Consider the following 115,343-nt stretch of genomic DNA (forward strand, 5'->3'; position numbering starts at 1 on the left):
CGGGTGTTGACATGTCGCATTCACGTCTCTAGCGTCCAAAGACTGTTAGGAAAGTTGCCTAACCAACGCCCGGCCTCTCAGGGAGACCTCCGTGTTCCTCCGCCCGGCACCACCCCGGCGGCGGGCGACAGCCCGCGTGCGCCCCGTCCTGACCACCGCGTTCGCCGCCGGCGGTCTGCTCCTGGCGCTCTCCCTCCCGGCCGGGGCCGCCCCGCCGCCCCGTACGCCGACGGCCGTCGGCCAGGCCCCGCCGCCGGTCACCCGCGTGGGGGATGCCGCCGGCACGGCCACCGCCCTGGCCGGGTTCGCCGTGCAGTCCTCGGCGAAGGTCAGCGACAGCCCCGCCGCCGTCTCGACGCCCGGCTACCCCGCCACCGGCTGGTACGCCATGGCGCCCCGGTCGACGGTGCTCGCGGGCCTGCTGGCCAAGGGCGCGTACCCGGATCCGTTCTACTCGACCAACCTCAAGAAAATCCCGGCCGCCGACTTCGCCGTCCCCTGGTGGTACCGCTCCGACTTCACCGTCACCGACCCCGGCTCCCGCACCTACCTGGACTTCAGCGGGGTCGTCTCCGCCGCCGACGTGTACGTCAACGGCGAGCGGATCGCCACCAGGGACCAGGTCGCCGGCGCGTACACCCGCCATGAACTGGACATCACCGACCTGGTCACGGCCGGCACCAACACGGTGGCCTTCAAGGTGGAGCCCAACGACCCGCGCAAGAACCTCACCATGGGCTGGATCGACTGGTTGCAGCCCCCGCCCGACGAGAACATGGGGCTGGTCCGCGATGTCCTGGTGCGCCGCGGCGGCCCGGTGGCCCTGCGCGGGGCGCATGTGACCACCGGGCTGGCCGTCCCCTCGCTGTCCTCCGCCGAACTGACCGTCAGGGCCGAGGCCCGCAACGACTCCGGCGCGCCCGTCACCGCCACCGTCTCCGGGACCGTCGGCCCGGTGTCCTTCAGCCAGACCGTGGCGCTGGCCGCACACGAGAAGAAGACCGTCGCCTTCACCCCTTCCGCCTATCCGCAACTGCGCCTGGACCGGCCCCGGGTGTGGTGGCCGGCCGGGATGGGCGGCCAGCCGCTGTACGACCTCGACCTGACCGCCACCGTCTCGGGCACCGCCTCCGACACCGCCCACCAGACCTTCGGCATCCGGGACGTCAAGGCCCCGCTGAACGCCGACGGCGCCCGCCGCTACTCCGTCAACGGCCGCCCGCTGCTGATCAAGGCGGGCGGCTGGTCCCCGGACGTGTTCCTGCGCTGGGACGCCCGCTATGTCGAGGACCGGCTGAAGTACGCCCTCGACCTCGGCCTGAACACCATCCGCCTCGAAGGCCACATCGAACCGGACGAGTTCTTCGACCTCACCGACCGGTACGGCATCCTCACCCTCCCCGGCTGGGAGTGCTGCGACAAGTGGGAGGGCCAGGTCAACGGGGATGAGACGGGCGACAAGTGGACCGCGGCCGACTATGCGGTGGCCAAGGACTCCATGGCCGCCGAGGCCGCGCGGCTGCGTGACCACCCCAGCGTCATCTCCTTCCTCATCGGCAGCGACTTCGCCCCCGACGCGACCATCGAGAAGAACTACCTCGACGCCCTGAAGGCCGCGGACTGGCCCAACCCGGTGATCCCCGCCGCCTCCGCGAAGTCCTCCCCGGTCCTCGGCAAGTCCGGGATGAAGATGACCGGCCCCTACGACTGGGTGCCCCCGAACTACTGGTACGCCAAGCGCGAGGGCGGTGCGACCGGCTTCAACTCCGAGACCAGCGCCGGGCCCGACATCCCGACCCTCGACACGCTCCGGCGGATGATGTCCCCGAGCGAGCTGGAAACGCTGTGGAAGGACCCGAAGGCCAAGCAGTACCACCGCTCGCCGTCGAGCACCTTCGGCGACCTGAAGCTCTTCGGCAACGCACTCAACGGCCGCTACGGCCCGCCGACCGGCCTCGAGGACTATGTGCGCAAGGCGCAGCTCGCGCAGTACGAGGCGGTGCGCGCCCAGTACGAGGCGTACGGCCGGAACTTCTCCGACACCTCCAAGCCGGCCACGGGCGTCGTCTACTGGATGCTGAACAGCGGCTGGACCTCCCTGCACTGGCAGCTCTTCGACCGCTACCTCGACCAGGGCGGGGCCTACTTCGGGGCCAAGAAGGCGAACGAACCGCTGCACATCGAGTACTCGTACGACTCGCGGGAGGTGGTCGTGGTCAACAACCGGCACGAGGCGGCCACCGGACTCACCGCGCGGCTGAGCCTCTACGACACCAAGGGCGCGCCCAAGTACGACAAGACCGCCACCGGTGTCACCGCCCCGCCCGACGGGGGCAAGGCCACCGCGCTGACCGTGCCCGCCGACGTCAGCGGAGTGTCGGGCACCTACCTGGCCAAGCTCGTCCTCACCGACGGCGCGGGCAACGAGGTCAGCCGCAACGTCTACTGGCTGTCCACCGAGCCGGACGTGCTCGACTGGGACAACACCGACTGGTACTACACCCCGACCACCTCCTACGCCGACCTCACCGGGCTCAGTCGGATGGACCAGGCCCCGGTGTCCGCCACCGCGGCCACCACCACCGGGCCCGACGGGACCGCAACCACCACCGTGACCCTGCGCAACACCTCCAGCGGCCGGACCCCGGCCCTGATGGTGGACGCCCACCTGGTGACCGGCGCGGGCGCGCTCGTCCTGCCTGTGCGCTGGTCGGACAATCAGGTGAGCCTGTGGCCGGGGGAGTCCACGACGCTCACCGCCACCTACCGCGCGGCCGACCTGGGCGGCTCCTCGCCGTCCGTCCGGGTCTCGGGCTGGAACACCGCGACCCGGACGGTGGCGGCGAAGCGTATGAGTTGAGCGAATTTCCGGCGGGTCCTGCGGATTTCACAAGATCACAATCTTGTATGCTATGGACAGCGCAAAGGAGCCCGCGTCAGCGGCCCGGCGACGCCCGGCGCCGACGGGCTCCCAGCGTGGACCCGCTGGTGTCCGTACGCTCACGAAAGGGGCTCCACATGCTGTCTACGCAGGATCGTCCCCCGACGCCCAGTCGCTCCACCGGACGGTGGCGCCACTACGGCCGGCTCGCGGCGGCGAATTTCGTGCGCGGTGCCTCGTATGCGTGCGGTACGGCGGTCATCGGCCTGATGACCTGGTGGGTGCAGTCCCACTAGCGGTACGCCGATGGGATCCTGACGCCCGGTCGGGGCCGGGCGCCGGGATCCCCGGTCTCAGCGCGCGCCCCCCACCGGGCCCGCTTCGGCCATGGCCTGCTCGCACAGGCGGGAGCAGGTGCGGCTGAGCAGCCGGGAGACATGCATCTGGGAGATGCCCAGCTGCTCTGCGATGTGCCGTTGCGTCATGTCGCAGAAGAAGCGCAGGTAGAGGATCCGCCGCTCCCGCTCGGGGAGCCGGACCAGCCCGGGCCGCACGGCCTCCCGGTCCACCACCCGGTCATAGGCGGGCTCCCGCTCGCCGAGGGTGTCCAGCAGGGCGTAGCCGTCGTCGGCACCGGTCAGCGGCGCGTCCAGCGAGAGCGGGGTGAAGCTGTCCAGGGCCTCCACTCCGGTGCGTACGTCCTGTTCGCAGAGGCCGGTGCGCTCGGCGATCTCCCGGACGTCGGGCGCGTGGTCGTCCAGCGAGTGGCACAGCTCGCGATGGGCGGCCCGCACCTGGTTGCGCAACTCCTGGACCCGGCGCGGGACGTGCAGCCCCCACAGGTGGTCGCGGAAGTGGCGCTTGATCTCGCCGACGACGGTCGGCACCGCGAAGCTCTCGAAGGCCGAGCCGCGCCCCGGGTCGAAGCGGTTGACGGCCTTCACCAGGCCCAGGGCGGCCACCTGGCGCAGGTCCTCCAGCGCCTCGCCGCGGTTGCGGTACTGGCCGGCCAGCCGCTCGGCCATCGGCATCCAGGCCTCCACCACCCGCTGACGCAGGGCCTCCCGCTCCGGCCCGTCCGGGAGTTCGGCGATTCTCGCGAATTCGGCAGAGGTGTCGGGGGCATCGTCGTGGGGGTGGGCCGACGGGCGGGCCTTGTGCTGCACAGCGGTCGTCATGGGACACACCTCCTGCGGTTCGGCTGACGGTTCCAGGGGCGGAGGACGCCGTGTCGCGGGAGGAGGCCCGGGACCGGGCCGTACCCTGAGCGGACACACTGCTCCCGCGGGGCGTGCCTCCGGTCCGAAGCACGGGTTTCGCCTTCCCGGGCCGCCGGGCGGTAAACCGCCTCCGCCCGGCTCTCCTGCCGCCGGGCGCCGGAGACGACTGCCAAGAGTTCACGAGCCTGCTCGCGCCTTGCGTCGGTAACCGCTGAACGGCGCTCCCTGATCCTTCTCGGTGGCAACGGCGGAGGCGGAGACGAGCGTCGCCGCGGCCAGACCGCCCCAGAGGGCAGCCGGGCCGCGGGCCGCGAGAGTGGTGATGACCGCCGGGGAGACGGCGAGGCCGAACCCCGTGGAGAGCTGGAAGCGGGCGAGGGCCCGTCCCAGGACATGGGCCGGGGCGAGACGGGTCACGAGTGCCGTGGCGCTGCCCGCGTAGACGATCTCCCCGAGGGTGCAGACCACGGACACCGCGGCGACGGCCGGGGCGCCCCAGCCGTGCCCCAGCGAGGTGGCCGCGAGGAAGCCGAGGTAGGACGCGCTGAGCACCACGCCGGCCAGGGCGAGCACGGTCCGCTGGGAGATCCGGGCCATCATGACGGTGACCGGAACCTGGAGGATGACCACCAGCACCGTGTTGGCCACGAAGATGACGGCCGACCACACCGGGGACGCGTGCAACTGTGTCACCAGGACCAGCGGAAGCGCGATTTCGGGGACGTTGAGGCAGAAGACGTAGACCACGTTGGCGATCAGCAGCGTGCGGGTCCGGGGCGCGGGCTCGTCGCCCCTGCCCCTGTCCTCGGTGGAGCCGGCGGCCGTATGCGCGTGCACATGGACCGACCACACCAGGGCCGCCGCGACCAGGTAGGTGAGCCCGGTGACGGCTGCCAGCGCCCGCAACGCGGTGGTGCCGCCCGCCAGGCAGGCGGTGGCGACGAGTGCGCCGACGCCCATGCCGGCGTTGCGCAGGGCACGGCCGGCCGCGAGGGCCGCGTCGCGTTCCCGGCCGTGGGCGACCGTGGCCACGAGGGCGGCGTGGGCGGCCGGCCATGCCTGGTTGCCGATGCCGAGGAAGAGCGCGGCCGCCACGAACAGCGAGACATGCCCCGCCGGGGCTGCCAGCAACAGGGCCACGCCCACCACCCGCACCAGCATCGACGCCGCCACGGCCGCGCTCCGCGCGCCCCGGTCCAGCCATCGGCCCAGCGCGGGCACGCACACCAGACCCGCGACGATGCCCACCGTCATGGCAGCGCCGGTGACGGGCGCGGACAGACTCAGCACCGTCACTCCGTACAGCAGCAGAAAGGGCCGCAGCAGACCGGTGCCGAGCGCGTCCACGGCCAGGGCGACGGCATAGCGGGGGCCTCCCGAGGCCCGGACGAGGGCACGGGGCCTGATCTTGGTGGTGGTTGCCATGGCGCCCAAGCTGCGTCCGGCCACCGCGCGGGGCACGCCGATTGACGGATACTGCCAACCGGCGCCGTCGTCGACCATCTGGCCAGGGATGATGAGTGGATGACGCTTCGCATCGACATCAGCGGTCCGCCGTCCGAGCGGCTGCGGTTCGCCGCCTCGCCGCTGGCCGAGCTGACCGCGATGCTGCATGTGCTGGCCGAACCCGGGCATCATCCGCAGCTCGCCGGCTGGGCCGGGGACGTCTGGGCCGGGCTGCGGCCGGAGTTGGCCGAGCGGCTGCGGGAAGCGGAGTTCCTCTGGCGTTCCTCACAAGCCGACTTTCTGATCCCCGGCCGGCCTCGGTTGACCCTCGTCGAGGAGTTGGACGACGTGGACCGGCTCGACGACGAGACGTATGTGACCGCCGCGCTCGTCACCACGTGCGGCAGCAACCGGGTCCACTTCGCCAGGCGGTCGCCGCTCGCGGACGTGACCGCGCGCGAGCGGGCGCTGGATCTGGCCCAGGCCCGCGGTGCGCGGCAAGAGGCCTTCGCGGAACGGCTGCTCGCGGACCCGGCCGTGGTGCGGGCGCGATTGCGCCACACCCTCGAACAGTGCGCCGAGGCCTTCTTCGATGCCGCCTGGACGGGCGTCGCCGTGCGGCTCGCCACCGACCTGCGGCTGAAGAACGACCTGCTCAAGCGTCAGGGCATCGGGGCGGCGCTCGCATCGGTCTCCGGCGCGGTCACCCTGGCGCCGGACGGCGACTGCATCATCGTGGACAAGCTCCAGGACAAGGCGACCGCCGCCCATGGCACCGGGGTCACCTTCATCCCCAGTGTCTTCGGCAGCCCGCACCTGGTGGCTGTCCACACGCCCGGGTGGCAGCCGGTGGTGCAGTACCCCGTGGCCGACCCGAGCCCTTCAGAGCCGGTATCGCTGGAAACGGTCACACTCCGGCTGCAGGCACTCGCACATCCGGTACGGCTGCGGCTGCTGCGCACCCTGGCCCGAGGCCCGCACACCACCCGCGAGCTGGCCCACGCCTGGGAGCTCTCACCCCCGGAGGTGTCCCGCCACCTCGCTGCCCTGCGCCGCGCGGGCCTGCTCACCGCCCGGCGGCAGGGTCGTTACGTCCGCTACTCCCTCAATCTGCCCGATCTGACGGCGCTGGGCGCCGACCTGCTGGCGGCCGTACTGCGCTGAGCGGCCGTCCCGGGGCGGCGGCTACCGTGTACCTGTGACGAGGAGGCCGACGAGCGCATGATGGGCATCGAACGCGGCGGGTACCCGCGATGAGCCAACCGGTGTTCCTCGGTGTCGACATCGGCACCGGATCCTCCAAAGGCGTGGCCGTGAGCGCCGACGGCCGGGTGCTCGCCCGCGCCACGCGCCCGCACCGCACCGCCACCCCCCGCCCCGGCTGGTTCGAACACGACGCCGAGACCGTGTGGTGGGCCGACTTCACCTCCCTCGTCCGGGAGCTCCTCGGCGCCGACGGCGTGGCCGCGAGGGCGGTGGCCGCGGTCGGGGTCTCCGGCATCGGCCCGTGTCTGCTGCCCGCCGACGCGGCCGGCCGGCCGCTGCGCCCCGCGATCCTGTACGGGGTCGACACCCGCGCCACCGACGAGATCGCCGAACTGACGGCCGAACTGGGCTCGGAGGAGATCCTGGCGCGCGGCGGCTCCCCGCTCACCAGCCAGGCGGTCGGCCCGAAGCTGCGCTGGCTCGCCCGCCATGAGCCGGACGTGTGGCGGGCGACCCGCCGGTTCTTCATGGCCTCCAGCCATCTGGTGCACCGGCTGACGGGGGAGTATGTGCTGGACCACCACTCGGCCAGCCAGTGCGATCCGCTGTACGACCTCGACGCCCGGCGCTGGAGCGACACCTGGGCCCAGCGGGTCGCCCCCGGCCTCGAACTCCCCGCGCTGGCCTGGCCCGGCGAGGTGGTGGGTGCCGTGCACGCGGCCGCCGCCGCGGAGACCGGGCTGCCCGAGGGGGTGCCGGTGACCGCGGGCACCATCGACGCCTGGGCGGAGGCCGCGAGCGTCGACGCGCTGGCTCCAGGCGACACCATGGTGATGTACGGCTCGACCATGTTCCTCACCGTCATGGGCGAGCGGCCGATGCGCCACCCCGCGCTGTGGGGCACCACCGGAGTGCGCCCGGCCAGCTACTGCCTCGCGGCGGGCATGGCCACCTCCGGCAGCCTCACCGACTGGCTGCGGGAGCTCACCGGCTCGGACTTCGCCACGCTGCTGGCCGAGGCCGAGCGGGTGCCGCCCGGCTCACGGGGGCTGCTGATGCTGCCGTACTTCGCCGGGGAGCGCACCCCGCTGTTCGACCCGCGGGCGCGCGGCACCGTCATCGGGCTGACGCTGGGCCACGGGCGCGCGGAGCTGTACCGGGCGGCGCTCGAGGCCACCGCGTTCGGAGTGCGCCACAACCTCGAGGCGTTCGCCGACGCCGGGGCCCGTATCGACCGCCTGGTCGCGGTGGGCGGCGGCGCCCGGAGCCTGTGGACGGCCATCGTCTCTGCCGCGATCGGCCTGCCGCAGCAGATCCCGGCCGAGACGATCGGCGCCTGCCTCGGCGACGCGGCTCTCGCGGCCCGGGCCCTCGGCGCCGACACCGGCGGCTGGAACCCGATCATCGCGACCGTCGAACCGGACGAGGCCTGGCGCGCGGTCTACGACGGCCGGTACCCCCTGTACCGGGAGCTCTACGACGCGACCCGCCGCATCAGCCACGCCCTGGCCGCCTCGACGCCGTAGCGCCCGAGCGGCCGTGGGGCCGAGCGGCCGCGGTTCAGCTCTGCCGCTCGTCCATGCCGGCCATCAGCGCCTGGTGGCTCAGCCGTACGTGCTCGCGCATCACGCGCTCCGCGCCGTCGCCGTCCTTGGCCAGGATCAGGCTGAGCACACGGTGGTGCTCGCTGTCCGACTCGGTGAGCCGCCCCGGCCGCGACAGCGAGGTGCGCACCAGGCGGGCGTAGGCCAGCTGGTTCATCAGGGTGCGGTAGCGCGCCTCCTCTGCCCGACTCGTCGCAGGTGGTGAAGCGCACCGCCTGGTACACCGGGCTCGGCAACTTCGTCACCATCTGCTGGCTCGGCATCCTGGGCGTGCTGGTGGGCGGCAGCGCAACCAGCACGGACTCCATCACCGCGCTGCACGAGCTGGCCGGGCCGTTCGCCGTCCCCGCGCTCATCGCGATCACTCTGTCCGCGCTCGCGCAGAACTTCCTCAACGTCTACGGCGGCGCGATCTCCGTCCAGACGCTGAAGGTGCCGGTCAGCCGGACCCAGGCGGTCGTGGTGATCCGAGGCCAGCACGGCCGCCCGCCCAGGCCACGAAGCCCCAGCAGCCGCCCGGTCGCGGTGGCGGGCCCGGCGGGGTGCCTCAGCCCTCCGCCCGGGACCTGTCGTCGCGCAGTGCGGAGCGCAGCTGGTCGCGGGCGTCGCCCAGATGCGCGCGCAGGGCGGCGAGGGCCGCCTCTCGGTCGCCGCGGCGGGCGGCGTCCAGCAGCGCGGCGTGGTTCTCGGCCGGGGAGTGCAGATCGACGTCCTGGGCGTTGGTGATGTCGAGGACCACCGCGAACGTCGGCCGGTACTGCTCCCATACCGCGATCAGCCGCCGGTGCCCGGACAGCTCGTAGAACCGCGAGTGGAAGTCCAGGTCGGCCTCGGCGAACAGCCGGGCGTCGGCCCGGCCGGCGGCCTGCCGCATACGTTCCACACAGGCCTGGGAGCGGGCCCAGTCGGCGTCCCGGGCCTTGTTCATGGCCAGGGTCAGGGCCAGGCTCTCCAGGGACTCGCGCAGGGTGTACAGCTCCTCGACGTCCTCGGCGTCCAGGCCGGTGACATAGACCCCGCGCCGCTGGGAGGCGACCAGCCCCTCCGCCTCGAGCCGGCGCAGCGCGTCCCGCACCGGGCCGCGGCTGACGTCGAAGCGCTCGGCCAGCTGGCCCTCCACCAGGTGGGTACCGGGCCGCAGCCGGCCGCTGATGACCTGGACCCGCAGCTCATGGGCGACGCGCTCGCCCAGAGAGTCCTCCCGCTTGATCGCAAGGTTGTCCACGTAGGGCACCTCTCGTTCGCTCCCTGCCTGTCCGGTCAACGGTTGACGGACGGTCATTATCGCGGACCGGCGGCACCGCTCTCGCCATAGGCGCCGGCGGACGCGCGCAGGCGCGGGAAGGAGCGACACGCGACCCTGGAGAGGGGGCCGGCAGCCGTCGGAAAGGCAGGGCAGGCCATGGATCCCGTGGAGGCGCTGGACCGGATCGCGTTCCTCCTCGAGCGCGACCAGGCCCCGACCTATCGCGTACGCGCCTTCCGTACGGCCGCCGAGCTGCTGGGCCGGCTGCCCGCCGAGGACGTGGCGCGGCGGGCGGCCGCGGGCACGCTGGAGTCACTGAAGGGGATCGGCCCCACGACCTCCCAGGTGATCCGGGAGGCGCTGGCCGGAGGGGTGCCCGGCTATCTGGCGAAGCTGGAGGCGGTCGACGAAGCGGGGGCAGCGGGAGCAGCGGGGGCCGGCCGGCCGGACGAGCGGCCCGGGGCCGCGCTGCGCGCCGCCCTGCGCGGCGACTGCCATCTGCATTCCGACTGGTCGGACGGGGGCTCGCCGATCGAGCTGATGGCCCGCACCGCGGCCCGCCTCGGCCACGAGTGGGCCGTGCTCACCGACCACTCGCCCCGGCTGACCGTGGCCCGCGGCCTGTCCGCGGACCGGCTGCGCGAACAGCTGGAGGTGATCGCGGAGCTGAACGGGCGGCTCGCACCCTTCCGGCTGCTCACCGGCATCGAGGTCGACATCCTCCTCGACGGCTCCCTGGACCAGGAGCCGGAGCTGCTGGACCGGCTGGACGTCGTGGTGGCCTCGGTCCACTCCAAGCTGCGGATGGACCCCCGCCCCATGACCCGCCGGATGGTCGCGGCCGTCGGCAATCCCCTGGTCGATGTGTTGGGGCACTGCACCGGGCGGCTGCTCGACGGGCGCCGCCCGGAGTCGCGCTTCGACGCCGACGAGGTGTTCGGCGCCTGCGCCGCCTCGGGCACGGCCGTGGAGATCAACTGCCGTCCGGAGCGCCTTGACCCGCCGCGCCGGCTGCTGCGCCGGGCCGTCGAGGCGGGCGTCCTCTTCTCGATCGACACCGACGCGCACGCCCCGGGCCAGCTCGACTGGCAGATCCATGGCTGCGCCCGGGCCGAGGAGTGCGGCGTCTCCCCGGAGCGGGTCGTCAACACCTGGACCGCCCGTCGGCTGCTGACCTGGACCCGCACCCGCCGGGCCCCCCGCCGCTGAAACCCGCGGCGGCCCCTATCCCTTCACCGCGCCCGAGGTCAGCCCCTGCACGATGTGGCGGCTGGCGAAGGCGAACAGCACCATGGTCGGCACGATGGTGAGCACGGCCGCCGCGGACATCGAACCCCAGTCGATGTTGAAGCTGGAGATGAAGCCGTTCAGCGCGGTGGGGACGGTCTTGTTCGCGTCGCTGTTCATCAGGGTGACCGACAGGAACAGCTCGTTCCAGCAGTTCACGAAGTTGAAGATGAACGCGGCCACGATGCCCGGCTTCATCACGGGCAGCAGCACCCGGAACAGCGCCCCGAACCGCGAACACCCGTCGATCATGGCCGCTTCCTCCAGCGCGTCCGGGATGTTCTCGAAGAACCCGCGGAGCATCACGGTGCTGAACGGAATGCACACCGCGATGTAGACGAGGATGAGTCCGAGCCGGTTGTCGACCAGTTTCAGCTGGGTCATCATCATGTACAGCGGCCCGAGCGCGATGAACGACGGAATCATCTGGGTGACCAGGGCGGCCATCAGCAGCGCCGTCTTGCTCCGGAACTCGAACCGCGCCAGCACATAGGCCGAGAGCACGGAAATGCCCGTCGCCACCGTGCCCGCCACCGTCGCGACGAGCAGGCTGTTGGTGAGGTAGTCGCCGAACCGGGCCTTTCCGAACAGCCCGCTGTAGTTCTCCAGGGAGAAGTGCTCGGGCCAGTAGGCGATCGGAAAGGTGAAGATGTCGCCGGGTGCTTTGAAGGAGGTGACGGCGATCCAGTAAAGCGGGAAGACCGTGATGATCAGCCATACCGAGAGAAAGGCGATCCGGGTCACGCGTCCCGCGACGGTCTCCTTGTTCATCAAGACCTCGCTCCCTTCTTCTCGCGGGTGGCCATGAGGTAGAAGACGGAGAACACCAGGAGTATCCCGACCACGACGAGACCGAGCGCCGAGGCCTTTCCGTAGTCGCCCTGCTGGGTGATCGTGATCATCCAGGTGGTCACGATGTGTGTCTCATTGGACGGTCCGCCGCCGGTCATCCCGAAGATGATGTCGGGGAAGTTGAAGATCCAGATGACCCGGAGCAGCACGGTCAGCGCCAGCGTGGCGCGGATGTACGGAATGGTGACCTGGAACAGCGTGCGGGCCTTGCCCGCCCCGTCGAGTTCGGCCGCCTCGTACAGCTCGTCGGGGATCGACTGGAGGGCAGCCAGGATCATGATGGCGAAGAAGGTGACGCCGTACCAGACATTGGCGATGATGACGGCGACCATCGCCGTCTTCGGATCCGCGAGCCAGGGGATCGGCTCGTCGATCAGGCCGGCCTTCGACAGCAGATCGTTGATGACGCCGAATTCGCTGTTGAACATCCAGCGGAACAGAATGCCGATGAGAAATCCGGAGATGGCCCACGGGAAGAAGATCAACGCCTGGTAGAGCCCCCGGAAACGGAAGCGCCGGCGCAGCCACAGGGCGATCGCGAAGCCGATCACCAGCTGCGGTACGAGCGAGGCGACCACCCAGATCAGGGTGTTGTCGAGCACGGTGTAGAACACCGGGTCCCGGAAGATCTCCTGGAAGTTCTTGATCCCCACCCACGAAGTGTCGGTGAGGTCGTTGAGGTTCCAGTTGCGGAACGCCATCTGACTGCCCGAGACCATCGGGTAGTAGATGAAGACCGAGACGAAGAGCACGGCCGGAGCCATGAACCCGGCGATGGCCAGGCTCCGGCGGACGGTGAACACCGGTCTGCGCGAGCGCGGGCCCGCCGTCTTGACCGGCGCGGGCCGGGCGCCCCCCTGGGAGGGGCGCCCCGCCTGCTTCGAGGTGGACAGGCTCACGTCTGGCTCTTCCACTTCTTCGTCCAGTACGCGTCCCAGCCGGCCAGCAGCTCCTTGGGCGTCATCTTGCCCAGCAGCATCTTCTGCACCTCGGCGTCGGACTTCTGGATCCACTCGGTCCACCAGGACGCGTCACGCGGCTGGGTGACGGTGAGGTACTTGTCCGGGTTCTCGGTCATCGTCACATAGCTCGCCCAGGGCCCGGTCTTGTAGAAGGATTCCTCGGCCGCGCCCTTGAGGATCGGCACCAGGCTGTTCTCCTTGGTGAAGGTGGTCGAGGCGTCGCCCTGCGAGAGGAACTCGACCAGCTTGATCGCCTCCGCCTTGTGCTTGCTGCCGGCGGCTATGCCCCAGCCCGCGCTCGCCACCGGCTGGATCGCCTTGCCGCTGGGGCCGGCCAGCAGGGGAGCCGTGGTCCACTGGCTCTCCTTGATGGACTTCGACTGCCGCACCGTGGCGATGACCTCGGGGTCCTGAAGCAGGAAGGCCGTGGAGCCGTTGGAGAAGCCCTCCACCATCTCCGGGTAGCCCCAGGCGACCGACGAGGGCGGCGACGCCTCCTTGAACAGCTTGAGGTAGGTGTTCATGGCGTCCAGCGCCTCGGGCGCCGAGAAGATCGTCTTGCCGTCGGTGAGCTTGAACCCGTTGTCGCGGTCGATCTTGTCCGCGACATACGCCTCGATGACGGCGACCGCGTTGCTGTTGGCGTTGGCCCCGCCCCGGAACGCGTAGCCGTACTGGCGCTTGGACGGGTTCTGGATCTTGCTCGCCTGGTTCAGCAGCTCGTCCCAGCTGGCCGGCGGCTGCTTGAAGCCCGCCTCCTGGACAAGGTCGGAGCGGTAGAACAGGCTCAGCCCGTAGAAGCCGTAGGGGATGTAGTACGTGCGGCCCTTGGCGTCCTTGGAGTACTTGACGGCGTTGTCGGTGAGGTCCTTCCAGCCGCCCCACCCCTTCAGATCCTTGCCCATGTCGTAGAGCCAGCCGTTGGTGGACCACGGCCCGGCGGTGATGTCCCGCACCTCGAGCGCGTCCACGCCGCTGCCGGACTGGAGCATCTGCTGGATCTTCTGGTCCGCCTGATCGGTCGGCGGCGAGATCAGATCGACCTTGATCTTCGGGTTCTGCTTCTCGAAGTCCGCGATGAGCTTCTTCAGAACCTCGGTGCGGCTGGGATTGGTCAGGCTCTCGACCATCTTGAGGTGGACCGAGCCGTCGCTCACCCCGGAGGTACAGCCCGTCATGGCCGTCATGACCGTGGTGGCGGCCAGGCCGAGGGCGATGACTGCCTTCCTTCTTCTCATCCCTGTCCTCATTCCATGGGAGTTCCGTGGGTATCGATATGCGCCACGGCCGTGGCGGGTCACGAAGGTGTGCCGGGCGTCGCTACGGGGCGACGCCCGGGGTGCGGGCCCATTCGGCGAGCACCGGGACACAGCGCTCGGCGAAGTACTCGTAGTCGGCCGCCGTGTTGTACACATGCGTCGACAGGCGGAAGTAGCCGATGCCGCCGAAGCTGGTGAAGGCCGCTTCCACGCCCAGCTCATGGGCCATCCGGTCGCGCAGCGCGTCGGCCTCGAGGCGGGTGGCGCCGAGCCCCGCGGGAAGCCGGACCAGGCGCATCGGGCCCACCGGCATGCCGACGTCCACGGCCGTGCTCTCGCCCATGACCTCGGCGAAGGCCTCGCCGATGACGCGCTCGGCGTAGTCGGCCAGGTCGCTCATGTAGGTACGGGCGCGCTCCCAGCCCCAGGTGGCGTCGATGAAGTCCACGGCGGCCGGAGCCGCCAGATAGCCGGTGACGTCCACCGTCCCCTGGGTGTCGAACCGCTCGGGGAAGGGGTCGCCGGCGCCCCAGGAGTCGATCAGGGGATAGAGCTCGTCGCGCAGCGGACCCCGGGCGACCAGGGCCGCGGTGCCGCGCGGTGCGCAGCCGAACTTGTGCAGATTGCCGACCCAGAAGTCGCAGTCGAGGCCCGCGAGCGGGTCGGCGATCAGACCGGGCACATGCGCCCCGTCCACCAGGAGCGGAATGCCACGCTCTCGTGCCGTCGCGGCGATCCGCTCCACCGGCATCCGGCGGGCGGTCGCCGAGGTGATGTGGTCCAGCACGATCAGCCCGGTGGCCTCGTTCAGCCCGGCCACCACGGCCGCGTGGGCCCGCTCCTCATCGGCGTCGAGCGGCACATGCACGGTGCGGACCGTGGCGCCCTGGCGCCGGGCCAGGCGCTCGGCCCCCATGGTCACCGCCCCGTACCCGTGGTCGGTGACCAGGATCTCGGCGCCGGACCGCAGCGGCACATTCGCGTACACCACACTCGCGCCGCCGCTCGCGTTCGGCACCAGGGCGAGGTCCTGGGGCGCGACGCGCAGAAACCCGGCGACGGCCGTCCGGGCGGCCGCGACCCGGCCCGGCAGCGTCGCGAACCACACCACGGGCGACCGGTCCATCTCCTCGCGCAGCTGCTGCTGCTCGCGCTGCGCCACCACCGGAACCGCCCCGAAGGACCCGTGGTTGAGATGGCGCTGCCCGGGGTGCAGGGACCACGCCTCCGCGGCCGGGCGGCCGTCGGGAAGGAGCAGGGGGCGTGGTGCTGTGCTCACGTCGGTCTCACTCACGTGACTGGACATCTCCCAGGAATCGGGCCGACACATCAGACACTCACTGAAGATAGGTCTGATGACTTGGCCGGTGACTTGGCCCGGGATCCTGGCACAGCAGCCAGGACTAAGGCAATAGGTGTACGCCGCCGGTAAGTCATCTGATGACTTGCTGCCACCTTGAGGGAGAGATCTGATGACTCGGTAGGGTGGGAACCTGAGGCCCGGCGCCGTCGCCGAGCCACGGGGAAGGGAAGCGATGTCCGCAGTCGACAAGGCCTTTCACGGCCTACGGCACATGATTTCCACCGGCCGGCTGGTCGCCGGGCAGCGCATTCCGCCCGAGAGCGAGCTGTGCGACGAACTGGGCGTCTCCCGGGGCTCCCTCCGGGAGGCGGTGCGCATGCTGGCGGCCCTGCGTGTCATCGAGCCACGCCACGGCTCGGGCACCTACGTTTCCCAGCTGCGTCCGGAGGACATCGTCGGTAGCCTCTCGCTGACCGTCGACCTGCTGCCGCTCGAAGGGCTGCTGGAGATGTTCGAGATCCGGCGCGTCCTGGAGTCCCACGCCGCGGCGCAGGCGGCGGCGCGGATGACGCCCGAGACGCTGGCCAGGCTTTTTGAGTACATCGAGGCCATGGAGGCCACCGAGAACCCGGCCGAGGTCTCCGAGCTGGACCACCGCTTCCACGCCGAGATCGCCAGGATGGGCGGGAACCCCACCCTCGGTTCGCTGCTCGGGGTGTTCCGCGCGCGCTCCCGCAACTATCAGGTGTTCACGCTGCCCGAGGGGCCGAGCATCAAGCGTGCCAGCGACGAGGATCACCGGGCCATCGCGGGCGCGCTCGCCCAGCGCGACCCGGCGGCCGCCGCGGGCGCGGCCGCGGCGCATGTCGCCCACACCGAGAAGTGGCTGCACGCGTTTCTGCCCGACCGGCCGGAGCCGTCCTCCAGCCATGGGCCCTGACCAGGCATCGAGGGAGGAATCACCCCGCCGCGTAACAACTCCGTCTCGGAAATTCCCTTCGGCCGAGTGATCACGCTTTACTGGTGCGCCATAGCGAGGACATGTCATAACGGGAGACTTGAGCCAGATGGGCCGACACAGCCGCCCCACCCCTGCCCAGCAGGCGCGTGCCACAACGATCAAGGCGGCCGCCGCTCTGGGGGTGGCGGGCGGCATCGCTTTCGCTCTCCACTCGTCGACCGGCAGTGACAGGACCGTGCAGGCGCGCTCCGACGTCAGCTCCCAGCCGGCGGGTACGCCGGAGACCGAGGAGCCCACCGGCTCCGACCGGCCGACGGGCTCCGACCGATCCAGCGACACCGACCGGCCCTCCGGCGGCGGCCTGGCCCCCACCGCCTCCGCCAAGCCCAAGCTCGTACAGGACGGTGGCGACGGCGCCTCCCGGGGCGAGACCTCGCGGACCCGCACGCCTTCGGGCGCTCCGAAGACGAACGCCCCGTCGGCCGAGCCCACCGACACCCCCGGTTCCACGGCGCCCTCGGCCTCGGAGCCGGACACCGCGCAGCCCACCTCGCCCGCCCCGGCCCCCTCCGAGGACGAGTCCGGCGGCCAGCAGGACGACGGTCAGCAGGACGTCGGTCAGCAGGACGACGGGGACGGCAAGGGCAGGGACAAGGGGCTGGTGGGCGGCGTGGTCGAGGGCGTCGGCGACACGGTCGGCGGTGTGCTCGACGGCCTGACCGGCGGCCTCCTCGGCGGCTGAGCGGTCCCCTCCCCGGCCGGTTCCCGCGGCTCGGGCATGGTGCATATCGGACCCGATGTGGAAATATGAGGTAACCGGGTATGCAAGGGGTGTCCTCGTGCACGACAGGTTCAATCGGACGGGTCACGGGAGCATACGGCTCGACCGCACGGGTCAGGCCCGTACGGGACGGTGGAGTTCGCGCGGCGCCATGCCCTGCGCGGCGCCATCCGGGTGTCCGGAAACCTCCGGGGGGACCCGCGCACGGTCGTCCGGGGAGCGCCATGGGTCACCGCATCCCCTGTGAAGGCCCGGACCGGCCCACCGCCGGGGCAGAGCGGCCGACCGCTCCCCCCGGCCGGGGAGCGCGCGCCGCTCCCACGGGCCACGGGCGGCCGGCCGCCGACGGTCCCGCGGCACCCGCCCGGGACGAAGCGGCGTACGGAGCCGGAGCGCACACCGAACGGCTGCGCTATCTCGACGAGGCGACCCGCCGCATCGCCCGTGGCATGGACCCGGACGAGACGCTGTGGGAGCTGTGCCGGGCCGCCGCCCCCGCCTTCGCCGACGCGGCGTTCATCCATCTGTGCGACCACCCCCTGCCGTCCGGGGACGCGATCCCCGCGGCGCCGGTGGTGCTGCGGCCGCACACCACCGGCGCGAGGCCCCGGGCACCGGCCGGAACCGGCACCCGGGGCGACCGGCCGGGCGCGCCTCCCGCGCCCCGGAGCCCGGACGGCCCGCGTGACCTCGGGTCGAACGCCGCGCCGAACGCCGTGCCGGAAGCCGCCCCCGGGGCCGGGCCCGATCTCGCGCCGGTGACCGTCACCGGCCGGTTCGTCGAGCTGCTGCTGGCCGGGCGGCCGGTGTTCGGTGACACGCAGGGGATCGCGCCGTCGGTGCGCCGGCTGCTGCATGGCGGGGCGAAGGGCGACGGGCCGGTGCCGTCGGCCCGGCGGCTGATCGTCGCCCCGCTGCACGGCCGCCACCACGTCATCGGCACCCTCCTGCTGCTGCGCGAGCCCGATCGCCCCGCCTTCACCCCCGATGACCTGCTGGTCGCCTCCCAACTCGCCACGCACACCGCCCTCGGCATCGACAAGGCGGTGCGATACGGGCGCGAGGCGTCGGTCGCGGATGTGCTTCAGCGCGCCATGCTCCCCTCCTCGCTGCCCGAGGCCACCGGTGTCCGCCTGGCCAGCCGCTATCTGCCGGCCTCGGAGACCGCCCGGGTCGGCGGCGACTGGTACGACGCCATCCCGCTGCCCGGCAACCGCGTCGCGCTGGTCATCGGAGACGTCATGGGCCACTCCATGACCTCCGCCGCGGTCATGGGCCAGCTGCGGACCACCGTGCAGACCCTGGCCGGACTCGACCTGCCGCCCGAGGATGTCCTGCACCACCTCGACGACCAGGCCCAGCGCCTCGGCAGCCAGCACATCGCCACCTGCCTCTACGCCATCTACGACCCCATCGCGCACCGGCTGCAACTCGCCAATGCCGGCCACCCGCCGCCACTCCTGCTGCACCCCGACGGCCGCGGCGAGGCACTGCTGATCCCGCCCGGGGCGCCGATCGGCGTCGGCGGGGTGGTCTTCGAGTGCGTCGAGACCCACGCGCCCGCCGGGGCGACCCTGCTGCTGTACACCGACGGGCTTGTCGAGTCCCGCGAGACCGATGTGTGGACCGGGGTGGAGTCGCTGTGTGTCCGGCTGCGCCGCGCCGCCGCCCACGCCCGGACCCCCATGCCGCCCGAGGAACTCTGCGACCTGGTGCTCGGGCCCCTCGACCCGAGGCAGCGGGACGACGACGTGGCGCTGCTCGCCGCCCGCTTCGACGGCATCCCCTGGTACCACGTCTCCCATTGGTTCCTGGACCCCCAGCCGCGGACCGCGGGCCGGGCGCGCCGGCTGGCCCGCAGAACACTCCACCGCTGGAAGCTCGACTCCCTGTGCGAGTCCACCGAGCTCATGGTCGGAGAGGTGGTGACCAACGCGGTGCGCTATGCAACCCGTCCGCTGTCGCTGCGGCTGGTCCGTACGGATGTGCTCCGCTGCGAGGTGGGCGACGACTCGCCGCAGCTGCCCCGGATGCGCCACGCCCGGCTGAGCGACGAGGGCGGCCGCGGTCTGTTCCTGGTCAACCAGTTCGCGGAGCGCTGGGGCGCGACGAGGCTGAGCACGGGGAAGGTGGTCTGGTTCGAGCAGCGGATCCCGGAGGACGCCACCGGCAAGCACGCCGTCGGCGAAGATGCCACTTTTGTAGCATTGGGCATAGATCGGATCACTCTGTGAAGGGCTCCCATCTCGCAGGAGAGGAGTGCTGCGATGACCCGCGCAGTCGGTATCGACCTGGGGACGACGAACTCCGTGGTGTGTGTCCTGGAGGGCGGCGAGCCAACGGTCATCACCAACACCGAGGGCACCCGGACGACCCCCTCGGTGGTGGCCTTCGCCAAGAACGGCGAGGTACTGGTGGGCGAGGTGGCCAAGCGTCAGGCCGTGACCAACGTGGAACGCACCGCGCGGTCCGTCAAACGCCACATGGGGGAGGAGCGATGGCGGTTCCCGGCCACCGGCGAGGTGGACGGCAAGCGCTACACCGCGCAGGAGATCTCCGCCCGCGTGCTCCAGAAGCTCAAGCGCGACGCGGAGGGCTACCTCGGCGAGGATGTGACGGACGCGGTGGTCACCGTCCCGGCGTACTTCAACGACAGCCAGCGGACCGCCACCAAGGAGGCGGGCGAGATCGCCGGTCTGAAGGTGCTGCGGATCATCAACGAGCCCACCGCCGCCGCCCTGGCCTACGGCCTGGACAAGGAGAACGACCAGACCATCCTGGTGTTCGACCTCGGCGGCGGCACCTTCGACGTCTCGCTGCTGGAGATCGGCGAGGGGGTCGTCGAGGTCAAGGCCACCAACGGCGACACCCACCTCGGCGGCGACGACTGGGACCAGCGGATCGTCGACCACCTCGTCACCCGGTTCAAGAACGGCTACGGGGTGGATCTGGCACAGGACAAGATGGCGCTCCAGCGGCTGCGCGAGACCGCGGAGAAGGCGAAGATCGAGCTGTCCGCAGCGTCCGAGACCACCATCAACCTGCCCTACATCACGGCCTCCGACGAGGGGCCGCTGCACCTGGACGAGAAGCTCACCCGGGCGCAGTTCGAGCAGCTGACCGAGGACCTCCTGGAGCGCTGCAAGGGGCCGTTCCACCAGGCGGTCGAGGACGCCGGGATCAAGGTGTCCGACATCGACCATGTGATCCTGGTCGGCGGCTCGACCCGGATGCCCGCCGTGACCGGGCTGGTCAAGGAGTTGACCGGCAAGGATCCGCACCGGGGCGTCAACCCGGACGAGGTGGTCGCGGTCGGCGCCGCGCTCCAGGCCGGTGTCCTCAGGGGCGAGGTCAAGGACGTCCTGCTGCTGGACGTCACCCCGCTGTCCCTCGGTATCGAGACCAAGGGCGGCATCATGACCAGGCTGATCGAGCGCAACACGACCATCCCGACCAAGCGTTCGGAGATCTTCACCACGGCCGAGGACAACCAGCCGTCCGTGCAGATCCAGGTGTTCCAGGGCGAGCGCGAGATCGCGGCGTACAACAAGAAGCTCGGCATGTTCGAGCTGACGGGCCTGCCGCCGGCCCCGCGTGGCGTGCCGCAGATCGAGGTCGCCTTCGACATCGACGCCAACGGAATCATGCATGTGTCCGCGAAGGACCTCGGCACCGGCAGGGAACAGCGGATGACCGTCACCGGCGGCTCCGCGCTGCCGAAGGACGACATCGACCGCATGATGCGCGACGCCGAGCGCTACGCGGACGAGGACCGCCGCAAGCGCGAGGCGGCCGAGACCCGCAACTCGGCCGAGTCCCTCCTCTACAACACCGAGAAACTGCTGCGCGACCAGGCGGACAAGGTGCCGCGGGACGCGCGGGAGGAGACCGAGTCGGCGCTCTCCGAGCTGAAGGAGGCGCTGAAGGGCGAGGACACCGGCCGGATCCGCGCGGCCACCGACCAGGCCGCCACGGCCGCGCAGAAGATCGGCACGGCCATGTACGCCCAGGCCGGGGACCGGGGCGAGGGCTCCGGGCCGGCCGGCGGTACGTCCGACGACACGGGTGGTGACGGCGCGGGCCCGGGCCACGGTGCCGATGACGATGTCGTCGAGGCGGAGATCGTCGACGAGGACCGCCCCAAGGGGGACACCGGATGACCGACCCCCTGCCACCGCGGGACGGCGATCCGGCGGGCCCGGGAAACGCCACGGGTGGCTTAGCCCGTCCGGGCGGCGGTGGCCTGGCGGCCGCCGTGGCGCTGACCATGGTCACCGGGTCGATGGACGCGGTCTCCTTTCTCGCCCTCGGCGGTGTCTTCACCAGCGTGATGACGGCCAACCTCTCGCTGCTCGGCATGTCGGCCGGGGCCCGCGACCCGGCGCTCGCCGGCCACGCCGTCCTCGCGGTCACCGGCTATGTCCTGGGCGCGCTGATGAGCGGCCGGATCGTCCGCGGGCCGGAAAAGGCACGGCTGGCCCGCCGCGCCCTCGGCGTGGAACTGGTCGCGCTCGGTGCGCTGTGGGCGCTGTGGGCGTCGGCCGGCGGCCACCCCGGCGGAGGGCGGCGGCAGGTGCTGCTGGCCCTGGCCGCGGTGGCCATGGGGGGACAGAGCGCGCTGGTGCGCGCCGTCGCGCCACCGGGTCTTTCCACCACCTACTTCACCGGCATCCTGACCAACCTGCTGGCCGACCTCGCCGCCACCGGCAGGGTGCGCCGGGTGAGCGCGGGGCTGCTGGGCGCCCTGGTGGTGGGGGCGGTCGGGGGAGGGGTACTGCTCACCGTGGCGCCGTCGGCCGCGCCCGCGCTGCCGACCGGGCTGGTCGCCGCGGTCTGGGTGGGGGCCGTCGTGGCCTCGGTGTGCGAACGGCCGCGTGGCACGGCTGGGAGGGGGTCAGGTCAAGGCTGAGTGTCGAGCTGATCGGCCAGACAGGCCAGATACAGGGCGAGCGTGGTGCGGTGGTCGCGCAGCGGGCGGCCGCTGATCTGCTCGATCTTGTTCATGCGGTAGACGAGGGTGTTGCGGTGGATGTGCAGCGCCGAGGAGGCGCGGACTAAGTTGAAGCCGTTCTCGCACCAGGCCACCACGGTGTCCCGAAGCACCGGCCAGTCCGGTTGCTCGCGCAGGTCCGCCGCGGTGAGCGTCAGCAGCCGGGTGCGGGTGTTCCGGCCGGCGGCCGCCAGCAGCTGATGGGCACGCAGGTCGGACACGAGATGCACCGGCAGCTCGGGCATGACGAGGGCCCCCAGGCGCAGCGCGTCACACGCGTCCTGGTACGAGTCGTGCAGCGCGCCGACCGAGGTGGCGGGCTCCCCGATGCCCACCCGCGCCGCCAGGCCGTGCTGGACACCCACGAGATCCGCCAGCCGCTGACAGGCCGTCATCACCCGGCTCGTCGAGGCATGTTCCGGCAGCCGGTGCAGCACCCCGATCCACCCGGGGGCCGCCGCCGCGACCACGTCCTGCGGGTCGGAGAACACCTCCCGCACGGTGCGCAGCAGCTCCGCGCGGACCAGCGCGGTGTCGGCGACCGGCGGCCCGGCGCGGTGGCGGGCGCCGTTCGTACCACCGGGCGCGGCCACCTCGACGGTCACCGCGATCCGGCGCAGCCGCAGATCGAAGCCCACCTCGGCGGCGCGGAAGACGACGAAGTCAGGCTCGACCGACTCGGCGTCGTACGTGGCGACATCGGCGAGCAGCTCCTCGAGCACCCGCTCCCTGAGCACCCGTGAGCGCAGGACGGCCGACTCGCGCAGCAGGATCTCCGTCTGCCGCTTGACCACAAGACCGAAGCGCCGCACCTGGGCGGGGGTGCCGGTGATGCCGACCGTGCCCACCGCGTGTCCGTCCATGACCAGCGGCAGGGTCACCCCGGCGCGCACCCCCTTGAGCTCCTGCGCCTGGGTGGCGGTGTGCGTGGCGGGCTCCTGAGTGCGCATCACCTCCACGGATGCCTCGTGGAAGGTGCCGATGCGGCTGCTGTCGCCGCTGCCGATGACGACGCCCTCGCCGTCGGTGATGAGGACGTTCAAACCGATGACCGCGGAGGTGTCCCCGGCGATCTCCTGGGCGAGTGAGGGGCTGAGCACGAACTGGATCCTCCGGCCGGTGGGCTGGACGCACCGTACAGCGCGGTGGCCCCGGCTCGCCACACATTCGTACGGAGTGACCAACGACTGTCCGGCGCCGCCTCCGCCACCGCCCCCGGGGCGGCGAGGCGAGCCGCATCACCCGCGTGCGGGGCCCGTTGGGGAGCCACTTTGGAGTGGTCATATGATGCTCCATAAGATGCCGCGGTGATCATAAAGAAACGCCTGGCGACAGGCGCCTTCGGGCTGCTCGCGGCCGTGGTGTGCGGTCTGGTGTTCCCGACCGCGGCCGTCGCCGACGACGAACCGGCCCGCGAGTCCCCCAAAGTCGAACTTGTCCTGGACGTCAGCGGCTCGATGCGTGCCCGCGACGTCGACGGCATGTCCCGCATGGCCGCAGCCAAGCAAGCCTTCAACGAGGTGCTGGACGCCGTCCCCGACGACGTGCGGCTCGGCATACGCACCCTCGGCGCCAACTACCCCGGCAAGGACCGCGAGACCGGCTGCCTGGACAGCAAACAGCTCTACCCCGTCGGCCGGGTGGACCGCACCGAGGCCAAGGCGGCCGTCGCCACGCTGCGCCCCACCGGCTGGACACCCATCGGCCTCGCCCTGCGCGGCGCGTCCAAGGACCTGGCGGGCGGTGACGCGACCCGTCGGATCGTGCTCATCACGGACGGCGAGGACTCCTGCGGTCTGCCCGACCCGTGCGACGTGGCCCGGGAACTGGCCGCCGAGGGAACCCATCTGGTCGTCGACACGCTCGGACTGACCCTGGACAGCAAGGTCCGGGACCAGCTCAGCTGTATCGCCGAGGCCACCGGTGGCACCTACACCGCGGTCCAGCACACCGACCAGCTCTCCACCCGCATCAAGCAGCTGGTGCGGCGCGCGGCGGACGCCCCGGTCCAGACCCCGACCGCCGTGGAGGGCGCCGAGGCCTGCGCCAAGGCCCCCGTCCTCGGCGCGGGTCTCTACAGCGACCGGGAAGGCTTCGGCGAGCACCGCTGGTACCGGGTGAAGGTCGCCCCCGGCCAGGAGCTGCGGGCCTCGGCGAGCGTGGGCGCCGACCGCGACGTCGACCCCGACTACGGCGTGCTGGTGCGCGCGGTGAACGAGCGCGGCCGCGAGCTGGTGCGCGGCAGCGAGGCCGGCAGCGGCCGCACGGACGTCATCTCGACCGGGCTGCGCTACCCGGTGGCCGAGGGCCGCGAGGTGGAGGACTCGACGCCGCGCACCATCTGCCTCGAGGTGAGCCAGTCGTTCTCCGCGCCCGCGTCCGTCAAGCGCACCCCCGGGCTGCCCGTCGAGCTGGCCGTGAACATCGTCGACGCCGGCGACCCGCCCGGTGACGTGGCCGCCTTCGGCCTCGGCCGCGGCTGGGTGCTGCTGGCCGTGCTCACCGTGACCGGGTTGCTGGTGGGGCTGGTGTGGGGCTGGCTGGCCCGCTGGCGCGTCACCGTCTGGAGGACCAACTGATGCGTGCCCTACGTACCGCGGGCGCCGCGTTCGCGCTCTGCGCCGCCCTGCTCGCCACCGCGCCCACGGCGGCGGCCGACGCGTCCCCGAGCGCGGGCACGGACAGCCATGGCGGACCCGCCGAGGCGGGCACCGGCTTCCGGACCGCCACGGCGATCGAGCAGGGGCAGACCGCCACCGCCGCGGCGTCGGTCGGCGACTACTTGTACTGGATGTTCCCCGCCGCGGCCGGGCAGGTACCCACCGTCAAGGCCACCGTCAAGCTCCCCGAGGCACAGTCCCGGCACGGCAGGACCACCTGGCAGCTCGACGTCTACGACGGGCTGCGCCGTCGCCAGGCCTGCACCTCGGGCAGCCAGACCGTGACCGCCGCGCAGGACGACGCCTCCGTCGACCTCAGCTGCCGGGTGCGCCGAGTGCGCCCCTGGTCCGAGGCCTGGGCCAACGAGCCGCTGCCGGGTTCCTACTACGTCCGGCTGACCGTGGTGAACCTGCCGGAACAGGACCTCGGGCTGGCCTTCACCGCCGAGGTCACGGCGTCCACCCGGGACACCGGGGGCGCGCACGCGGAGGGCGGCGAGCTGGAGCCGCTGACGCCGGCCCTGCGCGCCGGGGCGACCCAGGCGCCGGACGCCTCCGAGTCGGCCGACTCGTCGGACGGCGACGACGAGTCGTCGAACACCGCGTCGGCCGCCGAGCCGGACGGCGGCTGGGGCTCGGGCTGGTGGTCGGACCGCTGGGTGTGGACCGTGGTGGGCGGCGCCCTGGGGGCGCTCGCGGGAGTGGGCGGCTATGCGCTGTCCCGCGGCCGCGGCTCCTTCCGGCGCCCGCCGGCCGCCGAGTGAACCGCTTCAGCTGGTCGGCGACCGGCTGAACGGCGCGCGCACCGCCCCCTCGCCCCGGCGGGCGGGCGGTGCGCGCCGGCCGGGGATCGCCTCGGGGCCGCGTCCACGGGACGTCAGTCGCGGATCCCGATCGTGATGGCCGCGAGGACGGCCGCAATGAGCAGCATCACCACCCCGTAGACCACACGATGGGACCGGAGCCCGGGGATCAGGGCATCGACGGCGATCCGGCCCGGCCCGCTCAACGCGAGCCCCGCCGCGCCCACGCCGATCAGCAGGGGAAACTCGATGCCGCTGAAGTACCCCAACGGCCATATGACATCGACCGCGTTGGCCATCGTGCCCGCCACCGCGGCGCCCGCGAGCGGCGTGAGCAGGCCCACGGCCAGCCCCAGACCGCCGAACGTATCGGCGATACCGGCCACCACCGCCATGAACTTGGGCGCGGGATAGCCGAACTTCTCGAAGAACCGGGCCGTGTTGTCGATCCCCAGGCCGCCCCACCAGCCGAACAGATGCTGCGCGCCCCGCGCGGCGACGATCAGCCCCACGCCCAGGCGTATGACCAGCAGCCCCACGTCATGTGCGACCAGCACATGGGGCGAGGAGCGCGATGAGGACGCGTGGTTCGGGGGAGAGGTGTGATGGTAGGCAGACATGGCGCCCTCGTCTGGTCGGATGCGTAACGGGAGACTCGGAGGCCCTGAGAGGGATCCAGAGGACTCGGAGCACTCGCATAGCTCGGACAGCTGGGACAACACACGCAACGCAGACCACGCGGACAACGCAGGCGGGCGACCGGATTCGGCAGCGCAGCCTTATGTCAAATATGCCCCGAATGGGGCAAGGGCTCAACTCGGAGCTCATCCGCCGTGGTCATAGACGGTGACCGGGATTCCCCGCGCCACCACCCGCTCGGCTATCAGCGGCTCGATCCGCTCCCAGCGCCCGCCGGCCAGCCCGCAGCCGATGCGCGGCATATGCACCGAGGCCCCCAGCTCGGCGGCCTTCGCCGCGAGCGGAACCAGCGCCGCGGCGATCGCCTCGTATCGCACCGGCACGCCCTTGCTGCCGGTGCGCGTCCCGCGCTGGCCGACCATATTGGCCACCCACACATACCGGCTCACCTGGACGAACTGGACCGCGCCCAGCCCGAAGTCATTGCCCGCCCGCTCCCGGTGCCAGCGGCGGTAGGCCGCCTCCGGCTCCGGCCAGCGCCGGGATACGGCCAGCACAAAGCCCTTCCCCCAACCGCCCAGGTCATTGCAGACATGGGCGATGATCTTCTTCCCTTTCCCCTGCGGCGCGGTGGCATCGCCGCGCACATACTCGATCGCTGCCATAATCCGCAGCTTACGGGCAGGCACCGACAGCCCCCGGCGAGAGCGGAGAAGATGACCACGCAGCCCCCCACCGTCGACGAGGAGCTCATCCAGGCCGCGGCTCATGTCGCGCGGATCTACTGCCGGGGCGACGACCACACCATGGCGGCAGCCGCGCGCGCCGCCGACGGCCGTGTCATCACCGCGGTGAACGCCTACCACTTCACCGGGGGCCCGTGCGCGGAGCTGGTGGTCGTCGGCGCCGCGGCGGCCCAGGGCGCCTATGAGCTGGTCAGGATGGTCGCGGTGGGGGACCGCGAGCGCGGGGTGGTACCGCCGTGCGGCCGCTGCCGGCAGTTCCTGTTCGACTACTTCCCCGCGCTCGAGGTCATCGTCGGCACCGTCGACCGGCCGCGCACCGTCCCCGTCGCCGAACTGCTGCCCGACGCCTATGTCTGGGCGGACCACCAACACGACGCCTCGGGCGACGAGGACGCCGACGGCCGGAAGTGAGCCGCCTGGCGGGGCCGGTCAGCCCCGGATCTCCAGCCGGACGGGCGCGGCCCGGGCCGCGGCGGTTTCCGGCGGCAGACGCAGCCCGCCGCGCCCCGGGGTGATCGACCCGAGCACGCTGGGGTGGCGGGCCCCGGTGCAGGCCGGCACCGTGCCGGCCAGCCCATGGGCGGTCAGAAAGCCGAGGACGGCGAAGGCGTACGCCTCCTTGGCGGCCGAGGGGAGGCCCAGCTCGTCGGAGGTGCGCAGCGGGACGGCCCCCAGGGCCCGGCGCAGGGCGGCGAGCAGCGCCGGGTTGCGGGTGCCGCCACCCGAGGCGACCACCTCGCCCGCCCCGGCGGAGCGCACCGCGCCGCCCACGGTGACGGCGGTGAGCTCGGTGACGGTGGCGATCACGTCGTCGGCGGGCAGCGGCCCGAGCCCTGCGAGCGCGGCCCGCAGATACGGCAGGTGGAAGAGTTCCTTGCCGGTTGTCTTGGGGGCCGGCCGCCCGTAGTACGGCTCGGCCAGCAGCCGGTCGAGCAGCGGGCCGTGCACGGTGCCGCGCGCGGCCATCGCGCCGTCCTCGTCCCGGTCGAGCCGGCCGTCCGTCAGATGGCGCACCGCCGCGTCGATGAGCGCGTTGCCCGGTCCGGTGTCGTACGCGAGGGGCTCCCCGCCACCGTCCGGCACCACGGTGACATTCGCGATCCCGCCGAGGTTGAGCGCCGCGCACACGCCGGGCCGCCCGCGCAGCCACAGGGTGTCGACCACGCTCACCAGGGGCGCCCCCTGCCCGCCCGCCGCGATGTCGCGGGTGCGCAGATCGGAGACGACCGGGCGGCCGGTGGCCTCGGCGATCCAGGCGGGCTGCCCCAGTTGCAGCGTCCCGTACGCCCGGCCCTCCCCGACCCAGTGGTAGACGGTCTGCCCATGCGAGCCGATGAGCTCGGCGCGGCCGTCGCACAGCTCCCGGTCGGCCCGGACGGCGAGGGCTGCGAACGCCTGGCCGATGCGGGTGTCCAGCTCGCACACGGCCCGCAGGGTCGTCGGGGCGGGCGGCAGCGCGGCGCTCAGCGCCGCGCGCAGCCCCTCCTCGTACGGGGCGCTGACCAGGCCCAGCGGGGTCAGCACCAGCCGGTCCCCGGCGAGTTCCAGATCGGCGGCCGCGGCGTCGATGGCGTCGCACGAGGTGCCCGACATCAGCCCGATCACCCTCATCGGCCGGCCTCCTGCGGTTCGTCCGGACGCGGTGTTCGCGCCGTGTGCCCCTCGCGCAGCGGGCCTCGGTGGTCGTCCCCGCGCAGGGTGAGCAGCGCCACCAGGCTGACGGCACAGGTCACCGTGGTGTAGTAGCCGGGGATGTCCACCTCGCCGGTCCGCTTGATGGTCTCGGTGATGATGAGCCCGGCGCAGCCGGAGAAGACGGCGTTCGAGAGCGAGTACGCCAGGCCGAGCCCGGTGTAGCGGACCCGGGTCGGGAACATCTCCGCCAGCATGGCCGGGCCGGGGCCCGCCATCAGCCCGACCGCGGCCCCGGCGGCGAACACCGCCACCCCCTTGACCAGGTTCGAACGGTCCGTGTCCTGCAACAGATCCAGCAGCGGGATCGCGGCGACCGCGACCAGCGCCGCCCCCGACAGCATCACGGGCCGTCTGCCGATCCGGTCGCTGAGCAGCCCGGCCGGAATGATGGAGGCGGCGAAGCCGAGGTTGGCCACCACGGTCGCGATCAGCGCCTCCCGGAAACTGGCGCCCAGCGTGCTCTGGAGATACGACGGCATGACGACGAGAAAGGTGTAACCGGCGGCGGCCCAGCCCATGATGCGCCCGGCGCCCAGGACGATGGCCCGCGCCACCTCGCCCGCGCGCGGGGGCGGCTCGAGCGCCGCGCCGCCCGTACGGTCCTCGGCGCCCCGGAAGGCAGGGGTCTCCTCGAGCCGCAGCCGCAGCCACAGGGCGCCCAGGCCCATCGGCAGCGTCAGCAGGAACGGCAGCCGCCAGCCCCAGTCGTTCAGCGCCTGCTCGCTCAACACCGTGGCCAGCAGGGCGGCCACGCCGGCCCCGCCGAGCAGGCCCAGCGCCACGGTGAAGGACTGCCACGCCCCGTACAGCCCGCGCCGCCCGGCGGGGGCGAACTCCGTCATGATCGAGACGGCGCCGCCGAACTCGCCACCCGCTGACAGACCCTGGAGCACCCTCAGAAGGGTGAGCAGCCACGGAGCGGCCGCGCCCACCGTGTCGTAGGTGGGGAGGAGCCCGATCAGTGTGGTGGCCGCGGTCATCAGCAGCACCACACAGATCAGGGTGGGGCGGCGGCCGATCCGGTCGCCGAGGCGGCCGAACACGGCGGCGCCGACCGGCCGGAAGAAGAAGGCGAGCGCGAACGACGCATAGGTCTTGACCAGGCCCTCGAGGTCGCTTCCGCCCTCCGGGGTGAAGAAGTTCGCGGCGATGACCGTCGCGAAATAGCCGTAGATCCCGAACTCGTACCACTCGATGAAGTTGCCCACCGACCCCGCCACCAGGGCGCGGCGCGGTGGTCGGTCGGCCTCCCGGGGCGCCCGGGGCGGATCCGGTATGGATACGGTCACCTGTGTTCCCTCCAGCCGTCGCGGTTCTCGCACGGTCAGAAGCCGGTTTCCGTTTCCTGATTCCCCGCCGGGGCGCCTCCGATCACATCGGGCCGCGGTACGGCCTCACATCAGGGTCTCGCTCCGGTCGCCGGACCACTCGGTGTGGAAGGTGCCCTCCCGGTCGACGCGCTGGTAGGTGTGGGCGCCGAAGAAGTCCCGCTGCGCCTGGATGAGGGCGGCGGGCAGCCGGTCGGCGCGCAGCGCGTCGTAGTAGGCGAGCGAGGCGGAGAACCCGGGCGTGGGGATGGAGCCCTGGACGGCGGTGGTCACCACGGCCCGCCAGGCGTCCTGCGCCTCGCCGAGCTGACGGGAGAACCGCTCGTCGGCGAGGAGCGTGGGCAGCGCGGGGTCGGCCGCGTACGCGCTGCGGATCTCGCCCAGGAAGCCGGCCCGGATGATGCAGCCGCCGCGCCAGATCTTGGCCACCGCGCCCAGGTCGATGTCCCAGCCGAACTGCTCCGCCGCGGCCTGGATCATGTTCCAGCCCTGTGCGTAGGAGACGATCTTCGAGGCGTACAGCGCCTGCTCGACCTGGTCGACGAGGCGGTCGGCGTCCTGCCCGGCCGCGGCGGGCAGCTGGGGGCCGGTCAGCTGCCGGGCGGCGGCGCGCAGCTCGGTGTGGCCGGACAGCGAGCGCGCGAAGACGGCCTCGGCGATGCCGGGGACCGGCGCGGCCACGTCCAGCGCCGTCTGTACGGTCCAGCGGCCGGTGCCCTTCTGCTCGGCGGCGTCGGCCACGATGTCCACGAAGGGCTTGCCGGTCTCCCCGTCGGTGTGGGCCAGGACCTCGGCGGTGATCTCGATCAGGTAGGAGTCCAGCACACCGGTGTTCCAGCGGCGGAAGATGTCCGCGATCTGCGCGGGGGTGCGCCCCGCCGCCCGCCGCAGCAGGTCGTACGCCTCGGCGATCAGCTGCATGTCGGCGTACTCGATGCCGTTGTGCACCATCTTGACGAAGTGTCCGGCGCCGTCCGAGCCGATATGGGTGCAGCAGGGCTCGCCGTCGACATGCGCGCTGATCTTCTCCAGCATCGGCCCGAGCGCGGCATACGCCTCCACCGACCCGCCCGGCATGATGGAGGGCCCGTGCAGCGCGCCCTCCTCACCGCCGGATACGCCCGTCCCGACGAAGTGGATGCCCTGCTCGCGCAGGGCGGCCTCGCGGCGGCGGGTGTCCTCGAAGTGGGCGTTGCCGCCGTCGATGACGATGTCCCCGGGGTCCAGCAGCGGCACGAACTCGTCGATCACCGAGTCGGTCGGCCCGCCCGCCTTCACCATGATCATCAGCCGCCGGGGGCGCTCCAGCGCCGCCACGAAGTCCGCGGGCTTCTCGGCCGGCACGAAGGAGCCCTCGTGCCCGAACTCCTCGATCAGGGAGCGGGTGCGGGCGGGCGTCCGGTTGTGCACCGCGACGGTGTAGCCGTTCCGGGCGAAGTTGCGGGCCAGATTGCGGCCCATCACCGCGAGCCCTGTGACTCCGATGGAGGCGGTTGACACAGAGGGTGCCATGGCTGTTCCTCGTTTCCTGGCGGGGGTCCGAGCGACACCGACGGTAGCCGGGCCACCCGGTGTGCGCGGTGCCGACACTCACGTCCGGCGCGTCGTGCCAGGACTCCGGCGGCCGACGGCGGCGGACGGTGCCCTCAGCCCAGCAGCGCCGCCACCGTGAGCAGCACCGGAGCCGCGAGGAACGTGGACAGCAGGATCGACTCGCGCGCCAGCCGCGTCGCGGTCTGGTAGCGCACCGCGTAGGTGAAGAGGTTCTGCGCCGCCGGGAGCGCGGAGGTGACGACCGCGGCGAAGAGCGCGGCACCGCTCAGCCCGAACACCCCGGCCGCGATGGCCCATGCCACCACCGGCTGCGCGAAGGACTTGAGCGCCACCGACAGCAGCACCGCCCCGCGGTCCTCGCCGCGCCCGGGCAGGGCGCTGCCCGGCAGCGAGAGGCCGAAGGCCAGCAGCACCCCGGGCACCGCCATCCCGCCCAGCAGCGAGACCGGTTCCATGACCGGCCCGGGGATCCGCCAGCCGGAGGCGGCCACCGCCACGCCGCACAGTGAGCCGACGACGATGGGGTTGCGTACCGGCGTGGTGAGCCGTCTGACCAGCGACGGCCGGTCCTCGCTGCGGCTGAGGTCGATCACCGTCAGGGCGATCGGGGACACGACGAGTTGCTGGAAGAGCAGGACCGGCGCGATCAGGGAGGCGTCCCCGAGCACGTACATGGCGACGGGGATGCCGAGATTTCCGGCGTTGACATAGCTGGCGCACAGCGCGCCGATCGTCGTGCGGCCGACGCTCCAGCGGCGTACGGCGCCGACGGCGATGAACGTCCCCGCCACGACGAAGGTGCTCAGGGCCGTGACGAGCATCGGGACCGACACCAGGGCGGAGAGGTCGGCCCGCGCGAGCGTGGAGAACAGCAGCGCCGGGCTGGCCACCTGGAAGGCGAGCCCGGTGAGGACATCGCGCCCGTGCTCGCCCAGCGATCCGCGGCGCCCCAGGACATAACCGGTGACGACGATGCTGGCGATGACACCGAAACCCGCGATCACCCCGCCCATAAGCATGCACCTTACAAGCGGTTGCCCGCCCATGGGACAGGACCCCGCGAAGGCGCGGCCGGGCGCCCGGGGTCAGCCCGGGGTCACGACTGCCGGTAACCGCCGAGGAACCGCCCGATCCTGCTGATGGCCGACTCGAGGTCGTCGACATGCGGGAGGGTGAGGATGCGGAAGTGGTCGGGGCGCGGCCAGTTGAAGCCGGTGCCCTGCACCACCTGGATCTTCTCGCGCAACAGCAGGTCCAGGACGAACCGCTCGTCGTCGTGGATCCGGTGGACCTCGGGGTCGATGCGGGGGAACGCGTAGAGCGCGCCCTGGGGCTTGACGCAGGAGACCCCGGGGATCTCGTTGAGCTTCTCCCATGCGCGGTCGCGCTGCTCGTGCAGCCGGCCGCCGGGCAGCACCAGGCTCTCGATGGACTGCCGGCCGCCGAGGGCCGCCTGGATCGCGAACTGCGCCGGGGTGTTGGGGCACAGGCGCATCGAGGCCAGCATGGTCAGCCCCTCCAGGTAGTTCCTGGCGTGCTGCCTTGGGCCGGACACGACCACCCAGCCGGACCGGAACCCGGCCACCCGGTACGCCTTGGACAGGCCGCTGAAGGTCAGACACACCAGGTCCGGGGCGAGCACGGCGGGGCTGTGGTGGACCGCCCCGTCGTAGAGGATCTTGTCGTAGATCTCATCGGAGAACACCATCAGATGGTGGCGGCGGGCCAGGTCGAGGATGCCCTCGAGGATCTCGCGCGGATAGACCGCCCCGGTGGGGTTGTTCGGGCTGATGATGACCACCGCCCTGGTGCGGTCGGTGATCTTCGACGCCATGTCGTCGAGGTCCGGGTACCAGTCGGCGGACTCGTCGCACACATAGTGCACGGGCTTGCCGCCCGCCAGGGTGGTGACGGCCGTCCACAGCGGGAAGTCGGGCGCCGGGATGAGGATTTCGTCGCCGTCCTCGACCAGGGCCTGGACGGACATGGACACCAGCTCGGAGACGCCGTTGCCGAGGAAGACGTCGTCCACGCCGATGTCGTCCAGGCCGCGCTGCTGGTAGTGCTGGACCACCGCACGGCGGGCGGGGATGATGCCGCGCGAGTCGCTGTAGCCGTGGGCCTGCGGCAGCATCCGGATCATGTCCTGGAGGATCTCCTCCGGGGCCTCGAACCCGAACAGCGCCGGATTGCCGGTGTTGAGGCGCAGCACGCTGTGTCCGGCCTCCTCCAGCGCGTTGGCCTGCTCGATCACCGGACCCCGGATCTCGTAGCAGACCTCGCTGAGCTTGCTCGACTGCCGGAACTCCATCTCGCGCCCTCCCGGTTCGCTCCGCCTCATCACTCGACGATGGCTTGCTTTGTTCTACCAAGGTGCCACTTGGAAAGTCCAACTAAATGGCTAGACTGGGGCGCATGCCACGCCGAAGCTATGACCAGTACTGCGCGATCGCGCGGGCCCTCGATGCCGTCGGTGACCGGTGGACGCTGCTGATCGCGCGGGAGTTGCTGGCGGGTCCCCGCAGATACACCGATCTCCACACCGACCTGCCAGGGGTCAGCACGGACATGCTCGCCTCACGGCTGAAGGACATGGAGCGCGACGGCGTACTCGCCCGCCGCAAGCTGCCGCCGCCGGCGTCGGTCGCCGTCTACGAACTCACCCCCCACGGCCGCGCGCTGCTGCCCGTCCTCACCGCCCTCGCCGTCTGGGGCGCGCCCGCGCTGGCCGAGCGGCAGCCCACCGACGCCATCCGGGCCCACTGGTTCGCCGTTCCGCTGCTCCACCGGCTGGGGTCCCTCGCCACGGAACACAAAGGGGTCGTCGACGTGGCACTCGAGGAGGGCGGCTTCCATCTGGTGCTCGGCGCGCCCGAGCCGTCGTACGCGGACGGACCGGCCGAGCGCGCGGACGCCCGGCTCGTCGTGGACGCCGACACCTGCGTCGCCCTCGCCCAGGGCACGCTGACCGTGGCCGACGGCATCGCCGGCGGAGCCATCGAGATGACCGGGCGGGGCCCGCTCGCCGACGCGCTGCGCGGCGCCCGTTCCTGACGGCCCGACCGTCACACCCTTCCGGCCGCGTGTGACATGGATCATGCATTCGGCCCGGAACTCGACGCCTCCCGGATCCGACGACTGATGCGGTGCGGCCACCGCCGCACCGTGTCCGCCACCGAACCGGGAGCCGTCCATGCCCGACCGACCGAGCGCCGCCACCACGGAGGACGGCCCAGAGAATCCGCCCACGGCCGCGGGGCCGCCCCGCGCGGCCGCCCCGCCCGCCCCGCCCGAACCGGGGCGGCCCGGGCGGGCCCGGCGGGCCGCGCTGCGTCCGCTGGTGCTGCGACTGCACTTCTACGCGGGCGTGCTCGTCGCGCCGTTCCTGCTGGTCGCGGCGGCGACCGGACTGCTGTACGCGGCCTCCTTCCAGGCCGAGAAGATCATTTACGACCATGAGCTGAGCGTCCCCGTCGGCGAGCGCGAACTCCCTGTCTCCCAGCAGATCGACGCCGCCCGCACGGCCCACCCCGAGGGCACCGTCAGCGCGGTGCGGCCCTCGCCCGAGGCGGGCGCCACGACCCGGGTGCTGCTCTCCGGGGTCAAGGGGGTCGACCCGGACCACACGCTCGCCGTCTTCGTCGACCCGTACACCGGGAAGGTCCGCGGCGCCCTGGAGCAGTACGGCTCCAGCGGCGCGTTGCCGCTGCGCACCTGGATCGACGAGCTCCACCGGGATCTGCACCTCGGCCAGACCGGCCGTCTCTACAGCGAGTTCGCCGCCAGCTGGCTGTGGGTGATCACCGGCGGCGGGCTGGTGCTGTGGCTGGCCCGCCGACGAGCCAAGCGCAGGCTGCGCGCGATCGCCCTGCCCGACCGCACCGCCACCGGCCGCAGGCGGACCATGTCCTTCCACGGCGCGGTGGGCGTCTGGGCGGCGGTCGGCCTGTTCTTCCTGTCGGCCACCGGCCTGACCTGGTCCACCTACGCGGGCGCGAGCATCGAGGACCTGCGCACCGCCCTCCGCCAGACCACCCCCTCCGTCTCGGCCGCGCTCGACGGCGCCGAGCGGGCCGGCGGCGAGCACTCCGGCCACGGCGCCATGCCGGGCATGGGCATGGACGGTTCTCAGGGCGGCGCCGAAGACCCGTCGTCCGCCCGGGACGTGGGCATCGACGCCGTGCTGAAGGCGGCCCGGGCCGAGGGGCTGGGCAACCCGGTGGAGATCGTGCCGCCCGCCGACGCGAAGACCGCCTATGTGGTCCAGCAGATCCAGCGCAGCTGGCCGGAGAAACAGGACTCCGTCGCCATCGACCCCGCCACCGGCGAGGTCACCGACGTGGTGCGGTTCGCGGACTACCCGCTGCTGGCCAAGCTCTCCCGCTGGGGCATCGACGCGCACACCGGCAGCCTCTTCGGCCTGGTCAACCAGATCGCGCTGGCCGCCCTCGCGCTCGCGCTGATCTTCCTGATCCTGTGGGGCTACCGCATGTGGTGGCAGCGCGGCAGCGCCTCCGCGTTCGGCCGCCCCGTCCCGCGGGGCGGCTGGCAGCAGGTGCCGCCGTACGTCCTGGTGCCACTGGCCGCCGCCGTCGCCGTGCTCGGCTACTTCGTCCCGCTGCTCGGTCTGCCACTCGCCGCCTTCTGGGCCCTCGACGTGGTCCTCGGTGAGATCGCCTACCGGCGTGGCCTGCGGACCTACCGGTGATTCCCATCGATTCCCCATCTGTTGAGCCCTGACCGATGAGTTCTCGCGGCCCGGCCGGTCCTACTCCTCACAGGCACCGGAGCCGAGCCGGCAAGGAGAGCACATCATGCAGAAGATCACCACGTTCCTGTGGTTCGACAACCAGGCCGAGGAGGCGGCCAACCACTACACGTCCATCTTCGACGACTCCCGGATCGTGGACATCCAGCGCTACGGCGAGGCGGGGCCGGGGGAGGCGGGCACGGTCATGACCGTCACCTTCGAACTCGCCGGGCAGAGGTACATCGCGCTCAACGGCGGCCCCCACTTCACCTTCACCGAGGCCATCTCGCTCTCCGTGGACTGCGCGACGCAGGAAGAGGTGGACGAGCTGTGGGCGCGGCTCGGCGAGGGCGGGGAGCACGGGCCCTGCGGCTGGCTCAAGGACAGGTACGGGCTGTCGTGGCAGATCGTGCCCAGGAAGCTGACCGAGCTGATGAGCGACCCCGACCCGGTCAAGTCCGCGCAGGTCACCAAGGCGATGCTCGGCATGAAGAAGATTGACATCCAGGGTCTGGTGGATGCGTACGAGCGGTGATTCCGCCACCCGGAAGTGGCCGCCGTCGAGCAGTCGACGGCGGCCACTTCTCTGCCGCCAACCGGTGTCTCCCGGGACCCGGTTGCACCCCCGCACCGGCCTTTCGCACCGCGGCCGACACCCAGTCGGACATTCACACGCGGGGAAACGCGTGTGTTCGAAGTGGTCGCGCAAGTGGATTCGATGGTGTTGTGTGGCGGTGTGGAGGGCACCGTACGCATCTGAACACCAGGCATAATCGCAGCTGCGATGGGCGCAGAAAGGGTACGAAGTGGTGGTGAACGCATTGAGTGCGGACAACAGTGTGGGATCGACGATCGAGGCGCTGGAGTCAGAGCTCCCGCGGCTTGAGGAACAGCAGGAGGCTCTCAAGAAGGATTTGGACGCTGTCACCAAGCGACTGGAGGCGGTGAGCGGGGCTCTGAACAGCCTTCAAGCGCTCTCCAGCGTGCCGGCGCCCGCCGCGGCGCCGGAGGAGGCGGTGGCCGCGGAGCCGGTGGCCGAGGCCACCGAGGACACGGTGGCCGCGGCCGCCGAGCCCGCCCCCGAGGCGGCACCGGAGCCCGACCCCGAGCCGGCTCCGGCCGCCCGGGCCACCGCCACCGCCACGCGCAAGGCCGCCATCGGCCGTCAGCGCAGCAAGGGCAAGGCCAAGGCCCCGGCCACCGCCCGGACTTCGAAGACCGCGGCGAAGAAGGCCACGGCCGGCAAGAAGACGGCCAAGAAGGCCGCAGCGGCGCCCAAGGCCGAGGCGCCCAAGGCCGAGGCTACGACGGAGCGCTCCGGCGGGCTCTCGGAAAACGTGCTGGTCGCCCTGCGCAAGGCAGGCCGTCCGCTGCGGGCCGCTGAGGTCAACGAGGCCCTGGGGCGCGACGAGACGCGCACGAACGTCAACTCCGTGCGCAACACTTTGGAGCGACTCCGCAAGGCGGACCGGGCCAAGAGCGCCGGCCGCGGCCTGTACGAGGCCTGACCCCAGGCCGAGGAGGACGGCGCCTGACGGGCGGACACCGCCCATCCACCGCCCGGCAGGCGCCTCCTCGATGTGTCCCTCTTCGAAGACAGGTCCTAGGCCGTGTCCGCAGAGTCGCGTCGGATCAGCCCGCGGCGTCAGGGGGCACCGCCCAGCGGTAGCTGGGGGCGCGTGCGATCGCAAGGCGGAGGGTCGTCCTCGTACTGGGCGTACTTGGGCGAGCCCGACAACGCAGCGCGGGGGCACCTCCCAGCGGTAGCTGGGGGCGCGTGCCAGGCGTCGCGGGCCCGGCGGGACTCTGCGGACACGGCCTAGCCCGCCCCGCGGGCCGTCTCGGACACCCGGCCCGCCTCGGCCACCTCGGCCAGAGCGGCCGCCGCGTCGCCGGTGAACAGGCGGCGGCCCGCGGCGATGCGGCGCTCGCGCGCATCGCCCGGCGCGGTGAGCGTGTCGAGCACACGTACGAGGTCCCATGCGTCCCGCGCGTGTTCGCTCACGCCCAGGGCCGCCATGTGGCGGACACCCTCCCGGCCGTGCCCCGGAATGGGGCGGTAGCCGACCACGGGCACCCCGGCGGCCAGCGCCTCCAGCGCGGTCTGCCCGGCGGCGTTGTCCACCACGGCCCACGAGGCGGCCAGCACGCCGGCCAGGTCCGGCTCCCAGCCGACCGCCCACACCTCGGGCCACCGCGACAGCTCGCGGCGCAGCCGCTCGTTGCGGCCGCAGAGCGCCACCGGCAGATAGCCCGCCGAGGCCAACAGCCGCGCCGTGGCCGCCAGCCGGGTGCCGGCCCCCCAGGCCCCCGCGGCCAGCGCCACCGGCGGCTTCCCGGGCGCGTGGGCCGCGAACCGCGCTCGCCAGCCGTCCGCCCCCGGGGCGGGGGCGGAGAAGCGCCCGGCCACCACCGGACCGGTGGCCACCGCGGGTCGTTGCACGGCCCGCCGCACGGTGTCGGCCCCCTCGGCCGTGAGGCACAGATACAGATCGTTGCCCGGATGCAGCCATTGGCGGTGCACCGCGAAGTCGGTGACGACCACGGCGCTCGGCACCGTCAGCGCCCCGTCCGCGCGCAGCCCGCCGGTGAGCTGGGCGGCGAGGTGGAAGACCGGGACGACCACATCCGGCCGCCAGCGCTCCACCAGCGCCAGCAGCCGGTGTTCGGCGAGTGCCGCCAGCGGGGCGCTGCCCGGGCGCGGGCCGGGGCCGGGGCGGAAGAACGCGGCGTAGATCCCCGTGTAGAGGACGGGGAGGCGGCGGATCACCGCCCGGTAGCCGGAACGCAGCAACGGGCCGATCCCGGCCGGGAGCAGGGCGAGGACATCGGTCCGGTCCACCCGGTGTCCCCGGGCCTCCAGGCGCCGCGCGAGCTCCCCGGCCACCGCGTCGTGACCGGAGCCCATGCTGGCGCTCACCACGAGGAAACGCCTGCTCACCGGAGCTCCCCGGGAGGGCGTCCGGCGTACTGGTGATCGGGCGGCGGGTGCATGGTCACCTCCGCTGGGGCGCCCGGCCGAGTCGGCGGGTGCGGCGCGTGTGGTGCGTGGTGAAGCCGATCGTGGCTAACTGGAAGTAACCGCTCCGAGAGTCGTCAAACCGTTTGACGGCCGTCCGCCCCGGCCGGCCGTCACAGGGAGTCGCCATGACCCGCCCCCTCCCGGACACAGAAACCCACCGTGGCCCGGCCCGGGGCGCGGAGCGCCCCGCCGCCGCCGGGCCGGGCGTGGCGCTGGTGACCGGCGCCTCCTCGGGCATCGGCGCCGCCGTCGCGGACCGTTTCGCCGCGGAGGGCGGCTGGCGGCTGCTGCTCAGCGGCCGCCACCAGGAACGGCTGGACCGCGTGGCGGCCCGGACCTCCGCCACCGCCCTCCCCGCCGACCTGGCCACCGCGGAGGGCAGCGGCCACCTGGTCCGGGCGGCCTTCCGCGCCGCCGGGCGGGTCGACCTGCTGGTGGCCGGGGCGGGGGTCGGCTGGGCGGGCCCCTTCGGCTCGATGCCGCCCGCGGCCATCGACCGGGTGATCTCCGTCGACCTGCTGGCCGCCGTACGCCTGGTGCGTCTGGTGCTGCCGCGCATGCTGGCCGAGCGGCGCGGACACATCGTGCTCATCGGATCCGTCGCGGGCGGCGTCGGGGTGCGGGGCGAGGCGGTGTACTCCGCCGCCAAGGCGGCCCTCGGCACCTTCGCCGACGCCCTGCGGTACGAGCTCCGCGGGTCCGGCGTACGGGTCACCCATGTCGTCCCGGGCGTGGTGGACACCCCGTTCTTCGCCCGCCGCGGCACCCCCTACACCCGCCGCCGCCCCCGCCCGCTGCCCCCCGCCCAGGTCGCCGACGCGGTCTGGGACGCCGTCGCGCGGGGCCGCGACGAGGTGTACGTGCCCGGCTGGCTGCGCCTGCCCGTGCTGGTCCGCAGCGCGGCCCCGGCGCTCTACCGCCGGCTGGCGGCCCGTTTCGGGTGACGCGGTGCACGACGCGCTGACGGTCCTGCTGGCGCTGTTGTCCGCCCTCGGCAACGGCGCGGCGTCGGTGTTGCAGCGGCGCGCCGCCATGGAGCAGGAAGCCGCCATGGAGCAGGAACACGAGCGGCGGGCGGGGCGCGGGCTCGGGCGGTCGCTGCTCCGGCTGGCCCGGCTGCTGCGGCGCCCGTTCTGGCTGGCCGGCGCGGCGGCGATGGTGGTGTCGGCGGTGGCCCAGGTGGGCGCGCTCGCCGTCGGGCGGCTCTCCGTGGTCCAGCCGCTGCTGGTGACCGAACTGCTGTTCACGCTGATGGTCGGCAGCCTGGTCTTCCGCCACCGCCCGGACGGCCGCACCTGGCTGGCGTTCGTGACGCTGGCCGCCGGGCTGGCGCTCTTTCTCGTCGCGGCCGACCCCTCGCACGGCCACAGCACCGCCGAGAACGGCCGCTGGCTCCCGGTGGGGGTGCTGACGGTGCTCGCCGTCGGCGTCCTGACCGCGGTGGCCCACGCGCTGCGCGGCCCGGCCCGCGCCGCCGTCCTCGGGTGCGCCACCGCCGTGTGCTTCGCCTGCACCGCGGCGCTGATCAAGGAGTTCACCGGCCGGTTCGCCGGCGGAGTGGCCGCCGTGTTCACCAGCTGGCCGCTCTATGCGGTGTGCGGCGTCGGGCTGCTGAGCTTTCTGCTGCTCCAGAGCACCCTGCGGGCCGGCACCCTGGCGGCGTCACAGCCCGCACTCACCCTCGGCGACGCGCTGGTGAGCATCGCCCTGGGCTGGGTGCTGTTCGGCGAGCGCGTCGCCCTGGGACTGCGAATCGTGCCCGAGGCGGCCGGTGTCGTCCTGATGGCGGTCGGCATCGTCGGCCTCTCCCGCTCGCCCACCGTCGCCCACGGCTGGGACACGGCCACCCGCGCCACCACGCGCCCAGCCCGCCCGCCTCGCGCGGCGCGGCGCACCGGAAGCGGGGACGCGTCGTGACCGGGGCGGCGGCCCGGCGCGGCCAGGGTCCACGGCGCCTCGTGACGGGCGGCGGTGGTACTTCCCGGCCGGGGGCGACGGCCCCGCGTGACCGGGAGCGGTGGCGGCCCCTCGTGTCCGGAAGCGGCGGTCCTGCGCCACCGCTGGAGGCAGCACAGGTGAGCCGCCCATGAGCGACGGAACGGCCGGACTCGGCAGCCGCCACGGGACCGCGCGTGGCCGGGCCGAGACCCTGGTCGTGGCCGGGGGGACCCTCGTGGCGGTCGCGCACGCGGCCCCCGCCGCCGTCCGGCTGCCGGGCGCGCGGCGCGCCTTCCCGGCCCTGGCGGGCCGCGGCCGCCCCGACCACATCGCCCTCACCTTCGACGACGGACCCGACCCCCGGTCCACCCCGTACTTCCTCGACGCCCTCGACGAGCTCGCCGTACGGGCCACCTTCTTCGTCCTCGGCAACAGCGTGCTGCGCCACCCCGACACCGCGCGGGACATCGCCCTCCGGGGCCACGAGCTGGCCGTCCACGGCTGGACACACAGCCGCCCATGGCTGCCCGCGGTCACCCGCGATCTGCGCGAGGTCGCACACGCCGCCCGCGCCGTACGGCTGGCCACGGGCGCGGTACCGCGCTGGTACCGGCCGCCGTACGGGATCCTGACCGGCGGCCGCCGGCTGGCCGCCGCACGGGCCGGGCTCCGCCCCGTGCTGTGGACGGCCTGGGGCCGGGACTGGACCGCCCAGGCCACTCCGGCCTCGGTGCTCGCCACCGTGCGCCGCGATCTGCGCGGCGGCGACACGGTACTGCTGCACGACACCGACCAAACGGCCGCGCCCGGCTGCTGGCGGGCAGCCCTCGGCGCGCTGCCCGCCTTCGTCCGTGCCTGCCGGGACGAGGGCTGGGCGGTGGGTCCGCTGGCCGAACACGGGATCGACGGCTGAGCGGGGCCGCGGCCACCGCACCCGACGTGGCAAGGCTCAGGGCAGGGGCTCCCACACGGCCGTGCCGTGGACCGTCGACAGCCCGAGCACCGCGCACCCCATCGCCCCGGCCGCGCCCAGCACCGCCAGCCGCGCCCGCTCGCTGTCCTCGGGGGGGAAGGCCACCCGGATCTGATGGCCGTACGCCGTCTCGTACGTCAGCTCCCAGCCGCCGTCCACGGTGGCGAAGTGGTCCTGCCGTCTGCCGTCGTACTCGGACACCATGCCGCCCCGGTCGGCGGTGGGTGCCAGCGCCTCGCGCAGGATCCGCAGCCGCTCCGGATAGGGCCGCTCGCCCTCCGCCAGCCGGACGTAGACATGGGCCAGCTCGCGCGCCGGGTCGAACCACGGAGCCAGGCCGGGCTGGTTGTCGGGCAGGGCCTCCGAGACGATCCGCCCGGTGAGCCACCCCTCCAGGAAGTCGACGGCGCCCGGCCCGTACTCCTCGTAGTCGTCGTCGCGTGACCACACCACGACCGGCCACTCGTCCGGCGGCCCCACGGTCCGCCAGCACAGATGGTGTCCGCTGCCGGTCACCGCCCAGGCGATCAGCCCGCCCGGCTCCGGGAACAGCGGGTAGGGGTAGTGCTCCGGAAACATCTCCCGCAAGTCGGCGTAGTCCTCCAGCAGATCCGCCTCCAGCCGGACCGGATTGTCGTCGCCGAAGGGTGTGCACACCGCGATGTGGTCGCGGAACTCGCCCCGCCCGTACGTCTCCACCAGCGCCTTGAAGTCCGCGGGCAGCGGCACCCCCAGCGCGGCCTCCGCCGCCTCCCAGTCGCCGTGGCCGTCCACCGGTTCGGGCGGGGGCGGCACATGGCGGACGAGCTCGGACAGCGGGGCGCGGGGAGAGATCACGGGCACAGCGTAGACGGCGGCCGCGGCCGTCTACGATCGCCGTTCGTGGCCATGACCGAGAACCCGACCGTCGCCCCGCTCGCCGGTGACGACCCGCCCCGGCTGGGGCCCTACCGGCTGCTCGGGGTGGTCGGCGCGGGTGGCATGGGGAAGGTCTACCTGGGGGTGGACACGGCGGGCCGGACCGCGGCCGTGAAGGCGCTGCGAACCACGGACGGCACGGACGGCACGGACGGCATGGACGGCGAGGACCCCGGGCTGCCGGCCCGCTTCCGGCGGGAGGCCGAAATGGCGCGGTCGGTGCGCGGGCCCGGCCTCGCGGCCGTCCTCGGCCACGGGCTGTCGGGCGAACGGCCCTGGCTCGCCTCGGAGTTCCTCCCGGGCCTGACCCTCACTCGCGCCGTGGACCGCTTCGGGCCGCTTGCGGAGGCGGACGTACGGGCGCTGGGGGCGGCGCTGGCCGGAACGCTGGCGCGGATCCACACGGCCGGGCTGGTGCACCGGGACCTCAAGCCGTCGAACGTGGTGCTCACCCGCGGCGGCCCGTACGTCATCGACTTCGGCATCGCCCGGCCCGAGCACGGAATGACCCTCACCGGCGCCGGGTCGGCCCCCGCCACGCCCGGCTTCGCCGCCCCCGAGCAGGTGCTCGGCCGGCGCACCGGGCCACCCGGCGATGTCTTCGCGCTGGGCGCCGTGCTCGCGTTCGCCGCCGGAGGGCGCCTGCCCTTCGGCGACGGCCACCCGGCGGCCGTCCAGTTCCGCACCGTCCACGAGGAGCCGGACCTGGAGGGCGTACCCGCGTCCCTGCTGGGGGTGGTGACCGACTGTCTGGCCAAGGAGCCCGCCGAGCGCCCCGAACCGCGCGAGGTGGCGCGGCGGCTGCGCACCGAACGGGGCGCGGTACGGGGCACGGCGCAGGGCACGATACGGCGCCTGGCCCCGCGCCGCCCCGCCTGGCGCGCCGGCCCGCTCGCCGCCGAACTCGCCCGCCGCGCGGCGGACGTCGACCGCATGGTCCGCTCCGCCGCCCCCGAAACGGCCCCGTCCCGGCGCCGGGTGACGGTCGCGGGCGCCGCCACGGCCGCCGTCGCCGTCTGCGCCGCGGGCGGCGGGGCGGGGTGGTGGCTGCTGCGTGGCGACGGCCGACGCCCCGGCGTCCCGGCCGCCACCCCGCTGGCGCGGTACACCCCCGGCACCGCGCCCGCCCCGCTCTGGACCCGCGACGGCCTCGCCACCGACGGCGCGGGCCCGCTCACGGCCGACCGGGTCGTGGTCGCCGGAACGCCCAAGGGCCTTGCCGCCTGGGCCGCGGACACCGGGGAACCCGCGTGGACCTGGACCGACCGGGGCGCTCCGCCGACCGGCGCGGGCCTGCTCGCCGCCGCCGGCGTCGTCCTCGCGGTCACCGCGGGCGGCCGGCTGACCGCCCTGGACGCCCGCGACGGGCGCGAACGCTGGTCCCGGGCGGACGGCGCGGCGCGGCTCCTCGCCGCCGACGCCGACACCGCGTACGTACTCGACGGCGAACGGCGGCTGCGCGCCCAGCCGCTGACCGGCGCCCGGGCCCGCTGGACGACACCGGCGGCGACCGGCACGGCGAAGGGAGCCGCGGCCGCGGCGGCGGGGCGACGCCTCGTCGTCGCGGGGTCCGACGGGACGGTCACCGCGTACCGTACCGACGACGGCACGGCCGCCTGGCGTCAGGACACCGGCGCGGGGGTGGCTCTCACGCCCGCCGTCGCGGACGGCACCGTCTACCTGGGCGGCCCCTCGCTGCGGGCCCTCGCCCTCGCGGACGGCGCACGGCGCTGGACCACCCCCGCCCCCGGCACCGGCAGTTGGGGCTCGCCCGCCCCGGCCGACGGCTCCCTCTACGTCGTCTGGCAGGACCAGCTGATCGCGGTCGACGCCCGTACCGGCGAACAGAGCTGGTCCGTCATCCCCGGCACCCACGCCCTCCCCACGACCGCCCCCGTGGTCCAGGGCCGGTCCCTCTACCATCCGCTCGGCCAGGACCCCTCCGGCCCGGACGACGGCGTCGTGACCGTCGATCTGCGGCAGGCCGCGGCGGCGTGGTCGCTCGGCGGCGGAGGCGACGAGCCCTGGCGCCTGACCGGCGCGGCCAACCGGGTCTTCCTCGCACACGCCGGCACCCTGCGCGCCATGCCCGTCCTGTGATCGCGCTCGCCGGTGTTCACCCGCGCCCGCCATGCTTCGACACCCCTAGGCTGCGGTACGTACACAGAGCGGGGGCGCGGCACCGTGCCGGGAGGGCTGCCGACATATGCACACCTTGCACAACGCGGATCCGCGTCGACTCGGGCCGTTTCTGATGCTGGCCCGGCTGGGGGAGACGGACAGCGGCGTGCGGCTGCTGGGGCGGCGCGTCGGTGGCGGGCCGGCCGTCGAGGTCACGCTGGTGCGCGCCGCGCTCGCCGACGACCAGCGGCTCCGCGCCCGGCTGCGCCGCGACGTGGCGGCGTCACGGGCCGCCGCCGGGCGCTGGGTGCGCCCCGTCGAGGACGCCGAACTGGACGCGGCTGTCCCATGGGTGGCCCATGCGTACGTCCCCGCCGTGCCGCTCGCCGAGGCCGTCCGCGCCGCGCCCCAGGGGCTCGCGGAGCCCGGGGTACGGGCGCTGGGCGCGGCGCTCGCCGAGGCGCTGGAGCGGGTCCACTCGGCCGGGATGGTGCACGGCGGCATCTCGGCCGACGCCGTCCTGGTGGCCGGGGACGGCCCCCGCCTGACGGGTTTTCACCACGCGCGCCTGCCCCGACACGGAGAGGATGGAGGGGGTGCGGACGGAGTGGGAGCCGGCGGTGGCCGAGGGGACGCGTACGACAGCGACACCGGCCGGTTCGCCGGGCCCGCCCCCTTCCTGTCACCGGAACAGGCGCGCGGCCGGGCCCCCGTCCCCGCCTCCGACGTGTTCTCCCTGGCCGCGGTCCTCGCCCACGCCGCCTCCGGCCGCACCCCGTTCGGCGACGACGCCCCGCCGCAGGTGCTGTACCGGATCGCCGCCGAACTGCCGGACCTCGGCCCGCTGTCCGCCCCGCTCGCCGAGATCCTGACGGGCTGCCTGGACAAGGACCCCGCGGGCCGCCCGGACGCCGCCGCGCTGCGCGCCGCTCTCGGCGGCCCCGACCCGGCCGCGCCACCGCCGCCGCCGCGGCTGCCGAGCGCGGTGGTGGCCCGGCTGGCCCGCGAGGCCGCGCAGGTGCTGGTGCTGGAGGAGCCGGTGCCCGCCGGCCAGCCCGCCGCGGTCCCGCCCGGCGCCCGCGGCGAACCGGCCGCCGGCGGCGAAGTGTTCCCGGGCGACGAGGTGTTCACGGCACCCACGCAGGGCGAGGGGCAGGGCCGTGCGCATCCGGTCGCGGACCCGCCGTCCGCCCGTACCGCGGCGGCATCCCGCCGCGCCCTGCTCACCACCGCCGCCGCGGGGGCCGCCGGACTGCTGGCCGGGGGCGGGGCGGTGGCCGGATGGGTGGCGGGCCGCGGCGGACTGTCGGCCCTCACCGACCCCGGACCGGCCCGGCGCCCCTCCGCCCGCCCCGAGCCGCGCCCGCCGGCCGGCACCGCCCCCCTCGCCCGGTGGCGCTTCGACCTGACGGACGCCACGTCCGTCCCGCCCCTGGTGTGGCGGAACAGGCTCGCCATCATCACCAACGCCCAGGAAGCCGTCGCCCTCGACCTGCGCACCGGCCGCCCGAGCTGGCGCCGCGACGACCTGGGCACCGACGCCACCCCCGAGCCCATCAGCCGCGAACTCGCCCTCGTCGCCGTCGGCGGCAGACTCACCGCCTTCAACGCCCGCGACGGCCACCAGCGCTGGGTGGAGTCCACGTACTCGGGCACCGGACTCACCTTCCGGACCATGCTCTCCGTCGACGCCGACGGCCGGCGCGCCTACTTCACCGCCACCGGAACCAGCGGCGGCGACGACCCGCCCGCCCATGTGGTCGCGTACGACACCCGGACCCGCCGCGAGCGGTGGCGGGCCCGGCTGCCCGCCGCCTACGGCCATGACATCGGGGCGTTCCCCACCCGCCGTTCCCTGATCGGCATGGGATACCGGGGTGGCGAGGTGGAGCTGATCTCGCTGCGGCTGTCCGACGGACACCAGGAGTGGCGCAGGCGCTTCGCCGGCGTCGGCACCGGGGACAAGGTCGGGATATCCCCCACCCGCGGCCTGCTCTACGCCGCACACGGGGCGACGCTGCGCGCGGTCGACATCGACTCGGGACGGCAGCGGTGGTCGCTGGACATCAACGGCTACGCGTCGACGAAGTCCCCGCTGGGCCACCCGGTGGTCCGTCAGGGGCCGGGCGGAAAGGGCGATGTGCTGTACGTGTCCGACGGCACCAAGCTGGTCTACGCGGTCGACCCGGACCGCGGCACCGAGCTGTGGCGGTCCGCGCTGCCCGACGACACCGTGTGGAAGGCGACCCCCACCCTCTCGGTCAGCGGCTCCGGCCGTACGGTGCTGGCCGCCGCGGCGGCGGGGGTGTTCGCGCTCGACGCCCGGACGGGTGGTGTGCGGTGGCGCTTCCAGGAGAGCGGTGGCGAGCTCCTGGACGGCTACTACGTCTACCCGGCGGGATCGTCCGCCGTCGTCGCCCACGGCGCCGCCGTGTTCCTGCTTCCGGTGGAGTGAAGGGATGACCGTGACCGTGACGGCCGACCAGCCCGCCTCGCCCGTACGGCCGCTGCTCGGCCACGACCCGGAGGCGTTCGGCCGCTACCGGCTGCTCGCCCGCCTCGGCTCGGGCGGGATGGGCACCGTCTTCCTGGCCCGCTCCGACGGCGGCCGGACCGTGGCCCTCAAGGCGGTGCACCGGGCACTGGCCGACGAGAAGGAGTTCCGGGAGCGGTTCCGGCAGGAGCTCCAGGCCGCCCGCTCCCTGGGCGGAGCCGACTTCTTCCCGGCCGTCGTGGACGCCGACACCACCGGGCCGCGGCCATGGCTGGCCTCCGAATATCTGCTCGGCCCGTCGCTGGCGCAGGCGGTCGAGGCCCATGGCCCCTGGCCGTACGCCGCGTTGCGCGCCCTGGGGGCGGCGCTCGCCCAGGGCCTTGCCGCGGTGCACCGCCAGGGCCTGGTGCACCGCGATCTGAAGCCCTCCAATGTGCTGATCACCGCCGAGGGGCCCAAGCTGATCGACTTCGGGCTCGCCCGGGCCGTGGGCGCCGAGCGGCTGACCCGCACCGGCCGCCAGGTGGGCACCCCCGCCTACTTCTCGCCCGAACAGGCGCGCCCCGTCGGCGGGCAGAGCGTCGGACCGCCCGCCGACGTGTTCGCGCTGGGCGGCCTGCTGGTGTACGCCGCCACCGGGCGGGCGCCGTTCGGCGAGGGCGAGGCCAACGACGTGCTGTACCGCGTGGCGTATCAGGAGCCGGACCTCACCGGGGTGCCGGAGGAGCTGTGGCCGCTGGTCGTCGGCGCCCTGGCCAAGGACCCCGCCGACCGGCCCGCCGCCGAACGGATCGCGCGCGCCCTGGCGGGCACGGGCGACGACGGCGGACACGACGGCCGATCCGAAGGGCGACGGGAGCGGGACGGGGAACACGCGGGCGAACGGGAGCGCGAGCGGCAGCGGTTCGCCGGGCTGCTCCCGGCGGGCGTGCTTCAGGACATCGCGCTGCGCACCGCGACCGTCTGGGACACGGCGGTGCGGCGGGACGAGGGGCCACAGGCCACGCCGCCCCCCGCCGTCCCCGAGGCGTCGCCCTCCCCGGACGGCCCGCGTCCGGCCCGCCGCCGGCTGCTGCTCGGCGGGGTCGGGGCCCTGGCCGCCGCCGGGGTGGCGGGCGGCGTGTGGTGGGCGGCGGCCGGCTCCGGCGGCGACGACCCGCCCGGCGGCCCCCGGCCCGGCCCCGGCGGCGGGGGCGCGGGCACCGCGCCACAGCCGCTGTGGGAGTACCGGGGCCCGATCGGGGACCTGGGGCGGCCGTTGCTCCACCGCGGTGTCATCGCCGTGCAGGCCGACCCGGGGGCGGGCATCCTCGGGGTGGACGCCCGCCGCGGCACCCTGCGCTGGACCGCGCCCGCGGTGGCCGGATACACCCCGACGGCCTGCGGCGGACTGCTCGTCATGAAGGCGGCTTACGCCGACGGGGACGACCGGCTGGCGATGGTCGACGCGGCCGACGGCAGAACCTGGTACTCGGATCCGCTGGGGGTGACCTTCCGCTTCATGGACCGCCCGGTCGCCGCGGCGGACGGCCGCACCGCGTATGTGGTCGGCCACTCGGGCCCGCGCAGCGACGGCCTGCCGAACACCCGCCGCCGCTATCTGCTCGCGTACGACACGGTGGCCCGGAAGGTGCGCTGGCGCCGGGAGATCGCGCGCGGCGAGGCGGGGAAGCTCCCGGGCCGGGTGGCGGACGGCCGGCTGGTGCTCGTCGACGCCGGCTCGGTGGCCGCGTACGACACGGCGGACGGCCGTCGGCGGTGGCGCGTGGCGCTGCCCGGCGGCGAGCTGATCTCGGGTGACGGCGGCAGCATGGTGCCCCCGTGGACGGCGGCGGTGGCGCGGGGCATCGTGCTGGTGTGCGGCCTGGGGCTGAGCGCGATCGATCTGCGCACCGGCCGCGGGCGCTGGCGGATCGACCCCGGACAGCTGCCCTCCGGCACGGGCGACGGGCCGACGTTCGGCGCCCCGGCCGTGGCGGACGGCATCGCCTATTTCACGGTCCTGCGCACCCATGTGTTCGCCGTCGACCTGGCCTCCCACCAGGTGCGGTGGAAGTGGAAGGCGGACACCGACCTGGCCCTGCCGCCCGCCGCCACCGGGGTGGCCGACGGGCTGGTCTTTCCGCCGTCCTCCGACACCCGCGCCGCCGCGGTCGCGGTGGACCTCCGTACCGGACGGACGCGGTGGACGCTGCGCGACTCGTCCGGCTCCGTGCTCGGCACCACGGAGCCGCTGGCGGGCCAGGGGCGGCTGTACGTGGTGCGCGGCAAGTCGATCCGGGCGCTGCCGCTGACCTGACGCGCCTGGGCCTGACGCGCCTGGGCCTGACGCGCCGGGGGCCGACCCCCGGGCCGACCCCCGGGCGGGACCGGCCCGGGGGTGCCGCGCGGGCCGAACAACATGCCGGAGCCGGTCCTCGGTTGACTTGAACCTTGGTTGATATCGGAGTCTCGGGATGCGGGCGGGTGATCCACCCGACCCACCGGTCACGAAGACAAGGCTCCGTCATGTCACATACACAGCACGCTCCCGGCGACGCCCCGCCCTCCTCACCCCGGCTCGGGGTGCTCGCCGCCGTGGTCACGCTCGGCTCCATCATGTCGGTGCTGGACACCACCGTGGTGAACGTCGCCATCAACTCGCTGGCCAAGCGGTTCGACGCGCCGCTCGCCACGGTCCAGTGGGTGGCCTCCGGGTACTCCCTGGCCCTGGCCGCGGTGATCCCGGTGACGGCCTGGGCGATCCGGCGGTTCGGCACCAAGCGCGTCTACATGACGGCCATCGCGCTGTTCACCCTCGGCTCCCTGCTGGCCGGGACGGCGTGGTCGATCGAGTCGCTGGTGGCCTTCCGGATGGTGCAGGGCCTGGGCGGCGGCATGATCGTGCCCACCGGGATGACGATCATGATGCGGGCCGCCACCCCGGAGACCATGGGTCGCATCATGAGCATCATGGGCATCCCCATCCTCATCGGCCCCGTCAGCGGGCCGGTGCTGGGCGGCTGGCTGGTGGACTCCTTCTCCTGGCGCTGGATGTTCACCATCAATGTGCCCGTCGGTGTGGTCGCCCTGCTCGTCGTCTCCCGCGCCCTGCCACGCGCCGCCGGAGGCCCCGGCCAACGGCTGGATCTCCCCGCCCTGCTGATGCTGTCCCCGGGCCTGGCCGCGCTGATCTACGGCCTGTCCACCGGCGCCGAGCGCCGCGACTTCGGCGGCCCGGGCGTGGTGATCCCGGCGGTGGTGGGGGCCGTGCTGGTGGTGGGCTTCGTCCTCCGGGCCCGGGTCTCCCCGCACCCGCTGATCGATCTGCGCCTGTACCGCGACCGGTCCTTCGCGGCCGGCGCGGCGACGCTGGGCCTGTTCGTCGTCGGCTACTTCGGCAGCATGCTGCTGCTGCCCATGTACTTCCAGGTGGTGCGGGGCGAGAGCGTCACGGCCTCCGGCCTGCTCGGCGCCCCCCTGGGGCTGGCGGCCGGTGTGACCATGCAGTTCTCCGGACGCCTCGCGGACCGGGTCCCGCCGCGGTGGCTGGTGGTCGGCGGGATCTCCACGGCGGCGCTCGGCATGACGCTGCTGACCGTGCAGCTGTCGGACACCACCGCGTTCTGGCGGGTGGGCGCCTCGCTGCTGGTGCTGGGCACCGGCGTCGGCATGACGATGATGCCGACGATGGCCGCCGCCACCCGCGGGCTGTCGGGGGAGGACGCCCCCTCGGCCTCGACGGCCCTTCAGATCACCTCCCAGGTGGCGGCCGCGACCGGCGTGGCCCTGTTCTCCGTCACGCTCTCGATCAACGGCGGCGGCTCGACCACCCCCACCCACGCTGGGCCCTTCGCGGACACCTACCTGTGGGCGGTGGCCCTCATGCTCGCCGCCGTCCTCCCCGCGCTGTGCCTGCCGCGCCGCCGCCCGGCGGTGGCGTCGGCGGCGGACGCCCCCGCCGAGGAGCGCGCCCCGGAACACACCTGACGCCGCGTCGGCCCGCCCGATGAATCGTGACCCGGTAACTTTCGTTACTGGGTTAAGATTCTTTCCCGGCTCCCGTCGCCTCGGCGGGCCGCCGTCCGCCACCCGCCGACCGTCGATTCGGAGCACGTCATGCGCATCGGTGTCGCCCTGCCCACCGACCACACCCAGCCGTCACGCGAGGCCAACTCCGTCGACACCCTGATCGGCCAGGTCAAGGAGCTGGCCGACGCCGGGCTGTCCGCGGCCTGGTTCACCCAGCGGTTCGACCACGACGCCATCACCGTGGCCGCCCTGGCGGCCCGCGAGGTCCCCGGCATCGACGTGGGCACCGCGGTTGTGCCGATCTACCCCCGGCACCCCATCGCCCTGTCCATGCAGGCCCAGACCGCGCAGGCGGCCTCCCACGGGCGCTTCACGCTGGGCGTCGGACTGTCGATCAAGTCGTTCGTCGAGCAGGTCTACGGGCTCCCGCCCCACCCCCGGGTCCGCCATCTGCGCGAACACCTGGAGGCGCTGGGCTCCTTGCTGGAGACCGGCGTGGTGGACCTCGAAGGCGAGACGCTGGTCGCCAGGGCCTCGCTGCCGGGCAGTGTGCCGGGCGCCCGGCCACGGGTGCCGGTGCTGGTCGCGGCGGCGGGGGAGCAGACCCTGCGCGCCGCGGGTGAACTCGCCGACGGGGTGCTGCCCATCCTCTCCGGGCCGCGGACCCTGGCCGAGTACACCGTCCCCACCATCACCCGGTACGCCGAAGCCGCCGGCCGCCCGGCGCCCCGCGTCGCCGTGATCGTCTCCGGTGTCGTCACCGCCGATGTGGCGGGCGCCCGCGCCCGCGCCGAGCAGAACATGGCCCCCTACCGGAACCTCCCCGCCTACCGCGCCGCGCTGGACCGCGAGGGCATCGACAACCCCGCCGACCTGGTCGCGATCGGCGACGAGGAGCTGCTCGCCGCCCAAGTGGCCGCGTACTTCGAGGCGGGCGCCACCGAACTCGTCTACACCCAGACCGCGATCGGCTCCCCCGAGGACGAGCGCCGCACCTGGCGGCTCCTCGGCGAACTGGCCCGGCGCGGCTGATCCCGCGCCGCGCGGAAATCGCTGGTCGCCCCGCGGGCCGCACCGGCATCATGTCCGGATGCTGATCAGGGAAGCCACGCCACGGGACTGGCCTGCCATCTGGCCCTTCTTCCATGAGATCGTCGCCGCGGGCGATACCTACACCTATCCGCTCGACCTCGGCGAGGAGCAGGGCCGCGACGTGTGGCTCCTGTCGCCGCCGAACCGTACGGTCGTCGCCGTCGACGACGCGGGCACGGTCCTCGGCACGGCGAAGATGAACAACAACCAGATGGGCAACGGCGCGCACGTCGCGAGCGCCAGCTACATGGTCGCCCCGGCCTACTCCGGACAGGGCGTGGGCCGGGCGCTGTGCCAGTACTCGCTGGACTGGGCCCGGGCGGCGGGCTTCCGCCGGATCCAGTTCAACGCGGTCGTGGAGACCAACGTGCACGCGGTGCGGCTGTACGAGTCGCTCGGCTTCGAGGTGCTGGGCACGCTCCCGGAGGGCTTCCACCACCCGACGGAGGGATACGTGGGGCTGCACATCATGCACCGCGCACTGTGAGGCACGGGCGCGGGCCCGGGGTTCCCCGGACCCGCGCCGCTCAGCCGGCGCTCCGCCGCTGCTGGGCCTCGATCCGGCGCAGCACGGACTCCAGGTGCGCCTCGGAGGCGGCCCGGGCCGCCTCGGGGTCGCGGGCCTCGACCGCCCGCAGGATGGCCTGGTGCTCCTCGATCGTCGAGCGCCGCCGGGCGGCCGACAGGGGCGAGGAGCGCCGCCCCGGCTCGCCGATCTCGTACACCCGGTCGAGCAGCCGCAGCAGCAGGGGGTTGCGGGTGTACTGGGCGATGGCCCGGTGGAAGGTGCGGTCCAGGTCGGTGAACTCCTGCCGCGACGGCTCGCGCCGCATCGCGTCGAGGAGCGCGTGGAGCTGGACGATGTCGGCGGGCGTCGCGCGCGTCGCCGCCCGCGCGGTCACCGACGGTTCGATGCACGCGCGCACCTCCATGACCTGGAGGAGTTCGGCCGTGGTGTCGAGCCCCGCGGCCAGGACGTCGCCGCGCGGTGTGGCCCCCGGGTCGAGGACGACGGTGCCCGCGCCGGGGCGGCGGGCGACCAGCCCGTGGGAGGCGAGCGCGCGCAGTGCCTCGCGGACCGAGCCGCGGGAGACTCCGAGGCTCTCCGCGAGCTCCCGCTCGGGAGGCACCCGCGAGCCGGGCGGCAGCTCGCCGCTGAGGATCAGCCGCTCCAGACCGACGGCCAGCGCGTCCGGCCTCGACAGGGTGGAGTGCCGCAGTTGCCGCCAGTCCATTTGTTGGTTCTCAGCCTTCTGACGATCCGGTCGGTGGCTCAGGCTCTCATATCGCGAAGAAGCCGGAGCAAGGCGATTTAACCAGGTGGTGACGGTGCGGAAACCAGCCGCCCGGGGCCACCGCACTAGCGTCACCCGACATCAACTTGGTCCTACCAATGGACCAACCGGCGTTTCTCCGCCATGCTGGGCCGCGCCGCGCCCCTCCCACCCCTCGGTCCCCACCAGTAAGGCAAGACAGCCATGCGCCCACGCCGCCTGCCCCTGCCGCCTTCGCCCCGGGCCGCCATCGCCCTCGTCCTCTGCGGAGCGCTCGGCGCCACCGTCGGCTGCGCCTCCCTGGCCAGTCCCGCGACCGAGACCGGCCCGGTCCGGATGGCCGACCCCCGGCCCGTCCGCGACGGCGGCACGCTCACCGTCGCGCTCAAGTCCGACCCCGACAAACTCGACCCGACCCTGGCCAGCACCGCCGTCGGCCGGACCGTCTTCTCCGCCATGTGCGAGAAGCTGTACGACGTCGACCAGGACAACAAGATCGTGCCGCAGCTCGCCGCCGCGCTCCCGAAGACCACCGACCACGGACGCACCGTCACCATCCGCCTCCGCGAGGGCATCCGGTTCGCCGACGGCACCCCCCTGGACGCACGGGCCGTCAAAACCTCCCTCGAACGGCACAAGACGCTGACCGGCTCCACCCGCGCGGGCGAGCTGAAACCCGTGACCGGCGTCAGCGCCATCGGGGACGACACGGTCCGGCTGCGGCTCAGCGAGCCGTACGTCCCGCTCCTCTCGCTCCTCGCCGACCGCTCGGGGATGGTCATGTCCCCCAAGGCGCTGAAGACCTACGGCGACCGGTTCGCGAGCCACCCCACCTGCGTCGGGCCGTTCCGCTACGAGGAGCGGGTCGTCGGCGACCGCATCGTGCTGCGGAAGGACCCGTACTACTACGACGCGAAGAAGGTCCGCCTCGACCGGGTCGTCTACCGCACCATCACCGACGGCAACGTCCGCATGGCGAATCTGCTCTCCGGCGACATCCAGGTCGGCGACCAGATGGACCCGGTCCAGGTCGGCAGGGCGCTCACCGAGCCGGGGCTCCAGCTGTTCCACTCGCCCTCGCTCGGCTACTACGGGCTCACCCTCAACATCGGCAACACCAAGGGCGCCGGGGAGCCGCCGGGCCGTATCGACACCCCGATCGCCCGGGACGTACGGGTGCGCGAGGCGTTCGACCTCTCCCTGGACCGGGCGCTGATCAACAAGATCGTCTTCCAGGGGATGTACCGGCCCACCTGCGGCCCGCTCCCCGAGGGCACCCCCTACGCCGCCGCGGCCGACTGCCCCGCCGCCGACCCCGCGAAGGCCAGGCGGCTGCTGAGACAGGCCGGAGTGTCCACCCCGGTGCGGGTGCGGCTCCAGGTCAGCACCACACCGGAGGACAGTCGGCTCGGCCAGGTCGTCCAGGCCATGGCCAAGGAGGCCGGTTTCGAGGTGACCCTGCGGCCGACCGAGTTCGCCACCGGACTGCAACACGCCCGCTCCGGCGACTTCCAGGCCGCCACCACCAACTGGTCCGGCCGGCTCGACCCGGCCGGAAACATCGACGCGTTCGCCGGCACGGGCGGCGCCCAGAACTACGGCGGACTGTCCGACCCCGCCACCGACAAGCTCATCGCCGACGGACACTCCACCGCCGATGTGGCCGACCGCAAGAAGATCTACCAACGGCTCGTGGAGCGCATCAGGAGCCGGCACACCGTGCTCTACCTCATCCAGCCCAACAACTATGTGTCCGCGGCCAAGGACATCGCAGGACTGCGGGTCCTCGGCGACGGACTGATCCGGGTGAAGGAAGCCGGTTACACGAAGGGAGACCGCTGATGTCCCGGCCGATGCCCCGCTATCTGCTGCGCCGGATCGGCGAGTCGCTCATCACCCTCTTCCTGGTCAGCGTCGTGGTCTTCGCCGGTGTCCGGGCCCTGCCCGGCGACACGGCCACCGCCCTGGCCGGCGAGGAGGCCACCCCCGAGGCGATCGCCGGGATCCGCCGCGCCTACGGGCTCGACGACAACATCGTGATCCAGTACCTGCGCTATGTGCGCCACGCCGTCACCGGCGACCTGGGGACCTCCTCCCGCACCGGCCTCCCCGTGCTCGACTCCGTCCTCGACGCGCTGCCCGTCACCCTCGAACTCTCCGCACTGGCCCTGCTGCTCGCCGTCCTCGTCGGCGTCAGCGCCGGGGTCGTGGCCGCGGTCAGGCGCGGCAGGCCCGAGGAGTGGCTGGTGAACGCCCTGGCGCTGCTGGGCCTTTCGATCCCCGCCTTCTGGCTCGGCATCGTGCTGATCCTCACCTTCGCCATCGCCGTCCCCGTGTTCTCCGCCTCCGGCTTCGTCCCCTTCGGCGTCGACCCGGTGGAGAACCTGCGGCACATGGTGCTTCCGGCGATCGTCCTCGGCTCCGGCCTCGCGGCGGTCGTCATGCGACAGACCCGCGCCGCCATGCTCGGCTCGCTGTCCGCCGACTACATCCGCACCGCTCGCGCCAAGGGCCTCTCCCGCCGCCAGGTGATCGGCTCCCACGCGCTGCGCAACAGCCTGGTCACCGTCGTCACCGTCCTCGGTCTGCAACTCGGCCATCTCATCTCGGGCGCCGTCGTCACCGAGCAGATCTTCGTCCTGCCCGGCTTCGGCAAGCTCACCATCGACGCGGTGTTCTCCCGGGACTACGCGATGGTCCAGGGCGTGGTGCTGTTCACCTCCGCCGCGTACATCCTGGTCAACCTGCTGGTCGACCTGGCCTATTCGCTGATCGACCCCCGCATCCGGCTCGGAGGTGCCCGGTGACTGTCATAGGCAACCCGGCCAACCCGGCCCCCACCGCCCCCGCCACCGGCGAACCCGCCCCCGCGCCCGACACGCCGCCCTCCCCGGTCCGGCTGCTGCTCCGCAACCCGCTCGCCCTCACCGGCGCCGTCGCCGCCGCGCTCCTCGTCCTGATCGCCCTGTTCGCGCCGCTGATCGCGCCCTACGACCCCACCCGGCCCGACTTCACCGCCGCCCTCCACCCGCCGAGCTGGGCACACTGGCTCGGCACCGACGACCTCGGCCGCGACCAGCTCTCCCGGGTCCTCCACGGAGTGCGGGCCTCGCTCCAGATCGGACTGCTCGCGGTGGCGCTGGCCTTCGCCGTCGGGGTGCCGCTCGGCCTGGCCGCCGGCTACTACGGGCGCCTCGCCGACTCCGTGGTCTCCCGGCTCACCGACACCCTGCTCGCCTTCCCCTTCCTGGTGCTGGCGGTCGGCCTCGCCACCATCCTCGGACCCTCGCTGCTCAACGCCACCCTCGCCATCGGCGTGTCCCAGATCCCCGCTGTCATCCGCATCACCCGGGCGGAGACGCTGCGCCTCAAACACCTCGACTACGTCGCCGCGGCCGTCGCCAACGGCGGCGGCGACCGGACCGTGCTCTTCGGACACATCCTGCCCAACTCCCTGTCGGCGCTCACCGTCCAGGCCACCGTCGGCATCCCGGGCGCCATCATCGGGGAGGCGCTGCTCAGCTTCCTCGGCCTCGGCGTCCAGCCCCCGTCCCCCTCGCTCGGGGTGATGCTCTCCAGCGCCCAGGCGTATATCGCCGCCGCCCCCTGGATGGCCGTCTTCCCGGGCGTGGCGATCGTGGCCGCGACCCTCGCGTTCAACCTGCTCGGCGACGGGCTGCGCGACATCCTCGACCCCCGTGGAGACAGCCGATGACCACGCCCCCCGCGCTCAGCGTCCGGGACCTGTCCGTCGTCTTCCGCAGCCCCGGCCGCTCGGTGCACGCGGTCGACGGCCTGTCGTACGACGTGGCCGCCGGCGAAGTCCTGGCCGTCGTCGGCGAGTCCGGCTGCGGCAAGTCCGTGACCTCCACCGCCGTCATGGGCCTGCTGCCGCCCACCGCCGAGGTCACCGGCTCGATACGGCTCGGCGGCCGGGAGCTCGTCGGCGCCCCCGACAAGGAACTGAGGGACGTCCGCGGCAAGGAGATCGCGATGATCTTCCAGGAGCCGATGACCTCGCTGAACCCCGTCCTCACCATCGGCCGCCAGGTCCGCGAGGTCCTCGGCCGCCACCGGGGGATGAGCCGGCGCGAGGCCCGCGACCACGCCGTCGAACTGCTCGACCTCGTCGGCATCCCCGCGCCCGGCCGACGCGCCGGCGACTACCCCCACCAGCTCAGCGGCGGCATGCGCCAGCGGGTGATGATCGCCATCGCCATCGCCTGCGACCCCGCCGTCCTCATCGCCGACGAACCCACCACCGCCCTGGACGTCACCGTCCAGGCGGGCATCCTGGAGGTGCTGCGCTCCCTGCGGGAGCGGCTCGGCACCGCGATCGTCCTGATCACCCACGACCTCGGCGTCGTCGCCGACATCGCCGACCGGGTCCTGGTGATGTACGCGGGACGCGCCGTCGAACAGGCCCTCGTGGACGACCTGTTCGCCGATCCGCGCCACCCCTACACCCGCGGCCTCCTGGGCGCCGTGCCCGTACGCGACCGCACCGCGGCCCGCCAGGGCAGACCACGGCTCCAGGAGATCCCCGGCCTCGTCCCGAGCCTGACCGAGCAGCCCGACCGGTGCACCTTCCAGCCCCGCTGCGCCGCCGCCGACCAGCAGTGCGCCACCGCCCGCCCGGACCTGCTGCCGCTGCACGAGGCGCACCACGCCGCCTGCTGGCACCCCGTACGGACGCCCCTGCCCCACCGGTCCGAGGAGGCCGCCCAGTGAACGCCGCACCCCCGGCCGAGCCCGCCCACCCCGTCCTTGACATCGTCGGCCTCAAACGCCACTTCGCCGGTGGCGCGGGCACCGTCAAGGCCGTCGACGGCGTCAGCCTCACCATCGGCCGGGGCGAGATCCTCGGCCTGGTCGGCGAGTCGGGCAGCGGCAAGTCCACCGTGGGCCGCTGCGCCGTACGGCTCGACCGTCCCACCGACGGCACCGTACGCATCAACGGCCGCGACATCACCCGCCTGTCCCGGCGCGCGCTGCGCCCGCTGCGCAAGGACTTCCACCTCGTCTTCCAGGACCCGTCCTCCTCGCTCGACCCCCGGATGACCGTGGGCGCCATCGTCGCCGAACCGCTGCGGCTGCACCGCATCGCCACCGGCGACGCCCTGCGCGAGCGGGTCGCCACGCTGCTCGAACAGGTGGGGCTGCGCCCCGAACACGCCCGGCGGCGCCCGCACGAGCTGTCCGGCGGCCAGCGGCAGCGCGTCTCCATCGCCCGCGCCCTGTCCGTCGACCCCCGGCTGCTGGTCGCCGACGAGCCGACCTCGGCGCTGGACGTCTCCGTCCAGGCGTCCGTCCTCAATCTGCTGGCGGACCTCCAGCGGGACCGGCACTTCGGCTGTCTGTTCATCACCCACGACCTGGCCGCCGTCGAGTACCTCGCCGACCGGATCGCCGTCATGTACCTGGGGCAGCTGGTGGAACAGGCCCCGGCCGCCGAGCTGTTCGCCGACCCCAAGCACCCCTACACCCAGGCGCTGCTGTCCGCAGCCCCCGTGCCCGACCCGCCCCGGCAGCGGACCCGCGCCCGGATCCTGCTCAGCGGGGAGCTGCCCAGCCCGCTCGACCCGCCCGCGGGCTGCCGCTTCCACACCCGCTGCCCGCTCGCCACCGACCGCTGCCGCACCGAGCCCCCCGCCCTGCGCGAGCTGCCCGGCGGCGGACGGCAGGTCTCCTGCCATCTGGTGGCCGACGACGGCACCGCGCCGGACGCCTCGGCCCCGCCCCGCTGACCAGAGCCGGCCGACGCAAGCCCGCCTCGCCCGCACCCGCGTGGAACGATCGAGCCGTACCGAGACCAGGAGAGCCGCTTCATGTTCACCACCCGCCCCACCCTCCAGGGCACCCACGGCATGGTGTCCTCCACCCACTGGCTGGCCTCCCAGTCCGCCATGGCCGTCCTGGAGGACGGGGGCAACGCCTTCGACGCGGCCGTGGCCGCCGGGTTCGTCCTCCATGTCGTCGAACCGCACCTGAACGGCCCGGCCGGAGAGGTGCCGATCATCCTCGCCCCGGCGGGCTCAGCCCCGACCGTGCTGTGCGGGCAGGGCCCGGCCCCCGCCGGGGCCACCATCGACCACTACACCTCGCTCGGTCTCGACCTGGTCCCCGGCACCGGCCCGCTCGCCGCGGCCGTGCCCGGCGCGTTCGACGCCTGGATGATGCTGCTGCGCGACCACGGCACCAAACAACTCGCCGACGTCCTGAAGTACGCCATCGGCTACGCCGAGCACGGCCATCCCGCCGTCGAGCGCGTCGGCGAGACCGTCGAGACGGTACGAGAGCTCTTCGAGACCGAGTGGACCACCTCGGCCGCGCTCTACCTGCCCGGCGGCAAGGCCCCCGCCCCCGGGCGGCTGCTGAAGAACCCCGCCCTCGCCGCGACCTGGCGGCGGCTGCTCACCGAGGCCGAGGCGGCGGGCCCCGGCCGCGAGACCAGGATCGACGCCGCCCGCGGGATCTGGCGCGAGGGCTTCATCGCCGAGGCGCTCGCCGAGGCCGCCGCCCGGCCCACCATGGACTCGTCCGGGGAACGCCACGCCGGCACCCTCACCCGCGACGACCTCGCGGCCTTCGCCGCCACCTACGAGGCCCCCGTCTCCTACGACTGGAACGGCTGGACGGTGTGCAAGGCCGGACCCTGGAGCCAGGGCCCGGTGTTCCTCCAGCAACTCGCCCTGCTGCCGCCCGGACTGACCGCCGACGACTACGGAACCCCCGACTATCTGCACACCCTCATCGAGGGCGGCAAGCTGGCCATGGCCGACCGCGAGGCCTGGTACGGCGACTCCGCCGACGTCCCCCTCGACGACCTGCTCTCCGCCCCGTACAACGACGAGCGGCGGGCGCTCATCGGCGAGCGCGCCAGCCACGAGCTGCGGCCCGGACGGCCCGGCGGCCGCGAACCGCGCCTGAGCCGGCAGGCCCTGGCCGCGATCGCGCGGTCGGCGTCGCACACCCCCGGGCCCGCCACCGCCCCCGGCGCCGGGGAGCCCACCGTCGGCCCCGACGGCACCACCCGCGGCGACACCTGCCACCTCGACGTGGTCGACCGCTGGGGCAACATGGTCGCCGCCACCCCCAGCGGCGGCTGGCTCCAGTCCAACCCCGTGATCCCCACGCTCGGCTTTCCGCTCGGCACCCGGCTCCAGATGACCTGGCTGGACCCCGGGCTGCCGGGCTCCCTCACCCCCGGCCGCCGCCCCCGCACCACCCTCACCCCCTCCCTCGCGCTGCGCGGCTCCACCCCCGTCATGGCCTTCGGCACCCCCGGCGGCGACCAGCAGGACCAGTGGAGCACCCACTTCTTCCTCGCCGTCGCCCTGCGCGCGCCGGTGCGCTCGGGACTCGACCTCCAGGGCGCCATCGACGCGCCCAACTGGCACCAGGAGAGCTTCCCCGGCTCGTTCCACCCGCGGTCGATGGCGGCGGGGAAGGTCGTGGTCGAGTCCCGGATCGGCGAGCCCGCCATCGCCGAACTCCGCCGCCGCGGCCATGACGTCACGGTCGGCGGCGCCTGGACCGAGGGCCGGCTGTGCGCGGTCGCCCGCGACCCCGACACCGGCGTCCTCCTGGCGGCCGCCAACCCCCGTGGCGCCCAGGGGTACGCGGTGGGCCGCTGACACCGGGGCCCGGCCCGCTCTCCGGTGGCGAACGGCCTGGCCGGGCGGGTGTCGGTGCCGTGCCTTACGGTCATCCCATGACCACGTCCGACGATGTCCGTGAAATCGCGCTGTCGCTCCCCGAGACGACGGAGAAGATCGCCTGGTCCATGCCCACCTTCCGGGTCGCCGGAAAGATGTTCGCCACGCTCCCCGAGGACGAGACGTCGATGGCCGTCAGATGTCCCAAGGAGGAGCGGAACGAACTGGTCCTCGCCGAGCCGGAGAAGTTCTGGATCGCCGACCACGAGGCGAGCTTCGCCTGGGTGCGGGTGCGGCTCGCCGCGCTGGAGGACAGGGACGAGCTGCGCGACATCCTCGTGGACTCCTGGAAGCAGGCCGCGCCGCCCCGGCTCCTGGAGGCACGGGCCGGGAAGACGGGGCGGTAAGCCCACGGTGACAGGGTGGCGGCGCAGGCCACCCCGCTGCCGTACCGGATGCTCCGGCCGAACTCAGGGCCGGGCGGGCGGATTCAGCGCAGGCCGAAGCGGTCCGCCCAGGACATCACGTCCCACGGGCTCACATTGCCGCCGCAGACCACCAGCCCCAGCCGGGCCCCGTCGCCCACCCGCTCCAGCACCCGCCGCGCGGCCGGCAGAAGGCAGCCGGCCGCGGGCTCGGCCCAGACCTTCGCATGCTCGGCGAGGTCGAGGGTGCCCCGCACCGCCTCCGCGTCCGACACCACCAGCACCTCGGTGACCAGGGCGGACACATGCTCGTAGGTGAGCTCGCAGACGGACGGCGCGCTGAGGGTGGAGACAATCGAGGACAGCGCGACCGGCACCGGGCCGCCCGCGGCCAGCGCCTCGGACATGGCCTGGGCCCCTTCGGTCTCCACACCCCAGATCCGCACCCCGGGCCGCCGCGCGCGCAGCGCCGCGGCGACCCCGGCGATCAGCCCGCCACCGCCGATGCTGACCAGCACATCGGTCAACTCGTCGGCGTCGTCGGCCAGTTCCAGGCCGACCGTGCCCTGCGCGGCCACCACCACGGGGTCGTCATAGGGGTGCACCAGCGTCAGCCCCTCGGCCTCCAGCTGTGACATCAGGGCGAACGCGCCCTCCATGTCCTCCGTCAGCCGCACCGTGGCCCCCGCCGCCTCCGCGATCCGGGCGGCGCGCGCGGGCGCCGCCCGCGGCATCACGACGGTCGCCTTCACATCCAGGGCGCCGGACATCACCGCGAGCGCGATCCCGTGGTTGCCGCCGCTCACCGCCACCACGCCCGCCGCGCGCTCGGCCTCGCTCAGCGACAGGAGCTTCGCCGTCGCCCCGCGCGCCTTGAAGGAGCCGGTGCGCTGGAGCAACTCCAGCTTGGTGGTGACCGGCGCGCCCAGCAGCTCCGTCAGCCCCGGGCTCGCCACGGTCGGGGTGCGCACGACATGTCCGGCGATCCGCTCGGCTGCCGCCTCGATCGCCTGGATGTCTGTGATGTTGGCGATGTCCATCACGGCCCACCTTCCTGTGAGAGTGCCAGGGGACGCGGCGGCCGGCGACGGGGAGTCGCCGTATCGCCCGTGATCGACACCCTAACCACCCCGCCCGGGAGGGTCAGGAGGCGTCATGGAGCCCGGTCACCCGCATCGTGATGTTCAACCGCCCCGAGCGCAGCCCGGTGGCGGGGTCGCCGGTGCCCTCATGGACCCGGGGCACCCCGTGGTACACGTACCGCGAAGGGCCGCCGAAGACGAACAGATCCCCGGAGGCCAGCTCGATATCGGTGTACGGCCGGGTGCGGGTCGCGGTGTTGCCGATCCGGAAGACACAGGTGTCCCCGATGCTCAGCGAGACGACCGGCGCGGAGGACTTCTCGTCCTTGTCCTGGTGCATACCGAGCTTGGCGGCGCCGTCATAGAAGTTGATCAGCGCCGTGTCGGGTGTGTAGTCGGCCGCGGCCCACTCGGCGGACTCGGTTGGCTCCTTCCCGTAGGCCTCGGCCAGCGCGCGGCGGCCCAGCTCCACCATCCAGCGGGGGAACTCCGCGACCCGGGCGCCGTTCACATCGTCGGCCGTACGGCTGTACCGGTACGGCAGCCAGTGCCAGCCGACGCACACGGTCCGGACGGACATGACGCCCCCGTTCGGCAGCCTGGTGTACCGGATCGGGACGGGCCCGACGGCCCAGGCCCGGCAGGCCGCCACGAGGTCGCGCTGCTGCTGTGGTGTGAGCCAGCCGGGAACATGCACCGCGCCCGGAGCGACCTCCAGGCGCGGCCGTGGGATCAGCGCGCTCATACGCCCTCGTGGGCCAGCAGCTGCCGTTTGCGCTCCAGGCCGCCCGCGTAGCCGGTCAGTGTGCCGTTCGCGCCGATCACCCGGTGGCAGGGGCGCACCACCAGCAGCGGGTTCGCGCCGAGCGCGGTGCCCAGGGCGCGCACCGCCCCGCGCGGGGCCCCGATCCGCTCGGCGAGCCCGCCGTAGGTGGTCGTGGTGCCGTACGGGATGGTGTCCAGGGCCTGCCACACCCGCTGCTGGAACGCGCTGCCGCGGGTCACGTACTCGAGGTCGAACCGGGTCAGCTCGCCGGCGAAGTACGCGCGCAGCTGGGAGACGATCTCGGTGAACGCCTCCGGCGACCGCCGCCAGCCGTCCTGAACGACCGCCCCGCCCTTCTGCCCGGGCAGCGACAGGGAGGCGAGGGCGGTGCCGCCCTCGGCGGTCTTCGACTCCTCACCCACCAGCAGCAGTTCGCCCAGCGGGCTGTCGACCGTCGTGTAGACCGTCATCGGTCTTTCCTTTCGTGGTGAGGCTGGTGTTTCTCACGCCGTTCGCGCGTGTCGTGCTCGTCAGAAGTGTCGCGGTCCGCGGCGGCGAGCCGGAAGTGGTGCATGGCATAGCTGCGCCAGGGCCGCCAGGCTTCGGCGTCGACCGCCTCGGCGCCGGTGTGCCGCATCCCCGCCCGTACCGCCTCATCCGAGGTCAGCAGCACATCAGGGTCGCCCAGCGCCCGCATCCGGATGTAGCCGGCCGTCCGAGGGCCGATGCCGTCCAGGTCCAGCAGCGCCTTCTCCGCCTCGTCGCGGTCGGCGCCGGCGTCGAGCCGGACGGTGCCGTCGGCGAGCGCCGTACCGAGCGCGCGCAGGGTGTCACGGCGCGCGTCGGGCATGTGGAGCTCGCTGAGGCCCGCTTCGGCCAGCCGGTCCGCGCGGGGGAAGAGATGGGTCAGCCCGCCGCTCGGCGTCTCCAGCGGCTCGCCGTACGCCGCCAGCAGCGCCTCGCCGAGCCCGCGCGCCTTCGCCGGTGAGACATGCCGGCCCAGCACCGTGCGGACCGCCAGCTCGTGCGGATCGACCGCGCCGGGCGCGCGCAGCCCCGGCCGCCGGGCCACCAGCGGCGCGAGCGCGGGGTCCGCGCCCAGCCGCTCGCCGACCGCGTACGGGTCGGCGTCCAGGTCGAACAGGCGGCGCATCCGCTGGGTGGCGGTGGTCAGGTCGCGCAGATCGGCCAGGTGCAGCCGGCACTCCAGCCAGCCGCCCGCGCCGGGCGCCTCGCCGACCTCCGCGATCCCGGCCCCGCCCGGCAGCCGCAGGGCGCGCCGGTAGGTGCGGGAGCCGCGCGTGCCGAGGATCTCCTCGACGCCCGCGAGGGCCTGGTCGCAAAGGTGGTCGAAGACCTCGGCGGAGGCGTACGGACCGCGGAAGGCGAGCCGCACCGGGATCCCGGCCGCTCCGTCCCCGGCGCCGACCGGGCCGAAGCGCGCGGCGGGCCCGGGGCGGGCGGCGCGCAGTTCGCTGGGGGTGGCGGCGTAGATCTCGCGGATGGTGTCGTTGAACTGCCGCACGCTGGCGAACCCGGCCGCGAACGCGATCTCGGCGGCCTGCATGCCGGTCGTCTGGAGCAGGATGCGCGCGGTGTGCCCGCGCTGGGCCCGGGCGAGGGCCAGGGGGCCCGCCCCCAGCTCGGCGTTCAGCTGGCGCTGCACCTGCCGGGCGCTGTAGCCCAGCCGCCCGGCGAGCCCGGCCACCCCCTCGCGGTCGACGACGCCGTCACCGATCAGCCGCATCGCCCGGCCGACCACATCGGCCCGGGCGTTCCACTCCGCGGAGCCGGGCACCGCGTCCGGGCGGCAGCGGCGGCAGGCCCGGAAACCGGCGCCCTGGGCCGCGGCGGCGGTCGGGAAGAAGCGGACGTTCTTGCGCTTCGGCGTGATCGCGGGGCAGCTCGGCCGACAGTAGATCCCGGTCGTGGCGACGGCGAAGAAGAACTCGCCGTCAAAGCGGGCGTCGCGGCTGCACACCGCCTCGTACTTGCCGTCGTCGGTCATCACCCCTCCACTCTGCGGCAGGGCGGGGCCGAGTGCTGGCGGAAATCGGACACGGCGTTTCCGCGCGGGACGGCGGGGGTGACCGCTCAGCCGTGGGCGTAGCAGCGCCGCAGCCAGCGGGCCCGGCCCTCGGCGAGCGGCTGGAAGGGCACCCGGCGGTGCATCACGCGACGGTTGTCGAAGATATGGAAGTCGCCCTCCTCGACCAGCACCGGAGTTCCCGGCAGAGCGGCCGCGTGGCGCTCGAACTCCGCCAGTGCGTCACACGCCTCCGGGGTGCGGCCGGTGAGTCTGCCGGGCCCGTAGCGCAGCGCGGCGTTGCCGTCCGGGAGGGTCCAGAGCATGGGCACGCCGGTCCGGCTCAGCGGCCTGCCGTCGCCGTCGGCGGTGTACGACTCGGGCGCGGTCACCGTGAAGTCGGGGCGCCGCAGGGCCTCGGCCGTCCGGTCCGGCAGCGTCTTGAGGACGGTGTCGACGAGCAGCAGGTCGGTGGGCACCCGCTCGTCGTTGCGCATGCCGTAGAAGGACAGGTAGTGGGGGATGGCCTCGGCGGGGGCCGCGTCCGGCCGGTGGTCGAGCACCGAGTCGTCGGTGTGCCAGTCGAGAGGCTGGGCGTACCCCCAGGAGGTGAGGGAGCCCGCGGACGCGGCGCGGGGTGCCACATTCCGGATCAGCCGGCCGTCGTTCTCCCACGGGTAGGCGATCGGCGTGAGCCCGAGCAGCCGGAGGATGCCGAAGTGCACGAGGTTGGGCGTCCTCAGGAGCGACTCGTCGCAGAACCCGTCCCGGGGGGTGGGCACGGGTTCCTCGGGGCCCGGCAGATTGGCCAGGGTGAGCCACGCGGTGGGGGAGTGCCGCCACTCGGCGAGCGCGTCGAGGACCTGGGCGGGCAGGTGGTTGCGCAGATGCTTGGCGCCGTACTCCAGATACAGGCCGACGCCGGTGTCGGGCACGGCGTCGCCGAGTTCGCCGACCGCGCCCAGGGCGGCCCCCGCGGCGGCCTGGGACGAGTCGGGGATGTGCAAGGTGTGCGTACGGCTGCGGCTCGTGGTCATGATCGTGACCTTATGAACACCTCGCTCGCATGTTCGTCTTCTGTGGAAGATTTGAGCGGATTCTGAGGATGCCGCCCCGGTGGCCCCGGTGGCCCCGGTGGCCCCGGAGTCCGACGGGCGCGTACCGGCGTGTTGGGAGGGGCTACGTACGGTGCCTCCTGATCGTCTCGACTCGCCGGGGCCACGCCCCGTAAGAAAGCGCCGCTGATCGCGATCCGTGACCGTGACCCCATTGACCCATCGCGTTCACCAGCCTAGCCTCCATCTTCATATGTAGATGAAGTGTGTATGCGTGGAGCTATCTCGGAGGCAGGGAACCCGTCCATGACGTCCATGAGTCAGCCAACCGTCACCGCCTTCTCCGTCTACCCGGTCGCCGGCCGGGACTGCATGGAGCTCAACCTCTCCGGGGCGCACGGCCCCTACTTCACCCGCAACGTGGTCGTCCTCGAGGACTCCGAAGGACGCACGGGCCTGGGCGAGGTGCCGGGCGGCGAGAAGATCACCCAGACACTGCGCGACGCCGCCTCCCTCGTCGTCGGCGCGCGCGTGGGCGACTACAAGCGCGTGCTGCGCGAGATCGGGGACCGGTTCGCCGACCGGGACTCCGGAGGGCGGGGACTACAGACCTTCGATCTGCGCACCACCGTCCACGCCGTCACCGCCGTCGAGTCGGCGATGCTCGACCTGCTGGGACAGCACCTCGACGTCCCTGTCGCGGCACTCCTGGGCGACGGCCAGCAGCGCGATTCCGTCCGCGTCCTCGGCTATCTCTTCTACGTCGGCGACCCCGACCGCACCGACCTGGAGTATGTGCGCGAACCCGGCTCCGACGTGGACTGGTACCGCATCCGGCACGAGGAGGCGCTGACCCCCGAGGCGATCGTCCGTCAGGCCGAGGCCACCTACGACCTGTACGGCTTCCGCGACTTCAAGCTCAAGGGCGGGGTCCTGGAGGGCCATGAGGAGGTCAAGGCCATCCGGGCGCTCAAGGAGCGCTTCCCCGAGGCCCGGATCACCCTCGACCCCAACGGCGCCTGGTCACTGCGCGAGGCCATCGAGCTGTGCCGGCCCCTGCTGGGCACCCTCGCCTACGCCGAGGACCCGTGCGGAGCCGAAGGGGGCTACTCGGGCCGCGAGATCCTGGCGGAGTTCCGGCGCGCCACCGGCCTCCCCACGGCGACCAACATGATCGCCACCGACTGGCGGCAGATGACCCACGCGCTGGCCCTCCAGTCGGTGACCATCCCGCTGGCCGACCCCCACTTCTGGACCATGCAGGGCTCGGTCCGGGTCGCCCAGCTGTGCCATGAGACGGGGCTCACCTGGGGATGCCACTCGAACAACCACTTCGACATCTCCCTGGCCATGGTCGCCCACTGCGGCGCCGCCGCCCCGGGCGAGTACAACGCCCTGGACACGCACTGGATCTGGCAGGAGGGTCTGGAGCGGCTCACCGTCGACCCGCCCCGGATCGTCGACGGCGAGGTGGCCATCCCCGACCTCCCCGGCCTGGGCGTCCGGCTCGACATGGACCGCCTCCTCGCCGCCCACGAGCTCTACCAGGAGAAGGCGCTCGGGGCGCGTGACGACGCCCTCGCCATGCGATACCTGGTCCCGGACTGGACGTTCGACAACAAGCGCCCCTGCCTGGTGCGCTGAGCCAGGTCCGGCGGATCTTTCCCCGCCCCGCCCCGCCCCTTCCCGAACCATGGGCTTCGCCCCTGGACCCCGGGGTCTGTGGCGGAGCCCCCCCCGCGCGGCGGAGCCGCACATCGGCAGGGGCCGGGAAGGGGCGGGGCGGGGGCTGCGTCGATGTGCTGCTCCGCAGCGTGGCCGCCGCAGGCGTCAAGATCTGCCGGACAGGGCCCAGCCGCGCCACGTACGCCGCCCGGGGCCCTCGGTGTGCCGAGGGCCCCGGGCGGGCGGAGCGGGATCAGCCCTCGCGGGGCTCCACCGCGTGGCCGCCGAACTGGTTGCGCAGTGCGGCGATCATCTTGATCTGCGGGGAGTCGTCCTGGCGGGACGCGAACCGGGCGAAGAGCGAGGCCGTGATGGCGGGCAGCGGCACGGCGTTGTCGATCGCGGCCTCGACGGTCCAGCGGCCCTCGCCGGAGTCCTCCGCGTAGCCCCGGAGCTTCTGGAGGTGCTCGTCGTCGTCCAGGGCGTTGACCGCGAGGTCCAGCAGCCAGGAGCGGATGACGGTGCCCTCGCGCCAGGATCGGAAGACCTCACGGACGTCGGTGACCGAGTCCACGGCCTCCAGCAGCTCCCAGCCCTCGGCGTAGGCCTGCATCATCGCGTACTCGATGCCGTTGTGGACCATCTTCGCGAAGTGTCCGGCACCGACCTTCCCGGCGTGCACGTAGCCGAAGTCGCCCTCGGGCTTGAGCGCGTCGAAGACGGGCTCGACGACGGCGATGTGCTCGGGGTCGCCGCCCACCATCAGGGCGTAACCGTTCTCCAGGCCCCAGACGCCGCCGGAGACGCCCGCGTCGACGAAGCCTATGCCGCGCGCGGCCAGCTCCTCCGCGTGCTTCTCGTCGTCGGTCCAGCGGGAGTTGCCGCCGTCGACCACGATGTCGCCCGGGGACAGAAGGCCGGCGAGCTCGTCGATGACGGCCTGGGTGGGACCGCCGGCGGGGACCATGACCCACACCACGCGCGGGCCCTCGAGCGCGCCGACGAGCTCGGCGAGGCCGGAGACGTCGGAGAGGCCGGGGTCGCGGTCGTAGCCGATGACGGTGTGGCCCGCGCGGCGGATGCGCTCGCGCATGTTGCCGCCCATCTTGCCCAGGCCGATGAGTCCAAGCTCCATGTCAGCTGTTCCTTTGCTGTGCTCGCAGCGAGCGGTAGGCGGCGACCAGGGCGGCGGTGGAGGCGTCCAGGCCGGGCACGGCGGCGCCCTCGGTGAGCGCGGGCTCGACCCGCTTGGCCAGGACCTTGCCGAGCTCGACACCCCACTGGTCGAAGGAGTCGATGTTCCAGATCGCGCCCTGTACGAACACCTTGTGCTCGTACAGCGCGATCAGCTGGCCGAGCACCGAGGGAGTGAGCTCGGCGGCCAGGATCGTGGTGGTGGGCTTGTTGCCGTGGAAGGTGCGGTGCGCCACCTGCTCCTCGGCGATGCCCTCGGCGCGCACCTCCTCCCCGGTCTTGCCGAAGGCCAGCGCCTGGCCCTGGGCGAAGAGGTTGGCCATCAGCAGGTCGTGCTGGGCGGCCAGTTCGGGGCCGAGTTCCGCGACCGGACGGGCGAAGCCGATCAGATCGGCCGGGATCACCTTGGTGCCCTGGTGCAGCAGCTGGTAGTAGGCGTGCTGGCCGTTGGTGCCGGGGGTGCCCCACACGACCGGGCCGGTCTGCCAGCCGACCGGACTGCCCTCGCGGTCCACCGACTTGCCGTTGGACTCCATGTCCAGCTGTTGCAGATACGCGGTGAACTTCGACAGATAGTGGCTGTACGGCAGTACCGCGTGCGACTGGGCGTCGAAGAACGCGCCGTACCACACCCCCAGCAGCCCCAGCAGCAGCGGCACGTTGGCCTCGGCGGGGGCGGTGCGGAAGTGCTCGTCGACCAGGTGGAAACCGTCGAGCAGCTCGCGGAACCGCTCCGGGCCGATCGCGATCATCAGGGACAGACCGATGGCGGAGTCGAAGGAGTAGCGGCCGCCGACCCAGTCCCAGAACTCGAACATGTTGGCGGGGTCGATGCCGAACTCCGCCACCTTCTCCGCGTTGGTGGACAGCGCGACGAAGTGCCTGGCCACCGCCTCCTCACCGGCGTCGGCGCCGAGCCCGGCCAGCAGCCAGCCGCGGGCGGAGGTGGCGTTGGTGATGGTCTCGATCGTGGTGAAGGTCTTCGACGCGACGATGAACAGCGTCTCGGCCGGATCCAAGCCCCGCACGGCCTCGTGCAGATCGGCGCCGTCCACATTGGACACGAAGCGGACGTCCAACTCCCGCGCGGAGTACGGGCGCAGCGCCTCGTACGCCATCGCGGGGCCCAGATCCGAGCCGCCGATGCCGATGTTGACGACGGTCCGGATGCGCTTGCCGGTGGCGCCGGTCCACTCGCCCGAGCGGACCCGCCGCGCGAAGGCGGCCATCTTGTCCAGCACCGCGTGCACGGCCGGGACCACGTTCTCGCCGTCGACCTCGATCACCGCGTCGCGCGGGGCGCGCAGCGCGGTGTGCAGCACCGCCCGCTTCTCGGTGACATTGATCTTCTCGCCGCGGAACATCGCGTCCCGCAGCTCCGCGACGCCGCGCGCCTTCGCCAGCTCCCGGAACAGCCGCAGCGTCTCGTCGGTCACCAGGTGCTTGGAGTAGTCGATGTGCAGGTCCCCGACGCGCAGCACATAGCGGTCGGCGCGCCCGGCGTCGGCCGCGAACAGGTCGCGCAGATGGACCCCCGCGAACTCCTCGCGGTGCTTCGCCAGCGCGGCCCACTCGGGCAGCCGGTCGAGGCGGACGGGGTCAGACATCCTTCTGCTCCTTCTTCGCGGAGGCCGCGGGTACCGGTGCCGGGGCGGTGACCCGGGCGCGGAGGGCGGCGGCGTACGCCTCGTCGGGGTCGAGCCGGCGCAGTTCCTCGGCGATCAGCTCGGCGGTGCTGCGCACCTTCAGCGCGAGGGTGCGGGTGGGCTGCCCCGGGATGGACAGCGTGGCCACCGGGCCCTCCGGCCGGTCGATGTGGATCTCTCCGGCGGCGGTGCGCAGCCGGACCGCGGTGACCACCGGGCCGTCGGTGACGACCTGCTCGACGGGCACCTTCAGCCGGTTCGCGAACCAGCGGGCCAGCAGCTCGGCGCTCGGGTTGTCCGCCTCGCTCTCCACCACCGCCGAGGTGACCTCCGTACGGGCCTGGTCGAGCGCGGCCGCGAGCATGGCCCGCCACGGGGTGAGCCGGGTCCAGGCCAGGTCGGTGTCGCCGGGGGCGTACGAGGCGGCGCGGGCGGCCAGTTGCTCCAGCGGCTGCTCGACGGCGTACGTGTCGGTGATCCGCCGCTGCGCGAGCGCGCCCAGCGGGTCCTGTGCGGGCCGGGCCGGGGCGTCGACCGGCCACCAGACCACGACCGGGGCGTCGGGCAGCAGCAGCGGCAGCACCACCGAGTCCGCGTAGTCCGAGAGTTCGCCGTGCAGCCGCAGGACGACGGTCTCGCCGCCTCCGGCGTCGCCGCCGACGCGCACCTCGGCGTCGAGGCGGGCGCCGCGGCGGTCGCGCGGCGAGCGGCCGGGCCGCTTGATGACCGCCAGGATGCGCGAGGGGTGTTCCCGGGAGGCGTCGGCGGCGGCCTTGAGCGCGTCGTAGTGGTTGCCCTCATCGGTGACGATCACCAGCGTGAGCACCATGCCGACGGCGGGGCTGCCCGCGGCCCGGCGGGCCTCCACGAGGGCCGCGTTGATCTTGCTGGATGTGGTGTGGGTCAGATCGATGTTCATGGCCGGCGCCAGTTCCGTCCGTCTCGTGCGAGCATGTCGTCCGCTGCCTTGGGGCCCCAGGTCCCGGCGGTGTACTGCTCGGGCCTGCCGTGGGTGTCCCAGTAGTCCTCCACGGGGTCGAGGATCTTCCAGGACTCCTCGACCTCCTCGGTGCGCGGGAACAGGTTGGCGTCGCCGAGCAGCACATCGAGGATCAGCCGCTCGTACGCCTCCGGGCTCTCCTCCGTGAACGACTCGCCGTAGGCGAAGTCCATCGTCACGTCCCGGATCTCCATCGAGGTGCCGGGCACCTTGGAGCCGAACCGGACCGTGATGCCCTCGTCCGGCTGCACCCGGATGACCAGGGCGTTCTGACCCAGCTCCTGGGTGTCGGTGGTGTCGAAGGGGGAGTGCGGGGCGCGCTGGAAGACCACCGCGATCTCGGTGACCCGCCGCCCGAGCCGCTTGCCGGTCCGCAGATAGAAGGGCACGCCGGCCCAGCGGCGGTTGTCGACCTCCAGCTTGATGGCCGCGTAGGTGTCGGTCCCGGAGGTCGGGGCGATCCCCGCTTCCTCCAGATAACCCGGCACCAGCTCGCCGCCCTGCCAGCCGGCCGCGTACTGCCCGCGCACCGTGTGCGCGCCGAGGTCGGCGGGGAGCTTGACGGCCTTGAGGACCTTCAGCTTCTCGGTCACCAGCGACTGGGCGTCGAACCCGGCGGGCTCCTCCATCGCGGTCAGCGCGAGGAGCTGGAGGAGGTGGTTCTGGATGACGTCCCGGGCCGCGCCGATGCCGTCGTAGTACCCGGCGCGCCCGCCGATGCCGATGTCCTCGGCCATGGTGATCTGCACATGGTCGACATACGACCGGTTCCAGATCGGCTCGAACATCTGGTTCGCGAAGCGCAGCGCCAGGATGTTCTGGACGGTCTCCTTGCCCAGGTAGTGGTCGATGCGGAACACCTGGTCGGGCGCGAACACCTCGTGGACGACCTGGTTCAGCTCCTCGGCGGAGGCCAGGTCGTGTCCGAAGGGCTTCTCGATGACCGCGCGCCGCCAGGAGCCGCCGGGCGCGTCGGACAGGCCGTGCTTCTTGAGCTGCCGTACGACGGTGGGGAAGAACTTGGGCGGCACGGAGAGGTAGAAGGCGAAGTTGCCGCTGGTGCCGCGCGCCGCGTCGAGCTCGTCGACGGTCTCGCGGAGCGTCCTGAACGCCTTGTCGTCGTCGAACTCACCGGGTACGAACCGCATGCCCTCGGCGAGCTGCCGCCAGACCTCCTCGCGGAACGGCGTCCTGGCGTGCTCCCTGACCGCGTCGTGCACGACCTGGGCGAAGTCCTCGTCCTCCCAGTCGCGGCGGGCGAAGCCCACGAGGGAGAAGCCCGGCGGCAGCAGGCCGCGGTTGGCCAGGTCGTAGACGGCCGGCATCAGCTTCTTGCGCGACAGGTCGCCGGTGACACCGAAGATGACCAGGCCGGACGGGCCCGCGATGCGCGGCAGACGGCGGTCCTCCGGGTCGAGCAGCGGGTTGGTCCACCGGCCGGGTGTGGCGGTCGACATGGCTCAGACCTCCTCGGGCGCCAGGCGCCGGAGCTCGTGTTCGGTGGAGGCGAGCAGGTCCATCCAGGCCTGCTCGAACTTCGCCACGCCCTCGTCCTCCAGCAGCTGGACCACCTCGTCGTACGAGATACCCAGCTCGGCCAGCCGGTCGAGGACGGCCCGGGCCTCCTCGTAGGTGCCGTGGACGGTGTCGCCGGTGATCTCGCCGTGGTCGCCGGTGGCGGCCAGGGTGGCCTCGGGCATGGTGTTGACCGTGTCGGGGGCGACCAGCTCGGTGACGTAGAGGGTGTCGGGAAGGGCGGGGTCCTTGACGCCGGTCGAGGCCCACAGCGGACGCTGCCGGTTGGCACCCGCCTGCTCCAGGGACCGCCACCGGTCGCTGTCGAAGGCCTCCTCGTACGCCTGGTAGGCGAGGCGGGCGTTGGCGAGGGCGGCCCGGCTCTTGAGGGCCCGGGCGGCGTCGGTGCCCAGCGCGTCGAGGCGCTTGTCGATCTCGGTGTCCACGCGGGAGACGAAGAAGGACGCCACCGAGTGGATCTCCGACAGGTCGATCCCCGCCGCCCGGGCCTTCTCCAGGCCCGCCAGATAGGCGTCGATCACGGCCCGGTACCGGTCGAGGGAGAAGATCAGCGTGACGTTCACACTGATGCCCGCGCCGATGACCTCGGTGATCGCGGGGAGTCCGGCCTCGGTGGCCGGGATCTTGATCAGGGTGTTGGGGCGGTCGACCAGCCAGGCGAGCTGCTTGGCCTCGGCGACGGTGGCGGCGGTGCGGTGCGCGAGCCGCGGGTCGACCTCGATGGAGACCCGGCCGTCCCGGCCGCCGGTGGACGCGAAGACCGGGCGCAGGATGTCCGCGGCGTCGCGCACATCGGCGGTGGTGACCATGCGGATGGCCTCGTCCACGGTCACCCCGCGGGTGGCCAGGTCGCGGAGCTGGTCCTGATAGCCGTCGCCGCCGGAGATCGCCTTCTGGAAGATCGATGGATTGGTGGTGACCCCGACCACATGGTCCCGGTCGATCAGCTCGGCCAGATTCCCGGAGGCGATGCGCTTGCGCGACAGGTCGTCGAGCCAGATCGCTACGCCTTCGTCGGCCAGGCGCTTGAGTCCGTCATTCATCGTTCTGCACTCCCGCTGGATCGCATGCGTGTGGGCCCGATCCCTTTATGTTCAGCTATGAAACAATCACCTGAACGTGAGGCCCTCCGCCCCTATTCCGGAGGCCCGTGTGATCTGGCGCACGGCCCCCTGGACGGCCCCAGGAGATCGTTAAGCTGCTCCCGCAAGGCGGTCGCGAGCCGCCGTTCCGCAGCACAGCACACGGGGGAGCACATGGTCACCGAGGACACCACGGCGGTGCGGGCCGTCAACGCGATGACGGCGAACTGGGCCCGGGAGGCCGTGGGCGAGCGCGGCACCGTCCTCACCGCGGCCGGCGTCTGGCCGGCCCTCGCCCTGCTCGCCGACGCCGCCGACGGCACGGCCCGGCGGGAGCTGGAGCGGGCGCTGGGCATCGGCGCGGACTCCGCGCTCGCCCAGGGCCGGCACCTGCTCACCGCACTGGGCGAGCTGCCGGGCGTCGACTCGGCGCTCGGGCTGTGGACACGTCAGGAACTGCCGCTGCGCCCCGAGTGGCTGAACCGGCTGCCCCTGGACACCCACGGAGCCCTCACCGGCGACGTGGACGCCGACCTCGCGCGGATGAACGCCTGGGCGGCCCGCCACACCGACGGCATGATCGAGAAAATGCCCCCCGTGGTCGACCCGGACACGCTGCTGGTGCTGGCCACCGCCCTGGTCGTACGGACCACCTGGCGCCGGCCCTTCGACCCCTCCCTGACGGCCCCGCGCCACGGCCCCTGGGCCGGGCGCACGCTGGCCGGACTGTCCAGGACCGGCCCGCTGTCCGAGGACATCGGCGTCGCGCACACCCCCGACGGCCCGCTGACCACGCTGCGGGTCGCGGGGGACAACGGCCTGGACGTCCATCTGCTCCTCGGTGCGGAGGGCGCCCCGGGCGGGCAGGTCCTGCACACGGGCGTGGCCGCGCTCGCCGGGACGTACCCGGCCACCGCGGTCGAGGCGCTCCCGCCCGGCACCCCCGCCCCCGGCCTGACCGTCGAGACCGTGCAGAGCTGGGACCAGACGCCCGTGCTCCGCGTCACCGCGGTGCCCTTCACCGTGAACGGCGAGCACAATCTGCTCGACCGCGCGCCGCTGTTCGGGCTCGGCTCCGCGCGCAACGCCTCGCACGGCCACTTCCCCGGCATCAGCGAGGCGCCACTGGCGATCTCGGCGGCGCGGCAGAGCGCGACGGCGACCTTCGGCGCCCTCGGCTTCCGCGCCGCCGCGGTCACCGCGCTGGCCGCGGCGCCCGGGGGCGTCCCGATGGCGCCCCCGCACCGGGCCAAGCTGGTCCACGCGCGCTTCGACCGGCCCTTCGGCTTCCTGGCGGTGCACCGGGCGTCCGGCCTGGTCCTCATGGCCGGGTGGGTCGGGGAGCCGGAGGAATACGGAGCGCCGCTCCGGCCCGGAATGCACATCAGCCGCTGACCACCCGCCGGGGTGCGCGAGGTTCGGGACGGGTCCGCCGGGGTGGCAGTATCGGGGGAATGACAACACGGATCATCGCCGCGTGCGACGGCGCCTCGAAGGGCAACCCCGGGCCCGCGGCCTGGGCATGGGTCATCGCGGGCGCCGACGGCACGGTGGCGCGGTGGGAGGCCGGGCCGCTCGGCACCGCCACCAACAACGTGGCCGAACTGACCGCGCTGCTGCGCCTGTTGGAGGCCACCGACCCGGCCGCGCCGCTCGAGGTGCGGATGGACTCCCAGTACGCGATGAAGGCGGTCACCACCTGGCTGCCGGGATGGCGCAGAAAGGGCTGGAAGACGGCCTCGGGCTCACCGGTGGCCAACCGCGATCTCGTGGTGCGCATCGACGAGCTGCTGGGCGGCCGGGACGTGGAGTTCGTCCACGTGGCGGCGCACCAGGTCGGCGGCGACCCGTTCAACGCGGCCGCGGACCAGGCGGCCAGCGACACGGCCCGCACCCAGCAGGCCATCGGCAGCTCCCTCGGCTCGGCCCTGCCCGAGCCACAGGCCCCCACCGGGCCCGCCCGCCCGGCGGGGCGCGGCGGCAAGCAGGGGGCGAAGCGGGGGACCGGGGCGCGCTCGGGCGGCTCCATCGCGGCGAAGTTCCCCGGCCGCTGCCGCTGCGGAGCGCCGTACGCGAAGGGGGAGACCATCAAGAAGAACCCCGACGGCTGGGGCCACCCCGCCTGCGCCATCGCCGCCACCACCTGACCGGGGGCCGGGCGGCCCCCGGCCCCACGAGCCCGCGGCCCGCGGGGCCGGTAGCGCCTCCTCAGGCGTTTCTCGTCCAGGAGCCCAGCACCATCAGCGTCTTGGTGCCGGTGACCTGCCCCGCGCGGCGCAGCCCGTCGATGGTCTGCTGTAGATGCTCGATGTCCCGCACCCGGACATGAACCAGCGCGTCGGGGTCGCCCGCGATCGTGAAGACCGCCTGGACCTCGGGCACCTTGTACGCCGTGCGGACGATCTCCCCGACGGGGGTGGTGCCCGTGTACGACAGCTCCACGAACGCCTCGATGCCCCAGCCCAGCTTGGCGTGATCGACCTGCACCGTGAAGCCCGTGATCACGCCGCTGTTCCGCATCCGGTCCACCCGGCGCTTGACCGCGGCCACCGACAGCCCCACCTCGGGCGCCATCTCGGAGTAGGTGCGTCGCCCGTCCTCGCGCAGCATCCGCAGCAACTGGCGGTCCACATCGTCGATCTCGGTCATGTCGACCCCCTGCCTCCCGGCCCCTGCCGCGGCCGATAAAACAACCCTCGCGCGCAATCGAATCTATCTGAGCGGCCCGCTCGTAGAAATGTTTTGCGTCTTCCACCCGGCATCTCGCAAGGTCCTTGTGCCCCGCGGCACCATATTGACGCCGCACCGAGCTCCCCGATCCCGTCGCCGACCGACCTCGTCCACCCGCCCGCGCGCACGCACCCTGGAGCACCGCCATGCCCGTCGATCGCCTGCTGCCCACCCGGGAGGCCGAGGACCTGCTGGACCTCGTCCGCGACATCGCCGACAAGGAGCTCACCCCCCGGGTCGACGAACACGAACGCGCCGAAACCTATCCCGAGGGGCTCTTCGCCCTGCTCGGAGAGGCGGGCCTGCTGGGTCTGCCGTACCCGGAGCAGCACGGCGGTGGCGACCAGCCGTACGAGGTCTACCTCCAGGCCCTCGAGGAGCTGGCGGCGCGCTGGGCGGCCGTCGCCGTCGCCGTGAGCGTCCACACCCTCGCCACCTTCCCCCTCCTCACCTTCGGCACCGCCGCCCAGCTCGGCCGCTGGGCCGAGGACACCCTCAGCGGCCGTCTCGTCGGCGGCTACAGCCTCTCCGAACCACAGGCCGGCTCGGACGCCGCGGCCCTGACCTGCCGGGCCGACAAGGACGCCGACGGCTACCGGATCAACGGCGCCAAGGCCTGGATCACCCACGGCGGCAAGGCCGGGTTCTACGCCCTCTTCGCCCGCACCGCCCCGGGCGGCGACGGCATCTCCTGCTTCCTCGCCCCCGGCCACGCCGACGGCCTCACCTTCGGCCGGCCCGAGGAGAAGATGGGCCTGCACGCCATCCCCACCACGGCCGCCTACTGGGACGGCGCCCTGCTCGACCCCGATCGGCTCATCGGACGGGAGGGCCAGGGCCTCCAGATCGCCTTCCGCGCCCTGGACTCCGGCCGGCTGGGCATCGCCGCCTGCGCCACCGGGCTGGCCCAGGCCGCCCTGGACGCCGCCGTCGCGTACGCCGGTGAGCGCACCGCCTTCGGCCGAAGGATCATCGACCACCAGGGGCTCGGCTTTCTGCTGGCGGACATGGCCGCCGCCGTCGACTCCGCACGGGCCACCTATCTCGACGCCGCCCGCCGCCGCGACGCGGGACGCCCTTACAGCCGGCAGGCCAGCGTCGCCAAACTCATCGCCACCGACGCCGCGATGAAGGTCACCACCGACGCGGTCCAGGTCTTCGGCGGCTACGGATACACCCGCGACTACCCTGTCGAGCGCTATATGCGCGAAGCGAAGATCATGCAGATATTCGAGGGCACCAACCAGATCCAGCGGCTGGTCATCAGCCGCCGGCTCGCCGACTGACGCGCGACGGCGGGGCCGTCCGCGCGGACCGGACGCTGCGCGCGGACGGCCCCGCCGACCGACCCCGCCTGTGAGGACCGCCCATGACACACCTCGCCTTCGAGCGGCTGCCGCACCCCGCACCCCGTCCCGCCGCCGACCGCCAGGCGATCCTGGCCGACCCCGGCTTCGGCCGCCACTTCACCGATCACATGGTGACCATCGGCTGGACCGCGGACCGCGGCTGGCACGACGCCCGGCTGGGCCCGTACGCCCCACTCGCCATGGACCCGGCCAACATGACGCTGCATTACGGGCAGGCGATCTTCGAAGGGCTCAAGGCCTATCCGCAGCCCGACGACACCGTCGCCCTCTTCCGGCCCGAGGCCAACGCCCGCCGCTTCCAGCACAGCGCCCGCCGGCTGGCCATGCCCGAACTGCCGGTGGACACGTTCATTGAGGCATGCGAACTGCTGGTCCGCCAGGACCGGGCGTGGGTTCCCCGCGGCGCCGAACGCTCCCTCTACCTGCGACCGTTCATGATCGCCACCGAGAACGCCCTCGGGGTCAGGCCGGCCTCCTCCTACCTCTTCGTGGTCATCGCCTCCCCGGCCGGTGCCTTCTTCCCCGGCGGCGTCGAGCCGGTGTCCGTCTGGGTGACCCAGCGGTATGTGCGCGCCGCCCCCGGCGGCACCGGCGTGGCCAAGTGCGCCGGAAACTACGCCGGTTCGCTGATCGCACAGGCCGAGGCCGCGGAACACGGCTGCGACCAGGTCGTGTGGCTCGACGCGGTGGAGCGCCGGTGGATCGAGGAAGTCGGCGTCACCAACCTGTGCTTCGTCCACGGCACCGGCAGCGACGCCCGCGTCGTCACCCCACGGCTGACCGACACCCTGCTGGCCGGCGTCACCCGCGACTCCCTGCTCACGATCGCGGACGAACTCGGCTACCCGACCCACGAGACCCGCATCAGCCTCCAGGAGTGGCAGGAGGGCTGTGCCGACGGCTCCATCAGCGAGGTCTTCGCCTGCGGCACGGCCGCCGTCATCACCCCCGTCGGCCACGCCCGGACCGAGGACACCGCCTGGACCGTCGCCGACGGACGCCCCGGCCCCGTCTCGATGCGCCTCCGGGAAGCCCTGCTCCAGCGCCAGACCGGCCTGACCGCCGACCCTCACGGCTGGCTGCGCCCCTGCGCCTGACCGCCGCGGTACGCCGTCGGGCCGCGCGCCACCGCGACCTGCGGCACCGACAGGCGCGGGCTACCGTGGGAATCGATGCCTCTGACCCGGCTCGGACTCGTCGTCCACCAGGGCCGTCCCGCCGCCGTCGCGGCGGCGCAGACCGCCCGGGCGTGGTGTGCCGCGCACGATGTCATGTGCGCCGACATCGACGTGTGGCGGGAAGGGGTGCCCCGGCGCGGCGGCCAGGACGAGGCGGTGGCCGCGGGCCACCCGGGGGCGGTCATGACCTTCGGCGGCGACGGCACCTTCCTCCGCGGGGCGCGGATCGCGGCCAAGGACGGGGCGGCGGTGCTGGGGGTCAACGTGGGCCGGGTCGGCTTCCTCACCGAGATCGCCACCGACCAGGTCGAGGGCGCCCTGGACATCCTCCACCGGGGCCAGGCGGTCATCGAGGAGCGGATGGTGCTCACCCTCCGGGCGTCGCGCCCGCTGGAGACGCCCGTCGGCCTGGAGGAGCCGCTGTGCTACGGGCGCGGCCCCGCGCTGCCCGCCCCCACCGTGCGCCCCGGCGTCGTCACGGAGTCCGGCTGGGGCATCGCCCTGGATGTCACCGCGGTGAACGACGTGGTCTTCGAGAAACTCGCCCGGAACCGGCAGGCGAGCCTGGCCGTGTATCTGGCCGGACAGCTGCTGGCCTGCTATTCGGCCGACGCCGTCATCGTGGCGACCCCCACCGGCTCCACCGCCTACAGCTTCGCCGCCGGCGGCCCCGTCCTGGCCCCCGAGACCGACGCGATCGTCTTCACGCCGGTCGCTCCGCACATGGCCTTCGACCGCACCGTGATCGCCGGGGCCGACGAGATGGTCGCGGTCCGCGTCCTTCCGCACTCCGGGCGCGTGGCCGTCAGCATCGACGGGCAGCTGCGCGGGGTGCTGGACCCCGGCGACTGGATGGCGGCCTACCGGGCCCCGTACCGCCTGCGCCTGGCGCGGCTGGCGCCGCTCCAGTTCTACCGGCTCCTGCGCGGCCGCTTCCAGCTGGCCGACGCCCCCGCGACCGCCGTCGACCAGACCCCGCCCGTCTACCGACCCGGCACCCCGCCCCCCGACGACCTGGCCCATCTGCACCGGCCCTGGCCAATTGCTGGGTGATTTACTCTGTTATAGGGGCATTCGCCGCGCGATGGCGGAGGCGGTGCTCCGATGGCAGGGAGGCCCGGCGCAGGGAGGCCCGGCATGGTGTTCGACATCACCGAATACGGACAGCAGACGGGCTGCCCGACGGCCTCCTCGCGCTATCTGCCGATCGCCGATCACGGACTGATCGGCGACCTGCGCACCGTCGCCCTGGTCGGCACCAACGGCACGATCGACTGGTACTGCTGCCCGCGCTTCGACGCGCCCAGCGTGTTCGGCTCGATCCTCGACGCGGAACGGGGCGGATCCTTCGAGCTGGCCACCGACGTCCCCGCGCGGACCCGCCAGTTCTACTTCCCCGACACCAACGTGCTGATCACCCGCTTCTCCTCCGCCGACGGCGCGGGGGAGATCCAGGACTTCATGCCCGTCGTCGACGAGTCCCGCGACTCCGGCCGACACCGGCTGATCAGACGGGTGCGCTGCGTACGCGGCACCCTTCCGTTCACCGCACGGGTGGCGCCCCGCTTCGGCTACGGGGCCGAGCCGCACACCGCGAGCCTCCAGGGCGACCGGGTGCTCTTCGAGTCCCCCTCCCTGTCCCTGGCTCTGACCTCCACCGTGCCGCTGGAGTGCGACGGCCAGGACGTGCGGTCACGGTTCAAACTGCTCGAAGGCGAGTCCGCGGTCTTCGCCCTCGACCGGGTCGGCGACGAGATCGCCCTCCTCGGCTGCGCCCGGCGCGAGGCCGGGGCCGAATTCGAGGCCACGGTGCGCTTCTGGCGCAAATGGCTGAGCGCCTCGCGCTACCACGGACGGTGGCGCGAAATGGTCCAGCGTTCCGCGCTCACCCTCAAACTCCTCACCTACGCGCCCACCGGCGCCATCGTGGCCGCCGCCACCACCAGCCTGCCGGAGGCGCTCGGCCGCGAGCGCAACTGGGACTACCGCTACATGTGGGTCCGCGACGCCGCCTTCTGCGTCTACGCCCTGCTCCGCCTGGGCTTCACCTCGGAGGCCGAGGCGTTCATGGGCTTTCTGTCCGAGCACTGCATCATGTGCGAAGACGGCCCCGCCGGGCCCCTTCAGATCATGTACGGCATCGACGGGCGCCGCGAGCTCGCCGAGCGCGAACTGACCCATCTGGAAGGCTACTTGGGGTCGTCCCCGGTCCGGGTGGGAAACGGCGCCGTGAACCAGCTCCAGCTGGACATCTACGGAGCGCTCATCGACTCGGTCTATCTGTACGACAAGTGGGGACACCCCATCAGCAGCGACCACTGGGACGAGGTGGGCTACCTGGTCAACTGGGTCTGCGACCACTGGGACCAGCCCGACGAGGGCATCTGGGAGATCCGCGCCGGGCGGCAGAGCTTCCTGTACTCGCGCCTCATGTGCTGGGTGGCCATCGAGCGCGCCATACGCGTGGCCAACCGCCGTGGCCTGCCCGCCGACCTTCCGCGCTGGCGGAGCAGCCGCGACGCCATCTACCGGCAGATCATGACACGCGGCTGGTCCCAGCAGCGCGGAGCCTTCGCCCAGCGCCTGGACCACGACGCCCTGGACGCCTCGGTGCTGATGATGCCGCTCGCCAAGTTCATCTCCCCGGTCGACCCCAAGTGGCTCGCGACGCTGGACGCCCTGAAGGCGGAGCTCGTCTCCGACTCCCTGGTCTACCGCTACGACCCCTTCCTCAGCTCGGACGGCCTGCCCGGCACCGAGGGCACCTTCTCGATCTGCTCCTTCTGGTACGTCGAGGCCCTCACCCGGGCCGGCCGCCTGGAAGAGGCCCGGCTGGCCTTCGAGAAGATGCTCACCTACTCCAACCACCTGGGCCTGTACGCGGAGGAGATCGGCCCCACCGGCGAACAGCTCGGCAACTTCCCCCAGGCCTTCACCCATCTCTCCCTCATCAGCGCCGCCTTCAACCTCGACCGCGCCCTGGGCTGACCCGCCCCCGAGGTCCTTCGAGCTGCGGCAGCCGGTCAGTCGATCCAGACCACGACCGGAATCCGGATCGCCCGGACGTCGTGGTGGACGCTGTACTCGATGATCACGGGCTCGCCCGCGACCTGGATGCTGAACCGCGTGCCGTGGTCGTCCATCGGGTCGCCGGGCGGCTGCCTGAGCCGGTCGAGCGCGCCGCCGGCTTCGAGCGCCAGAGCGGCGATGTAGTTGGCGACCTTCTTGGCCAGATCCGAGGGCATCGCCACGATGGCGGCGGCCGGAGTCTCCTCGATATAGGCAGCCCAGCCCGGCCGGGGGCGCTCACGGTTCACCCGTGGGCTCCCTCGAGCCGGGTCAGGAGGTCGTCGATGCTGACGAGATTCCGCCCGGCGGCGGCATTCGCGCGGCTGTGCTCGGCGGACGGGGCCTTCGCGAGCATCGCGATCTTCCACCACGAGCGCATCACCGTCGGAACGACGGCCTCCTCGGCGGCCAGGACCTCCCCGTAGAAGCGGGCCCGCTGCTCGCCGCTCAAGGCCTCACCGATGGCGTTGATGGTGTGGGGAATGGCGGCGACCTTGCGGTCGACGGAGTGGTCGGGCTGTGCGCTCATGCGCACCTCCTCGAGGTCGGGGCCAGGGCCTGCCGATGACGGTACCCCGCGACGCGCCGTCGATGGCACCGCTCGCGGCACCCGGCCCCGACGTCTCCTCCGGCGTGGTCCGGTCAGTAGACGGTGAGGCCGTAGGCGCTCAGCACTTCCTGGATGGGCTGGTAGTAGGTGCTGCCCCCCGTGGCGCAGTCCCCGGTGCCGCCGGACAGAATGCCGATGATCTTGTCGCCCGCGTACAGCGGGCCTCCGCTGTCACCGGGCTCCGCGCAGATGTTGGTCTGGATCAGGCCGTAGACGATGTCACCGCCGCCGTAGTTGACGGTGGCGTCGAGCCCCGTCACCCGGCCGCAGCGGACGCCGGTCGTGGCGCCCCGAGTGCAGACCTGCTGGCCGACGTAGGCGGTCGCGGTTCCGGTGATGTCGACGGTGCCGACGGTCCCGGGGTGCGGCACGGCCGTGTTGGCGTAGCGGACCACGCCGTAGTCGTCGCCGGGGAAACTGGTCGCGGTCGTCGGGCCGACGGCGGTGGCCAGATCGGAGCCCGTGTACCAGGTCGGCAGGGTGTCGGTGCAGTGGCCGGCCGTGATGAAGTAGTACGTGGAGCCGCTCTGCACATTGACCCCGACCGAGCAGCGCCCGCCCCCGGAGGAATAGACGCCGTCGCCGCCCGAGAGGAAGGTCCGCAGCGTGCCGCCGAGCCGTTCCACGACCACGGCGCCGCCGAAGCGCTCGGCGGTACGGTCGAGCCTCGCCAGGTCGTCGCCGTTGACGCTGGAGCCGGCGAACACACGCAGCGTTCCGGTGCGTTCGTCCACGGTCCAGGCGGTGCCCGCGACGTCCAGGGACTCGACGGCCGAGGCGGCGGCGGTGGCGGTGGCCGATGAGGGAGCGGCCGCGCTCGTCCCGACCGTGGCGAGGGCAGCCGCGGTGAACAGGCCGGACACCGCGGCGATCAGCCGGAAGCGTCTCCAGGTACGGCGTACGGTCTTCACCCGAACCTCCTTGAGCGGCCGCCGATGCCCGGCGGATGTGGTCCAGCCGCTTCATTGTGCCGTTGGTTCGGCCGATGCGGTACCCAACTCCCCAGCCGCCAAAGGGAGAAGGGCCGACCGGGGCAGGCACCACGTCAGCGGATGCGCCCCCGCGCCGCCGTGCACCCGCTGGACGGCGGGATCGGCGAGGTCGAGACGGTAATGGTCCGGTCGGCCGGCCCGGATCCAGCGGCGGTGGACGCTCTCCACCTCGGCCCAGATGTCCCGGGGGCCCGTGCGCTCGACGCACCATGAGTCGCCGTCGGAGCGGACGACGACACACGACTCCTCGGCCGGGGCGTACAGGGTCAGCCGGTCGGCGCCGGCGACCCGTACCAGACCGGGTACGAGATGGCCGACGGCGAGCCAGAACCCGGCCTCCTCGGGCGGGGCGGGGTGATCGCGGTGAACGGTGACCGGGTCGCCGGGCATCCGGTCGGGCGCGACGACCAGATCCACGCCCAGGCCCGGCCGGTACCCCGTGGCGACCGGCCGCAGCACGGCGTCGAGCGCGTCGCCGATGCGCCGGACCACGGCCTGGGCCGGCCAGCCGACCGCGCCGGTGGTGACCGGCGCCAGCAGCGTCCCGCCGTCGGCCAGCTGTGCCATCAGGGCGGGCGGCAGACCGCGCGCCGCGAACGACACCAAGATCTTGTCGAAGAGCTCACCGCGACAGCCGTCCAGCCCATCACCCCGCACCACCCTGGGCCGATACCCGAGGGCGGCCAGGCGCGAGCGGGCGGCGGCGGCCTGATGAGGATCGACCTCGATCGTGGTGACCAAGGTGTCACCGAGGATCTCGCACAGCGCGGCCGTCACCAGCCCGGGGCCGGTGCCCGACTCCAGCACCCGGTCCCCGGCCGTCAGGCCCAGCGCCTGAATCCCCTTGACCACGGCGGTCATGCCGGTGGACATCCCGGTGAACCCGCCGCCGGTGACGATCTGGCCGCGCCGAGGGGCGTCCAGCGGCTCACCGCGGTGCTGGACCAGCACCGAGTCCCCGTCGTGGATCCAGGCCAGCCACTCGTCCCGGTCGCGGGGGTCCGCGCCGTCCAGCAGCTGCCAGGCCTTCGGCTGCCCGGCGGCGGTGGGGCGTCGGACGTAGCAGCGGGGGAGCAGGACTTCACGCCGCACCGCGAGCAGGGCCTGTCGGACGCCGGGGTCGGTCAGTACCCCGTCGGCCGTCAGCCGGTCGACCATCGCCGCGCGGGCCTGGGCCGCCCGCTCCTCAACGGCCGCCTCGGCCGACGGTGCGGCCGGCACGCCCCGCTCCAGGTGGATGACGCCGCCCGCCGCCAGGGCGTCAAGCCCGGCCGACACCCGGGCGGCCAGCCGGGCGGGCAACCGCCGCGCGGCCGCACCGCGGTCCAGCCAGTACGCGGCGCGGATCTCCCCGTCCGGGAAGCTCAGCCGCTCGGCCCGGTCGGGACTCAACGGCGGCGCGGCGAAGACCATGCAGGTGAGGGCGCGGCCATGCCGGCCGGCCGCCGCGGAGGAGGTGTCCACCGCCCGCAGCCGCCCGACCGGAACGGTCAGCCCCAGCTCCTCCGCCAGCTCGCGAGCGGCCGCCTGCGCGGGCGACTCGTCGGCCTCGACCATCCCCCCGGGCAGCTCCAGGTGGTCCTTGTAGGTCGGCTCGAGCACCAGGACGCGCCCGGCCGTGTCGGTGACCAGCACGGTGGCCGCCATCATCGGCGCGGGCAGCAGCGCGTAGTGGTCGCGCCGCCGAGGTGGCGGCCGATGGCCGTCGCGCAACACCGCCGTGTGCGAGCCGCGCTCGGCGGCGAGCGCGGCGGCCAGGCGGCGGCGCAGCGGCGGCGGCAGCAGCTCCAGTGCCTTCCCTTCGGGGAGGAATTCGGCCGTACGGATCTCACCGTCCTGTGGGACCAACGCCGTCGGGGCCTGGTCCTCGGGCAGGTGGCCGGCGTAGACGAAGGCCAGAACGGTGCGCCCGTACACCGAGGCGGGGATGCTGTCGACGGCCAGCAGCCGGCCGACGTCCACCCCGAGGCCGAGCTCCTCGCCCAGCTCCCGGACGAGCGCCGAAGCCGGTTCCTCGTCCTCGAGCATCCCGCCGGGCAGGTCCCACCCGTCCTTGTAGACCGGGTCGACCAGCAGGATCCGCCCCTGGCCGTCGCGGATCAGCGCGTCGGCACACACGGCCGGGGCCGCGTGCTCGGCCATATAGCGCGCCAGCTGAGGATCCACGAGCGGAGCCCCGGCATCGAGGGAGGAGACCGGAGTGGAATCGGACAAGGACGACCTCCCGCGACGGACAGCGTGACCAGCCCATTGTGAGGTGCGCAAAAGGGCTCCAACAGGGCGCGTTGGCGCGTAACGGCCCGCCCTCGGGCCGCCTCGACGGCCGGCCACCACCGGTAGCGTGATGCGGGTGATGGTGGGCAATGGAGCAACCCGGCTGGTCGTTCTGCGCGGCAACAGCGCCTCGGGCAAGTCGAGTGTCGCGGCCGGTATCCGCGAGCGGTTCGGCCGTGGCCTGGCCCTGGTCGCCCAGGACCACCTGCGCCGCGTCGTCCTGCGGGAACGCGACCGACCCGGAGCGGCGAACATCGGGCTGATCGACACCGTCGCCCGTTACGCCCTCGACGCGGGCTACCACGTCGTGGTCGAAGGCATCCTCTATGCCGACCATTTCGGCGACATGCTCGCCCGGTTGCGCGCCGACCACCGCGGCCGGACGTACGGCTTCTACCTGGACGTGCCCTTCGAGGAGACCCTGGCCCGCCACGCCACCAAGCCCCAGGCGAGGGAGTACGGCGAGGCGGAGCTGCGCTCCTGGTACCGGGAGCGTGATCTTCTGCCCGGCGGCGTCGAGACGGTCATCGACGCGGCCGACACCCTGGCCGGGACCGTCGACCGCATCATGCTCGAGACCGGCCTGAACGCGTTTTTTGAACCGGATGGCCAGTCAGTGGTGGAGCGAGACCTTGAGGACCACGATGACGAGCCCGAGGAGAAGATTGACCGTGCCGGCGAGCACGGTGAGGCGGACTGAGGCGCCCGCCCGGACGGCGGCGAGGCTCGCCCAGCCGACCTGCTCGGCCAGGGCGACAGCGAGTGCCAGCCATGCCGCTCCGGGGACCCCCAGTCCGAGAAGCGGACTGATCGCCACGGCAGCGGCCGGTGGCACGGCCGCCTCGACGATCGGCCGCTCGCCGGCACACACGCGGCGGACCTGCTTCCAGCTCAGCGACTGACGCACCATCCGCGCTCCGAAGAGCCGGGAGAAGACGTGGGCGGCCCAGAACACCACCCCGGTACACAGCAGCAGCAAGGCGAGTTCCAGCCGCGGGAGCGAGCCGAGCGTTCCGGCGCCGGCCACCACGGAGGCGGCGAGCAGCGAGCCGTAGACGGCGCCACTGTAGTCGGCATGTGTGGCACCCGTGGGCGGCCGGGGCTGCGAGTCCTGCGGGCTGGTCCGCTGTGTCATGTATCCAGGGTTGCCGAGCGGACCGCGCTCCGCGTGGTTCCGGCATGCGGCGCCCGGGGGAAAAAGCGCCGAGGCGACGTGCGCGCTCAGACATCGGCCTCCGGGAGTTCCTCGGCACAGATCGCGAGGAGTCCGGTCGCCGCGCGTTCGAGCTCGGCGCGTGGCATCGGCTGGCAGTCCAGTGGCGCGCACACTTCGAAGGCGAGGTGGCGCACCGGCGTCTCGCCGAACAGCATCACCTGAAGGAACTCGGGCCCGCCAGGTTGTTCGCGGCCCATCAGCAGCTCGACCGTCAGCAGGGTGCCCTCCGCGATCTGCCGCGTTCCGGCCTGTGGCTCGCCGCGAACGAGCACGAACTCCGTCTCGTACGGGCCTTCGGGCGGGGCTGCCAGCAGCCAGCGGGCGAACGCGGCGGCCCGTGACACGCCACCGCGCAACGGCACGCGTCCGATGAAGTACGCGTCGAACCACCACACCCCGTCCGGCGCCCTGAAGACGGCCAGCCACAGGTCGTCGACGGGCGTGCCGGGATAGTGGTTGCCGCGCCAGTCGAGCCGGAAACCCGGTACGGGGGTGTCGATCGTGTCCACGGATCTATAGTCCCCGGCATGGCGTTCATCGAACTGCACGGTCGCCCCGCCTTCGTCACATCGGGCGGCGACGGCCTCCGAGTCCGGCCCCTGGGCGGGTAGTCGACGCGAGGCGGCCCGCAGTCTCCGAGCACTCGGTAGGGTCCGCCGTGTGTCTGCATCCTCGTATCTGAGTGCTACGGCGGCGGCCTACGACGCCATGGCCGTTCCGTATGCCGAATTCGCTCGAAATGAACTCGACGATCTCCCCTTGGATCGCGCGGTACTCGCCGCGTTCGCCGACTCCGTGCGGCCCGACGACGCCGGGCTCGTCGCGGAGCTCGGATGTGGCCCGGGCCGTGTGACGGCGCACCTGCGGAACCTGGGGCTGAACATCTTTGGCGTCGATCTGTCGCCCGTGATGATCGATCTTGCCCGTGAGGCATACCCCGACCTGCGTTTCGAGGTCGGTTCGATGGACGCCCTGGACCTGGCCGACGGTGCGCTGGCCGGCATCGTGTCCTGGTACTCGCTCATCCACACCCCGCCCCAGGAAATACCGTCGTACTTCGACGAGTTCCGCCGGGTGCTGGCCCCGGGCGGCTACCTCCTGCTCGGCTTCTTCGAGTCCGAGGGCGGCCCGGTGGTGGAGTTCGACCACAAGGTGGCGCCGGCCTACCGGTGGCCGATCGATGAGCTTGCCGGCCTGGCTCACGCGGCGGAGTTCACCGAAGTCGGCCGGATGCTGCGCGAGCCGCGTGAGGGAGAGAGGCACCGCAGGGGGCATCTGCTGATGCGCGGCACGCTGTAGGTCCAGAGGCGGTCGGCCGGGCGGGTCCGCGCGGAGGGCCTGCCCGGTCCAGGGCGCGGGACAGCGCACGGCCGGCCATCAGGCCGGGCGGCAGGACGCACAGACGTGGCCGTCGATCGCGTCCGCCAGCCCGCGAGCCGCCACCCGCACCGCGGGATCCTCGTCACCGGTCAGCACGCCCGCCGTGCTCCGTCCGCCGAGCACGGCACGGTGAGCCGCGCGCTGGACCTCGATCTGGGCAGCGTTCCCGTGTTCGAGGATCGCCTGAAGCAGTTCGATCACCCCAGGCCGATCGGTGACGCCATCGGCCACCGCGAGATCCCACAGGAACGGAACCGCCGCGACAGTCGCGTCGAAGACCGCCAGCTCACCCAGCCACAGGCCGAGGTCGCTCAGCGCCTCAGCGCTCGTCCTGGCGTCACCCCACGCCACCCGCGACAGCCGGCCCGGAACGTCGTCCGCGGATCCGTACGCATGTGTCAACTCATGCCACCGAACGCGGTTCATCCCCTTGAGGATCGTCCCCATCACACTCCCGACCCCAGCGCCGTCCGGGCCGGTCAACATATCAGCCACCGACGACGAGACCCGTGATGTCACATCCGGGGCGGCCCGGTCCGTCCAGAGAGCGGTAGTGCTCCACATACCGAGTTCTGGAAAGGACAGAAAAATGTTTGACGGACTGGCCGGACTGGTCATCCGGCGCCGAGTGGCGGTTCTCGTCGTAAGTCTCCTCCTCGCCGTGGCCGGGGGAGCGGCGAGTACGACCCTCTTCGGCAAATTGGCCGCCGGAGGGTTCGACGACCCGAACTCGGAGTCCGGGCGCGCTGTCAAGACGCTCTCCAGCACATTCGGCCAAGGCCAGCCCAACCTCACCGTGCTCGTCGCCGTCGACGGCAGCGTGGACGATCCCGCCGTCGAGGCCACGGCCGGCAAGCTCACCCGGGAGCTGAGCGAGGAGCCCGGAGTCGAGAACATCACCTCCTATTGGGCGGCGGGCAAGCCGCCCCAGATGAAGAGCAGAAAGGGCGACAAGGCCCTGATCACCGGCATGGTGACCGGCGATGATTCCACGGCGCAGAAGCGCGTGGCCGAGCTGGCCGACGCCTATGAGAGCGAGCGTGCCGGTCTCGACGTGACGTTCGGCGGCAATACGAAGTTCCAGGTCGAGTTTCTGGAGCAGGGGCAGAAGGACGCCCAGACCGGCGAGGCCATCGCCATCCCCCTCACCCTGGTCGTGCTGGTCTTCGTCTTCGGAAGCCTGATGGCCGCCGCCCTGCCGCTGATCGTCGCCATTGTCGTCATGACGCTCTCCATGGGGCTGATGTGGATCCTGGCCGAGGTGACAACCATCGGGGCCCTCTCCGCGAGCATCGTGACCCTGCTGGGTCTGGGGCTCGCGATCGACTACAGCCTGCTCTTCGTCAACCGCTACCGGGAGGAGCTGGGCTCCGGGAAACAGACCGAGGAGGCGCTGCGGGCGACGATGGCATCGGCCGGCCGGACGGTGCTCTTCTCGACGCTCACGGTCGCGGTGGCCTCCAGCACCATGGTGTGGTTCCCGCTCATGGCCGTGCGGTCCATGGGCTATGCGGGTGTGCTGACCGCGGTGGTGTCCGGCGCGGCCGCGCTGCTCGTGCTTCCCGCGGTGCTCGTCGTCCTGGGCGACCGGATCGAGCGCGGCCGGGCCTTCGGCCGCAGGAAGCGCGCCGCCGGGGCCGCGGACGGCGAGGGTGCCGCCGCCACGAACGGCTTCTGGCACCGCCTGGCGACACTGGTGATGCGGCGTCCCCTGCCGATCGCCACGATGGCCACGCTCTTTCTGCTGCTGCTCGGCGCGCCGTTCCTCGGCATCAACATCGGCATGCCGGACGAGCGCGTGATGCCGGAGTCGTCATCCGCACGCCGGGTCGCAACCGCCGTCAAGGAGGACTTCGTCGGCAGCGGACAGAACGCGCTGGTGGTCGTCGCGCCCGAGAGCGGATCGGACGGGAAGGCCGTCGAGGGGTACGCGAAGCGGTTGTCGTCGCTGCCCGGTGTCGCCGCGGTGCGCACATCCACCGGCGGCTACGCGGAAGGAGCCCTTGTCACGCGCCCGGACGAGCGGTCACGAGGCTTCGCGGCCAAGGGCGCCGTCTACTTCTCGGTGACACCGGCGTCGGACAGTCCTGATGAGGCACGGCAGCTCGTCGGCGAGGTCAGGGACACCGAGGCGCCGTTCGAGGTCCTGGTGGGCGGCATGGCGGCGACCAACAAGGACGCGTCGGCCGCCTTGATGGAGTCGCTGCCGTACGCGCTCGGCACGCTGATGCTCGCGATGCTGGTGCTGCTGTTCCTGGTCACCGGAAGTGTCCTGCTGCCCTTCCTGGCCGTGGTGCTCAGCCTGCTCAGCCTGACGGCGACGTTCGGCGCCCTGGTGTGGGTGTTCCAGGACGGCCACCTGGCCGGGCTGTTCGGCGACTTCACCCCGACCGGCAACATCGCCGCGACGATCCCGGTGATCCTCTTCGGCCTCGCCTTCGGCCTGGCCATGGACTACCAGGTGTTCCTGCTGTCCCGTATGCGGGAGGAGTACGAGCTGACCGGTTCCCCGACGAAGGCCGTGACCCACGCTCTGGAGCGCACGGGGCGGATCGTGACCGCCGCCGCCGTGGCCATCTCGATCGTCTTCCTCGCGTTCACGGCGTCGGACATCTCCCTGGTGAAGGCGTACGGCGTCGGGCTGCCGCTCGCAGTCCTGATGGACGCGACACTCATCCGCGGTGTGCTGCTCCCCGCCGCGATGCGACTGGGCGGCAAGGCCACGTGGTGGGCGCCCCCGGGGCTACAGCGGCTGTACTCCCGCTTTGGCTTGCGGGAGGAGGCGAACCCGCAGCCGCAGCGGAAGGAACGCGAGCGGACGCCGACCGGCTGACCGTCGGTCACGCGTCCGCAGGCGGTGCTGCCCCGACCGGTCGGGGCAGCACCGGGTCACTTCGACGGGGGGAGAGCTATGCGCCCGCACCGGGCGCGGAGGCCCGCGCGGCGGTGTCCCGCCGGTCGATGGCCTCGGCCACCTGACCGATGGCCTCACGAAGAAGGTCACCGTAGGAGTCCTGGGGGAGGTTCGGCGCATGCTCCTTGGCCGCGTCGCTGTGTTCGATGGCGGCCTCGAAGGACCCGAGCCGGCGGTAGTTGTCGGCGAGGTTGAGATGCAGGGACGGGTAGAAACCGGCGATGTGAAGGCCGGCGTGGTGCTCCTGGACGCGCTGCTCGGTCACGGCGTCGGCAGCGTCCAAGGCTCGAATGTCCCAGATCAGAGCCTGGGCGGGGTCTTGGTGGAGATCTGCCAGATGGTGCGCGATGGTGCAGCGGTGCAGTGGGTCGCCGGTGACACCGGTCGCGGACCACAGGTCCAGGAGTTTCCGGCGGGCGGAAGCGGTGTCGCCGGCTCGGCCTTCGGCGACTGCTTGGCCGATGGCGTCCATGGTCGGGTCGGGGGTCGGCATGTGTTCGGAATGTGGCACCCGGCGATCATTGAGCTTCAACCAACTCGAAGGTCAAGTCCGACCTGTACGGCTCGGGCGCCGCGGCCGCGGCTTCTCAGCCGGCGGTGGCCGGTGGTTCCGCGATGCCGATGAAGTTCCCGGCCACGGGCCGGATGCGGACCGACCAGCCCAGCGCGGTGAGGTCGTCCGTGAGTGTCTGGACATCGTGGAACACCTTCACGATGCGGTACTGACTGCCGTCATCGAGCCGGCGCAGCGCCGCGGGGGCGGGCTGGTTCGCGAGAACCTCCTCCTCCGCGGCAGCGGCGGGGCCGTCGTCGATGAAGATCGCTCTGCCGCCCGGCGCGAGCGCGGCGGCGACGGTGTTCCAGAAGTCGGGCAACCGCGTCGGCGGGACATGCGAGAGCCAGAAGGCGAAGAACACCGTGTCGTAGCGCCGTGGTGGCCGCCACGAGAACAGGTCGGCCTCAAGGAACTGGACGGTGGGGGACGCGGTGCGCGCCCGGGCGAGGGCCAGCACCTCGGCCGCCGCGTCGACAGCCGTCACCGACCGCGCCCGCGCGGCCAGCCTCGGGGTCCACTGGCCCGTTCCGCAGGCCAGCTCCAGCACATCCCCGGCGATCGGGAGTTCATCGACGGCAGCCAGCAACCGCTTCAGCTCTTCGCGCTCCGCGTAGGGCCGGTCGTATTCGGCCGCGCCCGCCCTGTAGTAGGCCATTTGCTCGGCCAGGAGAGCGTCGTCATCCATATGCGGGTTCCTCTCATCCGGGTTCGGCAGGAGCCGAGCGGGCTCAGCTCGCGGCCTGGTTGCCACAGACACTGTCGGCCTTCACCTTTGGGCAAGGTCAAGTGGCTCCGCGGACGTTCCCCCCGCACCGTGCGGGGCCGCGAGGAGTGGTCACCGCTGTGGCGGCTGGGACGTGTGAGGCCCAAGTGATGGATATATGCGAGATTTACGGCCCGGATCGGGTACTTCGGTGCTTATTCTGTGCCACACTGAGTATGGCTCTCACCGCATCCCCCGTCGGTGAGAGCCATACTCTTGTTCAGCCGGACTGCCGCCTACAGCGCTGAATGGGCCAGCCAGTGGTCGAACAGCCGCTCGTCCCCATCGATCGCCACGCGTTGTGGCGGCAGGCGTCGCATCAGCACCAGCAGCAGGTCTTCCACCGCCCCCGTCACGGTGACGTCCGTCGACCCCGGGCCCCGTCGCCACGACACCCCCGTCGGGGTGCATGTGATCACCCACCCCTCGACCGACTCTTCGGAAGGCCGCAGCCCGATCGAGCCCGCACCCCACAACAAGGCCACGGCGGGCTTCAATGTCGCGGCCGCCGGCGAGGACAGCAGCTCCAGGTACTGGGTCACCGCGTCGGCCGCCAGGTCGGGCTCGAGGGCGTACGGCACACCGGCGGGCAACGCGGCATCGACGGCGTGCACCGACGTGTCGTGCGTCGCCTGCCGCAGCCAGAACGACGCCGGTCCCGGCCCGACGAGCGTCCATACCGGTGTGTCAGGACCGACCGCCAGCACGGCCTCGACAAGCTCCGAAGCCCCCGCGAGCAGCCATGTCCGCCAGTCCTGCGGGGGCATCGCTTCACGCGGATCTGGGATGCCGTCGGCCGAGCCGCCGCGCACGATTCCCGCCGCCCAGCGCGGTGCCTGCCCGAGGTGTCCGACGAGGACCCGAAGCCGCCATTCGGGGCACGTCGGTACGAAGGCGTCCCAGTCGGCGCCGTCCACGGCATCCGCGAACGCCGCTGTCTGTGCGAGCAGGCCCGAGGCCAGTCGGTCGATATCCGTCTGTGTCATGCGGCGTAGGGTAGGAACTCCACCCGGGTGGAGGTTCAAGTGCGCGAGGACACCCTGTCCATCGGCGAGCTCTCACAGCTGACCGGTGTGCCCGTGCGCACGATCCGCTTCTACTGCGACGAGGGCTACGTCGAGTCGGTCCGCAGCACCGGTGGGCACCGTCGCTTCCCCGCGGACGTGGTGGACCGGCTGGCGCTGCTGCGTCGGCTGCGGGCACTCGGGCTCGGGCTGACGGCGATCGACACCGTGCTCAGCGGCCGCGGATCCGTCGCCGAAGCCGCCGCACAGGAACGCGCCAAGATCGACGTCGAGTTGGCGACGCTGGCCTGGCGCCGCGCCTCGCTCCGCGCCGTCGAGGAGGCGGCACCGGCCGAGCGGGCCGCAAGGTTGGAGCTGCTGGCCGCGGTCGCCGACGGCCGGGCGGCACAGCATGTGCTCGAGGTGTTCTGGAGCCGCCTCGCCCTGCCCGCGATGCCCGAGGACGGCGCCAGCATGTTCATCTCCGTCAGCGTCCCCGAGCCACCGAACGACCCCACCGCCGAGCAGGTGGTCGCCTACGCCACGCTGGTCGCGATCGTCGACGACCACCGGCTCCGGCAACAGATCTGGGCACGCACACGTACCGGCACAGAGTTCGTCGCCTATCAGAACGCCTTGCTCGACGGGGGAATCGGCGAGGCGTGCGAACTCGCCCGCCCACTTGTGCGAGCGGGCGAGCAGCCGGGCCCCGGACCGTTGCTCGACCGGTTCGTCGAGGCGCACGCGACGACGCGGGGCACGCCTGACAGCCCGACGTTCCGGCGCGCCCTGCTACGCGTCGCGGCGGTCGACCGAGGCCCGAGCATGCGCCGCTACTGGCAGCTCGTCGGCGACATCACGGGCGAGGACGTCACCGTCGGCGAGGCGCACTCCTGGTTGCTGGACTCGCTCGACCGCGCGGTGGCGTAGACGCCACCCTGGGGTTTCGTCAATCGACCCAGACGGCTCGGCCCAGAACGGCGATGGGGCCCTCCGCGGAGCGACCGCCGGGCGGGATCACATCGATGACCGGTCCGGTGCAGGTGATGTTCTGGTAGGCGAGGGCGTATTCGTTGGTGGAGTTGTACACGTGGAACCTGTTGTCCTCCAGCGGTACCACGACACAGCCGCTGGGGTTGACGATGTGCCAGGTGCTGTTGCGGAGGTCGCCGTGGGCGGCGGAGGCCGAGGTGGCCATGGAGAGGGTGAGGACTCCTGCGGCGGCCAGAATCCCGGCACTGGTGGTGATGCGTCGCATCATGCCTGACTCCTTCGGAGCGCTGCCGTCGGTGTGGCAGTTCCAGACCGACTGACGGGCCTCTGGGTACCCGTGCGCACAGGAATTTCGGTGGAGCCGTACGGGAGGGGCGGGGTACGGGCTCCGGCACTTTGTGATCTCTTTACAACCGACGTCGCGGGCACCCCGTCTCTCCGTCTGGGCGCCAGGCCACCGCAACCGCCCTGGCGCACTCGCCATCGCCCCATCACGGAGAGGCCCATACCGATGGACCCGATCAGCACACCTGGTCGCCGTACAGCCGGCCCTCGCACATCCCGATCGCGCGCGTCGTCCCGGCTCCGCCACGTGGCCGTGGCCCTCGGCCTGTGCGCCGCGCTCGCGGGCGCCTCAGCCGCCGCGGCCGAACCGCGCGCGGATCTGGTCCCGCCCGTCGTCACCGCGGACCAGGTCATGCCGCACCTCGACGCCCTCCAGCGGATCGCGGACCGCGACGGGGGCAACCGCGCGCACGGCACCCGGGGCTACCGCGACTCGGTCGCCTATGTGAAGGCCGCGCTGGACAAGGCGGGTTTCCGTACCACCCTGCACCGCTTCACGCACGACGGCGCCACCGGCCACAACCTCGTCGCGGACTGGCCCGGTGGCGATCCCGAGCATGTCGTGTTCGCCGGGGCGCACCTCGACAGCGTGGAGGCCGGTCCCGGCATCAACGACAACGGCTCCGGCTCCGCCGCCCTGCTCGCCACCGCCCTCGAGGTGTCCAGGACGGGTCTCGCGCCGGACCGCCATCTGCGGTTCGCCTGGTGGGGCGCCGAGGAGGCCGGCATGGTGGGGTCCACCGCCTATGTGCGGGGCCTGTCCGCCGCCGAACGCTACCGGATCGACGTCTACCTGAACGTGGACATGGCCGGCACGAAGGACATCCGGCAGTGGCTCGTCGTCCACGACGACCCCGCGGCGGCCGAGGCGTTCGAGAGCTGGTTCGCGGCCCGGAATCTTCCCACGTTCGAGATCGGCATCGGCGGGAGCGACCATGTGTCGTTCGGCGACGTCGGCATCCCGGTGGGCGGCTTCGCCACGGGGATCGACGACTGCACTCACGACGCGTGCGACCGCGTCGAGAACGTGGACCCGCAGACCGAGACCCTCAGCACCAACGCGTTCATCAGCGCGGTCTGGCAGCTCGCCGCGCGCCGCTGACCCCCGCCCCCTTCCGGCGCCCCGACGACCCCGTCCTCGAAGGAGCAGACCATGCCCGCCCGCTGGAAACGGCAACGCCGCACCACCACCCTGGCCACGGCTGTGGCCGCCGGCATCGTGCTCACCACCCTGCCCGCCTCCGCCGCCCCGGGAGGCCCCGGCGTCGGTGACCCGTACTACCCCGACGACGGGAACTCCGGATACGACGTCACGCAGTACGACGTGCGCGTGAACTACGACCCGGCCCGCCCCCGCCACCTGGAGGGCGACACCACGGTGCAGGCCGTCGCGGCGCAGGACCTGGACCGGTTCCACCTCGACCTGGAAGGCTTCCAGGTCACCTCCGTCACCGTGGACGGCACACCCGCACGCGCCGTCTCCCGCGAGGGCGCGCACGAACTCGTCATCACCCCCGCCCGGCCGCTCGCGAAGAACGCGCGCTTCTCCGTCCGCGTCCGCTACTCCGGCGAACCGGTCGGCGAGGGCTGGCACACCCTCGCCGACGGCGGCGCGAACGTGTCGGGCGAGCCGCACGCCGCCACGGCCTGGTACCCGGCCAACGACCACCCCTCGGACAAGGCGACCTTCCGGCTCACGGCCACGGTCCCCGACGGCTGGACGGTGGTCGGCAACGGGAGGCCGGGCGCCACCACCACCGGCCGGGGCACGACCACGTTCCGCTGGTACGAGGACCGGCCGATGGCCACGTTCCTCAGCACCATCGCCATCGACAAGTTCACGGTGCACACCTCGGAGCTCTCCGACGGCACCCCCGTCGTCCACGCCTACAGCCCCGGGGCCACCGCCGACCCGGAGACGGAGGCCCTGCTGCCCGACGTCATCGACTTCCTGGCCTCGAAGTTCGGCCCGTACCCGTTCTCCTCGGCAGGCGCGATCGTCATCGCCGGAGACGACGGCAGCGGTCCGTTCGCCCTGGAGACTCAGAGCCGCCCGACGTACCACGGGGGGTTCTTCGACACCTCCATGGTCCACGAGAACACCCACCAGTGGTTCGGCGACAGCGTCTCCCTCTCCGACTGGCGGGACGGCTGCCTGGCCGAGTGCTTCGCCCAGTACGCCGTCCAGCTGTGGTACGAGGAGAAGTCCGGAGACGACCTGGACAACGGCTTCTACCGCTCCATGGTGGAGGAGAGCAGGGAGGACCCCGACTTCTGGACGACGCGGCTGTACGACCCCGGTCGGGGCAGCGAACTGGCCAGTGCCCTGTACAGCAAGGGGTCCATGATGCTGCACGCCCTGCGCCGCACGGTCGGGGATCCGGCGTTCTTCGGCACCCTCAAGCGGTGGCAGCGCGACCACCGCTACGGCAACGCGTCCTGGCCGCAGTTCGAGGCGCTCGCCGAGGAGGTGTCCGGCGAGGACCTCACCGGCTTCTTCGGCGCCTGGGCACACGGCACCACCGCCCCGGCGAGGAAATACCTCTTCCCGGGGTCCCTCGGGTCGCTCGACCCGGACGGCGCCACGGCACGCTGAACGCATCCCGGGCGCCCTCCTCGGGAGGGGGTCCGGGGTCGGCGGGCGTCCCTCGACAGGAAGGTGTCATCGGCCGTCACACCGGCAGTTTCCAAATTGCCCCTGCCTCTGAGGTCGAGCTTCCGGGGGTTGGGGCCCGTCCCCCTTGCGGATGTCCGCGAAGAAGGGGTTCAGCAGATCCGGAACGATCACGGCCAGAGCGCGGACAGGCCTGCTGATCAGCCATTGCGTGCGCGGTCGAGGTGGTAATCGGGCCGGTTGGCCGCGGCCTATCCGCTCGTACGTCACGGGACTCACCGCATTTCCCGTCCCGCACACCTTCGGACCAGAGTGACTGAACAGGGCGATGCGCGATATCCGGGGATCATCGCGCCCTATCGGACGCCGGGCCATCCAATCCAAAGGCTCGGCGTGATTTAGGTCACTTGCCATTTGTGGTCGTTGCTGCTGTCCTTGTTACCGCTTGGAACGGATGAGATTTCAGATTTGCTGACTGACCTTCGCATCTGAATAAGCCGCCTTTCGGAGCGGCTCGGCGGGGGTTGTCCGGTTGAGCGGGGGCAAGCTGATGACGCACGTTCTGATTGTTGAGCAGCGATTCTTGATAATTCCCGGAGTTTCGCCGTGACCGGCCCCTGGGCCCCGCTCAGTCAACAGCAGCGAGCGGTGTGGGCGGCGCAGCAGCTGAATCAGGGCAGCGACCTCTATAACGTGCCAGTGGCATTCCGTCTCAACGGGCCCATTTCCCGGGCGGCGCTGGAGGAATCCGTCCGGCAGGTGATGGAGCGCCATCCGTTGTTACGGGTGTCCATGGAGGAATCCGGGGACGGCGTCCCGCGTCAGCAGGTCTGCGGCCTTCCTGCCGAGGTGCTGAGCGTGCACGACGTGCCCACGGAGGAACTCGACGAGCGCATCGCCGAGGCGGCCTCGACGCCCTTCGGGCCGGACGCCGAGCGCCGGCTGCGCGCTCACCTGTTCCGCACCGCGCCTTGTGAGGCCGTGCTGCTGCTGGTCTTCGACCATGTGGCGGTGGATGCCGCCTCCATCCCCCTGATCACGCAGGATCTGGCGCGTGGATACTCGGCCGGTCCGCAGGGCGCCGGTCGGCTCGGTCGGCCGACATCCATGGCGGAGTACTTCGACTACATCGCGGAACAGCGGGAGCGCTTTGCCTCTCCGGCGGGGCATCAGCAGGCGGAATTCTGGGGCAAGTATCTCGAAGGGATGAACGGCATCGCCGCCCCCTTGCGCAACCCCGGCCTTTCTCAGGGGGATTTACTGCGCACGTCCTCGGTCCCGGTCGAGCTGCCCGGCGATCTCGTCGCGGCCGGTGAACGATTAAGGGTCACCCCGTTCTCCCTTCTGCTGTCCGCTCTCTCGGTGACGCTGCAACATTTTCTGCGGTCGGAGGACGTGGCGATCGCCTATCCGGCCATGGACTGGCGGAGAGGTGAATACAGCCAGACTGTCGGCCTGTTCACCGATATGCTCCTCTTCCGCTGCCTCCCTCAGGAGGAACTGAGCCTACAGGGATATGTGCGGTCGGTTCAGGATTCCCTTTTCGAGTGTTTCGATCATCAGGAAGCCCCCTTGGGCCAGTTATGGGCGTGCATGCGTACGCTCCAGGCCAGGGGAGGCCATTCGGGTATACCCGTGATGCTGTCCCTGAACGATGCGCCCGAGTCGGAACTTCGACTTCCGGACATCGAGGTCGAGCGAATCCCGCTGGCTCCCCGTGACGGCAAGGCGGATCTCCTGCTCTCCGTCAACATGATCGGCTCCGAGATCAGCGGTCGGCTCGACTTCAAGACCCAGCTCTATGACACCGACACGGCACGGCGTATTGCCCGGGCCTTTCATGAGGTGCTCACGCGAATTCTCGCGGGATGGGACGGTCCCGTCCGCGCCGTGGAACTGGCCCCGGAGGAGGACCGCTCCCAGGTGCTCGACACCTGGAATGCCCGTGTCACGTCGGAGCCCGACCAGTTGGTTCCCGCGATGTTCGCGCGGCAGGTGAAGCGGTCCCCCCAGGCGATCGCCCTGATCGAGCAGGGACGCGAGATCACCTACCGGGAACTGGACGAGACCAGCCGGAACCTCGCCGCTCGCATCGCCCGCCTCGGGCTGCGCCCGGGCCGTCCGGTGGCGCTGTGTCTGCCCAGGTCGGCCCGGTTCGTCGCCGCGGCACTGGCCGTGATGCGCTGTGGCCTCGCCTTTCTGCCCGTCGACCTGGAGCAGCCCGCGCGCCGACGCGCGTTCGTGGTCTCCGAGGCCGGAGCCGCCGCGGCAGTGGTCCAAGGAGCCACAGCGGACCACGGGCTACCGGCGACACTTTCGTTGGTCGACGCCGCCACCCACACTGACGCCGAGCCGGTCGGTCCCGGACTCGCGTTCGACGACGTCCCCGTCTCGGGTGGGGATCCGGCCTACCTCATCACCACCTCGGGCAGCACGGGCCTGCCCAAGGCCGTGGCGGTTCCGCACCGGGCGCTCGCGAACAACCTGAACTGGAAACGCCGTGACTTCGGCTTCCACGGCCAGGACCGTTTCTACTTCAAGACGCCACCCGTCTTCGACGCCTCCCTGTGGGAGTACCTGGCTCCGCTCACCGTGGGGGCGCTCGCCGTGGTCGCACCGCCTTCCGCGCACCGCGACCCGGCGCACATGCTGCGGGAGATGCGTCAGCACGAGGTGTCCGTGGTGCAGTTCGTCCCCACGCTGCTCAAGGCCGTACTCGCGGAGGAGGGGCTGGGCGAGTGCGCCGCCCTGCGCCGGGTGTTCTCCGGTGGCGAGCAGCTGGAGCAATGGGTGGTCGACGCCGTCCACCGCGCGTGCGGCGCCCGGACGGTCAATCTTTACGGCCCCACCGAAGCGGGCATCGAGGCCACCTTCCACGAGGCTTCCCCGGCCACAGACATGGCCACGGGCACCGTACCCATCGGCCGCCCGATCCCGGGCGCCCAGGCGTATGTGCTCGGACCGGGCGGCCAGGTACTCCCGCCGGGCTTTGTGGGGGAACTCCACCTGGGCGGACTGCCGCTCGCCCTCGGGTACGCCAACCGGGACCAGCTCACCCGCGAGCGCTTCATCCCGCATCCGTTCACCGACGACACGGGCGCGCGGCTGTACCGGACCGGGGACCTGGCCCGGTTCCGTGAGGACGGCGTCCTGGAATTCCTCGGCCGTGAGGACGCCCAGGTGAAGGTGCGGGGGCTGCGCGTCGAACTGGACGGCGTCCGCAGCCTCGTCCTCCAGCACCCCGGCGTGAACGACGCGGTGGTCACCATCAGCACCGAGCGCGACGACTCGCTGCTCGTCCACTTCGTGTCATCGGGGGACATCGGCCCCGACGAGCTGCGCGCTCACCTCGCCGACCGCCTCCCCGCCGAGCTCATGCCCACCCACCTCCTCCGCCTGGCGGAACTGCCCGTGACCGCCACCGGCAAAGTGGACACCCGAGCCCTGCCCCGGCCCCAGGAAGGACAGGATGTCGCGGCACACGCCACCCCGCGCACCGCGCTGGAACAGCGGCTCGCCGGGCTGTGGGCCGAGGTGCTCGGAGTGGGCGGTGAACGGGTGCCGCGCGACGCCAGCCTGTTCGAGCTGGGCGGCACCTCGCTCACCCTGATCCGCCTTCACCGCCTGCTCCGGCAGCGGATCTCGGCCGACATCCCCATCACGGACCTGTTCAAGTACCCGACCGTGGCGGCCGTCGCTCGCTCGCTGAGCCGCCGCTCCGAGGACGACAAGGGACGCGTATGACGGTTCAGCAGGAAGATCAGTCCATCGCCGTGATCGGTATGGCCTGCCGTTTCCCCGGAGCCGACGACACGGAACGCTACTGGGCCCGCCTGGTCGACGGCGAGACCTCCGTGGTCAGGCTCACCGACGGGCAACTGCGGGCCAGGGGCGTACCCGAGGACACGCTCTCGAACCCGCGCTACGTGCCCGTCGCCGGGCTTCTCGACGGCATCGACCTCTTCGACGCCGCGTACTTCGGCATCGCCCCCGCTGAAGCGGCCGCGATGGATCCGCAACACCGGCTGTTCCTCCAGGAGTCCGTACACGCGCTGGAACACGCGGGCCTTGCCGGGTACGGACCGGACCGGCGCGTCGGAGTCTTCTGCGGGGCCGGCGAGAACCGTTACGCGGCCCTCCTCCCGAGCCCGGAAAGCGGCGCGAGGACGCACCGCAGTATGTCGGACACCCCCGCCGCGCTGCCGCTGCGCGTGTCCTACCACCTGGACCTGCGCGGTCCCAGCGTGTACGTCAACAGCCTGTGCTCCACGGCGCTGACCGCGGTCCATCTGGCCAGGCGCAGCCTGCTGGCCGGGGAGTGCGACATCGCCCTGGCCGGGGCCGTGTCGCTCCAGCTCCCCCAGCAACACGGCTACCAGGCCGTCGACGGGAGCGCGATGTCACCGGACGGGGAGCTGCGCCCCTTCGACCGGTCGGCCACGGGCACCGTGCCCGGCAGCGGCGTCGGCATCGTCGTCCTCAAGGGCCTGGCGCAGGCCCTCCGCGACGGCGACACCGTGCACGCCGTCCTGCGCGGATCCGCGCTCAACAACGATGGCGCGGAGCGGCAGAGCTTCGCCGCGCCCAGCGTGCGAGGACAGCGGGACGTGGTCCTCGCGGCGCTCGCCGACGCCGGGATCGACCCCGGGACCGTGGGCTATGTGGAGGCCCACGGCACCGGCACGCCGCTGGGCGACCCGATCGAGCTGGCCGCGCTCCGGGAGGCACGCGAACACCTCGGCGTCACCGCCCCCTGCGCCGTGGGCGCGGTGAAGTCCTCGGTGGGACACCTGGACACCGCGGCCGGCATGGCCGGGATCATCAAAGCCGTGCTGGCCGTCCGCGAGGGCGTGGTGCCCGCCACCGTGGGGCACGGCGAGCTGAACCCCGACATCCGGCTGGACGGCAGCGGCCTCTACATCAGCACCCGCACGCACCGGTGGGCCCTGACCTCCCACCCCCGGCGCGCGGCGGTCACCGCCCTGGGCATGGGCGGCAGCAACGGCCACATCGTGCTTGAGCAGCCACCGGCCACGCCGTCCACGCCACGGCACACCGGGCACGGCTCCGGCGCCGAGCCGTGGACGCCGCAGATCTTCCCCCTGTCGGCCCACACGCCCGCATCCTTCGACCGCCTCCGTGAACAGCTCGCGCAGGCCGTCACCGCGGCGCCGCACCCGCCGGCGCATGCCGACGTGGCCCTGACGCTTCAGCGGTCCCGGAGCCACCGGCGACTGCGCCGGGCCTGGGTGGCCCCGACCCTGGGAGCACTGGACTCGGCCCTGCGCGAGGACTCCGCGCCACTGCCGCGAGGGCCCGTGGTCCTGGGGATCGGCTTCCGGGACAAGGCCCCGCAGACCGCCGGTGCGTCGCCCGTCGCCCTGCTTCCGCGGTTGCGCGCCGCCCGGGAACGCCCGGGCCCCGGCGCGCTCGAGGGGCGGGCGGCATGGACCGGGGAGGAGTTCCGCACCGCTTGCGGCGCGCTCGAGTCCCTGGCCGCCCTGGGGGCCGTGCCCGATGCGCTGGCGGCGCTGGACGCCGGCGAGTACGCGGCGTTCGCCTCCGCCGGGGCGCTGCCCTGGGATGTGGCGCTGCGCTGCGCGCTGTACCACGCACAGGCCGTGGAGGCGGCGCTGGACGGCGGGGATCTCGACGTCTGCGAGGAGCTGCTGGGAGAGATCCAGGCGGAACTCGCCACGGTGCGGATGTCGCCGCCCGCGTACGAACTGCGCTCCCTGACGCATGGCAGTACGCTGCCGGCCGGCGCGGCGCCGCCCGCCGGCCACCTCCTGGAGGTGACCCGCTCTGCGGTCATGGGACCGGCCGAGGCCGGGCTCCCCGCGGGTGTCCCGAACGTCGCCGACGCGGTCGCCACCTGGGAGGACTGGCTGACGCTGGTCGCCCACTGCTGGGAGCGGGGCTGCGAGGTGTCCTGGGAACTCCTGCCCGGCCCCGAGACGGCTCGCCGCACCTCCCTGCCGCTGTACCCCTTCGACGCGGTGCGCCACTGGGGCGTCGCCGCGGCGCCGGCCCCTGTCCCCGAAAGCCCCCCGCCGTCGGCCGTCTCCGAAAGCCCCGTGCCGTCGGCCGTCCCCGAAGGCCCCGTGCCGTCGGCCGCCCCGACGGGCGACACCATGACCGAACTCGCCGCCATGTGGCGGGCCGTTCTGGGCGTACCCGAGGTCCGGCCCGACGACAGCTTCTTCGCCCTGGGCGGCCACTCGCTGGTGGCCTCGCAGGTCATGGTGAGGATCCGGGAGCGCTTCGACGTCAGAGTGTCCCTCGGTGACCTGCTGGAGGCCGAGACCCTGGCCGGGATGGCCGAGCTCGTGGACGAGGGACTCACCTCCATGCGTGTCTACGCGGCCCTCACCTCGACCGCCGACGACCGGATGGGAACCGTTGAGCTGTGAACGTCACGAGCCTGCTCGAGAGGTTGCTGCTGAAGGGCATCCGGATCACCGCCAACGGCGACCGGCTCGCCGTCTCCGCTCCCCAGGGCGTCCTGAGCGACGAACTGAAGAAGACCATCAGGGCCAACCGGGACGACATCCTTCAATTCCTGCGCGAATCCGAGGAGGAGGCCGCCCGCCGCGAGGTGCGCATCGAGCGCGTGGACCGCGGCGCCCCCATTCCGGCCTCCTACGCCCAGCAGCGGCTGTGGCTGATCGAGCAGACGGCCACCGACCTTCCCGTCTACAACATGTACTTCGCCCTCGAGCTGCGCGGCGACCTGGACATCGCGGCCCTGCGCGGCGCCGCCCAGGACCTCGTGGACCGCCATGAGATTCTGCGCACCGCGCTCGTGGAGACCGGCTCGGAGCTTGTGCAGCGGATCCAGGACCGGTGTCCTGTCGTCTTCGCGGAACACGAGGCGGGCCCGGACACGCGTGACGACGTGATGTTCTCGATCGTCTCCACCCGCTTCGAGCTCTCCTCGGCCCCGCTGATCCGCTTCGACCTGGTGCGCACCGACGACTCGTGCTGGACCTTCGTCGTCACCCAGCACCACGTCATCTCCGACGGATGGTCGACCGGAATCCTCAAGAAGGAGATCTCCGAGCTGTACACGGCGAGGGTGGAAGGCCGCCGTCCCCGGCTGCCCGAACTCTCCGTCCAGTACGCCGACTACGCCGTCTGGGAACGCGAGTGGCTGGAGGGCGAACTGGCCGAACGGCAGCGCGACCACTGGCGCGACGCCCTGGCGGATCTGCCACCGCTGCTCGAACTCGTCCCGTCCCGCCGACGGGAGACGATCCAGAGCTACCGCGGCTCGGCACTGACCTTCCGGTACGACACCGACCTGCTGGAGCAGGCCCGCCGGCTCTGCTCCGAAACCGGAAACACCCTCTACGCCGTCCTGATCTCGGCATACACCCTGCTGCTGTCGCGGATGACCCGCGAGGACGACATCGCGGTGGGAAGCCCGCTGGCGAACCGGCCCTACCCCGCGCTGGAGCAGACACCCGGACTCTTCTTCAACTCCATCACCGTCCGCACCCGGGTCGACGAGCGACAGACGGTCCGTGACTTCCTCGCGGCGGTACGGCGCACCACATTCGAGGCGTTCGCGAACCAGGACCTTCCCTTCGACCAGGTCGTGCGGGCCGTGGCGCCCGAGCGCAGCAGCTCCCACTCACCGGTGTTCCAGAACATCTTCATCCTCCAGACGTATCCGGGGGAGCGGTTCACACTGCCCGGCGTCGAGGCCGCGCCGGCGCCGACGCCCTTCTACTCCGCTCAGTACGACCTGATGTTCAAGCTCCGCGAGGACGAGGACGGGCTCCAGGGACTGATCGTCCACAACGACGCCCTGCTGGACGGGGACGACGCGCGGCGCATCGCCGACAGTTTCCGGCGGCTCGTGGAGAACATGTGCGCCACGCCCGACGCGCCGCTCGCCGAACTCTCCCTCATGGACCCGGCGAGCACGGCGCAGATCGAGCGGTGGAACACGCGGACGCGGCGCCCCGTCCCGCCCGAGCCGGTACACGAGCTCATCCGCCGCCGTCTGGCCGAGAACCCGGGGACACCGGCCCTGACCTTCCGCGGGCAGAGCCTGACCCGCGGCGAGCTGGCCCGCGAAGCCGACGCGGTGGCGGCGGGACTCCAGGCCGCCGGACTGCGCCCGGGGCAGCGGATCGGTGTCATGGTGCCGCGCTCGGCCGAGCTGGTGGCCGTGCTGCTCGGAATCATGTCCGCCGGAATGGTCTACGTACCCCTGGACGGAGCGGCCCCGCGGGCCCGTATCGACGCGATGCTCGAGTCGGCGGAGTGCTCCGCGCTCGTCCTGGGGGCCGAATACGCCCACAGGTGCCCGGACTTCGCCGGGCCGCGCCTGTCCGCGCGGGACCTGGCGCACACCACCGCGTACGCCGAGCGGGCGACCGCCACGGAGGAGTCGGCGTACCTCATCTTCACCTCGGGGTCGACGGGCCGGCCCAAGGGGGTCCAGGTCACCCACCGCAATCTGGCCAACCTCTTCGTGGCGCTGGACGAGGCGGTCCGGCTGCCGTCGGACCCGGTCTGGCTGTCCGTCACGGCCGTCACCTTCGACATCGCCGTCGTCGAGCTGCTCTGGACCCTGGCGCGAGGCGTCCGCGTCGTGCTCGCGGAGACCTCCGAGAGCCTGCGGCTGATGACGCCGGCCGACGGACGGTCCGACCCCCTCACCGTGCCGGAACTCATCCTGGCCGAAGGCGTGACGGCGCTCCAGGCCACCCCGACCATGCTGCGGGGCGTCCTCGCGCTGCCCGAGGCCGAGAGAGCGCTGGGCCGTCTGGAGCTCCTGATGGTCGGCGGCGAAGCCCTCGACAGCACACTCGCCAGAAGGCTCAAGGACCTGGGCATCCCCTGCGTGCTGAACATGTACGGGCCCACCGAGACGACCGTGTGGTCCACCTGCTGGGAAGTCCCCGCCGTCCCGCCCGACCGGATCCTCGTCGGCAAGCCGCTCGCCAACACCGCGGCCCATGTGGTCGACGCCCGGCTCAACCCCGTTCCGGTCGGGATGTACGGGGAGCTCGTGCTGACCGGCGCGGGCGTGGCCCGCGGATACGCCGGGAGCCGCGACCTCACCGACGAGCGGTTCCCCGCCCTCCCCGCCCTGTGCGACCAGGGGCGGGCGTACCGGACGGGCGATGTCGCCCGCTGGCTGCCGAGCGGGGACCTCGAACTCCTCGGCCGCATCGACAACCAGGTGAAGGTCAACGGATACCGGATCGAGCTGGAGGAGATCGAGCGGGCCCTCAACTCGCTCCAGGGCGCGGCCGAGTCGGCCGTGGTCGTCCAGCGCGACGGAGCGCGCGCCGCGCTCGTGGCCCACTGCGTGCCGCGGCCCGGGGCCGTGCTCGACGAGGCCGCCCTGCGGACCGCGCTCGCCGACCTGCTGCCCGACCAGATGCTGCCGGCCGCCATGGTGAGCGCCACCGCCCTGCCGACGACGTCAAGCGGCAAGACCGACCGCAGAGCCCTGCCGCCCGTGCCCCTCGGCGACGCCGAGCGCGCTGTGACGGAGCCCGCGAACGACATGGAGAAGCGGCTGCTGGAGGTCTGGCGCGAGGTGCTCGGCAGCGATGCGGTGGGCCCCGCCGACGACTTCTTCCGGTCCGGCGGCACCTCGATCCTGGTGGCCCACCTGCTGACCGAGGTACGGACGCGGGTGCACGCCGACGCCCGGATCGTGGATCTCTTCCGCTACCCCAGCGTCCAGGCCTACGCGGCCCACCTGGGCGGCCGGGCGGATTCCGCCGCGCCCTCCGGCCACCACCGGACCGCCGAGGCGCAGGCCCGGCACGCCGCACGGCTACAGCGCAGGCAGCAGGTGTCCCGCAAACAGCGGCTGCGGGCCGCGGAGGGCGCGGCCGACAGTGACTGATGCCCGCCCCGCCGACCCTGTTCCGAGGACCGACCGGACCGAGCGGAGTTCGAACCATGACCGCCGACCTGCCAGAAGACTACGAAGACGCCCATCCGGCCGTCGCGGTGACCGGAATGGCGTGCCGTTTCCCCGGCGCCGACTCGCCGGCCGAGTTCTGGGAGCTGCTGCGCGACGGGGTCGACCCCCATGAGGGCGTCCCGCACGAGGAGCTGCGCCGGGCCGGGCTGCTGGACCGGGCGCTGCGGGACCCGGCCTACGTCGCCGCCCGCAAACGCTTCGCCGACGTGTCCCTCTTCGACGCGGAGTACTTCGGCATGACCCCCGCGGAGGCCGCCGTCACCGACCCGCAGCAGCGGTTTCTGCTGGAGGCGGCGGTCCACGCCCTCGAGGACGCGGGGCTCGGACGGGCGGGACGGGCCGGAAGGACCGGCGTCTACATCGGCCTGAACCACTCGGACTACCTGCTGCGCAATGTGCTCGACCACCCCGAGGTGGTGGAGACCCTCGGCTGGCACCGGGTGCTGATGGGCAACGACCGCGGCCACACCGCGACCAGCCTGTCCTACCGCCTCGGCCTCACCGGGCCCAGCGTGGCGGTGGACTGCGCCTGCTCGTCCAGCCTGGCCGCGGTGCACCAGGCGTGCCGGGCCCTGCTGGACTACGAGACGGACGCGGCCATCGCGGGCGGAGCCGGCATCAAACCGGCGGACCTCGGCTATCCCTACACCGAGGGCGGCATCGGATCCCCCGACGGCCGCTGCCGGCCCTTCTCCGCCGACGCCCAGGGCACCGCCTTCGCCAGCGGCGTTGGCCTGGTCGTGCTGCGGAGGCTGGAGGACGCACTGGCCGACGGCGACCGGATCCTGGCGGTCATCCGGGCCAGCGACATGAACAACGACGGCGATCGCAAGAGCGGCTACACCGCGCCCAGCCCCACGGGCCAGGCCGAGCTGATCGCCTCGGTGCACCAGCTGGCGGGTGTCACCGCCGACCGGATCTCCTATGTGGAGGCCCATGGCACGGCCACCGCGCTGGGCGACCCGATCGAGGTGAGCGCCCTCACCGAGGCCTTCCGCGAGACGACCGACGCCACCGGCTTCTGCGCCATCGGATCGGTGAAGAGCAACATCGGGCACCTCGACTCGGCTTCCGGCATCGCCGGACTGATCAAGGTGATCCTTGCGCTCCGGCACCGCACCCTGCCGCCGACCCTCGGCTGCGAACGGACCAATCCCCACATCGACTTCGACAACTCACCGTTCCGGGTGAACACCGCCTTGCGGCCGTGGACGGCGCCGGGCCGGCTGCTCGCCGGGGTGAGCTCCTTCGGCGTCGGCGGCACCAATGTGCACGTACTCGTGGAAGAGGCGCCGCCAGAACCCGCGCCTTCGTCCCGCGAGCCCGCCGGGAGCGAGAAGCCCGCCGACGGCGAGGCCACCTTCACCCCGCTGCCGTTCACCGCGAGGACCCCGGCGGCCCTGGACGCCGTCGAGGCACTGCTGCGCACCCGACTGGCCACCATGGATGTGCGGGACGTGCCCGGAGTGGCGGCCACGCTGCTCGCCGGGCGCCGGGCCCACCCGCTCCGGCGGGCCCTGCTGTGGCATCCGGACCGCGAGCCCGTGACGCTCCACGGCACAGCCGGGGGAGGGGACGTGGCGGACCGGCCGGTGGCCTTCGCGCTCCACCACCGCGAGCCGGACCACGAGACGTACCCGTCGCTGCTGCACCATCAGCCGGCCTTCCGCCGCACGGCCGAGCGGCTGGCGGACGCCCTCCCGTCGCACCACTCCGCCCTGGTGGTGGCGCTCGGCTGCGCCGCCGTCTGGGCCGAGCACGGCATCCGCCCCGCGGCGGTCGTCGCCGACCGGGAGAGCAGGGCGGCCGCGGCCGTACTGAGCGGAGTGCTCGACGAGCGGGACGTCGCCAAGGTGCTGGGAGCCCTGGCCCAGGGGCAGCGCCTGGAACGGGCCCTGCTCGATGTGCGCGCCCGCCCGGCCCGCGTCCCCTGGTACGACGCCGACGGCTCGGAGCTGTGTCCGGCGGGCCGGCGCCCGGATCTGGCGGACGTGTTCAGCGGCACCCCGGCGGCGCCCGGAAGACGCACCCTGCCGCCGCGCGTGGCCGCGGTGGTGGCCCTGGCTCCGGCCCCCGTTCCGGCCCGGGACCGCTCCGTACCCGGCATCTTCGAAGGGGCCTGCCTCGTGGCCGCCGCCGAGGACACCCGGCCCGGCGACGAGGCCCTGCGCGCCGCCCTCGCCCAGGCATGGGTCATGGGACTGCGGATCGACGAGGCATGCGTCACCCCTCCCGGCCCCGGACACCACGTCGACCTGCCCCCTTACCCGTTCGACCGGCAGCGGCACTGGCTCGACCCGGTGCGGGACCGCGACGAGCCGCGGGTGCCCGCGCCGGCCGAGGTCCAGGCGGCCGGATCCGCCCCGGACATCGAGGAAACGGCCCGCCGGATCTTCGCCCAGGCCCTCGGCGTCCCCGACATCTCACCCGAGGACAACCTGTTCACCCTGGGCGGGGACTCGCTCCTTGCCACCCGGATCGTCAGCCTGGCGAGGGGGCAGTGGTCGCAGGCCGTGCCGCTCGGCTCATTTCTGCGGGACCCGTCGCCCGGCAACCTGGCCCGGCTCGTACGCGCGGCCGCCCCCGCGCCCCCCACGGCCCCCGCCCCGGCCGACACCGGCGCCCCCGACGGGTCCGGTGGCCGGGTGCTGCCCGCGACACCCCTCCAGGAGCGGTTCCTCTTCCTCAGCGAGATCGAGGGCGCCGCCGAGGCGTACAACGTCCCGGTGCTCGCCGACCTGTCCGGACCGCTGGACGTGGCGGCGCTGCGCGCCGCGCTCGCCGATGTGGTGGCGCGCCACGAGAGCCTGCGGGTGGCCTTCCGGGTGTCCGAGGACGGACCGGAGCAGGTGATCCTTCCTGATGTGCCGGTCGATGTGCCCCTGGTCGACGTCCCGGACGAGGCCACCCTGCGGCGCGAGATCGCCGGGCTCCTCGACCGCCGCATCCCCCTGGACCGCGCACCCGTCCTCGCCGCGCGGATCTTGCGGACGGCGCCGGACCGGCATGTGCTCGCCCTCGCGGTCCACCACATCGGCGCGGACGCCCGGTCCACCGGCATCCTGCTCCGCGACCTCTACGCCGGTTACGAGCGGCGCACCGGCGGCGCGGCCCGCACACTGCCGCCCGTCGACGGCCTGCTCGCGGCGCATGTCCGGGCCGAGGCCGACTGGCTGCGCTCGCCCGAGGCCGACCGCCAACTGCGTTTCTGGCAGCAGCAGTTGGCGGACCTGCCGGAACGGCTGGAGCTGCCGGGCGACCGGCCGCAGGGCGCCCAACGCGGCTACGCGGGCGGCAAGCTGGACTTCACCGTGCCGGCCGACCTCGCCCGGCGCGTCCGGCGGCTCGCCGAAGCCGAGCGCACGACTCCGTTCGCGGTCGTGCTCAGCGCCTTCCTGCTGCTGCTCGGCAAGGTCGGCAACCGCGGCGACTTCGTGGTGGGCACTCCGGTGTCGGGCCGTCACCGGCCCGGGACCGAGGACCTGATCGCCAACCTGGTCAACACCCTCCCGCTGCGCGTGCGGATCGACACCGACGGGGACTTCCGCGCCCTGCTGCGCGAAACCTCCGGGCGCGTCATGGCGGCCCTCGACCACCAGGACCTGCCCTTCGAAGTGCTCGCCCGTGAACTCACTCCAGGAGGCCGACTCGACACCGCCCCCGTCTTCCAGGTGCTGTTCAACATGCTCAGCCTCGACGCAGGCGTGCCGCCGGGGCCGCCGGGCCTGCGGACGGGCCCGCTGCCCTTCGACCGCGCCACCAGCCCGTACGAGCTGTCGCTCGACTGGTGGTTCGACCGGGACGGCGCCATCGCGGGCCGCTTCGTCTACGACACCCTCAGGTTCGAGCAGGCCACGATCGCCGGCTGGCAGGAGACCTTCGCGCACCTGCTCGACACCGTGACCCGGGCTCCGGACGCCACCCTGGCGAGCGTGGCGGCGGAACCCGAGGCGGTGGCCGAGCGCACCCGGCGCGCGCTGACCGGGCCCGTCGTGGCCGTCCCGGAGCGCGCCGTGCACGCGGTCTTCGCCCGGTGGGCGGCCCGCGAGCCCGAACGGCTCGCGGTGACCGACGGACGGCTTTCGCTGACGTACGGCCGACTGGCGGGCCTCTCGGCCGGGCTCGCCGAACTGCTCGGCTCGCACGGCGTGAAACCCGGGGACACCGTCGGCATCGCGATGGAGCGCGGTGTTCCCGTCGTGGCCGCCGTGCTCGGTGTGCTGCGCACGGGGGCGACACCCGTCCCGTTCGACCTCACCCACCCGCGACGCCGGCTCGCGGCGATGGCACAGGACTGCGGTGCCGCGGTCGTGCTGTGCGCGCGCAAGGAGGACGCGGACTTCGCCACCGACGCGCAGGCGGTGGAGATCGACGTCGCCACGCTCCCGGCCCGGGACGCGGCCGCGGCGGGCGACGAGGTGGACCTGGACACGGCCGCGTACCTGACGTACACCAGCGGCACCACGGGCGTACCGAAGGGCATCGAGTTCCCGCATCGGGCACTCGCCAACCTCATCCACTGGGAAACGGCGGGCTACACCACCGGCCGTCGCTGGCTCCAGCTCGCGTCCTTCGGGTTCGATGCCTCCTTCCACGAGACCTTCGCCGCACTGTGCTCGGGCGGATCGCTGCATATCGCGGACGAGGAGACCAAGCACGATCACGACGCGCTGGCCGCGTTCATCGCGGACCAGCGGGTGGCGAAGGCGATCCTTCCGGTGTCCCTCCTGCACGCGCTCGCGGCCCGGTTCGAACACGACGCCTCCGCCTTCGCGTCACTCCGGGAGATCGCCTCCACCGGCGAGCAACTACGGCTGAGCGCTGCACTCGTGTCGTTCCTCGGAGCGCTCGGTGACTGCCGGCTGCTCAACAACTACGGCCCTGCCGAGACCCATGTCGTGACGTCGTACCGGTTCTCCGGGCCACCGGACAGCTGGCCGCAGCACGCCCCCATCGGCGTGCCCATCCAGAACGTCACGCTGCGCGTTCTCGGCACCGACGGGCAGGACCTGCCGCGGGGGTCGGTGGGCGAGCTGGTCATCGGCGGCGTGTGCGTGGCCACGGGCTACCTGGGCAAGCCCGAGCTGACCGGCGAGAGGTTCCTCGAGCCGGACGGCGGCGGCCGCGTCTACCGCAGCGGCGACCGTGCGCGCCTGCTGCGATCCGGCGATGTCGCGTTCCTCGGCCGGGGAGATCAGCAGGTCAAGATCCGCGGCTTCCGGGTGGAGCTCGGGGAACTGGAGGTCGTACTCCGCAGGGACCCGCGGATCCGCGATGTCGCCCTGATCGTGAACGGGCCCGAGGGCGACCGGCGGATCGACGCCTATCTGGTCGCCGCACCGGACAGCGCGCGGGTGGTCGAACAGACCCGGATCCGGCTGCGTGAGGAACTGCCGGCGGCCATGGTGCCGTCCTCGTTCACCCTCGTGGACCGCCTGCCGGTGAACGTCAACGGCAAGGTGGAGCCGACGAGACTGCCCGCGCCAGGGGGCGGCGTCGGCGAGCGCGTCGGTGTCCCGGCCGACGACGGTGTCCCGGCCGGCGACGAGGTCCTGGCCGGGGTCCTGGCCCTGTTCCGGCGTGTCCTGGACCGCCCGGACCTCGGGCCGGAGGAGGACTTCTTCGACGCGGGCGGGCACTCGCTGCTCGCGACCCGGCTGATCCACGCCGTGCGGGACCGCTTCGGCATCCGCCTGACCGTCCCCGAGTTCTACCGCCGCGGCACGGCGTGGGCCGTGACCGAGGTGGTGGCGCGGCGCGGCGGCGCGGCCGACGCGGACACCGAGGAAGAACTGCCGCCCGCGCCCACCTCCCCCGCCCCGCTGCCGCCCGGCCTGCGGAGGCCGGCCGGGCCACCACCGGCCGCCACGCAGAAGACGTTCGTGTTCGACACCGGACAGCGGCTGGACACCGCACGCCTGCGGGCCGCCGTCGGCGCGGTGCTCGACCTCCACCCCGCGCTGCGGCTGCGGGTCGGGGGCGATGGCCTGGCCACGGTCGGAAAGCCGGATCCGGCCGCCGAGACCGTGCACAGCCTCGTGTGCCCGGATACGGTCACCGCGCAGGACGCCCCGGCGTGGCTGTACGACAGGGCGCAGGCCGTCGCCATCGACCCGCGTCGCGATCCGCTGCTGCGGGTCGCGGTGGCGGATGTGCCCGGGCGGCACACGCTGCTCTCCCTCACCGTGCACCTCCTGGCACTCGACGGGCGCGGGCTGCTGCGGCT

The 115,343-nt window shown here is 72.7% G+C and carries 89 protein-coding genes and 1 pseudogene (1 of these 90 only partly in view); 49 read left to right on the top strand and 41 right to left on the bottom strand.

The window, feature by feature from the left end:
• The first annotated feature begins 91 nt into the window (after positions 1-91).
• A complete protein-coding gene (locus tag ABTY62_RS29660) occupies positions 92-2,860 on the top strand; it encodes a glycoside hydrolase family 2 protein (RefSeq protein WP_352132484.1) in 2,769 nt (922 codons plus the stop codon).
• A 374-nt stretch (positions 2,861-3,234) separates the two neighbouring features.
• Here ABTY62_RS29660 and ABTY62_RS29665 read toward each other — a convergent pair whose 3' ends face one another.
• Together ABTY62_RS29665 and ABTY62_RS29670 are read right to left on the bottom strand one after the other, a co-directional pair.
• A complete protein-coding gene (locus ABTY62_RS29665) occupies positions 3,235-4,059 on the bottom strand; it encodes a SigB/SigF/SigG family RNA polymerase sigma factor (protein ID WP_352132485.1) in 825 nt (274 codons plus the stop codon).
• Positions 4,060-4,278: 219 nt separating this feature from the next.
• Complete coding sequence (locus tag ABTY62_RS29670) at positions 4,279-5,526, bottom strand: MFS transporter (protein ID WP_352132486.1); 1,248 nt, start codon at positions 5,524-5,526, stop codon at positions 4,279-4,281.
• A 99-nt stretch (positions 5,527-5,625) separates the two neighbouring features.
• Between ABTY62_RS29670 and ABTY62_RS29675 the strand changes: the two genes are divergently transcribed.
• Together ABTY62_RS29675 and ABTY62_RS29680 are read left to right on the top strand one after the other, a co-directional pair.
• The gene (locus ABTY62_RS29675; RefSeq protein ID WP_352132487.1) at positions 5,626-6,711 is read left to right on the top strand and encodes a DUF5937 family protein; all 1,086 of its coding nucleotides are present in this window, start codon (positions 5,626-5,628) and stop codon (positions 6,709-6,711) included.
• A gap of 89 nt (positions 6,712-6,800) precedes the next feature.
• On the top strand, positions 6,801-8,279 hold the full coding sequence (locus ABTY62_RS29680; RefSeq protein WP_352132488.1) for an FGGY-family carbohydrate kinase: 1,479 nt from the start codon (positions 6,801-6,803) through the stop codon (positions 8,277-8,279).
• A gap of 34 nt (positions 8,280-8,313) precedes the next feature.
• Here ABTY62_RS29680 and ABTY62_RS29685 read toward each other — a convergent pair whose 3' ends face one another.
• Together ABTY62_RS29685 and ABTY62_RS29690 are read right to left on the bottom strand one after the other, a co-directional pair.
• Entirely contained in the window at positions 8,314-8,514 is a 201-nt protein-coding gene (locus tag ABTY62_RS29685; RefSeq protein WP_352132489.1) for an FCD domain-containing protein, read from the bottom strand.
• Between the two features lie 390 nt (positions 8,515-8,904).
• A complete protein-coding gene (locus ABTY62_RS29690) occupies positions 8,905-9,582 on the bottom strand; it encodes a GntR family transcriptional regulator (protein WP_352132490.1) in 678 nt (225 codons plus the stop codon).
• Between the two features lie 177 nt (positions 9,583-9,759).
• On the opposite strand from ABTY62_RS29690, the gene ABTY62_RS29695 reads away from it, so the two are divergent.
• Entirely contained in the window at positions 9,760-10,812 is a 1,053-nt protein-coding gene (locus ABTY62_RS29695; RefSeq protein WP_352132491.1) for a PHP domain-containing protein, read from the top strand.
• Between the two features lie 15 nt (positions 10,813-10,827).
• Here ABTY62_RS29695 and ABTY62_RS29700 read toward each other — a convergent pair whose 3' ends face one another.
• The 4 genes from ABTY62_RS29700 to ABTY62_RS29715 form a co-directional block, all read right to left on the bottom strand.
• On the bottom strand, positions 10,828-11,664 hold the full coding sequence (locus tag ABTY62_RS29700) for a carbohydrate ABC transporter permease (protein ID WP_352132492.1): 837 nt from the start codon (positions 11,662-11,664) through the stop codon (positions 10,828-10,830).
• Complete coding sequence (locus ABTY62_RS29705; RefSeq protein ID WP_352132493.1) at positions 11,661-12,641, bottom strand: carbohydrate ABC transporter permease; 981 nt, start codon at positions 12,639-12,641, stop codon at positions 11,661-11,663. Before ABTY62_RS29705 ends, ABTY62_RS29700 begins: the two co-directional genes overlap by 4 nt.
• Positions 12,638-13,942, bottom strand: a complete 1,305-nt coding sequence (locus ABTY62_RS29710; protein WP_352132494.1) for an ABC transporter substrate-binding protein — start codon at positions 13,940-13,942, stop codon at positions 12,638-12,640. Before ABTY62_RS29710 ends, ABTY62_RS29705 begins: the two co-directional genes overlap by 4 nt.
• An 82-nt stretch (positions 13,943-14,024) precedes the next feature.
• Entirely contained in the window at positions 14,025-15,269 is a 1,245-nt protein-coding gene (locus tag ABTY62_RS29715; protein WP_502997542.1) for an aminotransferase class V-fold PLP-dependent enzyme, read from the bottom strand.
• A gap of 229 nt (positions 15,270-15,498) precedes the next feature.
• On the opposite strand from ABTY62_RS29715, the gene ABTY62_RS29720 reads away from it, so the two are divergent.
• From ABTY62_RS29720 to ABTY62_RS29740, 5 genes are all read left to right on the top strand, one after another.
• Positions 15,499-16,206: a FadR/GntR family transcriptional regulator gene (locus ABTY62_RS29720; protein WP_352132496.1), complete on the top strand. Its 708-nt coding sequence runs from the start codon at positions 15,499-15,501 to the stop codon at positions 16,204-16,206.
• 127 nt (positions 16,207-16,333) lie between these two features.
• Complete coding sequence (locus ABTY62_RS29725) at positions 16,334-16,969, top strand: extensin (RefSeq protein WP_352132497.1); 636 nt, start codon at positions 16,334-16,336, stop codon at positions 16,967-16,969.
• A 263-nt stretch (positions 16,970-17,232) separates the two neighbouring features.
• Positions 17,233-19,242: a SpoIIE family protein phosphatase gene (locus ABTY62_RS29730; protein ID WP_352132498.1), complete on the top strand. Its 2,010-nt coding sequence runs from the start codon at positions 17,233-17,235 to the stop codon at positions 19,240-19,242.
• A gap of 33 nt (positions 19,243-19,275) precedes the next feature.
• Entirely contained in the window at positions 19,276-21,168 is a 1,893-nt protein-coding gene (gene dnaK, locus ABTY62_RS29735) for a molecular chaperone DnaK (RefSeq protein ID WP_352132499.1), read from the top strand.
• The gene (locus tag ABTY62_RS29740) at positions 21,165-21,917 is read left to right on the top strand and encodes a YoaK family protein (RefSeq protein WP_352132500.1); all 753 of its coding nucleotides are present in this window, start codon (positions 21,165-21,167) and stop codon (positions 21,915-21,917) included. Before dnaK ends, ABTY62_RS29740 begins: the two co-directional genes overlap by 4 nt.
• Here ABTY62_RS29740 and ABTY62_RS29745 read toward each other — a convergent pair.
• A complete protein-coding gene (locus ABTY62_RS29745; protein ID WP_352132501.1) occupies positions 21,908-23,098 on the bottom strand; it encodes a CdaR family transcriptional regulator in 1,191 nt (396 codons plus the stop codon). The genes ABTY62_RS29740 and ABTY62_RS29745 overlap by 10 nt on opposite strands.
• Positions 23,099-23,305: 207 nt before the next feature.
• Here ABTY62_RS29745 and ABTY62_RS29750 point away from each other — a divergent pair, with 207 nt between their 5' ends.
• Both ABTY62_RS29750 and ABTY62_RS29755 read left to right on the top strand, forming a co-directional pair.
• Positions 23,306-24,577: a VWA domain-containing protein gene (locus ABTY62_RS29750; protein WP_352132502.1), complete on the top strand. Its 1,272-nt coding sequence runs from the start codon at positions 23,306-23,308 to the stop codon at positions 24,575-24,577.
• Entirely contained in the window at positions 24,577-25,422 is an 846-nt protein-coding gene (locus ABTY62_RS29755) for a hypothetical protein (protein WP_352132503.1), read from the top strand. Before ABTY62_RS29750 ends, ABTY62_RS29755 begins: the two co-directional genes overlap by 1 nt.
• Before the next feature lie 113 nt (positions 25,423-25,535).
• Here the strand turns inward: ABTY62_RS29755 and ABTY62_RS29760 are convergent, their stop codons facing one another.
• Together ABTY62_RS29760 and ABTY62_RS29765 are read right to left on the bottom strand one after the other, a co-directional pair.
• Entirely contained in the window at positions 25,536-26,081 is a 546-nt protein-coding gene (locus ABTY62_RS29760) for a DoxX family protein (protein WP_352132504.1), read from the bottom strand.
• 204 nt (positions 26,082-26,285) lie between these two features.
• Positions 26,286-26,765 carry a macro domain-containing protein gene (locus ABTY62_RS29765; protein ID WP_352132505.1) on the bottom strand — a complete coding sequence of 160 codons (480 nt, stop codon included), beginning with the start codon at positions 26,763-26,765 and terminating at the stop codon, positions 26,286-26,288.
• A gap of 51 nt (positions 26,766-26,816) precedes the next feature.
• Here ABTY62_RS29765 and ABTY62_RS29770 point away from each other — a divergent pair, with 51 nt between their 5' ends.
• The gene (locus tag ABTY62_RS29770) at positions 26,817-27,257 is read left to right on the top strand and encodes a cytidine deaminase (protein ID WP_352132506.1); all 441 of its coding nucleotides are present in this window, start codon (positions 26,817-26,819) and stop codon (positions 27,255-27,257) included.
• 18 nt (positions 27,258-27,275) lie between these two features.
• Here the strand turns inward: ABTY62_RS29770 and ABTY62_RS29775 are convergent, their stop codons facing one another.
• From ABTY62_RS29775 to ABTY62_RS29795, 5 genes are all read right to left on the bottom strand, one after another.
• The gene (locus ABTY62_RS29775; RefSeq protein WP_352132507.1) at positions 27,276-28,457 is read right to left on the bottom strand and encodes an anhydro-N-acetylmuramic acid kinase; all 1,182 of its coding nucleotides are present in this window, start codon (positions 28,455-28,457) and stop codon (positions 27,276-27,278) included.
• The gene (locus tag ABTY62_RS29780) at positions 28,454-29,830 is read right to left on the bottom strand and encodes an MFS transporter (protein ID WP_352132508.1); all 1,377 of its coding nucleotides are present in this window, start codon (positions 29,828-29,830) and stop codon (positions 28,454-28,456) included. Before ABTY62_RS29780 ends, ABTY62_RS29775 begins: the two co-directional genes overlap by 4 nt.
• Before the next feature lie 105 nt (positions 29,831-29,935).
• A complete protein-coding gene (gene gnd, locus ABTY62_RS29785) occupies positions 29,936-31,381 on the bottom strand; it encodes an NADP-dependent phosphogluconate dehydrogenase (protein WP_352132509.1) in 1,446 nt (481 codons plus the stop codon).
• 134 nt (positions 31,382-31,515) lie between these two features.
• Positions 31,516-32,436, bottom strand: a complete 921-nt coding sequence (locus ABTY62_RS29790; RefSeq protein WP_352132510.1) for an AEC family transporter — start codon at positions 32,434-32,436, stop codon at positions 31,516-31,518.
• An 83-nt stretch (positions 32,437-32,519) separates the two neighbouring features.
• Entirely contained in the window at positions 32,520-33,734 is a 1,215-nt protein-coding gene (locus tag ABTY62_RS29795) for a pyridoxal phosphate-dependent aminotransferase (RefSeq protein WP_352132594.1), read from the bottom strand.
• Positions 33,735-33,820: 86 nt separating this feature from the next.
• Here ABTY62_RS29795 and ABTY62_RS29800 point away from each other — a divergent pair, with 86 nt between their 5' ends.
• From ABTY62_RS29800 to ABTY62_RS29815, 4 genes are all read left to right on the top strand, one after another.
• The gene (locus ABTY62_RS29800) at positions 33,821-34,477 is read left to right on the top strand and encodes a winged helix-turn-helix transcriptional regulator (RefSeq protein WP_502997543.1); all 657 of its coding nucleotides are present in this window, start codon (positions 33,821-33,823) and stop codon (positions 34,475-34,477) included.
• A 139-nt stretch (positions 34,478-34,616) separates the two neighbouring features.
• Entirely contained in the window at positions 34,617-36,131 is a 1,515-nt protein-coding gene (locus tag ABTY62_RS29805) for a PepSY-associated TM helix domain-containing protein (protein ID WP_352132512.1), read from the top strand.
• A gap of 106 nt (positions 36,132-36,237) precedes the next feature.
• A complete protein-coding gene (locus tag ABTY62_RS29810) occupies positions 36,238-36,708 on the top strand; it encodes a VOC family protein (protein WP_352132513.1) in 471 nt (156 codons plus the stop codon).
• Positions 36,709-36,985: 277 nt separating this feature from the next.
• Positions 36,986-37,681: a prephenate dehydrogenase gene (locus ABTY62_RS29815; protein ID WP_352132514.1), complete on the top strand. Its 696-nt coding sequence runs from the start codon at positions 36,986-36,988 to the stop codon at positions 37,679-37,681.
• 311 nt (positions 37,682-37,992) lie between these two features.
• On the opposite strand, the gene ABTY62_RS29820 is transcribed toward ABTY62_RS29815, so the two are convergent.
• Entirely contained in the window at positions 37,993-39,114 is a 1,122-nt protein-coding gene (locus ABTY62_RS29820) for an MGDG synthase family glycosyltransferase (RefSeq protein WP_502997544.1), read from the bottom strand.
• A gap of 206 nt (positions 39,115-39,320) precedes the next feature.
• Here ABTY62_RS29820 and ABTY62_RS29825 point away from each other — a divergent pair, with 206 nt between their 5' ends.
• The 3 genes from ABTY62_RS29825 to ABTY62_RS29835 all read left to right on the top strand — a co-directional run bounded on the left by ABTY62_RS29825 (position 39,321) and on the right by ABTY62_RS29835 (position 42,046).
• Positions 39,321-40,139: an SDR family NAD(P)-dependent oxidoreductase gene (locus ABTY62_RS29825; RefSeq protein ID WP_352132515.1), complete on the top strand. Its 819-nt coding sequence runs from the start codon at positions 39,321-39,323 to the stop codon at positions 40,137-40,139.
• A 4-nt stretch (positions 40,140-40,143) separates the two neighbouring features.
• Positions 40,144-41,112, top strand: a complete 969-nt coding sequence (locus ABTY62_RS29830) for a DMT family transporter (RefSeq protein WP_352132516.1) — start codon at positions 40,144-40,146, stop codon at positions 41,110-41,112.
• 169 nt (positions 41,113-41,281) lie between these two features.
• Positions 41,282-42,046, top strand: a complete 765-nt coding sequence (locus ABTY62_RS29835) for a polysaccharide deacetylase family protein (protein WP_352132517.1) — start codon at positions 41,282-41,284, stop codon at positions 42,044-42,046.
• 36 nt (positions 42,047-42,082) lie between these two features.
• On the opposite strand, the gene ABTY62_RS29840 is transcribed toward ABTY62_RS29835, so the two are convergent.
• Complete coding sequence (locus tag ABTY62_RS29840; protein ID WP_352132518.1) at positions 42,083-42,943, bottom strand: SMI1/KNR4 family protein; 861 nt, start codon at positions 42,941-42,943, stop codon at positions 42,083-42,085.
• 51 nt (positions 42,944-42,994) lie between these two features.
• Here ABTY62_RS29840 and ABTY62_RS29845 point away from each other — a divergent pair, with 51 nt between their 5' ends.
• The 6 genes from ABTY62_RS29845 (at position 42,995) to ABTY62_RS29870 (ending at position 53,229) form a co-directional block, all read left to right on the top strand.
• A complete protein-coding gene (locus tag ABTY62_RS29845) occupies positions 42,995-45,124 on the top strand; it encodes a protein kinase domain-containing protein (RefSeq protein WP_352132596.1) in 2,130 nt (709 codons plus the stop codon).
• A 106-nt stretch (positions 45,125-45,230) separates the two neighbouring features.
• Positions 45,231-47,600: an outer membrane protein assembly factor BamB family protein gene (locus tag ABTY62_RS29850; RefSeq protein WP_352132519.1), complete on the top strand. Its 2,370-nt coding sequence runs from the start codon at positions 45,231-45,233 to the stop codon at positions 47,598-47,600.
• A 4-nt stretch (positions 47,601-47,604) separates the two neighbouring features.
• Complete coding sequence (locus ABTY62_RS29855) at positions 47,605-49,938, top strand: serine/threonine-protein kinase (RefSeq protein ID WP_352132520.1); 2,334 nt, start codon at positions 47,605-47,607, stop codon at positions 49,936-49,938.
• A 209-nt stretch (positions 49,939-50,147) separates the two neighbouring features.
• Positions 50,148-51,608, top strand: coding sequence for a DHA2 family efflux MFS transporter permease subunit (locus ABTY62_RS29860; RefSeq protein ID WP_352132521.1), 1,461 nt, complete (start codon positions 50,148-50,150; stop codon positions 51,606-51,608).
• A 129-nt stretch (positions 51,609-51,737) separates the two neighbouring features.
• Positions 51,738-52,682 carry a TIGR03564 family F420-dependent LLM class oxidoreductase gene (locus ABTY62_RS29865; protein WP_352132522.1) on the top strand — a complete coding sequence of 315 codons (945 nt, stop codon included), beginning with the start codon at positions 51,738-51,740 and terminating at the stop codon, positions 52,680-52,682.
• A 58-nt stretch (positions 52,683-52,740) separates the two neighbouring features.
• Positions 52,741-53,229, top strand: coding sequence for a GNAT family N-acetyltransferase (locus ABTY62_RS29870; protein ID WP_352132523.1), 489 nt, complete (start codon positions 52,741-52,743; stop codon positions 53,227-53,229).
• Between the two features lie 40 nt (positions 53,230-53,269).
• Here the strand turns inward: ABTY62_RS29870 and ABTY62_RS29875 are convergent, their stop codons facing one another.
• On the bottom strand, positions 53,270-53,977 hold the full coding sequence (locus tag ABTY62_RS29875; RefSeq protein ID WP_352132524.1) for a FadR/GntR family transcriptional regulator: 708 nt from the start codon (positions 53,975-53,977) through the stop codon (positions 53,270-53,272).
• Between the two features lie 243 nt (positions 53,978-54,220).
• On the opposite strand from ABTY62_RS29875, the gene ABTY62_RS29880 reads away from it, so the two are divergent.
• From ABTY62_RS29880 to ABTY62_RS29910, 7 genes are all read left to right on the top strand, one after another.
• Complete coding sequence (locus ABTY62_RS29880) at positions 54,221-55,858, top strand: ABC transporter substrate-binding protein (protein WP_352132525.1); 1,638 nt, start codon at positions 54,221-54,223, stop codon at positions 55,856-55,858.
• Between the two features lie 11 nt (positions 55,859-55,869).
• Positions 55,870-56,823, top strand: a complete 954-nt coding sequence (locus tag ABTY62_RS29885; RefSeq protein ID WP_502997548.1) for an ABC transporter permease — start codon at positions 55,870-55,872, stop codon at positions 56,821-56,823.
• The gene (locus ABTY62_RS29890) at positions 56,820-57,731 is read left to right on the top strand and encodes an ABC transporter permease (RefSeq protein WP_502997545.1); all 912 of its coding nucleotides are present in this window, start codon (positions 56,820-56,822) and stop codon (positions 57,729-57,731) included. Before ABTY62_RS29885 ends, ABTY62_RS29890 begins: the two co-directional genes overlap by 4 nt.
• Entirely contained in the window at positions 57,728-58,747 is a 1,020-nt protein-coding gene (locus ABTY62_RS29895) for an ABC transporter ATP-binding protein (protein WP_352132527.1), read from the top strand. The genes ABTY62_RS29890 and ABTY62_RS29895 overlap by 4 nt, the downstream gene beginning before the upstream one ends.
• Positions 58,744-59,763 (top strand): ABC transporter ATP-binding protein, encoded by a 1,020-nt coding sequence (locus ABTY62_RS29900; protein ID WP_352132528.1) that lies wholly within the window; start codon positions 58,744-58,746, stop codon positions 59,761-59,763. The genes ABTY62_RS29895 and ABTY62_RS29900 overlap by 4 nt, the downstream gene beginning before the upstream one ends.
• 81 nt (positions 59,764-59,844) lie before the next feature.
• A complete protein-coding gene (locus ABTY62_RS29905; RefSeq protein ID WP_352132529.1) occupies positions 59,845-61,653 on the top strand; it encodes a gamma-glutamyltransferase family protein in 1,809 nt (602 codons plus the stop codon).
• A 77-nt stretch (positions 61,654-61,730) separates the two neighbouring features.
• Positions 61,731-62,081: an MmcQ/YjbR family DNA-binding protein gene (locus tag ABTY62_RS29910; RefSeq protein ID WP_352132530.1), complete on the top strand. Its 351-nt coding sequence runs from the start codon at positions 61,731-61,733 to the stop codon at positions 62,079-62,081.
• An 83-nt stretch (positions 62,082-62,164) separates the two neighbouring features.
• Here ABTY62_RS29910 and ABTY62_RS29915 read toward each other — a convergent pair whose 3' ends face one another.
• From ABTY62_RS29915 to ABTY62_RS29935, 5 genes are all read right to left on the bottom strand, one after another.
• Complete coding sequence (locus ABTY62_RS29915; RefSeq protein WP_352132531.1) at positions 62,165-63,139, bottom strand: threonine/serine dehydratase family protein; 975 nt, start codon at positions 63,137-63,139, stop codon at positions 62,165-62,167.
• Positions 63,140-63,242: 103 nt separating this feature from the next.
• Positions 63,243-63,926, bottom strand: a complete 684-nt coding sequence (locus ABTY62_RS29920) for an alpha-ketoglutarate-dependent dioxygenase AlkB family protein (RefSeq protein ID WP_352132532.1) — start codon at positions 63,924-63,926, stop codon at positions 63,243-63,245.
• Positions 63,923-64,417, bottom strand: coding sequence for a methylated-DNA--[protein]-cysteine S-methyltransferase (locus ABTY62_RS29925; RefSeq protein WP_311728107.1), 495 nt, complete (start codon positions 64,415-64,417; stop codon positions 63,923-63,925). Before ABTY62_RS29925 ends, ABTY62_RS29920 begins: the two co-directional genes overlap by 4 nt.
• Entirely contained in the window at positions 64,414-65,955 is a 1,542-nt protein-coding gene (locus ABTY62_RS29930; protein ID WP_352132533.1) for an AlkA N-terminal domain-containing protein, read from the bottom strand. Before ABTY62_RS29930 ends, ABTY62_RS29925 begins: the two co-directional genes overlap by 4 nt.
• A gap of 86 nt (positions 65,956-66,041) precedes the next feature.
• A complete protein-coding gene (locus tag ABTY62_RS29935) occupies positions 66,042-67,010 on the bottom strand; it encodes a TauD/TfdA family dioxygenase (RefSeq protein WP_352132534.1) in 969 nt (322 codons plus the stop codon).
• 333 nt (positions 67,011-67,343) lie between these two features.
• Between ABTY62_RS29935 and ABTY62_RS29940 the strand changes: the two genes are divergently transcribed.
• The gene (locus ABTY62_RS29940; RefSeq protein WP_352132535.1) at positions 67,344-68,672 is read left to right on the top strand and encodes an enolase C-terminal domain-like protein; all 1,329 of its coding nucleotides are present in this window, start codon (positions 67,344-67,346) and stop codon (positions 68,670-68,672) included.
• Between the two features lie 274 nt (positions 68,673-68,946).
• On the opposite strand, the gene gnd (ABTY62_RS29945) is transcribed toward ABTY62_RS29940, so the two are convergent.
• The 5 genes from gnd (ABTY62_RS29945) to tal are packed head-to-tail and all read right to left on the bottom strand — an operon-like array spanning position 68,947 to position 75,112.
• A complete protein-coding gene (gene gnd, locus ABTY62_RS29945) occupies positions 68,947-69,828 on the bottom strand; it encodes a phosphogluconate dehydrogenase (NAD(+)-dependent, decarboxylating) (protein ID WP_352132536.1) in 882 nt (293 codons plus the stop codon).
• 1 nt (position 69,829) lies between these two features.
• A complete protein-coding gene (gene pgi / locus ABTY62_RS29950; RefSeq protein WP_352132537.1) occupies positions 69,830-71,494 on the bottom strand; it encodes a glucose-6-phosphate isomerase in 1,665 nt (554 codons plus the stop codon).
• Positions 71,487-72,452 (bottom strand): glucose-6-phosphate dehydrogenase assembly protein OpcA, encoded by a 966-nt coding sequence (gene opcA, locus ABTY62_RS29955; RefSeq protein ID WP_352132538.1) that lies wholly within the window; start codon positions 72,450-72,452, stop codon positions 71,487-71,489. The genes pgi and opcA overlap by 8 nt, the downstream gene beginning before the upstream one ends.
• Positions 72,449-73,990, bottom strand: a complete 1,542-nt coding sequence (zwf, locus tag ABTY62_RS29960; RefSeq protein WP_352132539.1) for a glucose-6-phosphate dehydrogenase — start codon at positions 73,988-73,990, stop codon at positions 72,449-72,451. Before zwf ends, opcA begins: the two co-directional genes overlap by 4 nt.
• A gap of 3 nt (positions 73,991-73,993) precedes the next feature.
• Entirely contained in the window at positions 73,994-75,112 is a 1,119-nt protein-coding gene (gene tal, locus ABTY62_RS29965) for a transaldolase (RefSeq protein WP_352132540.1), read from the bottom strand.
• A gap of 213 nt (positions 75,113-75,325) precedes the next feature.
• On the opposite strand from tal, the gene ABTY62_RS29970 reads away from it, so the two are divergent.
• Positions 75,326-76,546: a serpin family protein gene (locus ABTY62_RS29970; protein WP_352132541.1), complete on the top strand. Its 1,221-nt coding sequence runs from the start codon at positions 75,326-75,328 to the stop codon at positions 76,544-76,546.
• A gap of 59 nt (positions 76,547-76,605) precedes the next feature.
• Positions 76,606-77,298: a ribonuclease H family protein gene (locus tag ABTY62_RS29975; RefSeq protein ID WP_352132542.1), complete on the top strand. Its 693-nt coding sequence runs from the start codon at positions 76,606-76,608 to the stop codon at positions 77,296-77,298.
• A 61-nt stretch (positions 77,299-77,359) separates the two neighbouring features.
• On the opposite strand, the gene ABTY62_RS29980 is transcribed toward ABTY62_RS29975, so the two are convergent.
• Entirely contained in the window at positions 77,360-77,800 is a 441-nt protein-coding gene (locus tag ABTY62_RS29980) for an Lrp/AsnC family transcriptional regulator (protein ID WP_311728096.1), read from the bottom strand.
• Positions 77,801-78,027: 227 nt separating this feature from the next.
• On the opposite strand from ABTY62_RS29980, the gene ABTY62_RS29985 reads away from it, so the two are divergent.
• The 4 genes from ABTY62_RS29985 (at position 78,028) to ABTY62_RS30000 (ending at position 83,417) form a co-directional block, all read left to right on the top strand.
• Positions 78,028-79,167, top strand: a complete 1,140-nt coding sequence (locus ABTY62_RS29985; RefSeq protein WP_352132543.1) for an acyl-CoA dehydrogenase family protein — start codon at positions 78,028-78,030, stop codon at positions 79,165-79,167.
• Between the two features lie 83 nt (positions 79,168-79,250).
• A complete protein-coding gene (locus ABTY62_RS29990) occupies positions 79,251-80,348 on the top strand; it encodes a branched-chain amino acid aminotransferase (protein WP_352132544.1) in 1,098 nt (365 codons plus the stop codon).
• Between the two features lie 75 nt (positions 80,349-80,423).
• On the top strand, positions 80,424-81,482 hold the full coding sequence (locus ABTY62_RS29995) for an NAD(+)/NADH kinase (protein WP_352132545.1): 1,059 nt from the start codon (positions 80,424-80,426) through the stop codon (positions 81,480-81,482).
• Between the two features lie 84 nt (positions 81,483-81,566).
• Positions 81,567-83,417 (top strand): glycoside hydrolase family 15 protein, encoded by a 1,851-nt coding sequence (locus tag ABTY62_RS30000; protein ID WP_352132546.1) that lies wholly within the window; start codon positions 81,567-81,569, stop codon positions 83,415-83,417.
• Positions 83,418-83,452: 35 nt separating this feature from the next.
• Here ABTY62_RS30000 and ABTY62_RS30005 read toward each other — a convergent pair whose 3' ends face one another.
• The 4 genes from ABTY62_RS30005 to ABTY62_RS30020 form a co-directional block, all read right to left on the bottom strand.
• A complete protein-coding gene (locus ABTY62_RS30005; RefSeq protein WP_352132547.1) occupies positions 83,453-83,746 on the bottom strand; it encodes a hypothetical protein in 294 nt (97 codons plus the stop codon).
• Positions 83,743-84,027 (bottom strand): hypothetical protein, encoded by a 285-nt coding sequence (locus tag ABTY62_RS30010; RefSeq protein WP_352132548.1) that lies wholly within the window; start codon positions 84,025-84,027, stop codon positions 83,743-83,745. The genes ABTY62_RS30005 and ABTY62_RS30010 overlap by 4 nt, the downstream gene beginning before the upstream one ends.
• Before the next feature lie 113 nt (positions 84,028-84,140).
• A complete protein-coding gene (locus tag ABTY62_RS30015) occupies positions 84,141-85,019 on the bottom strand; it encodes a S1 family peptidase (protein ID WP_352132549.1) in 879 nt (292 codons plus the stop codon).
• 51 nt (positions 85,020-85,070) lie between these two features.
• Complete coding sequence (locus ABTY62_RS30020; protein WP_352132550.1) at positions 85,071-87,314, bottom strand: NUDIX domain-containing protein; 2,244 nt, start codon at positions 87,312-87,314, stop codon at positions 85,071-85,073.
• 139 nt (positions 87,315-87,453) lie between these two features.
• On the opposite strand from ABTY62_RS30020, the pseudogene ABTY62_RS30025 reads away from it, so the two are divergent.
• A pseudogene (locus ABTY62_RS30025) lies at positions 87,454-87,960 on the top strand (AAA family ATPase); the annotation flags it as partial.
• Positions 87,961-87,987: 27 nt separating this feature from the next.
• On the opposite strand, the gene ABTY62_RS30030 reads toward ABTY62_RS30025, so the two are convergent.
• Entirely contained in the window at positions 87,988-88,509 is a 522-nt protein-coding gene (locus ABTY62_RS30030) for a hypothetical protein (RefSeq protein ID WP_352132551.1), read from the bottom strand.
• Positions 88,510-88,595: 86 nt separating this feature from the next.
• On the bottom strand, positions 88,596-89,099 hold the full coding sequence (locus ABTY62_RS30035; protein ID WP_352132552.1) for a hypothetical protein: 504 nt from the start codon (positions 89,097-89,099) through the stop codon (positions 88,596-88,598).
• Positions 89,100-89,298: 199 nt separating this feature from the next.
• Here ABTY62_RS30035 and ABTY62_RS30040 point away from each other — a divergent pair, with 199 nt between their 5' ends.
• Positions 89,299-89,889 (top strand): class I SAM-dependent methyltransferase, encoded by a 591-nt coding sequence (locus ABTY62_RS30040; protein ID WP_352132599.1) that lies wholly within the window; start codon positions 89,299-89,301, stop codon positions 89,887-89,889.
• Positions 89,890-89,967: 78 nt separating this feature from the next.
• On the opposite strand, the gene ABTY62_RS30045 is transcribed toward ABTY62_RS30040, so the two are convergent.
• The gene (locus ABTY62_RS30045; protein WP_352132553.1) at positions 89,968-90,396 is read right to left on the bottom strand and encodes a hypothetical protein; all 429 of its coding nucleotides are present in this window, start codon (positions 90,394-90,396) and stop codon (positions 89,968-89,970) included.
• A gap of 163 nt (positions 90,397-90,559) precedes the next feature.
• Between ABTY62_RS30045 and ABTY62_RS30050 the strand changes: the two genes are divergently transcribed.
• Positions 90,560-92,803, top strand: coding sequence for an MMPL family transporter (locus tag ABTY62_RS30050; RefSeq protein ID WP_352132554.1), 2,244 nt, complete (start codon positions 90,560-90,562; stop codon positions 92,801-92,803).
• A gap of 76 nt (positions 92,804-92,879) precedes the next feature.
• On the opposite strand, the gene ABTY62_RS30055 is transcribed toward ABTY62_RS30050, so the two are convergent.
• From ABTY62_RS30055 to ABTY62_RS30065, 3 genes are all read right to left on the bottom strand, one after another.
• Entirely contained in the window at positions 92,880-93,377 is a 498-nt protein-coding gene (locus ABTY62_RS30055; protein WP_352132555.1) for a hypothetical protein, read from the bottom strand.
• A gap of 94 nt (positions 93,378-93,471) precedes the next feature.
• Positions 93,472-94,125, bottom strand: coding sequence for a class I SAM-dependent methyltransferase (locus tag ABTY62_RS30060; protein WP_352132556.1), 654 nt, complete (start codon positions 94,123-94,125; stop codon positions 93,472-93,474).
• A gap of 314 nt (positions 94,126-94,439) precedes the next feature.
• A complete protein-coding gene (locus ABTY62_RS30065) occupies positions 94,440-95,189 on the bottom strand; it encodes a maleylpyruvate isomerase family mycothiol-dependent enzyme (protein ID WP_352132557.1) in 750 nt (249 codons plus the stop codon).
• 39 nt (positions 95,190-95,228) lie between these two features.
• On the opposite strand from ABTY62_RS30065, the gene ABTY62_RS30070 reads away from it, so the two are divergent.
• Positions 95,229-96,137, top strand: coding sequence for a MerR family transcriptional regulator (locus ABTY62_RS30070; RefSeq protein WP_352132558.1), 909 nt, complete (start codon positions 95,229-95,231; stop codon positions 96,135-96,137).
• A gap of 19 nt (positions 96,138-96,156) precedes the next feature.
• Here ABTY62_RS30070 and ABTY62_RS30075 read toward each other — a convergent pair whose 3' ends face one another.
• Entirely contained in the window at positions 96,157-96,468 is a 312-nt protein-coding gene (locus ABTY62_RS30075; RefSeq protein WP_352132559.1) for a hypothetical protein, read from the bottom strand.
• Positions 96,469-96,792: 324 nt separating this feature from the next.
• On the opposite strand from ABTY62_RS30075, the gene ABTY62_RS30080 reads away from it, so the two are divergent.
• The 6 genes from ABTY62_RS30080 to ABTY62_RS30105 form a co-directional block, all read left to right on the top strand.
• Complete coding sequence (locus ABTY62_RS30080) at positions 96,793-97,647, top strand: M20/M25/M40 family metallo-hydrolase (protein WP_352132560.1); 855 nt, start codon at positions 96,793-96,795, stop codon at positions 97,645-97,647.
• Between the two features lie 51 nt (positions 97,648-97,698).
• Positions 97,699-99,141 (top strand): M1 family metallopeptidase, encoded by a 1,443-nt coding sequence (locus ABTY62_RS30085; RefSeq protein ID WP_352132561.1) that lies wholly within the window; start codon positions 97,699-97,701, stop codon positions 99,139-99,141.
• A gap of 624 nt (positions 99,142-99,765) precedes the next feature.
• Positions 99,766-102,903: a non-ribosomal peptide synthetase gene (locus ABTY62_RS30090; protein WP_352132562.1), complete on the top strand. Its 3,138-nt coding sequence runs from the start codon at positions 99,766-99,768 to the stop codon at positions 102,901-102,903.
• Positions 102,900-105,572 (top strand): beta-ketoacyl synthase N-terminal-like domain-containing protein, encoded by a 2,673-nt coding sequence (locus ABTY62_RS30095; protein ID WP_352132563.1) that lies wholly within the window; start codon positions 102,900-102,902, stop codon positions 105,570-105,572. The genes ABTY62_RS30090 and ABTY62_RS30095 overlap by 4 nt, the downstream gene beginning before the upstream one ends.
• The gene (locus tag ABTY62_RS30100) at positions 105,569-109,036 is read left to right on the top strand and encodes a non-ribosomal peptide synthetase (RefSeq protein WP_352132564.1); all 3,468 of its coding nucleotides are present in this window, start codon (positions 105,569-105,571) and stop codon (positions 109,034-109,036) included. The genes ABTY62_RS30095 and ABTY62_RS30100 overlap by 4 nt, the downstream gene beginning before the upstream one ends.
• 56 nt (positions 109,037-109,092) lie before the next feature.
• Positions 109,093-115,343 carry the 5' portion of a hybrid non-ribosomal peptide synthetase/type I polyketide synthase gene (locus tag ABTY62_RS30105; protein WP_352132565.1) on the top strand. The gene runs 880 nt beyond the window's last position, so only the first 6,251 of its 7,131 coding nucleotides appear in the window; it begins with the start codon at positions 109,093-109,095; the stop codon falls past the right edge of the window.

The sequence above is a fragment of the Streptomyces sp. NPDC097640 genome, from assembly GCF_040302705.1.
Lineage (GTDB): Bacteria > Actinomycetota > Actinomycetes > Streptomycetales > Streptomycetaceae > Streptomyces.

Excerpts from the sequence above, each read along its gene's own strand:
- ABTY62_RS29665 (WP_352132485.1), bottom strand. The coding sequence starts at position 4,059 with ATGACGACCGCTGTGCAGCACAAGGCCCGCCCGTCGGCCCACCCCCAC.
- ABTY62_RS29670 (WP_352132486.1), bottom strand. The coding sequence starts at position 5,526 with ATGGCAACCACCACCAAGATCAGGCCCCGTGCCCTCGTCCGGGCCTCG.
- ABTY62_RS29675 (WP_352132487.1), top strand. The coding sequence starts at position 5,626 with ATGACGCTTCGCATCGACATCAGCGGTCCGCCGTCCGAGCGGCTGCGG.
- ABTY62_RS29680 (WP_352132488.1), top strand. The coding sequence starts at position 6,801 with ATGAGCCAACCGGTGTTCCTCGGTGTCGACATCGGCACCGGATCCTCC.
- ABTY62_RS29685 (WP_352132489.1), bottom strand. The coding sequence starts at position 8,514 with ATGAACCAGCTGGCCTACGCCCGCCTGGTGCGCACCTCGCTGTCGCGG.
- ABTY62_RS29695 (WP_352132491.1), top strand. The coding sequence starts at position 9,760 with ATGGATCCCGTGGAGGCGCTGGACCGGATCGCGTTCCTCCTCGAGCGC.
- ABTY62_RS29710 (WP_352132494.1), bottom strand. The coding sequence starts at position 13,942 with ATGAGAAGAAGGAAGGCAGTCATCGCCCTCGGCCTGGCCGCCACCACG.
- ABTY62_RS29715 (WP_502997542.1), bottom strand. The coding sequence starts at position 15,269 with ATGTCCAGTCACGTGAGTGAGACCGACGTGAGCACAGCACCACGCCCC.
- ABTY62_RS29720 (WP_352132496.1), top strand. The coding sequence starts at position 15,499 with ATGTCCGCAGTCGACAAGGCCTTTCACGGCCTACGGCACATGATTTCC.
- ABTY62_RS29725 (WP_352132497.1), top strand. The coding sequence starts at position 16,334 with ATGGGCCGACACAGCCGCCCCACCCCTGCCCAGCAGGCGCGTGCCACA.
- ABTY62_RS29730 (WP_352132498.1), top strand. The coding sequence starts at position 17,233 with ATGGGTCACCGCATCCCCTGTGAAGGCCCGGACCGGCCCACCGCCGGG.
- dnaK (WP_352132499.1), top strand. The coding sequence starts at position 19,276 with ATGACCCGCGCAGTCGGTATCGACCTGGGGACGACGAACTCCGTGGTG.
- ABTY62_RS29740 (WP_352132500.1), top strand. The coding sequence starts at position 21,165 with ATGACCGACCCCCTGCCACCGCGGGACGGCGATCCGGCGGGCCCGGGA.
- ABTY62_RS29755 (WP_352132503.1), top strand. The coding sequence starts at position 24,577 with ATGCGTGCCCTACGTACCGCGGGCGCCGCGTTCGCGCTCTGCGCCGCC.
- ABTY62_RS29760 (WP_352132504.1), bottom strand. The coding sequence starts at position 26,081 with ATGTCTGCCTACCATCACACCTCTCCCCCGAACCACGCGTCCTCATCG.
- ABTY62_RS29765 (WP_352132505.1), bottom strand. The coding sequence starts at position 26,765 with ATGGCAGCGATCGAGTATGTGCGCGGCGATGCCACCGCGCCGCAGGGG.
- ABTY62_RS29770 (WP_352132506.1), top strand. The coding sequence starts at position 26,817 with ATGACCACGCAGCCCCCCACCGTCGACGAGGAGCTCATCCAGGCCGCG.
- ABTY62_RS29775 (WP_352132507.1), bottom strand. The coding sequence starts at position 28,457 with ATGAGGGTGATCGGGCTGATGTCGGGCACCTCGTGCGACGCCATCGAC.
- gnd (WP_352132509.1), bottom strand. The coding sequence starts at position 31,381 with ATGGCACCCTCTGTGTCAACCGCCTCCATCGGAGTCACAGGGCTCGCG.
- ABTY62_RS29790 (WP_352132510.1), bottom strand. The coding sequence starts at position 32,436 with ATGGGCGGGGTGATCGCGGGTTTCGGTGTCATCGCCAGCATCGTCGTC.
- ABTY62_RS29795 (WP_352132594.1), bottom strand. The coding sequence starts at position 33,734 with ATGGAGTTCCGGCAGTCGAGCAAGCTCAGCGAGGTCTGCTACGAGATC.
- ABTY62_RS29800 (WP_502997543.1), top strand. The coding sequence starts at position 33,821 with ATGGCTAGACTGGGGCGCATGCCACGCCGAAGCTATGACCAGTACTGC.
- ABTY62_RS29805 (WP_352132512.1), top strand. The coding sequence starts at position 34,617 with ATGCCCGACCGACCGAGCGCCGCCACCACGGAGGACGGCCCAGAGAAT.
- ABTY62_RS29810 (WP_352132513.1), top strand. The coding sequence starts at position 36,238 with ATGCAGAAGATCACCACGTTCCTGTGGTTCGACAACCAGGCCGAGGAG.
- ABTY62_RS29825 (WP_352132515.1), top strand. The coding sequence starts at position 39,321 with ATGACCCGCCCCCTCCCGGACACAGAAACCCACCGTGGCCCGGCCCGG.
- ABTY62_RS29835 (WP_352132517.1), top strand. The coding sequence starts at position 41,282 with ATGAGCGACGGAACGGCCGGACTCGGCAGCCGCCACGGGACCGCGCGT.
- ABTY62_RS29845 (WP_352132596.1), top strand. The coding sequence starts at position 42,995 with ATGACCGAGAACCCGACCGTCGCCCCGCTCGCCGGTGACGACCCGCCC.
- ABTY62_RS29850 (WP_352132519.1), top strand. The coding sequence starts at position 45,231 with ATGCACACCTTGCACAACGCGGATCCGCGTCGACTCGGGCCGTTTCTG.
- ABTY62_RS29855 (WP_352132520.1), top strand. The coding sequence starts at position 47,605 with ATGACCGTGACCGTGACGGCCGACCAGCCCGCCTCGCCCGTACGGCCG.
- ABTY62_RS29860 (WP_352132521.1), top strand. The coding sequence starts at position 50,148 with ATGTCACATACACAGCACGCTCCCGGCGACGCCCCGCCCTCCTCACCC.
- ABTY62_RS29865 (WP_352132522.1), top strand. The coding sequence starts at position 51,738 with ATGCGCATCGGTGTCGCCCTGCCCACCGACCACACCCAGCCGTCACGC.
- ABTY62_RS29870 (WP_352132523.1), top strand. The coding sequence starts at position 52,741 with ATGCTGATCAGGGAAGCCACGCCACGGGACTGGCCTGCCATCTGGCCC.
- ABTY62_RS29875 (WP_352132524.1), bottom strand. The coding sequence starts at position 53,977 with ATGGACTGGCGGCAACTGCGGCACTCCACCCTGTCGAGGCCGGACGCG.
- ABTY62_RS29880 (WP_352132525.1), top strand. The coding sequence starts at position 54,221 with ATGCGCCCACGCCGCCTGCCCCTGCCGCCTTCGCCCCGGGCCGCCATC.
- ABTY62_RS29885 (WP_502997548.1), top strand. The coding sequence starts at position 55,870 with ATGCCCCGCTATCTGCTGCGCCGGATCGGCGAGTCGCTCATCACCCTC.
- ABTY62_RS29895 (WP_352132527.1), top strand. The coding sequence starts at position 57,728 with ATGACCACGCCCCCCGCGCTCAGCGTCCGGGACCTGTCCGTCGTCTTC.
- ABTY62_RS29905 (WP_352132529.1), top strand. The coding sequence starts at position 59,845 with ATGTTCACCACCCGCCCCACCCTCCAGGGCACCCACGGCATGGTGTCC.
- ABTY62_RS29910 (WP_352132530.1), top strand. The coding sequence starts at position 61,731 with ATGACCACGTCCGACGATGTCCGTGAAATCGCGCTGTCGCTCCCCGAG.
- ABTY62_RS29915 (WP_352132531.1), bottom strand. The coding sequence starts at position 63,139 with ATGGACATCGCCAACATCACAGACATCCAGGCGATCGAGGCGGCAGCC.
- ABTY62_RS29920 (WP_352132532.1), bottom strand. The coding sequence starts at position 63,926 with ATGAGCGCGCTGATCCCACGGCCGCGCCTGGAGGTCGCTCCGGGCGCG.
- ABTY62_RS29925 (WP_311728107.1), bottom strand. The coding sequence starts at position 64,417 with ATGACGGTCTACACGACGGTCGACAGCCCGCTGGGCGAACTGCTGCTG.
- ABTY62_RS29930 (WP_352132533.1), bottom strand. The coding sequence starts at position 65,955 with ATGACCGACGACGGCAAGTACGAGGCGGTGTGCAGCCGCGACGCCCGC.
- ABTY62_RS29935 (WP_352132534.1), bottom strand. The coding sequence starts at position 67,010 with ATGACCACGAGCCGCAGCCGTACGCACACCTTGCACATCCCCGACTCG.
- ABTY62_RS29940 (WP_352132535.1), top strand. The coding sequence starts at position 67,344 with ATGAGTCAGCCAACCGTCACCGCCTTCTCCGTCTACCCGGTCGCCGGC.
- gnd (WP_352132536.1), bottom strand. The coding sequence starts at position 69,828 with ATGGAGCTTGGACTCATCGGCCTGGGCAAGATGGGCGGCAACATGCGC.
- pgi (WP_352132537.1), bottom strand. The coding sequence starts at position 71,494 with ATGTCTGACCCCGTCCGCCTCGACCGGCTGCCCGAGTGGGCCGCGCTG.
- opcA (WP_352132538.1), bottom strand. The coding sequence starts at position 72,452 with ATGAACATCGATCTGACCCACACCACATCCAGCAAGATCAACGCGGCC.
- zwf (WP_352132539.1), bottom strand. The coding sequence starts at position 73,990 with ATGTCGACCGCCACACCCGGCCGGTGGACCAACCCGCTGCTCGACCCG.
- tal (WP_352132540.1), bottom strand. The coding sequence starts at position 75,112 with ATGAATGACGGACTCAAGCGCCTGGCCGACGAAGGCGTAGCGATCTGG.
- ABTY62_RS29970 (WP_352132541.1), top strand. The coding sequence starts at position 75,326 with ATGGTCACCGAGGACACCACGGCGGTGCGGGCCGTCAACGCGATGACG.
- ABTY62_RS29975 (WP_352132542.1), top strand. The coding sequence starts at position 76,606 with ATGACAACACGGATCATCGCCGCGTGCGACGGCGCCTCGAAGGGCAAC.
- ABTY62_RS29980 (WP_311728096.1), bottom strand. The coding sequence starts at position 77,800 with ATGACCGAGATCGACGATGTGGACCGCCAGTTGCTGCGGATGCTGCGC.
- ABTY62_RS29985 (WP_352132543.1), top strand. The coding sequence starts at position 78,028 with ATGCCCGTCGATCGCCTGCTGCCCACCCGGGAGGCCGAGGACCTGCTG.
- ABTY62_RS29990 (WP_352132544.1), top strand. The coding sequence starts at position 79,251 with ATGACACACCTCGCCTTCGAGCGGCTGCCGCACCCCGCACCCCGTCCC.
- ABTY62_RS29995 (WP_352132545.1), top strand. The coding sequence starts at position 80,424 with ATGCCTCTGACCCGGCTCGGACTCGTCGTCCACCAGGGCCGTCCCGCC.
- ABTY62_RS30000 (WP_352132546.1), top strand. The coding sequence starts at position 81,567 with ATGGTGTTCGACATCACCGAATACGGACAGCAGACGGGCTGCCCGACG.
- ABTY62_RS30010 (WP_352132548.1), bottom strand. The coding sequence starts at position 84,027 with ATGAGCGCACAGCCCGACCACTCCGTCGACCGCAAGGTCGCCGCCATT.
- ABTY62_RS30030 (WP_352132551.1), bottom strand. The coding sequence starts at position 88,509 with ATGACACAGCGGACCAGCCCGCAGGACTCGCAGCCCCGGCCGCCCACG.
- ABTY62_RS30040 (WP_352132599.1), top strand. The coding sequence starts at position 89,299 with ATGGCCGTTCCGTATGCCGAATTCGCTCGAAATGAACTCGACGATCTC.
- ABTY62_RS30045 (WP_352132553.1), bottom strand. The coding sequence starts at position 90,396 with ATGAACCGCGTTCGGTGGCATGAGTTGACACATGCGTACGGATCCGCG.
- ABTY62_RS30050 (WP_352132554.1), top strand. The coding sequence starts at position 90,560 with ATGTTTGACGGACTGGCCGGACTGGTCATCCGGCGCCGAGTGGCGGTT.
- ABTY62_RS30055 (WP_352132555.1), bottom strand. The coding sequence starts at position 93,377 with ATGCCGACCCCCGACCCGACCATGGACGCCATCGGCCAAGCAGTCGCC.
- ABTY62_RS30060 (WP_352132556.1), bottom strand. The coding sequence starts at position 94,125 with ATGGATGACGACGCTCTCCTGGCCGAGCAAATGGCCTACTACAGGGCG.
- ABTY62_RS30065 (WP_352132557.1), bottom strand. The coding sequence starts at position 95,189 with ATGACACAGACGGATATCGACCGACTGGCCTCGGGCCTGCTCGCACAG.
- ABTY62_RS30075 (WP_352132559.1), bottom strand. The coding sequence starts at position 96,468 with ATGATGCGACGCATCACCACCAGTGCCGGGATTCTGGCCGCCGCAGGA.
- ABTY62_RS30085 (WP_352132561.1), top strand. The coding sequence starts at position 97,699 with ATGCCCGCCCGCTGGAAACGGCAACGCCGCACCACCACCCTGGCCACG.
- ABTY62_RS30095 (WP_352132563.1), top strand. The coding sequence starts at position 102,900 with ATGACGGTTCAGCAGGAAGATCAGTCCATCGCCGTGATCGGTATGGCC.